This is a genomic window from Methylobacterium longum, from assembly GCF_022179385.1.
GTDB classification, from domain to species: domain Bacteria; phylum Pseudomonadota; class Alphaproteobacteria; order Rhizobiales; family Beijerinckiaceae; genus Methylobacterium; species Methylobacterium longum.
The window spans coordinates 1-101,373 of the sequence record NZ_BPQS01000022.1 but is presented as its reverse complement, the minus strand read 5'-3'; the positions used below and the strand labels follow the sequence as shown (position 1 = coordinate 101,373).

84 protein-coding genes and 1 pseudogene are annotated in these 101,373 nt (G+C 70.3%); 30 read left to right on the top strand and 55 right to left on the bottom strand.

Going from position 1 to position 101,373, the window contains the following annotated elements; all coding sequences use genetic code 11:
* Positions 1-178, top strand: a pseudogene (locus MFF58_RS18925) (transglutaminase family protein); the annotation flags it as partial.
* 131 nt (positions 179-309) lie between these two features.
* Positions 310-957, top strand: coding sequence for a L,D-transpeptidase (locus MFF58_RS18920; RefSeq protein WP_238290374.1), 648 nt, complete (start codon positions 310-312; stop codon positions 955-957).
* Between the two features lie 84 nt (positions 958-1,041).
* Here the strand turns inward: MFF58_RS18920 and MFF58_RS18915 are convergent, their stop codons facing one another.
* A complete protein-coding gene (locus MFF58_RS18915; protein WP_238290373.1) occupies positions 1,042-1,392 on the bottom strand; it encodes a hypothetical protein in 351 nt (116 codons plus the stop codon).
* A gap of 133 nt (positions 1,393-1,525) precedes the next feature.
* Positions 1,526-2,014, bottom strand: coding sequence for a phasin (locus MFF58_RS18910; RefSeq protein ID WP_238290372.1), 489 nt, complete (start codon positions 2,012-2,014; stop codon positions 1,526-1,528).
* A gap of 272 nt (positions 2,015-2,286) precedes the next feature.
* Here MFF58_RS18910 and MFF58_RS18905 point away from each other — a divergent pair, with 272 nt between their 5' ends.
* The 6 genes from MFF58_RS18905 (at position 2,287) to MFF58_RS18880 (ending at position 12,357) form a co-directional block, all read left to right on the top strand.
* Positions 2,287-4,758 (top strand): PAS domain-containing sensor histidine kinase, encoded by a 2,472-nt coding sequence (locus MFF58_RS18905; RefSeq protein WP_238290371.1) that lies wholly within the window; start codon positions 2,287-2,289, stop codon positions 4,756-4,758.
* 777 nt (positions 4,759-5,535) lie between these two features.
* Complete coding sequence (acs, locus tag MFF58_RS18900) at positions 5,536-7,482, top strand: acetate--CoA ligase (RefSeq protein WP_238290370.1); 1,947 nt, start codon at positions 5,536-5,538, stop codon at positions 7,480-7,482.
* 135 nt (positions 7,483-7,617) lie between these two features.
* Positions 7,618-7,989 (top strand): DUF485 domain-containing protein, encoded by a 372-nt coding sequence (locus tag MFF58_RS18895; RefSeq protein WP_238290369.1) that lies wholly within the window; start codon positions 7,618-7,620, stop codon positions 7,987-7,989.
* Entirely contained in the window at positions 7,986-9,668 is a 1,683-nt protein-coding gene (locus MFF58_RS18890) for a cation acetate symporter (protein WP_238290368.1), read from the top strand. The genes MFF58_RS18895 and MFF58_RS18890 overlap by 4 nt, the downstream gene beginning before the upstream one ends.
* A 252-nt stretch (positions 9,669-9,920) precedes the next feature.
* Positions 9,921-11,603 carry an MFS transporter gene (locus tag MFF58_RS18885; protein ID WP_373323360.1) on the top strand — a complete coding sequence of 561 codons (1,683 nt, stop codon included), beginning with the start codon at positions 9,921-9,923 and terminating at the stop codon, positions 11,601-11,603.
* 607 nt (positions 11,604-12,210) lie between these two features.
* Positions 12,211-12,357, top strand: a complete 147-nt coding sequence (locus MFF58_RS18880; protein WP_238290367.1) for a hypothetical protein — start codon at positions 12,211-12,213, stop codon at positions 12,355-12,357.
* 12 nt (positions 12,358-12,369) lie between these two features.
* Here MFF58_RS18880 and MFF58_RS18875 read toward each other — a convergent pair whose 3' ends face one another.
* The 4 genes from MFF58_RS18875 to MFF58_RS18860 all read right to left on the bottom strand — a co-directional run bounded on the left by MFF58_RS18875 (position 12,370) and on the right by MFF58_RS18860 (position 17,936).
* Positions 12,370-12,600, bottom strand: a complete 231-nt coding sequence (locus tag MFF58_RS18875; protein ID WP_238290365.1) for a hypothetical protein — start codon at positions 12,598-12,600, stop codon at positions 12,370-12,372.
* Positions 12,601-13,343: 743 nt separating this feature from the next.
* Positions 13,344-14,942, bottom strand: a complete 1,599-nt coding sequence (gene purH / locus MFF58_RS18870) for a bifunctional phosphoribosylaminoimidazolecarboxamide formyltransferase/IMP cyclohydrolase (RefSeq protein ID WP_238290363.1) — start codon at positions 14,940-14,942, stop codon at positions 13,344-13,346.
* A 71-nt stretch (positions 14,943-15,013) separates the two neighbouring features.
* The gene (locus MFF58_RS18865) at positions 15,014-16,762 is read right to left on the bottom strand and encodes a heparinase II/III family protein (protein WP_238290362.1); all 1,749 of its coding nucleotides are present in this window, start codon (positions 16,760-16,762) and stop codon (positions 15,014-15,016) included.
* Positions 16,763-16,982: 220 nt separating this feature from the next.
* Complete coding sequence (locus tag MFF58_RS18860; protein ID WP_238290361.1) at positions 16,983-17,936, bottom strand: metal ABC transporter solute-binding protein, Zn/Mn family; 954 nt, start codon at positions 17,934-17,936, stop codon at positions 16,983-16,985.
* Between the two features lie 179 nt (positions 17,937-18,115).
* On the opposite strand from MFF58_RS18860, the gene MFF58_RS18855 reads away from it, so the two are divergent.
* The 7 genes from MFF58_RS18855 (at position 18,116) to MFF58_RS18825 (ending at position 27,876) form a co-directional block, all read left to right on the top strand.
* Positions 18,116-18,637, top strand: a complete 522-nt coding sequence (locus MFF58_RS18855) for a Spy/CpxP family protein refolding chaperone (RefSeq protein ID WP_238290360.1) — start codon at positions 18,116-18,118, stop codon at positions 18,635-18,637.
* A gap of 93 nt (positions 18,638-18,730) precedes the next feature.
* Complete coding sequence (locus MFF58_RS18850; protein WP_238290359.1) at positions 18,731-20,491, top strand: ABC transporter ATP-binding protein; 1,761 nt, start codon at positions 18,731-18,733, stop codon at positions 20,489-20,491.
* Positions 20,492-20,582: 91 nt separating this feature from the next.
* Entirely contained in the window at positions 20,583-21,671 is a 1,089-nt protein-coding gene (locus MFF58_RS18845) for a branched-chain amino acid aminotransferase (RefSeq protein WP_238290358.1), read from the top strand.
* 198 nt (positions 21,672-21,869) lie between these two features.
* Positions 21,870-23,672, top strand: coding sequence for a P-loop NTPase family protein (locus MFF58_RS18840; protein WP_238290357.1), 1,803 nt, complete (start codon positions 21,870-21,872; stop codon positions 23,670-23,672).
* 215 nt (positions 23,673-23,887) lie between these two features.
* Entirely contained in the window at positions 23,888-24,589 is a 702-nt protein-coding gene (locus MFF58_RS18835) for a molybdate ABC transporter substrate-binding protein (RefSeq protein WP_238290356.1), read from the top strand.
* A 211-nt stretch (positions 24,590-24,800) separates the two neighbouring features.
* On the top strand, positions 24,801-26,432 hold the full coding sequence (locus tag MFF58_RS18830; RefSeq protein WP_238290355.1) for an ABC1 kinase family protein: 1,632 nt from the start codon (positions 24,801-24,803) through the stop codon (positions 26,430-26,432).
* 259 nt (positions 26,433-26,691) lie between these two features.
* The gene (locus MFF58_RS18825) at positions 26,692-27,876 is read left to right on the top strand and encodes a sensor histidine kinase (RefSeq protein ID WP_238290353.1); all 1,185 of its coding nucleotides are present in this window, start codon (positions 26,692-26,694) and stop codon (positions 27,874-27,876) included.
* Positions 27,877-28,056: 180 nt separating this feature from the next.
* Here MFF58_RS18825 and MFF58_RS18820 read toward each other — a convergent pair whose 3' ends face one another.
* From MFF58_RS18820 to MFF58_RS18790, 7 genes are all read right to left on the bottom strand, one after another.
* Entirely contained in the window at positions 28,057-28,878 is an 822-nt protein-coding gene (locus MFF58_RS18820) for an oxidoreductase (RefSeq protein WP_238290351.1), read from the bottom strand.
* A gap of 277 nt (positions 28,879-29,155) precedes the next feature.
* Positions 29,156-30,601, bottom strand: coding sequence for an MATE family efflux transporter (locus MFF58_RS18815; protein WP_238290348.1), 1,446 nt, complete (start codon positions 30,599-30,601; stop codon positions 29,156-29,158).
* A gap of 188 nt (positions 30,602-30,789) precedes the next feature.
* Positions 30,790-31,338 carry a PaaI family thioesterase gene (locus tag MFF58_RS18810; protein ID WP_238290347.1) on the bottom strand — a complete coding sequence of 183 codons (549 nt, stop codon included), beginning with the start codon at positions 31,336-31,338 and terminating at the stop codon, positions 30,790-30,792.
* Positions 31,339-31,571: 233 nt separating this feature from the next.
* On the bottom strand, positions 31,572-31,907 hold the full coding sequence (locus MFF58_RS18805; RefSeq protein WP_238290346.1) for a hypothetical protein: 336 nt from the start codon (positions 31,905-31,907) through the stop codon (positions 31,572-31,574).
* A 116-nt stretch (positions 31,908-32,023) separates the two neighbouring features.
* On the bottom strand, positions 32,024-32,566 hold the full coding sequence (locus tag MFF58_RS18800; RefSeq protein ID WP_238290345.1) for a TetR family transcriptional regulator: 543 nt from the start codon (positions 32,564-32,566) through the stop codon (positions 32,024-32,026).
* 245 nt (positions 32,567-32,811) lie between these two features.
* The gene (locus MFF58_RS18795) at positions 32,812-35,919 is read right to left on the bottom strand and encodes an efflux RND transporter permease subunit (RefSeq protein ID WP_238290344.1); all 3,108 of its coding nucleotides are present in this window, start codon (positions 35,917-35,919) and stop codon (positions 32,812-32,814) included.
* Positions 35,916-37,001, bottom strand: coding sequence for an efflux RND transporter periplasmic adaptor subunit (locus MFF58_RS18790; RefSeq protein WP_238290343.1), 1,086 nt, complete (start codon positions 36,999-37,001; stop codon positions 35,916-35,918). Before MFF58_RS18790 ends, MFF58_RS18795 begins: the two co-directional genes overlap by 4 nt.
* Positions 37,002-37,203: 202 nt before the next feature.
* Here MFF58_RS18790 and MFF58_RS18785 point away from each other — a divergent pair, with 202 nt between their 5' ends.
* A complete protein-coding gene (locus MFF58_RS18785; RefSeq protein ID WP_238290342.1) occupies positions 37,204-37,482 on the top strand; it encodes a hypothetical protein in 279 nt (92 codons plus the stop codon).
* 620 nt (positions 37,483-38,102) lie between these two features.
* Here the strand turns inward: MFF58_RS18785 and MFF58_RS18780 are convergent.
* From MFF58_RS18780 to MFF58_RS18765, 4 genes are read right to left on the bottom strand one after another with little or no spacing between them, the layout of a single operon-like run.
* A complete protein-coding gene (locus MFF58_RS18780) occupies positions 38,103-39,464 on the bottom strand; it encodes a lysine N(6)-hydroxylase/L-ornithine N(5)-oxygenase family protein (RefSeq protein ID WP_238290341.1) in 1,362 nt (453 codons plus the stop codon).
* Positions 39,461-41,314, bottom strand: coding sequence for an IucA/IucC family protein (locus MFF58_RS18775; protein ID WP_238290339.1), 1,854 nt, complete (start codon positions 41,312-41,314; stop codon positions 39,461-39,463). The genes MFF58_RS18780 and MFF58_RS18775 overlap by 4 nt, the downstream gene beginning before the upstream one ends.
* Complete coding sequence (locus MFF58_RS18770; RefSeq protein ID WP_238290338.1) at positions 41,311-42,405, bottom strand: GNAT family N-acetyltransferase; 1,095 nt, start codon at positions 42,403-42,405, stop codon at positions 41,311-41,313. Before MFF58_RS18770 ends, MFF58_RS18775 begins: the two co-directional genes overlap by 4 nt.
* The gene (locus MFF58_RS18765; RefSeq protein ID WP_373323359.1) at positions 42,402-44,114 is read right to left on the bottom strand and encodes an IucA/IucC family protein; all 1,713 of its coding nucleotides are present in this window, start codon (positions 44,112-44,114) and stop codon (positions 42,402-42,404) included. The genes MFF58_RS18770 and MFF58_RS18765 overlap by 4 nt, the downstream gene beginning before the upstream one ends.
* Before the next feature lie 259 nt (positions 44,115-44,373).
* On the opposite strand from MFF58_RS18765, the gene MFF58_RS18760 reads away from it, so the two are divergent.
* Positions 44,374-45,639: an MFS transporter gene (locus MFF58_RS18760; RefSeq protein ID WP_238290336.1), complete on the top strand. Its 1,266-nt coding sequence runs from the start codon at positions 44,374-44,376 to the stop codon at positions 45,637-45,639.
* Here the strand turns inward: MFF58_RS18760 and MFF58_RS18755 are convergent.
* The 4 genes from MFF58_RS18755 to MFF58_RS18740 form a co-directional block, all read right to left on the bottom strand.
* On the bottom strand, positions 45,546-46,751 hold the full coding sequence (locus MFF58_RS18755; RefSeq protein WP_283206452.1) for an MFS transporter: 1,206 nt from the start codon (positions 46,749-46,751) through the stop codon (positions 45,546-45,548). The two genes, MFF58_RS18760 and MFF58_RS18755, sit on opposite strands and share 94 nt — an antisense overlap.
* A complete protein-coding gene (locus MFF58_RS18750) occupies positions 46,748-47,110 on the bottom strand; it encodes a hypothetical protein (RefSeq protein ID WP_238290335.1) in 363 nt (120 codons plus the stop codon). Before MFF58_RS18750 ends, MFF58_RS18755 begins: the two co-directional genes overlap by 4 nt.
* Positions 47,111-47,247: 137 nt before the next feature.
* Positions 47,248-48,195 carry an IS110 family RNA-guided transposase gene (locus tag MFF58_RS18745; protein ID WP_238290334.1) on the bottom strand — a complete coding sequence of 316 codons (948 nt, stop codon included), beginning with the start codon at positions 48,193-48,195 and terminating at the stop codon, positions 47,248-47,250.
* Between the two features lie 122 nt (positions 48,196-48,317).
* The gene (locus MFF58_RS18740) at positions 48,318-50,471 is read right to left on the bottom strand and encodes a TonB-dependent receptor (protein ID WP_283206451.1); all 2,154 of its coding nucleotides are present in this window, start codon (positions 50,469-50,471) and stop codon (positions 48,318-48,320) included.
* 278 nt (positions 50,472-50,749) lie between these two features.
* Between MFF58_RS18740 and MFF58_RS32740 the strand changes: the two genes are divergently transcribed.
* The 3 genes from MFF58_RS32740 to MFF58_RS18720 all read left to right on the top strand — a co-directional run bounded on the left by MFF58_RS32740 (position 50,750) and on the right by MFF58_RS18720 (position 53,753).
* Positions 50,750-52,135 (top strand): AraC-like ligand-binding domain-containing protein, encoded by a 1,386-nt coding sequence (locus MFF58_RS32740; RefSeq protein WP_435404753.1) that lies wholly within the window; start codon positions 50,750-50,752, stop codon positions 52,133-52,135.
* 816 nt (positions 52,136-52,951) lie between these two features.
* Positions 52,952-53,284 (top strand): hypothetical protein, encoded by a 333-nt coding sequence (locus MFF58_RS18725; protein ID WP_238290333.1) that lies wholly within the window; start codon positions 52,952-52,954, stop codon positions 53,282-53,284.
* A gap of 40 nt (positions 53,285-53,324) precedes the next feature.
* Positions 53,325-53,753 (top strand): hypothetical protein, encoded by a 429-nt coding sequence (locus MFF58_RS18720; protein ID WP_238290332.1) that lies wholly within the window; start codon positions 53,325-53,327, stop codon positions 53,751-53,753.
* Between the two features lie 37 nt (positions 53,754-53,790).
* On the opposite strand, the gene MFF58_RS18715 is transcribed toward MFF58_RS18720, so the two are convergent.
* The 5 genes from MFF58_RS18715 to MFF58_RS18695 form a co-directional block, all read right to left on the bottom strand.
* Positions 53,791-53,988, bottom strand: coding sequence for a hypothetical protein (locus tag MFF58_RS18715; RefSeq protein WP_238290331.1), 198 nt, complete (start codon positions 53,986-53,988; stop codon positions 53,791-53,793).
* A 402-nt stretch (positions 53,989-54,390) separates the two neighbouring features.
* Entirely contained in the window at positions 54,391-56,202 is a 1,812-nt protein-coding gene (locus tag MFF58_RS18710) for a sensor histidine kinase (protein WP_238290329.1), read from the bottom strand.
* Positions 56,203-56,325: 123 nt separating this feature from the next.
* Positions 56,326-56,955, bottom strand: coding sequence for a bifunctional 4-hydroxy-2-oxoglutarate aldolase/2-dehydro-3-deoxy-phosphogluconate aldolase (gene eda, locus MFF58_RS18705; RefSeq protein ID WP_238290328.1), 630 nt, complete (start codon positions 56,953-56,955; stop codon positions 56,326-56,328).
* 22 nt (positions 56,956-56,977) lie between these two features.
* The gene (gene edd / locus MFF58_RS18700; RefSeq protein WP_238290327.1) at positions 56,978-58,804 is read right to left on the bottom strand and encodes a phosphogluconate dehydratase; all 1,827 of its coding nucleotides are present in this window, start codon (positions 58,802-58,804) and stop codon (positions 56,978-56,980) included.
* A 352-nt stretch (positions 58,805-59,156) separates the two neighbouring features.
* Positions 59,157-60,278: a type II asparaginase gene (locus MFF58_RS18695; RefSeq protein WP_238290326.1), complete on the bottom strand. Its 1,122-nt coding sequence runs from the start codon at positions 60,276-60,278 to the stop codon at positions 59,157-59,159.
* Positions 60,279-60,448: 170 nt separating this feature from the next.
* Here MFF58_RS18695 and MFF58_RS18690 point away from each other — a divergent pair, with 170 nt between their 5' ends.
* Complete coding sequence (locus MFF58_RS18690; RefSeq protein WP_238290325.1) at positions 60,449-60,661, top strand: hypothetical protein; 213 nt, start codon at positions 60,449-60,451, stop codon at positions 60,659-60,661.
* Between the two features lie 54 nt (positions 60,662-60,715).
* On the opposite strand, the gene MFF58_RS18685 is transcribed toward MFF58_RS18690, so the two are convergent.
* The 3 genes from MFF58_RS18685 to MFF58_RS18675 form a co-directional block, all read right to left on the bottom strand.
* A complete protein-coding gene (locus MFF58_RS18685) occupies positions 60,716-62,041 on the bottom strand; it encodes an MFS transporter (protein WP_238290324.1) in 1,326 nt (441 codons plus the stop codon).
* A gap of 148 nt (positions 62,042-62,189) precedes the next feature.
* Positions 62,190-63,593, bottom strand: a complete 1,404-nt coding sequence (locus tag MFF58_RS18680) for a sigma-54-dependent transcriptional regulator (protein ID WP_238290323.1) — start codon at positions 63,591-63,593, stop codon at positions 62,190-62,192.
* A complete protein-coding gene (locus tag MFF58_RS18675) occupies positions 63,578-65,041 on the bottom strand; it encodes a sensor histidine kinase (RefSeq protein WP_238290322.1) in 1,464 nt (487 codons plus the stop codon). The genes MFF58_RS18680 and MFF58_RS18675 overlap by 16 nt, the downstream gene beginning before the upstream one ends.
* Before the next feature lie 379 nt (positions 65,042-65,420).
* Between MFF58_RS18675 and MFF58_RS18670 the strand changes: the two genes are divergently transcribed.
* Positions 65,421-65,762 (top strand): Hpt domain-containing protein, encoded by a 342-nt coding sequence (locus MFF58_RS18670; protein WP_238290321.1) that lies wholly within the window; start codon positions 65,421-65,423, stop codon positions 65,760-65,762.
* A gap of 308 nt (positions 65,763-66,070) precedes the next feature.
* Here MFF58_RS18670 and MFF58_RS18665 read toward each other — a convergent pair whose 3' ends face one another.
* Entirely contained in the window at positions 66,071-68,182 is a 2,112-nt protein-coding gene (locus MFF58_RS18665) for an ABC transporter ATP-binding protein/permease (protein ID WP_238290320.1), read from the bottom strand.
* A 152-nt stretch (positions 68,183-68,334) separates the two neighbouring features.
* Positions 68,335-68,652 carry a hypothetical protein gene (locus tag MFF58_RS18660; RefSeq protein WP_238290319.1) on the bottom strand — a complete coding sequence of 106 codons (318 nt, stop codon included), beginning with the start codon at positions 68,650-68,652 and terminating at the stop codon, positions 68,335-68,337.
* A gap of 306 nt (positions 68,653-68,958) precedes the next feature.
* On the opposite strand from MFF58_RS18660, the gene MFF58_RS18655 reads away from it, so the two are divergent.
* On the top strand, positions 68,959-69,591 hold the full coding sequence (locus tag MFF58_RS18655; RefSeq protein ID WP_238290318.1) for a 2OG-Fe(II) oxygenase: 633 nt from the start codon (positions 68,959-68,961) through the stop codon (positions 69,589-69,591).
* Positions 69,592-69,677: 86 nt separating this feature from the next.
* The gene (locus MFF58_RS18650) at positions 69,678-70,280 is read left to right on the top strand and encodes a peptidase inhibitor family I36 protein (RefSeq protein WP_238290317.1); all 603 of its coding nucleotides are present in this window, start codon (positions 69,678-69,680) and stop codon (positions 70,278-70,280) included.
* 153 nt (positions 70,281-70,433) lie between these two features.
* On the opposite strand, the gene lpxB is transcribed toward MFF58_RS18650, so the two are convergent.
* From lpxB to MFF58_RS18605, 9 genes are all read right to left on the bottom strand, one after another.
* A complete protein-coding gene (lpxB, locus tag MFF58_RS18645; protein ID WP_238290316.1) occupies positions 70,434-71,627 on the bottom strand; it encodes a lipid-A-disaccharide synthase in 1,194 nt (397 codons plus the stop codon).
* Positions 71,627-72,490 (bottom strand): LpxI family protein, encoded by an 864-nt coding sequence (locus MFF58_RS18640; protein ID WP_238290315.1) that lies wholly within the window; start codon positions 72,488-72,490, stop codon positions 71,627-71,629. Before MFF58_RS18640 ends, lpxB begins: the two co-directional genes overlap by 1 nt.
* A gap of 11 nt (positions 72,491-72,501) precedes the next feature.
* Positions 72,502-73,320: an acyl-ACP--UDP-N-acetylglucosamine O-acyltransferase gene (gene lpxA / locus MFF58_RS18635; RefSeq protein ID WP_238290314.1), complete on the bottom strand. Its 819-nt coding sequence runs from the start codon at positions 73,318-73,320 to the stop codon at positions 72,502-72,504.
* Complete coding sequence (fabZ, locus tag MFF58_RS18630) at positions 73,317-73,793, bottom strand: 3-hydroxyacyl-ACP dehydratase FabZ (protein WP_238290313.1); 477 nt, start codon at positions 73,791-73,793, stop codon at positions 73,317-73,319. The genes lpxA and fabZ overlap by 4 nt, the downstream gene beginning before the upstream one ends.
* 285 nt (positions 73,794-74,078) lie before the next feature.
* Entirely contained in the window at positions 74,079-75,137 is a 1,059-nt protein-coding gene (gene lpxD / locus MFF58_RS18625; protein ID WP_238290312.1) for a UDP-3-O-(3-hydroxymyristoyl)glucosamine N-acyltransferase, read from the bottom strand.
* Positions 75,138-75,188: 51 nt separating this feature from the next.
* Positions 75,189-77,759 carry an outer membrane protein assembly factor BamA gene (gene bamA, locus MFF58_RS18620; protein WP_238290311.1) on the bottom strand — a complete coding sequence of 857 codons (2,571 nt, stop codon included), beginning with the start codon at positions 77,757-77,759 and terminating at the stop codon, positions 75,189-75,191.
* Between the two features lie 433 nt (positions 77,760-78,192).
* Positions 78,193-79,347, bottom strand: a complete 1,155-nt coding sequence (rseP, locus tag MFF58_RS18615; RefSeq protein WP_238290310.1) for an RIP metalloprotease RseP — start codon at positions 79,345-79,347, stop codon at positions 78,193-78,195.
* A gap of 197 nt (positions 79,348-79,544) precedes the next feature.
* Positions 79,545-81,071 carry a DHA2 family efflux MFS transporter permease subunit gene (locus MFF58_RS18610; RefSeq protein ID WP_238290309.1) on the bottom strand — a complete coding sequence of 509 codons (1,527 nt, stop codon included), beginning with the start codon at positions 81,069-81,071 and terminating at the stop codon, positions 79,545-79,547.
* A 68-nt stretch (positions 81,072-81,139) separates the two neighbouring features.
* On the bottom strand, positions 81,140-82,372 hold the full coding sequence (locus MFF58_RS18605; protein WP_238290307.1) for an HlyD family secretion protein: 1,233 nt from the start codon (positions 82,370-82,372) through the stop codon (positions 81,140-81,142).
* Positions 82,373-82,508: 136 nt separating this feature from the next.
* Here MFF58_RS18605 and MFF58_RS18600 point away from each other — a divergent pair, with 136 nt between their 5' ends.
* Positions 82,509-83,147 (top strand): TetR/AcrR family transcriptional regulator, encoded by a 639-nt coding sequence (locus MFF58_RS18600; protein ID WP_238290306.1) that lies wholly within the window; start codon positions 82,509-82,511, stop codon positions 83,145-83,147.
* Between the two features lie 16 nt (positions 83,148-83,163).
* Here MFF58_RS18600 and dxr read toward each other — a convergent pair whose 3' ends face one another.
* From dxr to MFF58_RS18535, 13 genes are all read right to left on the bottom strand, one after another.
* Positions 83,164-84,342 (bottom strand): 1-deoxy-D-xylulose-5-phosphate reductoisomerase, encoded by a 1,179-nt coding sequence (dxr, locus tag MFF58_RS18595; RefSeq protein WP_238290305.1) that lies wholly within the window; start codon positions 84,340-84,342, stop codon positions 83,164-83,166.
* A 19-nt stretch (positions 84,343-84,361) separates the two neighbouring features.
* Positions 84,362-85,219 (bottom strand): phosphatidate cytidylyltransferase, encoded by an 858-nt coding sequence (locus tag MFF58_RS18590; protein ID WP_238290304.1) that lies wholly within the window; start codon positions 85,217-85,219, stop codon positions 84,362-84,364.
* A gap of 19 nt (positions 85,220-85,238) precedes the next feature.
* Positions 85,239-85,802, bottom strand: a complete 564-nt coding sequence (gene frr / locus MFF58_RS18585) for a ribosome recycling factor (protein ID WP_238290303.1) — start codon at positions 85,800-85,802, stop codon at positions 85,239-85,241.
* A 391-nt stretch (positions 85,803-86,193) separates the two neighbouring features.
* The gene (gene pyrH / locus MFF58_RS18580; RefSeq protein ID WP_238290302.1) at positions 86,194-86,916 is read right to left on the bottom strand and encodes a UMP kinase; all 723 of its coding nucleotides are present in this window, start codon (positions 86,914-86,916) and stop codon (positions 86,194-86,196) included.
* Between the two features lie 445 nt (positions 86,917-87,361).
* A complete protein-coding gene (tsf, locus tag MFF58_RS18575; RefSeq protein ID WP_238290301.1) occupies positions 87,362-88,288 on the bottom strand; it encodes a translation elongation factor Ts in 927 nt (308 codons plus the stop codon).
* 119 nt (positions 88,289-88,407) lie between these two features.
* Entirely contained in the window at positions 88,408-89,475 is a 1,068-nt protein-coding gene (locus MFF58_RS18570) for a 30S ribosomal protein S2 (protein WP_238290300.1), read from the bottom strand.
* A 568-nt stretch (positions 89,476-90,043) separates the two neighbouring features.
* Positions 90,044-90,784: a pseudouridine synthase gene (locus MFF58_RS18565; RefSeq protein ID WP_238290299.1), complete on the bottom strand. Its 741-nt coding sequence runs from the start codon at positions 90,782-90,784 to the stop codon at positions 90,044-90,046.
* Positions 90,781-91,686, bottom strand: a complete 906-nt coding sequence (locus MFF58_RS18560) for a class I SAM-dependent methyltransferase (protein WP_238290298.1) — start codon at positions 91,684-91,686, stop codon at positions 90,781-90,783. Before MFF58_RS18560 ends, MFF58_RS18565 begins: the two co-directional genes overlap by 4 nt.
* Before the next feature lie 151 nt (positions 91,687-91,837).
* Complete coding sequence (era, locus tag MFF58_RS18555; protein WP_238290296.1) at positions 91,838-92,842, bottom strand: GTPase Era; 1,005 nt, start codon at positions 92,840-92,842, stop codon at positions 91,838-91,840.
* Positions 92,839-93,618: a ribonuclease III gene (gene rnc, locus MFF58_RS18550; RefSeq protein WP_238290376.1), complete on the bottom strand. Its 780-nt coding sequence runs from the start codon at positions 93,616-93,618 to the stop codon at positions 92,839-92,841. Before rnc ends, era begins: the two co-directional genes overlap by 4 nt.
* Positions 93,615-94,400, bottom strand: coding sequence for a signal peptidase I (lepB, locus tag MFF58_RS18545; protein ID WP_238290294.1), 786 nt, complete (start codon positions 94,398-94,400; stop codon positions 93,615-93,617). Before lepB ends, rnc begins: the two co-directional genes overlap by 4 nt.
* Positions 94,401-94,597: 197 nt before the next feature.
* Complete coding sequence (acpS, locus tag MFF58_RS18540; protein ID WP_238290293.1) at positions 94,598-95,008, bottom strand: holo-ACP synthase; 411 nt, start codon at positions 95,006-95,008, stop codon at positions 94,598-94,600.
* A complete protein-coding gene (locus MFF58_RS18535; protein WP_238290292.1) occupies positions 95,005-95,754 on the bottom strand; it encodes a pyridoxine 5'-phosphate synthase in 750 nt (249 codons plus the stop codon). Before MFF58_RS18535 ends, acpS begins: the two co-directional genes overlap by 4 nt.
* Positions 95,755-96,339: 585 nt before the next feature.
* On the opposite strand from MFF58_RS18535, the gene rpsF reads away from it, so the two are divergent.
* The 4 genes from rpsF (at position 96,340) to rplI (ending at position 98,815) form a co-directional block, all read left to right on the top strand.
* Positions 96,340-96,804 (top strand): 30S ribosomal protein S6, encoded by a 465-nt coding sequence (gene rpsF, locus MFF58_RS18530; protein WP_238290375.1) that lies wholly within the window; start codon positions 96,340-96,342, stop codon positions 96,802-96,804.
* Between the two features lie 3 nt (positions 96,805-96,807).
* Positions 96,808-97,059 (top strand): 30S ribosomal protein S18, encoded by a 252-nt coding sequence (gene rpsR, locus MFF58_RS18525; RefSeq protein WP_007561044.1) that lies wholly within the window; start codon positions 96,808-96,810, stop codon positions 97,057-97,059.
* A gap of 128 nt (positions 97,060-97,187) precedes the next feature.
* Positions 97,188-98,201 carry a DUF2232 domain-containing protein gene (locus MFF58_RS18520; RefSeq protein ID WP_238290291.1) on the top strand — a complete coding sequence of 338 codons (1,014 nt, stop codon included), beginning with the start codon at positions 97,188-97,190 and terminating at the stop codon, positions 98,199-98,201.
* 41 nt (positions 98,202-98,242) lie between these two features.
* Entirely contained in the window at positions 98,243-98,815 is a 573-nt protein-coding gene (gene rplI / locus MFF58_RS18515; RefSeq protein ID WP_238290290.1) for a 50S ribosomal protein L9, read from the top strand.
* Between the two features lie 183 nt (positions 98,816-98,998).
* On the opposite strand, the gene MFF58_RS18510 is transcribed toward rplI, so the two are convergent.
* Both MFF58_RS18510 and selA read right to left on the bottom strand, forming a co-directional pair.
* Entirely contained in the window at positions 98,999-99,469 is a 471-nt protein-coding gene (locus MFF58_RS18510) for a MarR family winged helix-turn-helix transcriptional regulator (protein ID WP_238290289.1), read from the bottom strand.
* A gap of 131 nt (positions 99,470-99,600) precedes the next feature.
* Positions 99,601-101,046: an L-seryl-tRNA(Sec) selenium transferase gene (selA, locus tag MFF58_RS18505; protein WP_238290288.1), complete on the bottom strand. Its 1,446-nt coding sequence runs from the start codon at positions 101,044-101,046 to the stop codon at positions 99,601-99,603.
* Positions 101,047-101,244: 198 nt separating this feature from the next.
* Between selA and MFF58_RS32295 the strand changes: the two genes are divergently transcribed.
* Positions 101,245-101,373 (top strand): sugar phosphate nucleotidyltransferase (locus MFF58_RS32295; RefSeq protein WP_283206453.1); only part of this gene is annotated, 129 nt, incomplete at its 3' end.

Genomic DNA, 101,373 nt, shown 5'->3' with positions numbered 1-101,373 from the left:
CTATCTTCACGGGCCGGAGGGGCCGCGCTGGTACACGTTCGACGCCCGGCACAACCGCCCGCGCATCGGCCGCATCGTCATGGCCCGCGGTCGCGACGCCACCGACTGCGCCATTTCGACCAATTTCGGCTACGCGCATCTGGCGCGGTTCGACGTCCACACCGACGAGGTGGAGTGAACGGCGCCGCCCCGGCACGGCCGAACCGGCCTGCGTATTCCTCCGTACAGCAAATTATCGGCTCGTGCGTGGAACTGCCAGCCTATGCTCACGCTTGTAATGGCAAAGGTTATTGCACAGGTAGGCCACTCATGAAGACCAGGGTCACCGCTCTCGCCGCGCTCCTCGGCGCCGCTGTTCTTGCCACGACGCCCGCCCTCGCGGCCTCGTCGTACGATCCCTTCGGAACGGACAACACCGACGAGTACTACTCCGATCAGGGTCAGTACGGTTACCAGGGCACGTACGCCCCCGGCTACGGCCAGGGCGTCCAGTCCGCGCCGCAGGCCCAGGTCCAGCCGATCCCCCGCGAGGTCGTGGCGTTCAACGCACCCTACGCCCCGGGCACGATCGTGGTCTCGACGGCCGAGCGCCGCCTCTACCTCGTGCTCGGCAACGGGCAGGCCCTGCGCTACGGCGTCGGAGTCGGCCGCCCGGGCTTCAGCTGGAGCGGCACCAACACCATCACGGCCAAGCGTGAGTGGCCGTCGTGGACGCCCCCGAAGGCCATGATCGCCCGCCGCCCCGACCTGCCGCGCTACATGGCCGGCGGCATCGAGAACCCCCTCGGCGCCCGCGCGATGTACATCGGCAGCACCGAATACCGCATCCACGGCTCGAACGAGCCGGATACGATCGGCCAGGCGGTCTCGTCGGGCTGCATCCGGATGACGAACGACGACGTCACCGACCTCTACGAGCGCGTGCGGGTCGGCGCCAAGGTCGTCGTCCTGAACTGAGCGGACGGCTCCGGCGCGCGGCGGACGCGCGCCTCCCCGGCGATCTCGGCCGCGCGATCCTCACCGGATCCGCGGCCGCTTGCGTCAGGGGACGACCTGACCGACCGCGGTCTGCGGCGGGCTGAACGAGGCGATCGGCAGATCACAGAAGCAGCGCACGCCGAGCGGCCGCGGCCCGGGGAGCGGACACGAGAACGGCTTCGGTCCGGAGATGCCCTGCTGGACGGCGTCGCAGTTGAAGCCGACCGGCTCGCGCTCAGTCCGCCGGGGCGGCCGACGGTAACCCCGCTCGTAGGCCGGCTCGTCGTAACCGGGCCGATCGACATATTGCGCCCGCGCAGCCGTGCCGGGCAGCGCGGCGGCGAGTGCCAGCACCGCGGCGCACAGGCGGAGCGGCTGGCCTTGGCCGGTCCGGCCGGAGACAGTAAGGCGCATCCGTAGACCCTTCACTCGGCGCGGATCATTCCCGTCCGCAGCGCGGATCTCGGGGGCAATACCGGCGAAAACGAGACGGCCCGCCCCCGGACGACCGGAGGCGGGCCGAAGCTTGGCCCCGTCGCGGATGGTCTCAGTGCGACGCGCGCTCGGCGGCATCCTGGGCGTTCTGGGCAGTCTGCTTGGCGGCGTCCTGGCCCTGCTCCATCGCCTTGCGGGCCTCGTCGGCACCCTGCTGCATCGCCGACTTGGCGCGCTCGGCACCCTGCTGCATCGCGCTCTGGGCGAGGCCGCTGAACTCCTTGGCCTGCGCCTGGATGGCGGCGAACTGGCTGCGGACGAACTCGGCCTGGTGCTGCATCGCCTCCTGCATGTCCTTGGCGCGGACCAGCTTCTGCGCCAGATCGAAGGCGGCGTTCACGTTCTGCTCGGCGTACTCGAAGCCGCGCGAGGAGACGTCGAGCGCGTTGGACCGCGCCACTTCGGCCGAGCCCTGAACGGTGTCGGCGGTGCGGCGGGCCGCGCCGATGAAGCTGTCGAAGGCCTTGCGGGCCTGCTCGACGCTCTTCTCGGCGAAGTCGCGCATCTCGGTCGGAACTTCGTAGTTCGGGGGGTTGGTCATGTCTCGTCTCCTCTCGTCTTGGTCTGTGGATGGCGCTTTGTGCGGTGCAAAATAACCGATTCGGCACCATATGCCACCCGCGCCGATGGCGGTAAGGTTGACATGACGTAAACGTGTGACGGTTGGTGCCAGAGTCCAGCGTCACGGCGTAAGGGAGTTTACAAAGACGCGTCGGTCGCGTGCGTTTTTCGGGCAGGTCGCCCCGGGCACAGGGATCGGACGTGGGATTGATTGGACGTGGGTTCGGACGTGGGTTCTCGAGGTCGCGGGCTTTGGAGACGACACTGACACCGACTGCCGGCGCGGCCGGGCCGGGGCTCGCCGCCGCGTTCGCGGCGTGGGCGCGGCTGCCGCACGTGACGGCGGCGCTCGAAAAGCCCGGGTCGATCCATCTGGTGATCGATCCCGGCGCAGGGCGCATTCTGCTCGCCTCCGAGGAGGCTCGTCCCCTCGCGCGGGCCCTGGCGGGCACCGGGCTCGCGGCGCTGTCCGCTCAGGTCGCGGCCGCCGCGCCGGGGGATGCCGCGCCGCGGCTCGCCCGCCTGCGCCTCGACCCGCGCCGTATCGCGCCGCCCGTGCTCTGCTGGCTTGCCAGCGGCCTTCAGGACGGCGGGGAGCCCGCGATCCTGGTGATCCCCACGGCACCGGTGGCGCTGCCGCGGGCGAGACCGGCACCCACGGACGGGGTGCGGACGCCCGAGACGCCGCCGACGCCGGCGTCCATCGGGGAGGCGCCGAAGCGGGTGGACCGCTTTCTCTGGCGCGTCGATGCTGCGGGAATCCTGACGACGCTCACGGGTCCGCACGGCCTGGCGGATCTGGTCGGCCATCCGGTGCACGCCCTCGCGGAGGTCGGCCGGATCGCCGGCGCGGACGGGGTTCTGGCGGCCCTGCGCGAGCGGCGCACCTTCCGCGGCGAGCGGGCGACCCTGACCGTCGACGCCGGCTCGTTCCAGGTCGAGTTGTCGGGCGCCCCGCTGGGGCGGGGCGATGCGGCCTTCTCGGGCTTCGGTGGATTCGGCCTGATCCGCAACGCGCCGTCGGCCCGCCCCGCGACGGGGTCGGTTCCCGTTCCCGAGATCGCACCACCCGCGCCGGTGCCTGAGCCCGCGCCCGCGCCAGAGTTCGCGCCGGTGCCTGAGCCCGCGCCGGTGCCTGAGCCCGCGCCGCCGCAGGGCACCGGAGACGCGAGCCCGGTCGACACGTCGCTGTCCACGGACGAGCACGCCGCTTTCCGCGAGATCGCGCGCGCACTCGGGGCGCGCTACGCGGGCGACGAGGTCGGAGCGGATGCGGAGGCCCCCCGGCCGGAGGGCGGCGCGATCATGCCGTTCCCAGGACCGCAGGCCGCCCCCCCCGAGATGCACCCTCCCGCGACCTCAGCGGCGGATGCGGGGATTTTTGCAGGATTGCCCGTGCCGGCGCTGGTTCATCGCGACGGTGTGATCCTCGCGGCGAACCGCCGGCTCCTGGAGCTGACTGGCCACGCCGATCCCGGGAGTCTGGTGGCGTCCGATCTCGCTGGTCTGTTCCCGGGTCTGTCGCAGGCGACGGGCGCGGATGCGGCCGCGCGCCGGACGACCCTCGCCGCCGCCGACGGAAGCGCTCGACCGGTGGAAGCACGCAACGGTCCGTGCCGGTGGGCGGATGCCCCCGCCGAATGCCTGATCGTGCGTCCGCTCGAAGAGGCCGACGCTGCCGACGCGTTGACGGCGGAACGTCTGGCTCGCGCGGCGCAGGCCGAGCGTACGGCCAGCGCCGAGGCCGCGTTGAACGCCCTCGAGACCGGCGTGGTCTCCCTCGACGGCGCCGGGCGCATCGTGGCCGTGAACCGGGCCGCGGCCGATCTGTTCTCCTGCGATCCGCGCGAGGTCGTCGGCGGCAGCTTCGTCGCCCTGTTCGATCGCGCGAGCGTGCTGACCGTCGCCGATCTCGTGCGCGGCGCCATCCGGGGGCCGCTGGCCGTGTCGCTCGCCGGGCGCGCCATCGCCCTCGACGTGAGGGCCGCGCGCGGCGACGGACGCCGGGTGGCCGTCCTCGACCGGCCATCCGCCCGTTCCAGGACCGTGGCCGGGGATTCCTCGGGACAGTCGGGCGCAGCCCTGGTCCGCCTCGACCGGGCATTCCGCGAGCCTCTGACCGGGATGATCGACTTGGCCGACGCGATGCTGAAGGAGCCGTTCGGCCCGCTGGGCGACCCCCGCTATCGCGGCTGTCTGGCCGAGATCAGGGCATCGGGCGAATCGATGCTCGAGCGCGTCGGGACGCTCCTCGATCTTGCCGCCGTGGAGGCCGGGTCCCTGCAGCTCGAACCGCGTGCCCTCGATCTCAACGACGTCGCGGCCGGCTGCGTCGCCCGGCTCCAGGCCGAGGCGGCGCGGGGACGCATCGTCGTGCGGACGAGCTTCTCGTCGGATCTGGCGGATCTCGAGGCCGACGAGCGCTCCGTCAGCCGCGCCGCATCCCTGGTGATCGAGCATGCCATCCGGCGCTCGACGGCCGGGGGCCAGATCATCGTGTCCACCGGCTCGACCGAGCAGGCGGCCATCGCCCTGCGGGTGCGCGACACGGGCGCCGGCGCGGGATCGCGGACCGTCGATCCCGCAGGGGAGGTCGAGGACAAACTGGCCCTGCCGCGCGCGCTCGTGGAAGCCAATGGCGGCCGTCTCGAATTGTCGGCCCGGGCCGAGGACGGAACGCTCGTCGAGATCATCATGCCGACGCGGAGGGCGGCGAACGGCTGAGGCCGGACCGGTCGGCCACCCTTCGGGGCGGCGGACGAATCGGAATCGCGCGAAGGTGTACGCGGATGGTGCGCGGCCGGCGGCGCGAAGAAGCGCCGCGGCGACCGCCCCCCGCGTCGACGCTCGCGCCCCCGCCATCCTGGGGCCGCCGGTCGGAATCCAAGATCCGGAGCCACCGGTCCATCGAGACCTTGCGCCGGCGGCGGCTCCCGATGCCAGGCTCGCCTGCCGCGCCCCGGAACGACGGCGTGGCTGATGAAACCGCCCGCGGTGTTGCCCGCAGCAGACCGAGCCCATCTCAGCCGGGCTCTCGCTGATGGTCTTCCACGCGAGGGGCCTGGACGGCCTGACGGCGCACGACCCGAAGATGGGGCCGCCACGGATCGGCCGTCCCACCGTCCCGCACCGCCCGAAGTGCAAGCGCAGCGGACCTCGGAGGACGACTCCATAACTCGCAAGGCTGGTTGACGCCGTTCCTCGCGCCCACCGCGCCGCTTCGGCACCTGAGGATGAAGGGGTTGGTTGGAGGACCGCGTCGCGCCGCCGCGGTCGTGCGTCGTGTACCGTGGGATACCCGCACGCTCGGGTTGACAGCGCACCGCCGAGGCTTCAATCACCCCTTACATTGTGCCCAATTTATTTAGTGATCTCGGAACACGCGTCGCCAAAAAGGCGATAATACCGCCGGCGTAGAATATAGGCTACATTACTTTGGAAGTCCTGGCAGCGCGGCGAAGGCCGCGATACGATCGGGCACCAAAACAGGGATGGGACGCCATGGAAGGCAAGGTCATCGAGGTGCAGACCGCTTGGCGTGAGGGCGCTCACGTCGACGATGCCAAGTATCGGCAGATGTACGAGGCGTCGGTAACCGACCCTGACGCTTTCTGGGGTGAGCACGGCAGGCGCATCGACTGGATGACGCCGTTCTCCAAGGTCAAGAATACCAGCTTCGAGCCTGGCAAGGTCTCGATCAAGTGGTTCGAGGACGGCACCACCAACGTCGCGTACAACTGCATCGACCGGCACCTGAAAACCCGGGGCGACCAGACCGCGATCATCTGGGAAGGCGACAACCCGGACGAGTCCAAGCACATCACCTACCGGGAGTTGCACGCGCAGGTCTGCCGGATGGCGAACGTCCTGCGCAACCGCGGCGTCGGAAAGGGCGACCGCGTCACGCTCTACATGCCGATGATCCCCGAGGCGGCCTACGCGATGCTGGCCTGCGCGCGGCTCGGCGCGATCCACGCCATCGTGTTCGGCGGCTTCTCCCCCGATTCCCTCGCCTCCCGCATCCAGGGCTGCACCTCGAAGGTGGTGATCACCGCCGACGAGGGCCTGCGCGGCGGCCGCAGGGTCCCGCTTAAGGCCAATGTCGACGAGGCGATCAAGCGTCTGGGCTCGGACCTCGTCGAGCACGTGATCGTCGTGCGCCGCACGGGCGGCAGCGTCGCCATGGAAGCCGGGCGCGACGTCTACTACGACGAGGCCGCCGCGCAGGTGACCGACGAGTGCCCCGCCGAGGCGGTGGAGGCCGAGCACCCGCTCTTCATCCTCTACACCTCGGGCTCGACGGGTCAGCCGAAGGGCGTGGTGCACACCACCGGCGGCTACCTCGTCTACGCCTCGATGACCCACCAGTACGTCTTCGATTACCGCGAAGGCGACGTGTACTGGTGCACCGCCGACGTCGGCTGGGTCACCGGCCACAGCTACATCGTCTACGGCCCGCTCGCGAACGGCGCGACCACGCTGATGTTCGAGGGCATCCCGACCTACCCGTCCACGTCGCGCTTCTGGGAGGTGGTCGACAAGCACAAGGTCAACATCTTCTACACGGCGCCCACCGCCATCCGCTCGCTGATGGGCGGCGGCGAGGGGCCGGTGAAGAAGACCTCGCGGCAGTCGCTGCGGGTGCTGGGCTCGGTCGGCGAGCCGATCAATCCGGAAGCCTGGGAGTGGTACTACAACGTCGTCGGCGACAGGCGCTGCTCGATCGTCGACACGTGGTGGCAGACCGAGACCGGCGGCATCCTGATCACGCCGCTCCCGGGCGCCACCGCCCTCAAGCCCGGATCGGCGACCCGGCCGTTCTTCGGGGTCAGCCCCGAGATGGTCGATGCCGAGGGCAAGGTCCTGCAGGGCGCCTGCGAGGGCAACCTCTGCATCGCCGATTCGTGGCCGGGCCAGATGCGCACCGTCTACGGCGACCACGAGCGCTTCGAGCAGACCTACTTCTCGACCTACCCGGGCAAGTATTTCACCGGCGACGGCGCCCGCCGCGACGCGGACGGCTATTACTGGATCACCGGCCGGGTCGACGACGTCATCAACGTCTCGGGTCACCGCATGGGCACCGCGGAGGTCGAATCCTCGCTGGTGGCGCATCCGAAGGTGGCCGAGGCCGCGGTCGTCGGCTACCCGCACAACGTCAAGGGCCAGGGCATCTACGCCTACGTGACGCTGAACGACGGCGAGGAGGGCGACGACGCCCTCCGCAAGGAGCTCGTGACCTGGGTCCGCAAGGACATCGGTCCGATCGCCTCGCCCGACCTGATCCAGTTCGCGCCCGGCCTGCCCAAGACCCGCTCGGGCAAGATCATGCGCCGGATCCTGCGCAAGATCGCCGAGGACGATTTCGGCTCGCTCGGCGACACCTCGACCCTCGCCGAGCCGGCCGTCGTCGAGGACCTGATCGAGAACCGGCAGAACCGGGCCTGATCGGCGCCGCGCCGCCGGATGCGGGGCGGCATCGGATCGAGGCGGGTGCCGGTGCGGCGCCCGTCTCCAACAAGAACCACGAAGTTTCAACGCGACGAACCGGAGGGCCGGAGTGCCCTCGCGGGAGGAACAGCCATGAGCGGCACGACACTCGACCTTCGAGGGCGCACGACGCCCCCGGGACAACGCAACCTTGGAACAGACGTCGATCCGCAGGTCGAGCGGATCGCCCGGACCCCGGAATTCCAGCAGCTCGTGTCGGAGCGCACCAAGTTCGGCTGGACCCTGACGATCCTGATGCTGATCGTCTATTTCGGCTTCATCGGCCTGATCGCCTTCGACAAGTCTCTCCTCGCCGTGAAGGTCGGCGGCACCGCCTCCCTCGGGCTGTTCGCGGGCGTGTTCGTGATCCTGTTCGCCTTCGCGCTCACCGGCATCTACGTGGCCCGGGCCAACACGCGCTTCGACGCGCTGAGCGACGCCCTCAAGCGGAGCGTCGCCCGATGAACCGCGTCCTCCTCGGCCTGACGCTCGCCACGATCGCGGCGAGCGCGGCTTACGCCGCCGGACCGGATCTCGGCGCCGTGCAGCAAGCGGCCACGAACTGGCCGGCTATCCTGATGTTCCTGTTCTTCGTGCTGCTGACGCTGGGCATCACCTACAAGGCGGCCAAGGGCACCAAGTCGGCCGCCGATTTCTACGCGGCGGGCGGCGGGATCTCGGCCGGAACGAACTCGCTGGCGATCGCGGGCGACTACATGTCGGCGGCCTCGTTCCTCGGCATCTCCGGCCTCGTCTACACATCGGGCTTCGACGGGCTGATCTACTCCACGGGCTTCCTGGTCGGCTGGCCGATCGTGCTGTTCCTGATCGCGGAGCGCCTGCGCAACCTCGGCAAGTTCACCTTCGCGGACGTGGCGAGCTTCCGCCTCGACCAGACCTCGATCCGGATCATCTCGGCCGTCGGCACCCTCGTGGTGGTCGCCTTCTACCTCATCGCCCAGATGGTCGGCGCGGGTAAGCTGATCCAGCTCCTGTTCGGCCTGCCCTACCTCTACGCGGTGATCATCGTCGGCGTGCTGATGATCGTCTACGTCGCCTTCGGCGGCATGAAGGCCACCACCTGGGTGCAGGTGATCAAGGCCTGCCTGCTGCTGGGCGGCGCGACCTTCATGGCCGGCGCGGTGCTGTTCAAGTACGGCTTCAATCCCGAGGCGCTGTTCGCCAACGCCGTGCAGGTCCACCCGAAGGGCGACGCCATCATGGCGCCGGGCGGCCTCGTGTCGAACCCGGTGGAGGCGATCTCGCTGGGCGTCGGCCTGATGTTCGGCACCGCCGGCCTGCCGCACATCCTGATGCGGTTCTTCACGGTCTCCGACGCGCAGGCCGCGCGCAAGTCGGTGTTCTACGCCACCGGCCTGATCGGCTACTTCTACATTCTGACCTTCATCATCGGCTTCGGCGGCATCGCCCTGCTGATGTCGGATCCGAGCTACTTCAAGCTCGGCCCGGCCGGCGCCTTCGACAAGCTGAAGGACATGATCGGCGGCACCAACATGGTGGCGGTGAACCTCGCCAACGCGGTGGGCGGCCCGTACTTCCTGGGCTTCATCTCCGCCGTGGCCTTCGCCACCATTTTGGCGGTGGTGGCCGGCCTGACGCTCGCGGGCGCCTCGGCCATCAGCCACGACCTCTACGCCCAGGTGATCGCCCGCGGGCGCACCACCGAGAAGCACGAGGTCAACCTGTCGAAGATCTCCGCCGTGGTGATCGGGATCGTGGCGATCTACCTCGGCTACGTCTTCGAGAACCAGAACGTCGCCTTCATGGTCGGTCTGGCCTTCGCGGTGGCGGCGAGCTGCAACTTCCCAGTCCTCGCCATGTCGATCCTGTGGCGGGGCACCACCACCTGGGGCGCGCTCGCCGGCGGCCTCGTCGGCCTGCTCACGGCGGTCATCATGGTGGTGCTGTCGAAGGCGGTCTGGGTGGCGACGCTGGGCAATCCCGCCCCGCTCTTCCCCTACGACAACCCGGCCCTGTTCTCGATGCCCCTCGCCTTCGCGACGATCTGGATCGTGTCGCTGATGGACCGGTCCCGCCGCGCCCAGCGCGAGCGGGCCGCCTTCGAGGCGCAATACGTGCGCTCCGAGACCGGCATCGGGGCATCCGGCGCGCACGCGCACTGACCGACCCGATCCATCGGAACGGCCCGGAGGGCGCGGCGCGAGCCGCGCCCTTCTTCGTTGCGGACCGCGCGGGACCGCCATCCGCAAGCAGCCATGTTGATGAGCCCGATCACGAACACTTTACCAATTGACCGCCGCCTGACTTCCGGTAACGCATAGGTGATCTGCGCATCGCGCAAAGCGAGCGAGAGCCGTTCATCAGCGTGTCCCCGGTTGAGACCGGGGACAAGTGGCGTTTGGGAGGATCGGGTCATGGCTGTGGCAACCGCGGCGGCGCGGACGGATGATGTCGCGAGGCCGATGAGTTCGGCCGAGAAGCGCGTGATCTTCGCATCGTCTCTCGGCACCGTGTTCGAGTGGTACGATTTCTATCTCTACGGCTCCCTGGCGGCGATCATCGGCGCGCAGTTCTTCTCCGCCTACCCGCCGGCCACGCGGGACATCTTCGCCCTCCTGGCCTTCGCGGCCGGCTTCATCGTCCGGCCCTTCGGCGCGCTGGTCTTCGGCCGGATCGGCGATCTCGTCGGGCGCAAGTACACCTTCCTCGTCACGATCCTGATCATGGGCCTGTCGACCTTCATCGTCGGCGTGCTGCCCAACGCGGCCACGATCGGGATCGCGGCCCCCATCATCCTGATCGTCCTGCGGCTCGCGCAGGGCCTCGCGCTCGGCGGCGAGTATGGCGGCGCGGCGACCTACGTGGCCGAGCACGCCCCGAACGGCCGGCGCGGCTTCTACACGAGCTGGATCCAGACCACCGCGACCCTCGGCCTGTTCCTGTCGCTGCTGGTGATCCTGGCGACCCGGAGCTTCACCGGTGAAGCGGCCTTCGCCGAGTGGGGCTGGCGCATCCCGTTCCTCGTCTCGGTGCTGCTGCTCGGCATCTCCGTGTGGATCCGCCTCCAGCTCTCCGAATCCCCGGCCTTCAAGAAGATGAAGGACGAGGGCAAGACCTCGAAGGCGCCGCTCACCGAAGCCTTCGGCGAGTGGCGGAACGCCAAGTTCGCGATCATCGCCCTGTTCGGCCTCGTCGCGGGCCAGGGCGTGGTCTGGTACACGGGCCAGTTCTACGCCCTGTTCTTCCTGCAATCGATTCTGAAGGTCGACGGCTACACGGCCAATCTCCTGATCGCGTGGTCGCTGCTCCTCGGCACCGGCTTCTTCGTGGTCTTTGGCTGGCTCTCGGATAAGATCGGCCGCAAGGTCATCATCCTGACCGGCTGCGCCATCGCGGCGGCGACGTTCTTCCCGCTCTTCCAGGGAATCACCTCGACGGCGAATCCGAAGCTGGAGGCGGCGATCGAGAACGTGAAGGTCACCGTGACGGCGGACCCGGCGAGCTGCGGCACGCTGTTCAACCCGGTCGGCACGCGCGTCTTCTCGGCGCCCTGCGACCTCGCCCGCGACTTCCTGTCGAAGTCGTCGGTGCGCTACGCCACCGCGCCGGGCGCCGCCGGCCAGCCCACCACGATCCGGGTCAACGACACCGAGATCCCATACCCGCAGGGCGGCAACGCGGAGGCCAACAAGGCCACCTCCGCGGCCCTTCAGGCGGCGGGCTATCCGAAGGCCGGCGATCCCGAGATCGTCAAGATGTCGAACCCGTTCGACATCTTCCGGCCGCAGGTCGCCAAGGTGATCGGCCTGCTCTTCGTCCTCGTGCTGTTCGTCACCATGGTCTACGGCCCGATCGCCGCCATGCTGGTCGAACTGTTCCCGACGCGAATCCGCTACACCTCGATGTCGCTGCCCTACCACATCGGCAATGGCTGGTTCGGCGGCCTGCTGCCGGCGACCGCCTTCGCCATGGTGGCCCAGACCGGCGACATCTATTACGGGCTCTGGTATCCGATCGTCATCGCGGTCGCGACCGTGATCATCGGTCTCATCTTCGTGCCCGAGACCAAGGACCGCGATATCTTCGCGGACACCTGAGCGGCGCCGCGCGTTCCAGGCGATCTCCGGTTCCAGGCGCCCAGGCCGCACACGCGGCCTGGGCGTCGCCGTTCATGGCCGGGCGCGGGCGACACGCGACAAGGCCGGTACGCTTGGTACCGGCCGAGGCCGGCCCATCCCGCGCGCCGCGGGGCACGATCCATACGGTACCAGCCAGGGGCCGGTCACGCGGTCCCATCCCCCCTCATCCTGTCGAGCCCGTTCGACGCCGCCGCTGTGCTTCGGCACCTCAGAGGGCGACCGTCGATCGAACAGCCGATCCACGTCGTCGGCGACCTGCGTCGGGCCTCGTGCGCGTCGGCTCGCCGTTGGCTATCGCGATGATCGCGAGAATGATCGAATGATACCGATTTTCGGAACCGGCATTGAGCAAATTCAAACCCGAATAAAGATCACACGTGTTTGATCGTAGTCATGTTCCCGGCAGTATGTCGTCGATCATCGAAGCCAGATCTACTCCGGATGCGGTCTGGGAAGGATCGATCTGAGCACCAAAAACCACTGTTCGCACCTTAAGGCCCTTGACCAGGGGAACCAGAATGGGCTCTCGGCCGTATAGGGCTGCCTTTCGATAGGAACTCAGGATTTGAACGTGCGCGATGCTACGGCGAACCTGCGGCGCAAAGCCGGATCTCGGCCACCACTTGCATTTGTGCTCGGCTGGTTTGCGGCCACGATCGCCATCTGGTTCGCCATCAACACCGAGGCTGGACGGCTCGTCTGGTGGTGGTGACGGCGGGCGACGTCAGTTGTGTTCCTGGAAATCGTTGCAATAGGCGCCCAGCAGGTAGCCGGATTGATGGGCGGCGAGGTATCCGAGCGTGATCAGAACATGAAGGAGATCGAGCCCATAGACACTGGCGAAGATCGTCAGCGCAGTTAACATGATGACGCACGACGTCATCAACAGGATGACGGCGGTGAAAACACGACCGATCAGCCATCCGACCCCGAACAACATCGCAGCGACCAGCATTTCACGACCTGGTGTCTATAATTTTAGTAGTCTTGTGCACATTGACTCGACCGACTCCGTAAACATGCCGGCACGGGAATGAAATAGCAAGCCTTCGGGCCCGATCCTCACGGTCTGACCGGGCGCGTCGAACAACGATATTGAATTCGCATCGGAGACGTCGTCGTACCCTTCGATAATGCAATTCCGTTTATCTCCAATTTCGCGCCTGCCTGAAGCTCAATACTCGGTAAGCGGGAGGCCGGTTGCGGCGGTTGAGATCCGGCGACCCGATCCCGACGATTCGTGAACGCGCCGCCCCGACGGGCATCCGATCACGCCGGCCAGTCGTGCAATCCCGGTGATCGAGGTCCGTCACGCTGCTGTGGACGAGACTTGACCGGGAGCACTGCCCGAGGCTGCCTCGAGCCCCCGGTCCCTTGGAGGCCGGGCGCACGGCACGGCCTGCCCAGCCGGCGGGAGCGGTGCCACGGCCCCCTGTCCGGCTCGGGCTTGCGGCATCACACGCCGTCCTGCCGCTCCGGCATGGGCGCGGGAATCCCGTGGGCGCCCAGGGGGAAGAGGAACCCGCGCGACAACCCGCGCGGCCAAGATATCGCGGATCCCGTTGCGCGATGCCGCCGCACGGCCGAAACCTCGGAGGAGTCCTCGGCTATCGACGCGGGGCCCGGAACCGGCCCGGACGGCCGACGCCGCATCGCAGGATCGGCTTCAGGACCGGCGAGTCCCGGCCAGGCACACGCTCAATGGCGGAAGTGGCGGTGGCCGGTGAACACCATGGCGAGCCCCGCCGCGTCGGCGGCGGCGATCACGTCCGCGTCGCGAAGCGAGCCGCCGGGCTGAATGATGGCCGTGGCGCCCGCTTCGGCGGCGGTCATCAAGCCGTCCGCGAAGGGGAAGAAGGCGTCAGATGCCACGACCGATCCGATCGCGAGGCTCTCCGACAGACCGAGCCGCTTGGCGCCCTCGGCCGCCTTCCAGGCGGCGATGCGCGAGGAATCGACCCGGGACATCTGTCCCGCCCCGATTCCGACGGTTGCGCCCTTCTTCGCGTACACGATGGCATTCGACTTCACGTGCTTGGCGACCCGGTAGGCGAACCGGAGGTCGACCAGTTCCGCGTCGCTCGGCGCGCGGCGGGTCACGACCTTGAACGGCATGTCGTCGACGACCGCCGCGTCCCGGCCCTGGACCAGCAGGCCGCCCGCGAGGGTCCGCACGGTCTCGCCCGGCGCGCGCGGATCGGGCAGGCCGCCGGCCAGCAGGAGCCGCAGGTTCTTCTTGGCCGCGATGATCGCCGCCGCCTCGGGCGTCGCGTCGGGGGCGATGATCACCTCGGTGAGGATCTCGACGATCTTGCGCGCCGCCTCGGCGTCCAGCGTCCGGTTGAGCGCCACGATGCCGCCGAAGGCGGAGGTCGGGTCGCAGCTGAGCGCCCGCTCGTAGGCCTCGAGCAGGCTCGCACCCTCGGCGACGCCGCAGGGATTGGCGTGCTTGATGATGGCGACCGCTGCCGTCCGCTCGGCGTCGAACTCGGCCACGCACTCGTAGGCCGCGTCGGTGTCGTTGAAATTGTTGTAGGACAGCTCCTTGCCCTGGAGCTGGCGGGCCGTCGCCACACCCGGCCGCACCCGCCCCGGCGCCCTGTAGAAGGCGGCCGTCTGGTGGGGGTTCTCGCCGTAGCGCAGCCCCTGCGCCAGGGTGCCGCCGAAGGCGCGGAACAGGGCCGGCTCGTCGGCGCCGAAGCGGCCGGCCATCCAGTTGGCGATGGCGGCGTCGTAGGCCGCCGTGCGGGCGAAGGCCTTCTGCGCCAGCTTGCGGCGCTGGTCGGCGCCGATAGCGCCGTCATGGGCCTCCAGCGCGGCGAGCACGCCGGCGTAATCCGACACGTCGGTCACCACGGCCACGTCCGCGTGATTCTTGGCTGCCGCGCGGATCATCGCCGGCCCGCCGACATCGATGTTCTCGATGCAGTCGGCATCCGGCCTGTCGGCCGCGATGGTGGCCTCGAACGGGTAGAGGTTCACCACCAGCAGGTCGATCGCCCCGATCCCATGCGCGGCGAGGGCCGCCTGGTGCTCGGGATTGTCGCGGATGGCCAGCAGGCCGCCATGCACCGCCGGGTGCAGGGTCTTCACCCGGCCGTCCATCATCTCGGGGAAGCCCGTCAGGTCGGCGACCTCCGTCACCGGCAGCCCGGCCTCCTTCAGGGCCCGGTGGGTGCCGCCCGTCGAGACCAGCGCGATGCCGCGGGCGTGCAACGCCCGGGCGAAGTCGACGAGGCCGGTCTTGTCCGAGACCGAGAGGAGGGCGCGGGAGACCCGCACCTGATCGTGCGCCATGGATTCGTGCCGAAATTCGAGATCTTCGGGCGCGGTAGCATGGAAACGGGGAACCGGGCCAGCGGGTCCGGTCAGGCCGGCGCCACGCCCCGCAGCGGCGCGGCTGCCAGCCGCTCGAAGCTCCAGCGCACCTCGACGTCTTCGGAGACGCGCAGGTGGAGCACGATCTGGTCGGTGCGGCGCGGTCCGGTCAGACCCGAGAAGTACACGCTCTCCTCCAGTCCGATCTCGGCATTCTCCGCACGGAAGGTCCAGATCTCGCCCAGGGCCGAGGCCAGTTCGAGCCCCTCCGGAACGCCCCGCACGGCGATGCCGGGATGCAGGTGGAAGCGGATCGCCACGTCGTGGCCGCGCATCCGCCCGCGGCCGGTCCCCTTGCCCTGGCGCAGGAAGGCATCCCGCCCTTCGAGCCGGGCGGCGGCGGCGAAGAGCTGCCAGCGGCGCTCGTGCACGATGCCGAATTCCGGACCGTAGCCGTTGTGCCGGGCGGCCAGCACGACGCTGTCGTTGTCCTCGGCCCGCTCGGCCGCGACCGACAACGGACCGCTCAGCACCACGGACCCGCGCCGCCGGATCAGCCAGTCGGCGAGCTGGCGCTCGCCCCACCACCCGGTGCGGGTCAGAAACCGGCAGGAGGACGCGTTCGCCACGGTGGCGGTGGAATGCGCGGGCGTCGAGCGCGCGAGGAGACGCAGGTCCGGCCCGCTCGCCGGCAGGCCGCAATTGACCACGATGCGCTGGGGTCCGCTCGACATCTCGAAGGCCAGGCAGCCGGCCCCCGCGTTCAGCGAGTAGGGCAGCGGCGGACTCGCGCCGACATCGGCGACGATCACCACGCGACCGCCTTCCAGGCGCTCGTAGCCCGAATTCGGCGCGTGCATCAGCGGCCGGGCGAGCGCGCCGTCGTAGACGAGCAGCGTCGCGAGGTGGTCGGCGTCGGTGGCGCCCATGCCGTTGAAGTGGCTGAGCGAGGCGTCCGGGTGCCGCAGCAGCCGCAGCAGCGGCAGCATCCGGTCGATGGCCCGCAGCAGGGCCATCGGCGGCTCGACGCTGCGGCTGAGATAGCTCTGCCGCAGAGGCAGCAGATCGAGCAGCAGTTCCATGGCGAAGCGCGGGTCGCGCGAGCGATGGCCGCCGTCGGTCAGGATCTGCCGGTCGAGTTCCCGCGACAGGATCCGGGTCGCGCGACGCAGGATCGGCTGAATTCCGTCGCAGCACAGACCGGCGTAGCAGAGCGCCACCGCGGCGTTCAGGCGCCATTGCGGCGGCACGCCGCGCCGGATGTCGCGCTCCAGTTGCTGCGCGTTGCGAGCGATCACCTTGAGGAAGTTCTGGTAGAAACCGTGGTCGGCTCCCTCCAGCACGAGGGGCGACTGGCACAGGAACGAAATCAGCCGCCGCGCCGCCACCGGCGTCTGGCGGGCGAGCGCCGGATCGCCCCGGCCGGCGATGAAATCCGCCACGAAGGCGCGGGCATTGGCGCGGGCCAGGGCCGTGTCGGCGGCGCGCAGGTGCCGCAGCCACCCGAAGCCGTAGAGCTCGTCGGCCCATTCCGACGAGGGCGCGGCGTAGTCGAAGGGCGAGCCCCCGCTCGCCGCCAACGAGCGGCCGGCGAAGACGAACAGGCCGGAATAGATGTCGTCCGCGAAGGTCGCGTCCGAGGTGCGCAGGTCCTGCGGGGCGATCACCAGCCCGGTCACCCGCATCCGGGCGAGGATGTCGGGCGGGGCGGTGAGGCTGGCGCCGACGGCACGGAACGACCGCGCCGCCTCGCGTCCGACGAGCCGATAGAAGCGCCAGCGGTCAGGGCCCCAAGCCACGCGATCTCCGAGCCACGCCGTTCTCACAAGGCCCCAAGGCCTCGAGCCCTCGCGCACGAGGATCGGCTGGCACCCGTTCTGTAAGGCTAGTGGGGGCCTCTTAACCGCCGGTTTACGTTATGTCATGCCCGACCCGGTAGAGGCGAAAGCGCGCCGTCCCGGGCGGCGGCGGGGTCATCACGGGTCGCGTCGCCGTCGGAAAAACTCGGACCGATGCGCCCTAGCCGGGCGCCAGCGCCGCCGAGAACGCCCGCAGGTTGCTCCGCATCATGTCGAGAAAAGTCGGGGCCGGCCCGTCCGGCCGCGACAGGGCATCGGAGAAGACCTTGCCGCCGATGCGGGCCCCGCTCTCACGGGCGATCAGTGCCATCTGACGCGGGTCGCTGATGTTCTCCAGGAACACCGCGGGGACGCGGTCCCGGCGGATCTGCCGGATGATCGCCGCCACGTCCCGGGGGCTGGCCTCGCTGTCGGTCGACACACCCTGGGGGGCGACGAAGCGCAGGCCGTAGGCCGACGCGAAATACCCGAAAGCGTCGTGGCTCGTGATGATCCGCCGCCGCTCCGCCGGGATGCAGTCGATCGCCGCGCGCACATCCCGCTCCAGGTCATCGAGCTTGGCGAGGTAGCCGGCAGCGGCAGCCCGGTAGGCCTCGGCGTGGCCGGGATCCACCTTGGCGAGCCCGTCCCGGATGTTGGCCACGTAGATCCGGACGTTGGCGAGGTCCTGCCACGCATGCGGGTCGACGGCGTGGTCGCCGTGATCCTGTCCCGCGTGATCCATGCCGCCGTGATCCATGCCGCCGTGATCATGGTCGCCGTGGCCGCCTTCGGCGGGGATCGGCTTCACGCCCGCGGAGGCCACCACCACCGGCGCGCGGGTACCGGAGGCACGGATCAGCCGGTCCAGCCAGCCCTCCAGGCCCAGGCCGTTGACGAACACGATGTCGGCTTCGGCGAGCTTGCGGGCATCGGCGGGCGACGGGCTGAAACCGTGGGCATCGGAATCCGGCCCGACCAGCGTCGTCACCGCCACCTGCGCGCCGCCGACCTGCCGGATGAGATCGCCGAGGATCGAGAAGCTCGCCACCACCCGGACCGGCGCGCCCTCCCCCGCGGCCCGGGCCGGCCCTGCGAGGCCCAGCCACAGGGACAGGATCGCGAGCCCCGCCATCCGCCATGTTCTCGCTGCGCGCCGCACCGTTCGCCTCCCGCTCCATCCCGTCCCGCTGACCTAATGTAACATTGTTACATACACAAGCGGGATACATCGCCGGCGCCAGATGGAGAGCCTGGGGCGACCGTCGGAGTCCGTTGCGGCGACGGCGCCCCGAGCGTGAGACGGAGGTTTCCATGTCCCGACGTTTGAGAGCGGCGTTCCTCGTCACCGGTGCCCTCGGCCTGGGTCTCGCGGGCGCCGCCGCCGCGCGCGAGCCAGGATCCGAGGGCTTTCGCGGCCACGGGCGCTGGAGCGCGCTGAGCCCCGAGGATCGCGCGGCCTTCACGGATGCGCGCATCGCCGCCCTCCATGCCGGCCTGAAGCTCACCGGCGACCAGGAGAAGCTGTGGCCGCCGGTGGAGACGGCGATCCGCGACATGGCCAAGCTGCGCCAGCAGCGCCGTGAGGCGATGCGCGACCGCCCCAGATTCGGCGACGATGCCCCCGCCGCCCTGCGGGCGATGGCGGATGCCGCGACCGCGCGCGGCGAGGCCCTGCGCAAGCTCGCCGACGCGTCGCAGCCGCTCTATGCCAGCCTGGACGTTGACCAGAAGCGGCGCGCCATGATCCTCGCGCGGCCAATGGGCGGGCCCCAGCACGGCGGCTGGCGCCGCGGCCACGACGACGCCAGCGGGCCGCGCGGCGAGGACCGCTGACCAAAAGCCTTGATCCGCGGCGGCGGCGGCGGCACACCGCTGCCGCCGCGCATCCTGCTCGGACGGCGGCACGGATCCGACCCGGTAGGTCTCATGGCGCGCCTCCCCGGCGACACGGCTCCCCTCCTCGCCCGGCTCTGGCGCACCTGGCTGTACCCGCACCGGGCCACCCTCGCGGTGGTGCTGGCGCTGGTCGCGCTCGTTGGCGCCTCGACCGGGCTCTACCCGGCGCTGATCAAGGCGGCCTTCGACGCCTTCGACCGCAAGGATGCGGCGGCGATCGCCTATGGGCCGCTGGTGGTGATCGTCGTCACGGCCACGCGGGGCTTCGCCCTCTATGGCCAGACGGTGCTGACCAACCGGGTGGTCACCCGGGTCGAGGCCGACATGCAGGCGGCGCTCTACGGGCACCTGATCGACTCCGACCTCGCCCAGCTCGGCCGCGAGAGCCCGGCGGCGCTGACTCAGCGCTTCACCACCGACTTCGCCTTCATCAAGGAGGCGCTGACCCGCATCTCGACAGTGCTGCTGCGCGACATCGCCATGCTGATCGGCCTCGTGGCGGCGCTGATCTGGATGGATCCGGTGCTGACCCTGGTGGCCGGCGTGACGGTGCCGTTCGTGGCCGGCCCGATCGGGCGGATCGGCAAGAAGCTCCGGCGGGTCTCGACCTCGACGCAGGAGCAGATGGGCGCCACCGCCAGCCTGATCTCCGAGAGCCTCCAGGGCGCCCGCGTCGCCAAGACCTACGCGATGGAAGCCTACCTCAAGGGCCGTGCCGCCGCGGCCCTCGACGAGGTGCGCCGCCTCAAGATGAAGGCCGCCAACGCGCGCGGGCGCCTCGACCCGCTCCTGGAGATCGGCGGGGGCATCGCGGTGGCCGGCGTGCTGGTGCTCGTCGGTCAGCGGGTACTGGCCGGCGAGAAGACGGTCGGCGACTTCACCGGCTACGTGGCGGCGCTCCTGCTGGCGGCACAGCCGGCCCGGGCGCTGGGGAACCTCAACGCCATCCTGCAGGAGGCCGCCGCCGCGCTGCGGCGCTACTTCGACGTGATGGACGAGGCGCCGGCCATCCGCGAGGCGCCCGGCGCCCGCCCGCTGACGGTGACCGCCGGGGCGATCGGGTTCTCGGGCGTCCACTTCCGCTACCGTCCGGACGCGCCCGCCCTGGAGGGGATCGACCTCGCGGCCCCCGCGGGCTCGGTGACGGCCCTCGTCGGGCGCTCGGGATCCGGGAAATCCTCGCTGCTCAACCTCGTCCCCAGGCTCTACGACGTGACCGGCGGCGCCGTGACCATCGACGGCCAGGACGTCCGAGCGGTGACCCTGGACTCCCTGCGCGCCGCGGTGGCCGTGGTCTCGCAGGAGGTGGTCCTCTTCGACGACACGATCGCGGCCAATATCGGGTTCGGCCGGCCCGGCGCCGCGCGGTCGGAGATCGAGGCGGCCGCCCAGGCCGCGGCGGCCCACGCCTTCGTCACCGCCCTGCCCGAAGGCTACGACTTCCGCGTCGGCCCGGCAGGCGGCCGGCTCTCCGGCGGCGAGCGGCAGCGGGTGGCGCTCGCCCGCGCCTTCCTCAAGGATGCGCCGATCCTGCTCCTCGACGAGGCGACCTCGGCCCTCGATTCCGAGTCGGAGCGGCTGGTCCAGGAGGCGCTGTCCCGGCTGATGCGGGGCCGCACCACCCTGGTCATCGCCCATCGCCTGTCGACGGTGCGCGACGCCGACCGGATCGCCGTGATGGACGCGGGGCGCGTCGTCGAGACCGGGCGGCACGACGATCTGATCGCCGCCGGTGGGGCCTACGCGCGCCTGCACCGGCTTCAGCTGTCGGAGATCGCCACGACGGAGTGACGCGCACGCGCGGCGACACCATCATGCGCCGGCTCCGTAGATTCGCGCGCCGGAGCGCGCCATAAGAACCTCAGCCGATGAGGACCACACCGTGAGCGACCTGACGTTCGAGATCAAAAGTCATCCCGCCCCCCGGACCGCCGAAGAGCGGGCCGGGCTGATGGCGAATCCCGGCTTCGGCAAGGTGTTCACCGACCATATGGTGGTGGCGCGCTACTCGGCCGGCCGCGGCTGGTACGACGCGCGGATCCAGGCGCGCGAGGCGATCCCGCTCGATCCCGCGGCCGCGGTGCTGCACTACGCGCAGGAGATCTTTGAGGGGCTGAAGGCCTACCGGACCGCCGATGGCGGGGCCGCCCTGTTCCGGCCCGAGGCCAATGCCCGGCGCTTCCGCCGCTCGGCTGAGCGCATGGCGATGGCGCCGTTCCCTGAGGACGCCTTCGTGGAGGCGATGCGCAAGCTCGTCGAGATCGACCGCGCCTGGATCCCCGACACCCCCGATGGTAGCCTCTACCTGCGGCCCTTCATGATCGCCAGCGAGGCGTTCCTCGGGGTCAAGCCGGCGTCGGAATACCTGTTCGTGACGATCGCCTCGGCGGTGGGCTCGTACTTCAAGGATCCGACCGGCACCGTCACGGTCTGGATCTCGGAGCACTTCACCCGCGCGGCACCGGGCGGCACCGGAGCGGCCAAGTGCGGCGGCAACTACGCCGCGAGCCTCGCGGCGCAGTCGGAGGCCGCCGCCCAGGCCTGCGAGCAGGTCGTCTTCCTCGACGCGGCCGAGCGCCGCTTCATCGAGGAACTCGGCGGCATGAACGTGTTCTTCGTCTTCGAGGACGGCACCCTGGTCACGCCTCCGCTCTCGGACAGCATCCTGCCCGGCATCACCCGCGATTCGGTGCTGACGCTGGCGCGGGAGGCCGGTCTGACCGTGAAGGAGGAGCCCTACACGATCGACGCGTGGCGGGCCGACGTCCGGGAAGGCCGTCTGACCGAGGCCTTCGCCTGCGGAACCGCCGCGGTGATCACGCCGATCGGCACCGTGAAGGGCCGGGAGGAGAGCTTCACCATCGGGACCGGCAAGGCCGGGCCCGTGGCCCAGCGGCTGCGGAGCCTGCTGGTGGACATCCAGCGGGGCAACACCCATGACGCCCATGGCTGGTTCCAGAAGATCTTCTAGGACCTCTCGCCGGCTCGCAACGAAGGGGCGGGCGTCGGGCCTGCCCGGCGCGCGCGCCGGATCTTCCACGCGCGTCCCTTCCTCCCGCCGCGGAGCGCGGTGGCCCCTGCGTCGGGAGGGGGCGCGGCGGGGCGAGGTCTCGGCCCGACACCCTCCGGGAGCCACCCCGCCCGGCAGAGGGGGAAGGGAGACGCGACCATGATGGATGCGGTCGCCCATCAATCCGAACCCCCGATCGGGCCCTGGAACCCGGGCGTCCGGTCCGACCTGCCCTCCGCCTTCCTGCCGCTCGTCACCGTCTACCGGCCAGAGCACGTCGAGACGCCGCTCCGCGACGCCCTGGACCTCAGCGACCTCTGCGGGCTGCCGGCCCGCCAGCTCACCCGCTTCCGGCCCGGCCGCCTCGTCGTCCACGAGGTCCTGATCCGGGTCATGTCGGACCTGTCCGTGCCGGTCGGTGCGGTCTACGCGGATCTCGGGGTGAACTTCCGGGCCATCGTCGCCACGATCCTGCGCGAGGGCGTCGAGCCTCGCCTCGGCGAGGTCGAGGCCGCCCTCGCCGGGATCCGCGCCGAGGCCGATGCGGTGCTCGCCCGCGAGATCGCCGCCATCCTGGACGAGCGGCCGGCGGCGGCGCCACCCGAGGCGCGCTGGCTCGACCGTCTCCTCGGACGCCGCCCGCCGGCGGCCGAAGCCCCGCGGGAGGATCTCGCCACGCGGGCACTGCGCCATCTCGAAACCTGGCAGCGCCGCGCCGCCGAATCCGGCGACGGCCTGGAGATCGCCGCCTGCGAGGCCCTGCGCACGGTGGTGTCCGGCCTCATCGCCCGTCAGAACGCCGTCATCCGCGACGCGGCCCTCCTGCGTGCCCTCGCGGGGACGCTGGTCTCGAACGGCTACGGCAGCCGCCGGATCGGCGAGCAGATCGAGCCCTGGATCGCCGCGGTGGTCGACGCCCGCGGCTACCGCCGCCTTGCGCCGCAGGACCATCCGGTCGTGATGAACGTCAAGGGCGCCTCGGCCTCCGGCAAGAGCACGATCCGCCCCTACCAGCTCGGCCTTGCCCGGCGCCTCGGCATGGCGTGGTCCGACTTCGCGGTGATCACCCCCGATGTCTGGCGCAAGTATCTCCTCGACTACGACAGCCTCGGGCCGGCCGCCCGCTACGCCGGAACGCTGACGGGCTACGAGGTCGAGATCGTCGACATGAAGCTCGACCGCTACGTCACCCGCAAGGCGGCCGAGCGCCGGATCTCGAACCTGCTCATCGACCGTTTCCGGTTCGACAGCTTCCAGGCCGAGGCCGGCTCCGACGGCGGCGGCCAGCTGCTCACCCGGTTCGGCGACCGGGTCTACATGCAATTCATGGTCACGCCTCCGGCCGACACCGTGGAGCGGGCCTGGAAGCGCGGCGAATTGTTCGGGCGCTACAAGGCCGTCGAGGACCTGCTGGCCCACAACGTCGAGGCCTATACCGGCATGCCGCGCCTGTTCTTCAACTGGGCGCTCGCCCGCGACAAGCAGGTGGTGTGCGAGTTCCTCGACAACAGCGTGCCGCTCGACCAGCGCCCTCGCACCATCGCGTTCTGGGCGGACGGGATCCTCAACATCCTCGACGTGAAGGGGCTGATCGACATCGACCGCTTCCGCAAGGTCGACATCTTCGCCCGCGGGCCCGATGCGGTCTTCAAAGGGGCGGACCTGTCGGCGGCCGCCAATACCGGGTTCCTGCACGCCTGCGTCCGGCGGATGGCGGCCGTCCGCTTCGTGCAGGCCGAGACCGGCCGGGCGATCCTGCGGCTCGACCGGGGACGGATCACCGCACTCGACCGCGACGCCCTCGCCGCGGTGGAGGATGGGCCGGAATGGGCGGCGGTGCGCACGCTGATCGGCATTCCGGTCGATCCGGCGGACGTCGCCGCCCTCGACGAGACCCTGAGCCCCGCCGATCAGCCGACGCTGGGCGCCTGGGGGCCCGGAAGGGGCCTCGCCGCGGACTGAGCGGATCGCGCCGGGAGGACCGGCTTTCGCCGGGCCGGGCCGGCCTCGAACGGGCGTTTCACCGCGCCCGGATACGCCCGCGGCCGCGTTCACCTGCGCGCCGACGCTTGACACATCCGATGTTGCTGCACGCGATATCGCGGACCGTACAAACCACGCGCGGCCTGACGCTTCGTCAGGCCGGCGGTTTCTCAGACGGGATGATGGAATTCGGCATGGCAGACGAGCAGAACGCGACGCGGCTGAAATGCGCCCTGGTGGTGCGCGGCGCCTTCGACGCCCAGGTGGTGCCGGCCTTCGAGGCGTCGGGAGCCCGGGCGGCCATCCATTGGGCGCCGACCACCGTCATCATGAAAGCCCTGGAAGCGGGCGAGACCGCCGACGCGGTGCTGGTTCTGTCGGACGCCATGGACCGGCTGGTCGCGGAGGGCCGCGTCGAGCCGGAGACTCGGATCGACGCGGTGCGCTCCCGCTACGGCATCGCCGTGAAGGCCGGGGCGCCGCATCCGGACATCACGACCGTCGAGGCGCTGAAGCGCACCCTCACGGAGGCGCGCTCCGTGGCCTATTCACGCGCAGGCGCCAGCGGCATCTACTTCGCCGGGCTCCTCCCGCGGCTCGGCCTCGCCGAGGCCGTCAACGCGCGGGCGACCATCATTCCCCAGGGCTTCACCGCGGAGAAACTCGTCTCCGGCGAGGCCGACATCGCGGTCCAGCAGATCAGCGAACTGATGGTGGTGCCGGGCATCGAGGTGGTCGGGCCCTTCCCCGAGCCGGTGCAGGAGGTGACGACCTTCGCGGCGGCGATCCTGCGCGGCGCGACCGACCGCGCCGGGGCAGCCCGCTTCCTGGCCGGCCTGACGACGCCGGAGGCCGCCGCGGCGTACCGCGCGAGCGGTCTGGAACCGGCGTTCTGACCCGTCATCCGATGGGGAGGGCCGGATCCGCTTCGACCTCCCCAGCGCGGCGAAGCGACCTGCGGCGGCGCGGCGCGCGGCCTCCGGCGCCGCCCGTCCGACCGCGCGATATCGTGCCGCTGACGGTCCACGCGGGCATCGCGACCGCAAAAAAGTCCTTATGCTCGTGCTGTCCGGACGCCCAATCCCGTCCGACCGGATCGCCCCCTTCATGCTGAAGACAGCCTTCGTTGCCGCCCGCGACCGTCAGCGGCTGTCGGAGATCGCGACGATCCTCATCGGCTTCGGCGTCACGCGCGTCGTGGACCGGCTCGGCCTGCGCTACCTGCCGCTGCTGCCGCGGCGCCAGCCCCGGGTCGACGTCACCCGCCTGTCCGAGCCCGAGCGGCTCCGCCGGGCGATCGAGGCGCTCGGACCGACCTTCATCAAGTTCGGGCAGGTGCTGGCGAGCCGGCCGGACCTGCTGTCCCCGGCCTGGACCGAGGAACTGCAGAAGCTCCACAGCCAGGTCGTGCCGGTGTCGTGGGAGCAGATCGGCCCGCAGCTGGAGCTGGATCTCGGCGCGTCGCCCAACGAGGTCTTCGCCGAGTTCAACACGGACCCGATCGCCTCGGCATCGATCGCCCAGGTCTACCGGGCGCGGCTGCACACCGGCGAGGACGTGATCGTCAAGGTCCTGCGTCCGAACCTGCGCAAGATCATCGAGGCGGACCTGCGCCTCATGGCCCACGGTGCCCGCATCGTCGAGAACGAGTGGCCCGACATGGCCCGCTACCAGCCGCGGGAGCAGATGCGCCACCTCGCGGAGGGGCTGAACGGCGAGCTCGACCTCCTCAACGAGGCGCGCAACTGCGAGCTGCTCGCCCAGATCTTCGAGGACCGCGACGACATCGTCTTCCCGAAGATCCACTGGGAGTACTGCTCCGAGCGGGTGCTGGTGCAGGATTTCATCCACGGCATCCCGCCCAACGACGAGGCGGCCCTGCGCGCGGCCGGGGTGGACAAGAAGCTGCTCGCCCAGAAGGGCACCGACGCGTTCCTGCAGATGGCGCTGATCGAGGGCGTGTTCCACGCCGATCCGCATCCCGGCAACATGCTGGCGATGCCCGGCAACCGGATCGGCTTCATCGATTTCGGCATCATCGGTCGCCTGTCGCAGCGGCGACGCTCACAGCTCCTCGTGCTGATCGGTGCGATGCTCAAGCAGGACGCGGACGGCCTGATGGCCGTGCTCCTCGACTGGACCGGCACCAGCAACCCCGACCTGACCCGCCTTCAGGTCTCGGCCCAGTCCTTCGTGGAGAGTCACTCCTCGATCCCGCTGAATCTCGGGCTGGTGCTGACCGACTTCATGAACATGGCCCGCGAGAACGACCTCGCCATGCCCACCGATCTCGCCATCCTGTTCAAGGGGCTGGTGACCGCCGACGGCGTCATGCGCCACCTCGACCCGAGTTTCGACCTGTTCGCCGCCGCCGGTCCCACGGTCCGGGCCAGCATGCAGACGCAGTTCTCGCTCTCCGCCCTCAAGCAGAAGGCCGAGGCCCTGGGCGTGGGCCTCTACGGCGCGGCGTCCGAGCTGCCGACCCTGATCCACCTGATGCTGGTGCGGCTGAAGCAGGGCCGCGTCACCGTCGAGATCGAGATCAAGGGCCTCGACAAGGTCACCCGCGGCATTGAGCGCGCCGCCGCGCGCGTCGCCGTGGCGCTGGTCGTGGCCGCCTTCGCGACCCAGCTCGCGCCGCGGCTGATCGACCTCGGCACGCCGGTCTTCGTCTCGATCGGATTGATTATCTTCGTGCTCGGGATCGGCTGGCTCGTGCTGCTGATGAGAAACAAGTAGCCGGTTCGGTCACGAACTCGACAGAGCTTGGACCGTCTCGCGGGCCGGCAAATACGGAGATCGATTGACGATCCCCTCCGCCGTGCTAGCGTGAGACATCCAACGAGTCGCCCGGTCGCGGGCGGGGCGTGCCACCAGAAGCGGTTCAAGCCGCCGGTGACGCCCGGCTTCCGACATGCCGTCGCCGTCCCGCGCGATCGGTGGACCTCCAGCCGGGCGCCGCGCATGGGCGCACCGCCGGCAGACGAGGGGGCGGGCGATGGATGCGGGCCTCGTGTTGCCGGGGATGGACGGGGCGGACCTGCGCCTCGACATCCTGGAATCGGAGAACAGGCGCCTGCGCGCGCTGCTCGCGCAGGCCACCGCGCAGGCGGACCGGGAGCGTCAGCGCAGCCGGCGGCTCGGCCGCATCGTCGAGGCCGCGAGCCGCGTCGAGGCCGGCCGTCTCGCCGAGCGGGCCGAGGATCCCGTCCGGCGGCGCGACGGCGCGCAGCCCGGCCGCGGCACCGCCAGTGACTACCTGGAGTTGCTCGACCGCGGTGGCCGCCTGATCACGGCCAGCGCCGGCGGCCCGGCCCTGTTCGGGGCGCCTGACGAGGCGGAGGTGATCGGCCGCCCGTGGATCGACGTCTGGACCCGCGCGGAGGACCGCGCCGTGGTCGTCGAGGCCCTGGACCGGGCGCGGACGGGCGGGACGAGCCGGTTCCAGGCCCAGCTTGAGACCGGCGGCACGGTGCGGTGGTGGGACGTGGCCGTGACGCCGATCGGCGCGCCCCCCGGCTGCTCCGAACGCATCCTCGCCGTATCGCGCGACATCACCGAGTTGAAGCTGACCGAGGCGCGGCAGACCCTGCTCATGCAGGAACTGGCCCACCGGATGAAGAACACTCTGGCCCTGGTCCAGGCCGTGGCGGCCCAGACCATGCGCACGGCGCCGTCGCTGGAAGCCGCCGGCGATGCCCTGGCCGCCCGGCTGCTCGCCCTGGCCCAAGCCCACGACGTGCTTCTCCAGGGTTCCTTCGCCCGGGCGTCCCTGCCGGCCCTGGTGGCGGGTGCGGTCGCCCTGCACGGGGACGGCGTGGCGGACCGGTTCCAGGTCGCGGGCCCCGAACTGACCCTCGGACCGCGCCACGGCATGACGCTGGCGCTCATGCTGCACGAACTCGGCACGAACGCCGCCAAGTACGGCGCGCTCTCGGTCGCCGCCGGACAGGTCGGCATCAGCTGGGACGTCTCGGAGGCGGATGGCGGCCTGGTGCTGGGGTTCCGGTGGGTGGAGACCGGCGGACCGCCGGTGACCCCGCCGACCCGCACAGGCTTCGGCACCCGCCTGATCGCCCGCAGCCTCGCGCATGGCTTCGGGGGCACCGCACATCTCACCTATCCGCCGACCGGAGCGGTGCTGACGTTCGTGGCCCCCCTCGACGCGGTGACGATGGGGTGAGGTGGGGGTGAGCGAGTGTCCGGCGCCGTCAGGAGGCGCGCGTGACGGCGCGGACGGTTCAGTCGCCTTCGGACCGGCCCACCCGCTCCCTACGTGCATCCGGGATCCGCCGGATACGCGCGGGCTACACCCGCAGGCCGGATACCGGTCGCGCCGGTGGGGCCCCCGCGCCGCTCGACGTCACGGCACCGCGGGCAGATGCATCTCCTTGCGGAAGCTCTTGTCGAAGGCACCCGCCGGCACGAACCTGCGCAGCAGGCTGATCTGCCGCGCCTTGGATCCGGCGGTGTAGCGGCGCTTCGGCGCCGCCGCCGTCGCCGCAGTCAGGACGACGGTCGCCACGACTTCGGGCGCATCCGCGGTCTTCATGGCCGCGCTGATGAAGTGGTCCCTCCCGGCGCGTTCGAGGTCGTACACGTCGAGCTGCGTGTCGGACCGGACCAAGTTCCGGTCGAAAGCCGTGCGCGTGAAGGCCGGTTCGACGAGCACGACCCGGATGCCCTGACCGCGGACCTCGTGGTCCAGCGATTCGGAGTAGCCTTCGACCGCATGTTTGCTGGCGCCGTACAGGGCCATGTACGGCGCCGGGATCAGGCCCATCACCGAACTGATGTTGACGATGCGGCCATTCTCCTGGGCTCGCATGATCGGCAGGACGGCGCGGATCGTCCGGATGATGCCGAACACGTTGACGTCGAACATGGCCTGAGCCTGCGCGATGGAGGATTCCTCGGCGGCACCGCTGATGCCGAAGCCGGCGTTGTTGACCAGCAGGTCGATGCGGCCCGTCTCACCGAAGACGGTCTCGATCATGGCGGCGACGGACGCGTCGTCGGTGACGTCGCAGGCGAGCATCCGGATAGCGGCGTCCGCGGCGGGGACGGGCTTCCGGCTCGTCCCGAACACGCGGTAGCCGGCGGCCCGGAGGGCCCTGGCGGTTTCGAGTCCGATGCCAGAGGACGCTCCGGTCACGATGGCGGTTTTGCTGGATGTCTGGTTCACGATGTTCTTCTCCGCGGCGGCGGTTCAGAAGGTCGACCCGCCAAAATAGATTATATATGTAATTTAACCTGACAAGCGGAAACGGCGTTGGTCTGGTGGCTCGGTGCGTTGGCGCACCGGGCTGGACAGGATGCCCCTCGGTGGCACCTCGGTGGAGACGTCTGAGCTTCGAACGCGAAGGCGACGGCGTATCATGCCGCCCGTTGCCGGGTTGACCCGGTTCCCGGGATAGGGCCTTCGGCTTCCTGTCGGCATCGCGTCGTCACGACGCCACGCGTCAGGTCGTGCGCACCGGCTCCGGTCCGGACGACCCGACCGGGCGTTCGAGGCCCGCTCCCGACGCGAGGGTCCGGGACGCAACTAGCATCCCGGGGGCAGCCTTGATCAGGATCATCCTGCCCGCCGCGAAGGCCGTCGCGTTGACGAGGCCCATGGTGACGAACCCGGCCGCCAGAGCAGCGAACATCCCCGGCAGACCGAGACCGAGCGATGCCGCGACCCAGGCTCCTCCCAGCGCCACGCCCATCCGGAGAAGGCTCGCGGTGAGCGGCCAGCCGACGCGACCGGCACCTTGGGCGGCGAAGTAGAGAGCGAGGCCAGCCCCGAAAAACCCGTAGAACGGCCCGACGATGCGGAGGTAGGAGGCGCCCGTGGCGCGCATCGCCGGATCGCCCCCGAACAGGCCGAGCCACGCGGCCGGGTACAGGGCGGCCGCGAGGCCGATGGCCTCCGTCAGGACGCCGGCGGCGATGGCCCCGGTCAGGGCGGCCTGTCGGGCGCGCGCGTGATCCCCGGCGCCGAGGGCGGTGCCGACGAGGGCGGCGATCGGCGAGCCGAGACCGAACACGAGGGGGACCAGGAGATATTCCAGCCGCGTGCCGGTGCCGTATCCCGCGAGGGCCGCCGGCCCCGCCGTCCCGACGAAGCCGGTCGCCGCGATGACCGTGACGTTCGAGGTCATGCTGGCGATGCCCGACAGCAGACCGATGCGGAGGATCTCGCGGGACGGCGTCCAGGCCAGCCGAGGCAGACCCCGGCTCGGGTGCAGCACGCCGCGACCGGACCAGATATAGGCGGCGAAGACGGCGGAGCCGGCGGCGTAGTAGCCCGCGAAGGCGACGCCTCCGCCCACCACCCCGAGCTTCGGGAACGGCCCCCAGCCGAAGATCAGCGCGGGCGAGAGCGGGATCAGCACGAGCGCCCCGACGCAGGTGACGCCGGCCGGGAGCGCCATGTTGCCGGTACCGCGGATCACCGCCGAGAGTGCGTTGAACAGCCAGATCAGGATTGCCCCCCCGAAGACGACCTTCGCGTAGGCGGTCGCGGCCTCGAGCGAGCCACCGGTTCCACCCATCAGCGCGTAGAGGCCCGGTCCCAGGGGCAACGCGAGAAGACTGGTCACAACGCCAAGTCCGAGGCCGATGGCGGCGGCGTGCCAAGCGATAAGGCCGGCCTCCGCGAGCCGTCCGGCGCCCAGGTTGCGCGAGACCGCCGACTGGATGCCGCCGCCCATGCCGCCGGCCGAGAGCATCTGGACGAGCATCACCACCGGGAAGACGAGGGCCATGCCGGCCAAGGCGTCGGTCCCGAGCCCGGCGACGAAGTAGGTCTCGATCAGACCGATGGAAGTCTGGACGACCATCACCACGACGTTCGGCACGGCCATTCGGGCCAGGGTCGGCAGGAGGGGCGCCTCGAGCACGCGACGCGTTCGGATGTCCACGATGGGGGCCTCACGGCTTCATGGAATGGGGACGACGCCACGGCAGCGGTTGAAGGCCGCCGCCCCCCCTCCGCGCCTCAGGCGCGTCTCGTCCATGACGCAGGACGCGGAGACTGAGGCCGGACGACGCGGCCGGACTGAAGCGCCCGGCCAAATCAGCGGCGCTTGGGCGGTAAGGACCTGCGCCATCAGTCGACGGTAGGCGGCGTCCGGGCCCCGGGCCGATCGAACAGGAGGCAGGTCGTGCTCGCGGTCGCGACGAGGCGTCCGGACTCGTCGGTGATCCGGCCTTCGGCCACGGCTTGCTGCCGACCGGCGTGAACGACTTGCCCGACAGCCGTCAGAAGGCCGGACCTTTCGGTGGCCGCCCGCAGGAAATTCAATTGGAACTCGAGCGTCGTGTACGCGCGTCCCACCGGCAAGGTGGCGTGCACGGCACAGCCCATGACGCTGTCGAGGAGCGTGGCAAGGGACCCGCCATGGACGCAGCCCAGCGGGTTGAAGAGGTGCTCCGCGGCCGGCATGCGCATCGTCGCCGTACCCGGCTCGACCGACAGGAACTCGATCCCGAGCAGCTGGATCACGGGCGGAGACGGGATTTCTCCAGCTATGAGCGAGCGCAGGAAGTCGAGTCCCGCGAGGCTTTGACCCGGCACGGCGATGGACCGGGGATCGGCCCACGCGACGACCCTCCGTCGTGACGGCGCGTGCGTGCCCGAAACACCGTCGTCAGCCATCGAGGACCTCCGGGGGATTGCCAATCGCTGCGGGCACTCATCCGGGATCGATCGCAAACGTCGACCCGGATGGTCGTCGATTGATGTCGGCAATAATCTAAATAGATGTGTATGACAATCTAAAAGACGCGTGATCCAAAGCTCGGGACGGGTCGTGCCCCGCGTGGGGGCCTTCCTGAACCATGGCTGCCGTGCCGCAACTCTTGATGGGTCGGGGGGAGCCGGGCGACGCGCTATTCGGCGTCCGGCGACCGCAGATGAAAGCTCGGAGCGTCTCGTCCGCCATCGGCCGGTCTGGACATGAGCCCCAACGGATCCTCCGCGACCCGGATTTTGTCACCGAGGACCGTGTCGCCCGTGGGACCGGCGACATGTCGGAGGGGCTCGATCTTGGCAACGTCACCGCTGACCGTGACGCGGCTCAGGGCTCCACGGCCCTCCACCGTCCGAAATCCGCCCTCGAAGGCTCGCAATGCGTCCGGGAACTCCAGCGGGCCGGTGGTTCCAAGCTTGGTGACCCGACCGGCTGCCCCATCCTTGACGTCGACACGGAACAGCTCTGCGCCCATGGAGGCCCGCAGGCTTATAAATTACGAGATACATCTTTTAGAACGCCGGACGGGCCTCGATGCCGTTCGTGCCGAGACCGAGAGACCGGCACCGGAAAGCGCAGTTTCGGACCGTCTCAGCCCGCAATGTGCGAGCGCGCCGCCTGAAGCAGCTCGTCGGCCAGCGCCTCGTCGTCGACGCCCCGCGCCAGCACCACCGCTCCGACCATGGTCGACAGGGCGATCAGGGCCCGCTGCCTGCGACGCTCCTTCGAAGCCTTGGGCAACCGGTCGGCGATGAGGCCGGCGAGACCCTTGACCCCTTGGGTGAAGCGCGCCCGCACGGCGCTTCCCGGAGGCTCCCGCCCGACATCGTTCACCAGGGCGGCGACGGGGCAGCCCCGCCCCGGCGTCCGTACGTGCCCGAGGGACAGGTAGTTCTCGATGAAGGCATCCAGGTTCGCGTAATACTCGGCGCTGATCGCCGCATCGAAGGCTTCCGCGGCGAGGGCATCCTTGTTGGCGAACTGGCCGTAGAAGCCGCCATGGGTGAGGCCGGCGGCAGCCATGATGTCCACGACGCCGATGCCGTGGAGGCCGCGCTCCCGGAACAGGGCCGAGGCGGCCTCGACGACCCGCTGGCGGTTCAGCTTGGCTTGTTCCTGTGAGACCCTTGGCATCCTGCGACCTCGCGCCGTTCCACCACCCACATAGATGCGATGAGTCATTTATTGAAGGGACGGCGATCGATCCGCGTCCGCGACGCGGCGGATGGCGCAAGACGACCGACGATCCGTTCGCGAGCGATCGACCGGACTGCGCGAGGGGGCGAAGCGCAGGCCGGTCGACGCACCGCACCTTCAGGATCTGAACGCACGATCTCGGGACGCCCCGGAGGACGAGCGTCGTGCGGGCTGATCCCGGTTCAAGGACCGGCCGGCGCGGGCGCGGCCGCGGGGGCGGCTGCCGCGCCACGCGGCTCCCGCGCCACCCGGAACCACAGGGCGTAGAGGGCCGGCAGGAACAGCAGCGTCAGCACGGTGCCGACCCCGACGCCGCCGATCAGCACGTAGGCCAAGGCGCCCCAGAACACCGAGTGGGTCAGCGGGATGAAGGCGAGCATCGCGGCCGCCGCCGTCAGGATCACCGGGCGGGCCCGGCGTACCGTCGACTCGACGATGGCCTCGTAATCCGACAGCCCCGCCGCGCGGTCGTGGTGGATCTGATCCACGAGGATCAGGGTGTTGCGCATCAGGATGCCGGACAGCGCGATCAGGCCGAGGATCGCGTTGAAGCCGAAGGGCTGGTGGAAGAGCAGCAGCGTCGGGACGGCGCCGACGAGGCCGAGCGGCGCGGTGGCGAACACCATGAACATCGTCGTGAACGAGCGCACCTGCAGCATGATGACCGTCAGCGTAACGATCAGCATCAGCGGGAAGACCGTCACCAGCGCGTTCATCGCCTTCTCGCTCTCCTCGACCGAGCCGGCCGTGTCGATGCGGTAGCCCGGCGGCAGCTTCGCCTTGATCGCGTCGAGGAGCGGGAAGATCTGCGCGTGGATGTCCGGCGGCTGCTTGCCGTCGAGAACGTCGCCCTGCACGCGGATGTAGCTCTCGCGGTTGTAGCGCTTGAGCACCGCATCCTCGTTGCGGCTGTCCAGATGCGCGACCTGGGAGAGCGGCACCTGCCGCCCGTCCCTGGTGGCGAGCGTCAGATCGCCGATGTCGCCGAGCGAGCGGCGCTCGGGGCCGGGGCTGCGCAGGAGCACATCCACCGAGCGCAGGTTCTCGCGGACCTGGGTCGCGGGCGTCCCGTTGAGGTAGGTCTGCAATTGCTGGCCGGCCTCCTTCGGGGTCAGGCCGATCAGGCGCAACCGCTCCTGATCGAGGGCGAGGTGCAGGCTCGGCGTCTTGGCGCCCCAGTCGAGGTGGACGAGACGCATGTTGGGGTTGGCCATCATGACGTCCCGAACCTCGGCGGCGATGCGGCGGATGACGTCGAGGTCGGGTCCGACCACGCGGAAGGCCACGGGGAAGCGCACCGGCGGCCCGAACACGATCTGCAACACCCGCACGCGGGCCTCGGGGAAGCGGCCCTCGTCGACGAGCTCGCGCACCTTGCCGCGCAGGACGTCGCGGGCCTGGGCGTCCGCCGTCTGGACGACGATCTGCGCGAAGGCGGGATCGGGCAGTTCGGGGTCGAAGGAGAGCACGAAGCGCGGCATGCCCTGCCCGATGTAGCTCGTGATCTCGCGCGCCTCCGGCAGCGCGCGCACGGCCGCCTCGACCGTCCTGACGCTGGCCTCGGTGGTGGCGAACGCAGAACCGGCTGGCAGCGTCACCTCGACGATGAGCTCGGATCGCTCCGAATTGGGGAAGAACTGCTTCTCGACCTTGCCCATACCGACCACCGCGACCGCGAACAGCGCCACGGTGATGCCGGCGGCCGTCCACTTGTGGTCGACCGACCTCCGCACCACGCGGCGCAGGCGCTCGTAGTTTCGCGTGGCGTAGATCGCCTCGTGGCCGCCCTCGACCTTCTTGATGTCGGGCAGGAGCTTGACGCCGAGATAGGGCGTGAAGGTCACGGCCACGATCCACGAGACGATCAGCGAGAACGCCACCACCCAGAAGATGTTGCCGGCATACTCGCCCGCCGTGGAGGCGGCGAAGCCGACCGGCAGGAAGCCCGCGATGGTGACGAGGGTGCCGGTCAGCATCGGCGCGGCGGTCGAGCGCCATGCGTAGGTCGCGGCCTCGATCCGGTCGTAGCCCTCCTCCATGCGCACCACCATCATCTCGATGGCGATGATGGCGTCGTCCACGAGGAGGCCGAGCGAGATGATCAGGGCGCCGAGCGTGATGCGGTCGAAGTCGCGCCCGGTGACCATCATCACGACGAAGACGGCCGACAGGGTCAGCGGGACGGCGAGCGCCACCACGATGCCGACCCGGAAGCCGAGCGCCACGAGGCTGACGAAGATCACCACCGAGAGCGCGGTGAAGAACTTCACCATGAACTCGTGGATGGCGTCGTCGATGACCTTCGCTTGGTCGGTGATCTTGGTGAAGGTCACCCCGGTCGGAAGCTCGTGATGGATCGCGACTTCCTCGGCATTGAGCGCCTCGCCCAGGCTGAGGCCGTTGAAGCCCGGCTTCATGACGAGGCCCAGCATCAGGGCCGGCTCACCGTCGTTGCGGATCGCGAAGGTCTTAGGGTCCTCATAGCCGCGCTTCACCTCGGCGATGTCACCGAGCTTGAGGCTGCGATCGCCCGCCGCCACCGGAAGGTTGCGGATCGCGTCGAGCCCGTCGATGGCGCCGTCGAGGCGCAGGTACACGCGCGGGCCGTCGGCCTCGACGAAGCCGGCCGGCGTCACGTCGTTCTGGTTGGCCAGAGCGGCCAGGAGCTGCTGGCCGGTGATGCCGAGGGTCGCCAACCGCTGGTAGGAGACCTCGACGAAGATCTTCTGAGCCTGCTCGCCGAGGATGTTGATCTTCTCGACGCCGGCCACGCGCAGGAGCCGCTGGCGCAGGTCCTCGGCGCGCAGCACGAGGTGCCGGTGCGGCAGCCCCTGCGCCTGGAGCGCGTACAGCGCGAAGTAGACGTCCGAGAACTCGTCGTTGAACAGCGGTCCCATCACGCCGCGCGGCAGGCCGGAGGCCTGATCGGACAGCTTCTTGCGCGCCTGATAGAATTCCGACTGGAGCTTCGCCGGCGGCATGCTGTCCTTGAAGAACACCTTCATCAGCGTCAGGCCGGGGCGGACCGTGGTCTCGACCCGGTCGTAGAAGACGAGTTCCTGCAGGCGCTTCTCCAGCGGGTCGGCGACCTGCCGCTGCATCTCGGCGGTGGTCGCGCCGGGCCACGCGGCCGTGACCGCCATCGTCTTGACGGTGAAGGTCGGATCCTCCGCGCGCCCGAGCTTCTCGAAGGCGAAGAAGCCGGCGGCGGTGACCGCCAGCAGGAGGAACAGCGTGACGGCGCGCTCGCGCACCGCCAGGGCCGAGAGGTTGAAGCCGGTGGCGCTCATCGACCGACCTCCGTCATGCTCGCGGTGGCCTGCCGGACCTTCTGACCGCCCTTAAGCAGGTGGGCGCCGAGCGCCACGATCCGGTCCCCGGGGTTCAGGCCCGAGGCGACCTCCGCGCTCTCTTCGGACAGGCGCGCGACGGCGACGGGCTGCGCCGCGACGGTCTGCGTGTCGGCATCGTAGCGCCAGACGGCCGAGCCGCCGCCCTGGTCGAACAGGGCTCCGAGCGGCACGGATACCGATACCGTCGGCTGCGCCTGAGCTGGCTTCAACCGGAGGGTGACCGTCGCCCCGAGCGGCGCGGCCTCGCCGCCGCCGGAGAGGATGTAGCGGGCCCGGTAGGTGCGGGTGGCGGGGTCTGCCGTCGCCGACAGCTCCCGAAGCTTGGCCGGATAGGTCCTTTCGCCCTCGGCATACAGGGTCGCCGACGCGCCGCCGGTCGCGAGCTGCCGGCTCCCCTCGGGCAGGAACACCTCCGCCTCGCGGGCTCCGTCACGGGCGAGTCTCACCACCGTCTGGCCGGCGGCGACGACCTGTCCGGGCTCGCTTGGCACCTCCATCACGACGCCGTCGGCATCGGCCTGAAGCTCGGAATAGCCCGCTTGGTTGGCGATCTGGCTCGCCTGCGCCTCGGCATTGGCGAACTGGGCGATGGCGGCGTCGGCCGCGGCCTTGTTCTGGTCGTAGGTCTGCTTGGAGGTCCAGCCGTCGCCGACGAGCCTGCGGCTGCGCTCATCGTCGGCCTTGGCCTTGATCATCTGCGCCCGGGCCGCCTCGACGGAGGCGCGGGCCGCGTTGAGCGCGAGGGTGAAGTCGGTCCGGTCGAGGCGCATCAGCGGCTGGCCGATGCGCACGTGGTCCCCCGGATCGACGAGGCGCTCGAAGATCTTGCCGCCGACGCGGAAGCCGAGGTTGCTCTCGGTGCGGGCCCGGATCACGCCGGTATAGCGCGCGACCGCCCCCGTGGCGGACGTGACCGCTATGGTCTGCACCAGGGGCGGTTCCGGCGTGACGGCGGTCTCGGCGGGCGAGCATCCCGCCAGGGCCAAGCCGGTGAGGCCGATCACCCATCTCGCATCCATCGCCCTGCCCCTCGTCGTCCGAACCGCAATAAAAATTATATCCATCATCTATTATGGCGGCGCGACGGCGTCAATGCCGGGCGGTCCGTTCAGCCCGCAGGTTCGTTGCGACGGGGCAAAACGGTCCGAGGGTGGCTGAAGGGGTCAGCATGCGACCGGATTGGGCCCGCCATCGGCAGGCAACAGCACGGAGTGGCCGATCATGGTGGTGCCCGTGTCCCGACCTATGGTCGTCGTGTCCTGTCTGTTGAACCAACCTTCGGTACTGACCTCGCCGCATCGATCCGGAGGCGTACCGCGCGTTCGCGCGGGCGTATGTCGGGTTCGACGCCGATCCGACCCCGATCCGACGCTGCCTGCTGCGGTGCTGTTCGGACACGGCGAGACCGTCTCCCGCGGCAGCGCGGTCGATGCCTTCGCCGCGGGTCTGGAGGCGGGACACGCACGCGCGCCCGGTCCCGGCGCGATCGACCCGCTGTAACCGGGCCGCCCTTCGAGGAAGCCGCCCGTGGCGATCGTAGAGGGCGACACCTGGAACACGAGCCCTGAGCTGCCGCCTCGTCGCCGACCTCCGCGTCGCGTCCGCAGAGACACGGCTCCCCACTTGACGAGAACACGCCGGCCGCTTCGCGGGAGGCGGTGCCGCGGTGCGGTTTCCCGGGGAGGCCGGGTGAGGCCACGCGATGCGCGACGTGCCGACCGGTGACCGTTGGGGGCCGGAGGACGCGCGCCGCATGGGCCTCGTGCAAGCCATCGCGCTCCCCCCGGGCGGCACTGCAAGGCGGGATCGGCGTGGCGCCCCCGATCGCCCGACGCGGTCCTACCGGGATCGGGGCGAACCTGGCTTTCGCGCACCTGGCGGTCGGGCAATCGGCGGGGTCCGGCGCTCGCGACGCTCGGTGCGCAGCGTCGCGCCCTCTCCCGAACCGATGGTGTCCTCGAAGGCCGCAGGGCCGAGACCGAGGTTCGGGCCCCGGCCTTTCAGCGCCGGAGACAGGCTTGCCGAAGCGGCGCGCCGGGCCCTGGATGATCGGCCACGCGCGGAACGATGCCGCCGATCGGCCGACCCGTCGGGGGCTCACCGACCCGGGGGCCGCGCACTCACGCCGGACCGACGCGCCGGGAGACGTCGGCCTCCCTGCGTCCCTCGCCCTCAGGAACGTGACGCGCGAAGTGAGCGCTCGACCACGCCAAGGGCGATGGCGATGCGTCGACCTCGAAGACGGCGCGTCCCGCCAGGGCGTTGACGATGACGGCGCTGCGCCAGGCCATGAGGCTGAGCTGCGGTTCCGCGATGCCGTGGCTGATCAGGCCGCCATTCAGCACGAAGAGGCGATTCCGCGCCGGGCCGTCCCAGGCTGCGGCGAAGTCGGGGCCGACCTGCGGGCGCCCGGTGGCATCGAGGACGAGGCGGTCGCGCAGCGGGTCGAGGCAGGGCGGCAGCGCGAAGCGGTAGCCGGTCGCCAGGACGACGATGTCGGCGTGCGAACCTTCGATGCGCCCGTCGAAGCCATTGCGCATCAGCAGGCGGTAGCACCCGGCCGCCCGCTCTACGTCCAGCACCTCGCGGTGCGGCGACAGGCTCGCGGCGGTCGGCTCGCCGGTCGGGGACGTCCCGGTGAGGTGCCGCATCGTGTAGAGGCGCCGGTAGATCGCCTGCAGCGTCGAGGTGGAGATTCCGTCGCCGGCAAGCTTCTGGCGCACCACCGTCGAGTGGCGGCGCGCCTCCGGAAGGGCGTGGAAGCGCTCGACATATCCGGGCGTGAACAACTCGTTCGTGAACGGCGTCGCGTCGATCGGCTGGAAATTTGGGCGCCGGCTGATCCAGTCCACGGAGGCCGGCCTGTCCAAAGCCCGGTTGAGCAGGGTCAGCACGATCTCCGCGCCGCTCTGGCCGCCGCCGATCACCGCGACCCGCCGGCCCGCAACGCGCGCGAGGATCGTCGTGGCCTGCGCGCTGTGGGCGTGATCGCGCGGGTCGAGCTTGCCCGCGAAGGCAGGCAGGTTCGGCTGCAGGCCGACGCCGAGGGCGATGTTGCGCGCGCAGGCCGTACCGCCCGCGCCGCGCAGACGGAACCTGTCCGCCTCGAACCGGACCTCGTGGATCGCCGTGCCGAAGCGCAGGCTGGGGAGCCGGGCGGCGACCCAGGCGAGATACTGCGCGAATTCCTGCCGCGGCACCGCCCCGAAGTCGGCGTTGAGGAATTCATAGAAGCGCTTCTGCGCCAAGAGGTAGGCCAGGAAGCTCCAGGGGCTCGTCGGGTTCACCGCCGTGACGAGATCCTTGAGGACGGAGGTCTGCAGCGCGGCCTCCGGGAGCATCATCCCGGGATGCCAGTCGAAGGCCGGAGCACGGTCGAAGAACCGCGCGTCGATGTCCTCGACCGCGTCGAGCTGCGCCGCGAGGCTGAGATTGAAGGGGCCGACGCCGATGCCGGCCAGATCGAGCGGGTGATCCGTCATGATGCCTGAAACCGTGCCTGTGGGCCCATCTGCGGGGCGGTCCCTGGAATGGCCTCCGCCGCGGCGACCTCTGCGTGATGGAGGGGATTGATCAGGTCGCTGCCGAGCCACGGGACCGGCCTCTGGTCCGAATCGCCGTAGCCGAGGGCGAGGCGGACGCGGTTGATGCAGACCCGCGGCACGGTCGGGGCGAACAGCTCGAACAGGCGGAATCGGTCGGCGAGTTCGGGGTGCCGCGCCTGGTAGCGGCGCAGGACCCGCACCAGCGCGCCGTAGAAGGCGATCTCCGGCACGCCCAGGTCGCGCAGGAGCGCCTCCGAGACGAAGCGCAGCAGGCTGGCGAAATGGCCCGTCTGGAGGTGCTGGAGCAGATGGGCGGCGGGCCGGCGCAGGAGCGTCTCCCGCACGCCCGGCGGCAGGTCGTGGCTCTCCGGGAAATCCCCGTCGACGAGGTCGGCATCGCCCTGGAAATCCTTGAGCGCCACGCCGCAGGGCACGCCGTCCCGCAGGATCAGGGTGACGTTCTGGCCGTGGGCGATGAAGCCGACGCCGTAGCGGCAGAGGAAATGGTAGAGTGGCACCGCCACGTGGTCGAACAGCCGCTCCAGCCATGCCTCGGCGGCGAGGCCCGAGCGCGCGATCAGGAGGCCGACGAGGGGGCGGCCCTGCGCGTCCGCCTTCAGGAGCGCGCCCATCATCATCGCGGAGGTGCCGGGTGCCAGCCGGCCGGCGAGGCCGTCGCGCCAGATCACGCCCAGCATCTCGCGGTATTGGTAGGGCGCGTCGGTGATCCGCTCGTAGATCGGGTGCGGGTAGAAGGCGCCGGCCCGCTCCCGCAGGATCACGGTGCCCGCGAGCGCGGGATCGTGCGCGGCCTTCTCGGCGAGCCAGGCCGAGAAGGCGGGCCCGATCGCCATGTACTTGCCCGGCACGCCGCGCCACGCGGAAGTGTTGAGGATCGTCAAGGCGAGCTTCACGTCGAGGCGACCGCCGGCATCCGCGCTCGCCAAGGTGCTCAGCGATTGCTGCGGCCTGTAGGCCCGCCCGAAGGTCCCGAGCGGAACGAGGCGCCCGGCCGCGATCTCGCCCGCGAAATGCAGCGCGACCCGGTTCTGCCACTGCCAGGGATGGACCGGCAGCAGCAGGAACCGCTCCGGATCGACGCCGCGCTCGCGGCAGGTCGCCGCGAGGCGGGTCCGCTCCGGCCCGTCGAGGGAATCGGCGAGGAGATCGGCTTCGTCGAGGCCGGGTTCCAGGTCGAGGCGGCAGGCGGACCGATCGGCCGCGACCCAGTGCAGCCGGATGTCCGGCTGGAATTCCGGCGCATAGGCCTCGAAGTCGGAGAGCCCCCAGCCGATCCGGCCCTTGCTCGCCGGCGCCTTCGGGTGGCCGTCGAGATAGGCCTGCAGGATGCCGTCGCTGAAGGCCAGGAGCGCCGGTCCCGTCACGGTCCGGCCGATCGCCGCGATGCGGGCATCGGCGGCCAGCGTGCTCGCGATTTCCGCGATGTAGGTGCAGAGCGTCGCGGGCGCGATCCCCAGCACATGGCGCGCGTCGACGAGGAAGCCGGCCGCGTCGCCGGCCGGGCCCGCCACGTCGCCGACGACGCGGGTCAGGCTCGCAGGGTCGATCGCCAGGTTGCCCCAGATCCGGCGCGCGGCCCGGAAGCGGTAGGCGACCTCGCCGTCGAGGCGCAGCAGCCACTGCGTGCCCGCGCGATCGATCGGCTCCGGCACGAGCGCCTCCTCGAAGGCGAGTTCGGCGATGGTCTTGGCGATGAGCGCGCGGTTCAGGTCGAGCCAGAGCGGCGCGGTCACCGGGCGGCCACCCGGCAGGGGCCCCAGCCTCACAGGGGCACCTCGCGGAAGAAGCGGTCGCGCTCGCAAGAGACGAGCGCGGCGCGCTTGTGGGGGAAGTCGAACTCCTTGAGCTTCTCGTAGGCCGCGTCCGCGCAGTAGCTCAGCATCTTGCGGTGCGAGGCCCGCGGCTCGCCCATGATCCGCCGGGTGCGGGGCTCGTCCAGGAACAGGTAGTGGCTCACCGCCCGGAACCAGGCCAACGTCTTCGGCCGGCCGAGATGGGCGGCGTTGCCGATGAGCCCGTGCCAGCCGCGGTCGAAATCCTCGGCGTCGTAGTAGGGGCCGAGCCGGTCTTCCTTCGCCCAGTAGAACTCGAAATAGCCGACCGGCACGTCGTCGAAACTGCCGATTACCCCGAACAGGTGCGGATCGGCCTCCTGAGCGGCGAGGTAGCGGTCGAGTTCCGCCGCGCCTTGGGCCAGCTCCCAGTAGTAGGAAACCCGGGGCTGGTTCATCCAGCCGTGAAACACGGCGAGGTCGCGCCGCCGGTCGATGGCCCGGAAGGACAGGGTGGTACCGAGGTGGGGCAGCCAGCGCCGGTACAGCGTGCCGGTCGGCTGCGGCGGCCGGAGCGGCGGCAGACGGTCCTGCGGCCCGACGCGCGACCGGATCGGCGGGTAGACGGCCTGGGACCCCGCCGTCAGCCAGAGCAGCGGGAGCTGGTAAAAGTGCGCGCGCTCGATCAGCGCGTCGGGCGCCGCACCCGGTTCGGCGCGGATCTCGCCGGCGAGGGCGATCAGAGCCGGGGCGCCACCGAGGCCGGCGACGCGCAGGCGTCGCACGTCAGGGCAGCGCTGCAACGCGGCCTCGACCAGGGCCGCCACGGTCGCGGTTTCGCCCGGGTGCCGGCCGTCCGGGTGCAGGAGGTCGAGGATCGCCGCGTCGGCGCCGGCCGGGATGTGCAGTTTCGCCTCGGCGATTGTCGCATCGCAGCGCGTCGCCCGGAGCCGGACACTCCGCGCGTCGCGGGGTAGGCTCTCCACCACCAGGGCCTCGCCGGCGACCGGCCAGTGCCGGCTCGTGCCGGCCCAGCCGTCGGGGGCGGTTCCGACGAAGCTGCCGGCGCGCGCGCGCACGGTCACGGCCGGACCTCCGCGCCACCGGCGGCGAGGGGGTTGGGCAGGTCGACGTAGTGCGACAGGGGATCGGTCACGTCCGTGTTCTCGTTGATGTTGCGGAAGCAGATCATGAAGTTGCCCTTGCTCCCGAGCGTCGGGGCATCGAGCAGGACGCGCAGGCAGGTCTTGTCGCGCAGGTCCGTCCCGGCGAGCGCCTCGACGAAGCGGCGCATGCGGCGGGTGAGCACGGCCTCGGGCGCCAATCCGGCGATGGCGATCGCGCCGATCACCGCGAAGACGCTGTTGACGACGAGGTAGTAGGTCATGATCCGGGCGGCCTCCGCCGCGGCGAAGACGTGGCCGGATCCGAGGTCGAGCCCCGGCGCGGCCTCGGCCAGGGTCGGCAGGCATTCGCGCACGAATCCCGTGCCCTGGCAGTCGCGGAAGTAGGCCTCCGCCGGCCAGCCTTCATCGAGGCCGATGACGAGGTTCTGCTGGTGCGCGCCGAACAGCAGGCCGAACGCGCATTGCATCTCGAGGAGCGGTCCGACCGCGACGTCCAGGAAGCGGGCGAACCAGCGCAGGGCCACGGCCTCGGTACCCTGCACGCCGCGCGCGCCGTTCTCCCGCCCGCCGAGGCGCAGGATCGTGTCGGCGAGGGCACTGCCCCGGCCGTCCGGATAGATCTCGCACAGGGCTGCGAGAACGGCAGCCGGTCGCGGACTGGATCCGCGGAAGGGATTGTCGCGCAGCGCGACGATCGTCTGCGGCAGCGCCGCACCGTCGAGGCCGCGCAGGGCGAGGTAGCCGGGCTCGCCGAGGATGTGGAAGTGCGGCCAGCGCGCCGCGATCGCCGCCCCGATCGGTCCCTGCAGCAGCGTGTCGACCGCGAGGCCGCGCGCGCACTCGATCTCCTTGATCAGGCGCAGCGAATTGGTGAGCCTCAGGCTCAGCGAATGCTTCAGCATGAGGCGCGCGTGCGGCGCGTAGAGGCTGCGCAGCGAGGTCGTGGCAAACCACGGGCCGCCGCCGGGACCGTGATCGATCAGCTGCCCCGAACGGAACAGGGCCCCGATCGCGGGATCGAGGCCGAGCCGGGCTGCCTGCCAGGGATGCATCGGCAGGAGGACACGGCCTTCGGCCGCCGCGAGGATCTGCCGGTCGAGGGCGGGATCCTCCGCGGCGAGGCCGGCGCTGAGCTCGGCGGCTGTCTCGGCCCGCGAGGCGCCCTGCAGGACCGCCCCGGGCGCGGCCGACCACCAGCGCAACGGGAACCCCGCGCCGTATTCGGGCGCGAAGGCGCGCGCATCCTCGGGCGTGAACGCGTCCCGGCTGCGGGGGGTCGGGTGCACCGCGTGGCCGTAGCGAAGGGCGCGCTCGGCTTCCAGGAAGCTCGGATCGGCGTGCAGGCAGAGGCTGGGCGTCGGCGCGCGGGTGAGCGCGTCCTCGATGGCGGCGAGGCTCTGGAGCACCCGGCTCAGGAAGGCCGGCGCGGCCCCCGCCGCGGCCGGGCCGACGATGTCCGGCTCGTGGGCGACCGCCGCGGCGAACTCGGCGAAGGCCAGGACCCGGGCAGGCGCGTCGGCACGATGCTCGCGAAACGGGAGACGGAACACGTGCAGCCCAACCGAGGAGAGGTGCTCGACCGCGATCTCCACGACGGAGCCACGGCTCGGCAGCGGAATGCGTAGCCTCCGCGCGCCAGTGCCGGCCTCGGGGTCCGTCGCCGCCACGGGGCGATCGACCAGCCAGCCCATTCGCGCAGCAGGCTGTTCAGGAAGCAGCGCGCCGAGATCTCGCGAGCAATGTCACCGACGCCAGTGCCCACGTCGACCATCAACGCCCCTCCCAAATCGTGAGTTCCGTCGATAGATCAGAAGATCAAACCTGGCAACTCTGTGTGTGTACTATATAATTATTTCAAAACTAAGAAAATCATCTTGCGAGATCGGGAATCGATGCGATAGAAAACCGTTCGTCGACGAGGCTCCCATGGCTCCAGACTCCATCTGCGCGTCCGGGCGCGCGGCGGCGCGGTTCTCGCTGGCCGCCGCGGCCGTGGGCTTCGGTCAGTCGGCCGTCCTCGCGCTGGTACCGGTGACCGCCGCGCGCACCGGGCTCGACCCGGCCACGATCGGAGGCATAGCCCTGCTCGGGTCGCTGGTGTTCCTGCTTTGCGCGCCGGCCTGGGGGCATCACGGCGGTGCGTGGCGCCTCCGCCGCCTCTTCGGAGCCCTCGCGGCGCTGATGGTGCTGGGTCACGGCCTGTTCGGTCTCGCGCTGGTTCTGCCCGGGCTCTCCGCGGCCGCGGCGCTGGCCCTCCTCGCGGGCGCGCGGATCGCCTACGGCGCGGGAGCGGCCGGGGTGATGCCGCACGCCCAGGCCGCGCTGGTGCGCGGCGTGCCGGAGGCGCTGCGTCCCGCAGCCCTCGGGCGGCTCGGCGCCGGCCTCTCGGTCGGCCGCATAATCGGCTCGCTGGTCACGGCGGCCGGCCTCTTCGGCGCAGTCGCGCCGCTCCTCGCCCTCGCGGCGAGCCCGCTCCTCTTGCTCGCCGCGCCGGACCTCCCCGGCGGACCCCGGTCGGCCCGGGGCGGGGCGGGGCGGAACTTCCTGCGCGCGGCGGGGCCGTTCCTGGCGATCGGCTTCGCGCTCACGATCGGCCTCGGACAGATCCAGATCGTGCTCGGCCTGTTCCTGCAGCGCCGCTTCGGCCTCGGCGCCGAAGCAGCCGCGGGGCTCGCCGGGGTGACCTTCGCCCTGATCGCGGTCGCGATGATCCTGATGCAGCTCCTCGTGGTGCCGCGTCTCGGCCGGGACCTCGGGCGCAACCTGTGCCTGGGCCTCGCCGGGTTCGCAGCGGGCTCCAGCCTGATCGCGCTTTCTCAGGCGCCGTGGCTCGCGGTGCTCGGCGCGGTCCTGGCGGGCGCCTGCATCGCCCTCGCGACGCCGACCTACACCGCCGCCCTCGTGGCCCGGGTGCCGGAGGCGTCCCAGGCCGCGGCCGCGGGTTGGCTGGCGAGCGCGCACGTGCTGGGCCAGGGGATCGGAGCCCTGAGCGGCGGCGCGGCCTTCCGCATCGCACCCGACCTGCCGCCCTGGCTCTGCGCGGCCCTGGGCCTCGCGCTGATCCCCGCGGCCGCGCGGCTCGGGCACCGGCCGAGCCATCAGGTCGGCCCGGGATTGCGGCCGAGCAGCCGCACGGTCGCCACCGTGGCGGCGCCCGAGAGCAGCGTGGCGAGACCGAACAGGGCGCCGTAGCCCAGGAGGTCGGCGAGCTTGCCCGAGATCAGCGAGCCGACGAGGTAGACGACGAGCTGCGCGCAGGCGAGGATCGTGAAGTCGGTGCCGGGCTGGTCGGTCGACGAAACCGCCATGAACAGGCTGTAGAGCGCAACGATCTCCATGTAGCGGATCAGCGTCTGAAATCCGGTCGCGCCGAAGAGCGGCCACAGGCCGACCACGACACCGAGGGCATGGGCCGCGAACAGGGCGAAGCACAGGGTCCGCAGCACCCCGAGAAGGCCGAGGGTGGCGGCGGTGCCGCAGCGGCGCACCAGCAGGGCGGCGACGCCCGACCCGGCGAGCCCCGCGGTCGCCGCCGAGAAGCCCGACAGGTAGCCGATTCGGTCGAGGGGCACGCCGGCATCGACGAGGTAGGACCCCTCCATGGCCTTCACGAGGCCTTCGCTGACCCGGTAGGTGAGAGCGACCCACAGGATGGTGCGCACCTCCGGCCGCCGCAGGAAGGCGCGGATGGACGGACGCGGCGCCCGCCGGTCGGACGCGGGGTCGCCTTCCCGCATGTACGCGGCGGCGGCCAGCGGCGGCAGCGAGAAGGCGGCGGCGGTGAGCAGCATCACGCGCCAGCCGGCATGATGGTAGAGGACGAGGCTCAGCGTCCCGCCGACGACCACGCCCAGGGCGACCGAGCCGCCCTGGATGGCGTTGCCGATGCCGCGGTCCTCGGGCCGCAGCCGCATCACGGCGTAGCCGTCGGTCGCGATGTCCTGCGTCGAGATCAGCAGGGCGGCGACGAAGCCGACGCCGATGAGGGCGGCGACGTCGGTGGGTCCGAGCGGCAGCATCGCCAGGATGCAGCCGATGACGCCGATCTGAGTGACGATCACCCAGCCCGCCCGGTGTGCCCGCGCGAAGGGCCGCACCCGGTCGACCACCGGCGCCCAGAGAAACTTCAGCACGAGCGGCAGGAACAGCAGGCTCAGATAGCCGATCGCGGCGCGCGAGACGCCGGCCTCGCGCAGGATCGGCGGGAGCGCGGCCGCGATCAGGTAGGAGGGAATCGCCTGCGCCATGTAGAGCGCGGCGAGCACGGCGAAGAGCCGATACCGCTCGGACCGGGCGGCGATCACGTGGGAAAGTCCCGCACCGCCGCGCGGGCGGAGGCCTCGTTGGGGGCGATCCGGATCGGGAAGCGCCAGAGCCGGCGGAACACCTCCGCCCCGCCCTCCGTGAAGCCGGGCCGCACGATGACGAGGCCGCTGCAGCGCCGGTCGAGGTCGGCGCGGGTGCGCTTGAACCACAGGGCCTGGGCGCGTTCCCCGGCGGCCGAAAGCTTGCCGACGCCGCCGAGCACCAAGATCAGCGCGAAGGGTCCGGCATGCGCGCCGATCCGCTCCAGGGCGTCGAGATAGGCGGCCTCGTCGCCGGCCTGCGGCGGCCCGAGATAGCGCAGGACGACGAGGTCGTCCGTCTCTTCCACGGCGACCATCGGCTCAGAACGTCCTGCGGTAGCCGACCGTGACCGTGCGCCCGAGCCCGTAGACGGTCAGGTTGCGCACCGATGTCGCGGTCGGGTTCCAGAAGGTGGCGTCGAAGAGGTTGTCGACGGAGCGGCTGTGTTGAAGATCAAGCCATGACCGATTGCCATGGCGTGCGGTTGCGGACGATGGCATTGAGCGTGACGAGGAGTTTTCGCATCACTGCCACGAGAGCAACCTTCCTCGGTCGGCCACGAAGCGTGAGTCGCTCGTAGAAGGGCCGGAACGGAGAGCCTCGGCGGATGGTGGTCAGCGCTGCCATGTACAGCACGCCCCGTACAGATGTTCGCCCACCCGCGATGGATCGCCGGCCGCGCATCAGGCCAGAATCGCGGTTGATCGGAGCGATGCCGACGAGAGCGGCAAGCTGGTGGCGTCCGATGGTGCCGAGTTCAGGCAGCTGAGCCAGAAGCGTGCGCGCGGTGACGTCGCCGACCCCGGGAACGGACTTGAGCAACGCCTCGGTCTCGCACCAGACCGGAGAGGCCTTGATGGCTTGACCAATGTCACCGTCGAGTTCCGAGAGCTCTCTCTCCAGGAAGGTGATGTGCCGATTGAGCCTCCGGATCAGCTGCTTGTCCACGGCTTGATCGCGGCGGTTGGTCTCCATGTTGATCATCCCGATGATCTGGCGGCGCCGGCTCACGAGTTCGGCGAAGTGGCTTCTCTCCGGTTCCGGCAGGGGCCTGGCAGGTGGTCTGATGCGTTCGGCGAAGAGGGCGATCACCTCAGCGTCGAGCGTGTCGGTCTTCGCCAACCGGCCCATGGCTCTGGCGAAGTCGCGGATCTGGCGTGGGTTCACGATGCAGAGCGGCAGTCCGGCCACTGCAAGCGCTGCAGCGACACTCGCCTCGAAGCCGCCCGTGGCTTCCAGGACGACAAGGGCAACTGGAAGGCTACCAAAGCGGCGCGCGAGAACCTCCAGCCCCTTGGTGTCCCGAGCGACATGGAAGGCCTCGCCCGAGGGTCTGAGGTGAACGTCGAGACGGTCCTTGGACACGTCGATGCCGACGAAGATGGTGCGTTGTTCGTCCATGACCCTACCTTGCAAATGCGGGCTCGGGCCCGAGCGGCTGTCCGGGTTTGGGACTGTCGGGGTGAGGGCCGCACCTTGCTCTGTCACGGGCTTACAAGCCCAAGGCGAACGCGGGCTGACCCTCACCATGTAGCCTCGCTGGCTTCGCGCCAGCGGGCAACTTCAAGATACAAGGCGTAGAGTTCGCCGCCGGCCACCGGCGCGCCGACGGCGGCGTTCACCGTGAAGGCGTCCTTCAGGCGGTAGCGGGTGCCGACCAGGTCGATGCGGGCGTTGCGCCCGCTGAAACCCTCGCCCTCGAGGCGGAACGACACGCCGTTCTCGAACAGGTACGTCCCCGACAGGGTGGCGCGGAAGGGCGCGCCGATGCGGTTGTTGGGCAGATCGCTGTCGAGGCGCCCGTCCCGGTTGGTATCGTAGCGGCCCTCACGATAGCCGAGCACGGCGCCGAGGCTGAGCTGCTCGCTCACCTGCGCGTTGCCGGTGAACTCGACGCCGTAGATCATCTCCTTCTGCTGGCTCAGCCGGCTGGTCAGCGGGTCGAAGGTCGTGCCCTCGTCCGAGGTCGACACGAACCCGCCCAGCGAGCCCGAGAAGATCCCCGCACGGCCGCGGAGGCCGAAATCGTAGGAGTTCACGATCTGCGCCTGCGGGGCGATGCTGGCATACGCCACGGCGGTCCCCGCGGGCAGGCAGAACGGCCGCGTCACCGGGCAGGCATAGGCGAGCGACAGGCCGGCCCGCCGCGTGAAGGCGCCGATATCGGCGAGCGCGTAGCCCTGGCTGAAGCCGCCGTAGAGATCGATGCCGGGCAGGAGGTTGAAGGTCGCGCCGGCGTTGAAGGTCGGGGCCGCGTAGGCGAAGCGGCCGCCCGTGACGGCGAGCGCCGGCAGCACGAAGGTGGAGTAGCCGAGGGCATTGCGGGCGGCGGTCGCCGCGAAGGTGGTCGGCCGCGTGTAGCCCGCCACGTCGAGGTCGAAATGCTCGTAGCGCAGGCCGGCCCGCAGGGTCAGCCGCTCCCCCACGGGCAGCTGCAGAAGAGCGAAGCCGGCATAGCTGTTCTGCTGGAGCGGCGTGAACACGTCCGCGCCGTCGCGGGATCGCTGGCGCGTGGATTCCGAGATCACGTCCGTGCCCCAGGTCAGCTTCATCCCGGGCAGGAGGACGCTCAGATCCGTGTCGAGGGTGAGATTGATGCCGCCGCGCTCGGTCGCGAGGGCGGATTGGTTGGCGGGGCTCGTCGGCGCGGCGGGCGTGAACGAGTATGTGACGAAGGGGTTCGCCGGATAGGCGAATTCCGTATAGTTGAAGCGCTTGTTGATGTCGTTGAAGAAGCCGAGCAGCGACAGGGACCCGAGCGGCGTGTCCCGGTCGGTGTAGCGCAGGTAAAGCGACCGCGTGTCCTCGGCCACCGGCAGGCCCGGATAGGACCGCGCGTAGTTCGGCCGCGCGTAGGATCCGCTGTAATCCGTGAGATAGCGCGGATCCTGGTTGAGCAGGATCTGGGTGAGGCCGAATTCGAGGCGCTTGCCGAGATCGAGGTCGTGGCCCAGGCGCAGATTGATGTTCCCAAGCTGGAAGCGGTCGCCGCCGCCCTGGCCGAGCTGCCCGTCGGAGGGCATCTCCCGGCCCTTGCCGTCGTAGCTGCGGGCGGCGAAGCGGCCCGACCCGGTGAAGGCGTAATCGACGCCGTCCGGCACCTTGCCGGTCACGCTGATCGAGGTTTCCGGCGCGAGACCGTGGACGGGATCGGCCGTGAAGGTCCGCAGCGCGGTGTTGACGGTGACGATGGGCTTCCCGTCGGTGGGACGGCGGGTGATGAAGTTGACCGTGCCGCCCGTGGCGCCCGCGCTGTAGAGGCTTGAGGCGCCCGCGACCACCTCGATCCGCTCCACGGAATTGAGGTCGATCAGGTTGAGGATGCGCGAGACGTCCCGCAGCGGCGTGTTCACCGGAACGCCGTCGATCAGGACCAGGAGGTTGCGGCCGCGAAAGCTCTCGGAGGCGCTGGAGATGGTGCCGTTCGGCGCCGAGAATCCCGGCACCAGCTTGGACAGCACGGCCGAGGGGCTCGACGTCAGGGCGAGCTGCTGGCGGATCTGGTCGCGGTCGACGACCTGGACGCTCTGCGGCACGTCCTCGAGCCGCCGCGGGGCGCGGGTGGCGGTGACCGAGATCTCGTCCAGGGCGACCGTCGGGGCGGCGATCTGGCCCCGGGCCGGCCCGGCCAGGATCGTCCCCGCACTGAGGATCGCGACGAGACCGACATTCCTCATGACCCTCAGACCCATCCCTGTACGCCCTCGTCGGGGCGTCTCGTTGCCGCCGCGCAAGGTCGATACCCGTGTACAAAAGACACGCGATCGGCGAAGAGCGCAGATTAAAATTCGTCCAATGAGAGGATCGCTCGGCTATCAGCCCGTTGCCAGAAGTCTAAACAGCCGGAACTCTCGACATCATCTTGAGCCTCTAGCATGATGACACGCCGTGCGCTTGGACTCGGGCGAGCATGGGTGCGGACTGCTGCGCAGGATCCGGCTGCATTGGGTGTGCGATGACGAAGCGGACAGATCCGGCCAGGACCACGGCCTCGAAGGCGTCGAAGGGCGCGCCGCTCGTCGCCACGGCGATCGGGCCCGTCGGGGGCGGGCTCCCGCGGGCGATCGAGGGGGCGGATGCGGTCCCGTTCCGCGGCCGGACCGCGATCCGCCTGATCCCCGATCTGGGCATAGCCTCCGTGTTCGGGCCCGCCCGAATTTGGAGCGACGATGCCCTGGTGGAGCGCCTGCTCCTGGTGCGGCCGGCGGCCGGACGTCTTCAGGTGACACAGGGCGGGCGCACGCTCGCCTGCTGCTCGCGCGACGCGCTGCTCGTGGCAGCGAGCCGGGGCGCCGTGTTCGCCGCGACGGGCGTCGAGCGGATCGACGTCCTGGCGCTCGATCGCACCCGGCTTTCGGAGCCCCTCGCCGGCCTCGATGCCGGCTTTCTCAGGCGGGTCGAGCGGGACCATCCGGGCCTGCAGACCTTGACCGCCTACGCCGCGGGCCTGCTGCGTGGGCTGATTCCCGCCGCCACGCCCGCGCTGGCGGAGCTGGTGCGCCAGCACCTGACCCAGCTCCTCGCCCTCATCGTGCGCGAACCCGACCTTCAGGCAGACGCGCCGGCCCCGAAGCGGCGCGATCAGCGGATCCAGGCGCTCAAGGCCGAGGTCGAGCAGCGCCTCGGCAGCCCGGACCTGAGCCTGGACACCGTCGCGCAGGCCCAGCGGATCTCGAGCCGGCAGATCCAGGCGATGTTCCAGGCAGAAGGCGAGACCTTCTCGGGCTTCGTCCTCGCCCGCCGCCTCGATCGGGCGATGCAGCGCCTGACGGATGGCGCGGACCCGCGGCCGGTCGGGGGGCATCGCCTTCGATGTCGGCTTCGGCGACCTGTCGTACTTCAACCGAACCTTCCGCAGGCGCTTCGGGCTCACGCCCTCGCAGGTTCGGCGGTCGCCGGAGCAGGCAGGTCGGCTTCAGGCCGCCATTGCGGACGCAACCGCGGGTTCCGACGCGCGGAGCGCGTGAGCGAGGGAGCGGGTTTCGGTCGGGCTCCGCGTCGTCTTGTGCCGAAGATGGGCCTCAGGCGTGGAGGCTCCCCCCTCAGGATGGTACCGCCAGCACCATCCGGTCATGGCTTTGCCCGATGGGCCGCTCGCGAACGCGACCGAAGCGGAGGGACCCGCTCTACGCGCGCCATGACCGCGGGCGGCCCCGAGCGCCTGATCGACCTCGAACGGTCCGGCTGCGTCGGGTCCGAAGGGGCGGACCTCGACCCCACACCCTCATCCTGCGCGTCGGCAGGTTCTCACGGGATGGGTTTGCGGATCACGCGCCTCTCACTACGGGCGGACGCTCAAGACCGACGACGATGCCAGACGTCGGAGCTGGGACGCACGTGAGCGACCGCTCGTCCGATGATGAGCCCACCCGCGTTCAACGGGGATGCGGCCGAACGGGCTGCCGCACGCCGATGCCCACCCGCGGCTGCGGCGCGACTATGCCGTTGTCAATTTGAAGATCTTCACCGCGGCAGAGGTCCTGACGGGGGGCTTACTGCGGTGGTGCCGGATAGCCTGCGGTTTACCGGGTGGTTCGGACCGTGCCTGCGGTCGCTTGCACGGGAACGTTGACGCTCTCCTCCCGGGCTCGCGCGTCGCTGTCCAGCATCGCTTGGACGCTGTCCGGATGCTTGGGTACGCCCAGCATGCGCGCCAACCCGTCGGCAACCCCGCGACGAACCGCATCTTCCAGGACGTGGTCGTCCTGACCCGTCACAAACGTGAAGCCCATGCGGACGCCCCCAAACGCATTTTGCACCTAGGTTAATTTATCGCATCGCGGCTGGTTCCAACAGCGCCGCCTTCGCCGACCTGTGGATGATGGGGCCGGTCGATCCAGAGTCCTCGGATCGAACCGACAGCCGGCGGCGGCCTTGATGGGGCCTGCAGCGCACCCGACGCCATGTATTCGGGAAACGGCCTCCGCTCCTCCTGTGAGATCATCCAAACGGAGAACGCCCGAATTATCCGGCCCGGCTCACAGAGGCGAAGATTATCAAGCGCCCGATTCGGTCTCGTTCTACTTCGGCGCCTGGTCCGCAACGCAACTGCGCACACAAGGCGTTTTCGATTGCGCACCATTATGGTCCGGTTCGACACAGCGGCGGTTGGCCGGGAGAGATCAGCGCTTCCACTTGCACGGCAAGGTGGATCGACATGCCGCCAACCCCCGATGCACATCCCGCCGCCATGCTCACCGGCAAACAGGTGAGCAGCGCCATCGTGTCGAACGCGGAGCGCCGGGCCGTCGAGACGCTGCCGGCGCGGATCCGTCCGCGCGATGCGCCGCGGGACATCGTCCGCGCGGGCGAGCGGCAGGTCTTCTCATTCCATGGCGCCCGCGATGTCCCCGACCTCCAGGGCCTGCACGGCCCGGACCTGGATCGAAAGCGGCTGGCCCGGGCGGCCCGAGCTGCAGGTTCGGCACGGACCGCTTGTTCCGACGGGCCGATCTTTCGATTTCAATACAATACTCACAGTGATTGGTAACGCGCCTCCGGCATTATCACCGCGCTGCGAGGAGCGAGCCATGCGGACCTGGATGGTGGCCGGAGCAACGACGCTGATGCTGGTCGTCGGCAGTCAAGCCGCGGAGGCGCGGGCCGGCCGAGGATTCGGGCGGCTGTTCTCCGGGCGCACGCACGCGACCTATCGGCCGGCCGTACCGAATCCGTCGCGCGAGACGCGCATCGAGCCGCGGGCGGGCATGCCGGGCTCTGGGTCGGCGCTGGTCGTCACCCCCGGGCGGGTCGCGTCGGCTGCTGCCGCGGGCGCGGTCGTGCCGGCCTGGTCCGCCGAGACGTCTCCGGCCGGAGAGCGGGTCGCGCAGCCTGCCCGCTCCGAACTTCCGGGGCTTCATCCGATGCAGGAAGCCCGGGTGCTTCGGCCGCCCTGCGCGCCCGAGCGAACGGTCGGCCGGGTGGGGTCAGACGGGACCGGGTTCTGCCTGATCAACTAGCACGGCGCGCCCCGGCGACCTTCGGCGTGGCCGCCGCTCAGGGCGCCTCAATCCGGACGAGGGTGCGGCCCAAGTCGAACAGCAGACGATCGGCGGCGGCGCGCGTCTCCACCGGCCTGTCGTCGGTGAGCGCCTGCTTGAGCGCGATGGCCAGGTTGGCCACACGCTCCAGCGGTTTTCCCGTCACGAGCGGCGTGCCGAGCACGGAGCGGTCACCGCCGTCACGGATCTCCATGATGTCCATCCGGATGCCGTGCGAACGCAGGGGCTGTCCCGAGGCGTCGGGGTGGGTCCCGCCCGCGGCTCGGGAGGACAGCGCACGGAGCCGTCCGCCTTGTCTACGCGTCGCCGGAGCGCGCTACCGGCGACGGCGGTGCTTCCGATTTGCAGTCCGAGAAGCTCCTGCTGCTGATGTCGATCCATATGAGCATCCTCGAGCCACCTGCCCCCAGGCGCTTCGGCGACGCGTTACTCGGGATGATCGGTCCGGATCCGGCCGACAACTGACCGCGCCGCCGGATCGTTCGGCCGTCGCGGCGTCCGGTGTCGCGTCCAGTGTGGCACCCGATCGGTCGCTCCGCGCGTGCTCGACGGCCGCGGCAGCGTGGCGGGCGAAGCAGGGCTCCGCGGGCGCCGGTCACGACACCGGCAATTCGATCCGGCAGCGTACGCCGTCCGCGTCCAGGGCGTAATCGACCTCCGCCTGCAGCGCGTAGGCCAGCGCCTCCTGGATCAGCTCCGTACCGTAGCCGCGGCGGGTGATTGCCCCCGGGTCGATGGCGACGCCGCTCTCCACCCAGCTCAGCGCCAACCGACGGCGCTCGCGGCAGCCGGGCACCACCGTCCAGGTCACGGCGAGGTGCCCGCAGCCCGCGCGCAGCGCCCCGTACTTGACGGCGTTCGTGGCCAGCTCGTGCAGCGCCAGCGCGAAGTTCTGGACCTGCCGGGCTGTGAGGTGGATCTCCGGCCCGGCGACGTCGACGCGCCCGGACCCGGCATCGGCATGCGCGGCGAGCTCGGCTCGCACCAGGGCGCCGACCTCGACGGTATCGCTGCCGAACTGGCTGAGCAGTCCCTGAGCCCGGCTGAGCGCCTGCAGCCGCTCCTCGAAGGCCTCAATCGGACCGCCCCGACCCAGCGTCCTGTTCGCCACCGCGGCGACAACGCCGAGGAGGTTGCGCGCGCGATGCTGGAGTTCGTTGACCAGCACCTCCTGCCGCGCCAGCAGCCTGTGGCGGTCCGTGACGTCGATGTTGACCCCCGACCATTTCCGGATCGATCCATCCGGATTCGTGATCGGCACCGCGCGGACGTTCGACCACCGCCACGACGCACTCGGAGCATGCCAGAGACGGTATTCGTGATCGACGACGCTCCCGGTCGAGACCGCGGCCTTCCACATCCGCTCGGTGGCGTCTCGGTCGTCCGGATGGATGGCCGCGACCCAGCCGCGCCCCAGCCAAGCGTCCCGATGCTGCCCGGTGAAGGCGCGCCATCCCGGACTGTCGACCTCGGTGGTGCCGTCGGCCGAGGCTTCCCAGCTGAACTGGCCGAACCCCTCGACTAGGCCGCGGAACCGCTCCTCGCTGGCGCGCAGCAGCTCCTCGGCGCGCTTGCGCGGCAGGACGTCCTTGAAGAGAACCGCCACCTGCCCCTGCGCGGTCGTCCCGACCGGAAAGGCGTAGACATCGTACCAGCGCCCGAGCGCGTCGGCGCGGTCCTCGAAGCGTTCGGCTCTGCCGGTGCGGGCGATCCGCCCGTAGGTCTCGAACCAGTGCGGCTCCAGATCGGGGGCCAGCGCCCGGGCGGTTCTACCCACCACATCCTTGAGACCGGTCTGCTGCTCGAAGGCCGTGTTCACGGACAGGATACGGTAGTCGACCGGACGCGCGGCATCATCGAACAGCACCTCGATGGTGCAGAAGCCCTCGTCGATCGCATTGAACAGGTGGCGGTACCGGGCCTCGCTCGCGCGCAGCAGCGTCTCCGAGACCGCGCGCGCCCTGAAATCGCTCCCGCTCATGTGGACGTAAGCGACCTGTCCGCCCGCCTCGCGCACGGGGATGAGGAGGGCGTCGAAGACCTCGGTCGCCTCCCCCTCCCCCCGGGTATCCAGGGGCTGCCCGGCCACCGGCACGGACTCGCCGGCGAAGGCCCGCTCGTAGAAGGGCGCCACCGTGGCCCAGCCCTCCGGGAAGGTCGCGGCGAGCGGACGGCCCAGCGCTTGGGGGTGCCGATCGCCGTAGAGTTTCGCGGCGGCGTCGTTGTAGAGGAGGATCCGCTCCGGGCCGCATACGAGGCTCGCGACCAGCGGATTGGCCAGCACCTGCTCGACCATCAGCGTCAGTCGCTGCGACCACCGGGCGATCGGCCCGAGGGGCGTGCGCTGCCAATCGTGGTGGCGGATGCGCTCGGCCATCTCGCCGCCGCCCTGTGGCCATGCCGACACGAAGACTCCACCGCACCTGCGTGAGGACCACCATGTCGGCTCGTGGGCGCTGCGGCAACGCCGGTGCCTCGATCCACCCGGTTCGGGCGTGCCTCCTCGCGAGGCCGGCAGCCCTCCGCAGCGTTACGCCGCCTTCCGCAGGCCGGCGGCGGCCCGCGCCGCCCGCTCGATCGCTGCCGGGTCGGGGGTGCCGGGCTTCACCACCCAGCTGCCGCCGACGCAGAGCACGGACGGGATCGCCAGCCAGTCCGGCGCGGTCGCCTCGGTGATCCCGCCGGTGGGGCAGAACCGCACCGCGCCGAACACCGCCGCGTGCGCCTTCAGCGCCTTGATCCCGCCCGCGGCCTCGGCCGGGAAGAACTTGAACCGGTCGAGGCCGTGGTCGAGGCCGCGCATGATGTCGGCGGCCGTGGCGACGCCCGGCAGGTAGGGCACGCCGTTGGCCCTGGCGGCGTCGGTCAGCGGCGCCGTCAGGCCCGGCGAGACGATGAACTCGGCCCCCGCCGCGAGCGCCCTGTCGAGGTCCTGCGAGTTGAGCACCGTCCCGGCGCCCACCACCGCGCCCTCGACCCGGGTCATCTCCCGGATGACCTCAAGGGCGGCCGGCGTGCGCAGGGTGACCTCCAGGGCGGTGAGCCCGCCCTTCACCAGGGCCTCGGCGATGGGCCGGGCCTGGGCCACGTCGTCGATCACCAGGACCGGAATGACGGGCACGGAGCGCATCAGCGCGTCGATGCTGGTCAGATCGTTCATGGTCTCCAACTCCTGTCCGGTTTCAGAGGCCGGCGGCGGCGAGCATCGCCGAGGCGCCCCGCTCCGCCGTGTCGGCCCCCTGGCGCATGAACGCGAACAATTCCCGCCCGGTGCCCTGCGCCGGCCCCGGCGCCTCGGCCTCCGGCCGAGCGGCCAGCTCGGCGGCGTCGACCAGCACCTCCAGCAGGCCGTCGGCCGCGCTGAGCCGCACGATGTCGCCGTCGCGGATCCGCGCGATCGGGCCGCCGCCCAGCGCCTCGGGGCTCAGGTGGATCGCGGCCGGGACCTTGCCGGACGCCCCCGACATCCGCCCGTCCGTCACCAGCGCGACCTTGTGGCCGCGGTCCTGCAGCACGCCGAGCGGCGGGGTGAGCTTGTGCAGCTCGGGCATGCCGTTGGCCTTCGGGCCCTGGAACCGGACCACCACCACGACGTCCCGCTCCAGCTCGCCGGCCTTGAAGGCCTTGAGCACCTCGTCCTGATCCGAGAACACCCGGGCCGGCGCCTCGATGGTCCGGCGCTGCTCCTCGACCGCGCTGGTCTTGAACGTCGCCCGGCCGAGATTGCCCTTCACCAGCCGCATGCCGCCGTCCGGCTGGAACGGGGCGGCGGGGCGGCGGAGCATCGTGTCGTCCAGACTCTCCGCCACCGCGTCCTCGAAGACCAGCTCCTCGCCGACGAGCTTCGGATCGCGGGCATGGTCGCGCAGCGACTGGCCCGCCACGGTCAGGATGTCGTCGTGCAGCATCCCGGCATCGAGCAGCGCGGCCATCACGAAGCTCATGCCGCCCGCGGCGTGGAAGTGGTTCACGTCGCCGGCGCCGTTCGGGTAGACGCGGGCGATCAGCGGCACGGCGCTGGAGAGCCGGTCGATGTCCTCCCAGTCGATCACGATGCCGGCGGCCCGGGCGATCGCCGGCAGGTGAATCGCGTGGTTGGTCGAGCCGCCGGTGGCCAGCAGGCCCACGGCGGCGTTCACGATCGCCTTCTCGTCGACGCATAGGCCGAGCGGCCGGTAGTCGTTGCCGGCGCAGCCGATCTCGGTCAGCCGGTGGATCGCCGCGCGGGTCACGGCCTGCCGCAGCTTGGTGCCGGGATTGATGAAGGACGCGCCGGGCATGTGCAGGCCCATCATGTCCATCATCATCTGGTTCGAGTTGGCGGTGCCGTAGAACGTGCAGGTCCCGGCCGCATGGTAGGAGGCCGATTCGGATTCGAGCAGTTCCGCGCGGCCGACCTTGCCCTCGGCGTAGAGCTGGCGGATCCGCTGCTTCTCCTTGTTGGCGAGGCCGGAGGGCATCGGCCCGGCGGGGATCAGGATCGTCGGCAGGTGGCCGAAGCGCAGGGCGCCGATCAGGAGGCCCGGCACGATCTTGTCGCAGATGCCGAGCAGCGCCGCGCCGTCGAACATGCCGTGGCTCAGGCCCACCGCGGCGGAGAGGGCGATCGTGTCCCGGGAGAACAGCGACAGCTCCATGCCGGTCTGACCCTGGGTGACCCCGTCGCACATGGCCGGCGTGCCGCCCGCGACCTGTGCGGTGGCGCCGCGCTCCCGGGCGAACAGCTTGATCTGGTCCGGATAGCGCCCGTAGGGCTGATGGGCCGAGAGCATGTCGTTGTAGGCGGTGACGATGCCGATGTTCATCACCGTCCGCTCGTCGCGGATCGCCGCCTTGTCCTCGCCAGAGGCCGCGAAGCCGTGGGCGAGGTTGCCGCAGGCGAGCTTCCCGCGCCGGACCCCCGCCTCGCGCTCGCGGGCGATCAGGTCGAGATAAGCCCGCCGGGTCCCGCGGGAGCGCGCCACGACGCGCTCGGTGACCGCCGCGACCTCGGGATGAAGCTCGGTCATGCTCGTTCCTCCAGGCTCGGTGCCGACGGGCGCAAGGCTGATGCCGGAATTCGGGCAAGGCCCAGGCGGCTGCGTCGGCGACCGGTATCTAGGGAATGCGCCGTGGGATGTAACCCGGCTGACGCGTGCGGGGGGGATTGCGTGAACGGTCGCACGGCAGCGACGGGCGCAGAAGGGAACCCCAACCGCACCGCTCATCCCGAGGTGCCCGCATCCGCGGACCTCGAAGGCGGGCTCCAGAGCGGGCGCGATCCCTGGAGGACTCCTTCGCGGCGGCCGCTTCGCATCCGCGCGTCGGGATGAGGTCGCGCTCGGGATATCCGGACCCGCCGGATCCCGAGCGGCCGGGCCCTCAATACTCCCAGAAGATGCGCTGCAGCTCCTTGGTGTCGCTCGTCTTCGTCAGCGCCACCGCCGCCAGGATCTTGGCCTTGGCAGGGTTCAGATCGTGGGCGACCACCCAGTCGTACTTGTCGTCGGGCTGCTCGGCATTGCGCAGGACGAGGCCGTCCGGCACCCGCGAGGAGCGGATCACCAGCGTGCCCTTGGAGCGGATGTCCTTGAGCGTGTCCACGAGGTAGCCCGCCACCGAGCCGTTGCCGGTGCCGGCGTTGACGATCGCCTTGGCGCCGGCCTGGACCTCGGCGTCGTAGACGCCGGGGATCATGGTGCCCGAGCCGTAGACGATGCCCACGAGCGGCAGGCTGTCGATCTGGTCGATGTCGAATTCCGAGCTCGTGTTGTGGCGCTTGGACAGGGCGCGGAAGAAGTAGGTCTTGCCCTCGATCACCATCCCGAGGGGCCCCCACTGGCTGAAGAAGGCACTCGGGACGACGTTCGTCCGCTTGGTGACGTCGCGACCCGACTGGATGGTGTCGTTCATCGTCACGGTCACGCCCTGACCGATCGCCTCCTTGCTGGCCGCCACCGTCACGGCGTCCAGCAGGTTGAGGGCGCCGTCGGCCGAGATCGCCGTGCCGGGCCGCATCGAGCCGACCACCACGATCGGCTTGTCGCTCTTCACGACGAGGTCGAGGAAGAAGGACGTCTCCTCCAGCGTGTCGGTGCCGTGGGTGATGACCACGCCGTCGACGTCGTCCTGCTTCAGGAGCTGGGAGACGCGCTTGCCGAGCTGGACGAGCTGCGCGTCCGTGAAGCTCTCCGAGGCGATCTGGAAGACCTGCTCGCCGCGGACGTTGGCGATCGTGCTGACCTGCGGCACGGCGGCGATCAGCTTGTCCACCGGCACCTTGGCGGCCGTGTAGGTGGCGCTGTTGGCGGCGTCGGCGCCCGCACCCGCGATCGTGCCGCCGGTGGCGAGGATCACGACGTTCGGCTTCTTCGTCGCCGCGGCCGCATCGGCCTGCGGCATCTCGCGGGCCTGGAGCGAGAGAGGCCCGAGCCCGCCGGTGAGGACCAGCGCGAAGACCATTCCGCGTGTGGCGAGAGCCGCGTCGCTTCGGCTTGAGAACATCGGTGATCCTCGATGGTTGACGGGTGTGCGAGTCCGACTCGACGCGGCGATGGTAGCCGCCCCCCCGCATGAGGCAAGGATCATGCGGGGCGCCGACGCGCGCCGCGCGGCGGATCGTTACGCCGGCTCGGGCGTTATGAAGGGTTGCTGTCCGCTCGGAGGTAGACCCCATGCTGCATCTCGCCGGCCTGCTCGAGGAACTCGAGCGGAGCGAGCCCGCACGGGCCGCGATGTCGATCCTCGAGAAATCCCTGGCTCGCCGCTCGACGGAAGAGCAGGGCGCGTTCTGGCGCGCCATCGACCTGTACTACGTCTCCCGCAAGGCGCCGCCGGAGGGGACCGCCGCGGCGCAGAGAGGTCCGGCGCTGGCCGTCGTCCCGTAGCGGGCTGCCCGCGCGGGCAGCCCGCCGCCGAGAGCCCGGCCGGAAACCCGTGGGTCAGGCGCCGGCCGGTACCGCCGGCGGCACCCCGGCCCCGCCCTCCGGTTCGCTGCCGGCTGCGGTCGCGCCGCGGGTCTCGGGCATCAGAGCGAGATAGAGGACGAAGCCGAGAGCGGCGATCGCCGCCAGGGCCAGGAAGGCGGTCGCGTAGCCGGCGGAGACGATGATCACGCCGGCGAGCGTCGCGCTGAGCGATGCGCCGACGCCCTGCGCGGTGGCGACCGCACCCTGGGCGGCGTTGAAGCGGCCGCCGCCGCGGGTGAGGTCGGCCACCACGATCGGAAACAGCGCGCCGTAGACGCCGGCCCCGATCCCGTCGAGGAGTTGGACGCCGACCAGCCAGAACGGGTTGTCCGACAGGGTGTAGAGCACGCCGCGCAGGGCCAGCACTCCGAAGGCTGCCAGGAAGATCGGCTTGCGTCCGATCACGTCGGCCTTGGCGCCCACGAAGATCGCCACCGGCACCATCACGCACTGCGCGGCCACGATGCAGACGGCGATCAGCGAGGTCGCGTGGTCCTTGCCCGAGAGGTGCGTCAGGAGCTGGCCCACGGAGGTCAGCATCGCGGCGTTGGCGAGGTGGAAGATCGCGCACAGCACGGCGAAGAGCAGCAGCGCCCGGTTCTGCAGCAGGGTTGCGAGGCCCGAGGGCTTCTCCTGTGTCTGCGCCTCGTCCTCGGTCATGCCGCGGGCGAGGTCGTCGTCGATGGCGTCCGCCGGCACCATCAGCATGGCGCCGATCGACAGGGCCGCCAGGACGCCCATGAGCCAGAACACCACGACCGGGCCGAAGAAGTAGGCCAGCCCGCCCGCCACCGCGGCCGAGACGGCGTTACCCGCGTGGTTGAAGCCCTCGTTGCGGCCGATCCGCTTGGCGAACATCTTCGGGCCGACGAGGCCCAGCGTGATCGCGGCCAGCGCCGGGGGGAAGATCGTGCCGGCGACGTGGGCGATCGATTGGGTCGCCGTCACGAGGTAGAAGTTGGCGATGAACGGCAGGACGAGGCAGCTCACCGTCACCGCGATGGCGCCGCCAATCACTACGGCGCGCTTGTGGTTGGTGGCGTCGATGAGCGCGCCGGCGGGCGTCTGCGCCACGAGACCGAGGATGCCCGCGATGGTCATCACGAGGCCGGTGGTGGCCTCGTTCCAGCCCTCGTCCGGACCGCGCACGGCGATCAGGTAGATGGCGAGGTAGGGCCCGAGACCGTCGCGCACGTCGGCGAGGAAGAAGTTCAGCGCGTCGAGGCCGCGCAGGGCCTTCGCGGAGGGCGATCCGGTTCCGTCGGCGCGCGACCGCGCGCCTGTCTCGATCCTGTCCATCCTGCCGCGATCCCCCGATCGACACACGGCGCGGCCCCGACTCGGGCCGCGCGGTCACATCCGGGGCTTGACGCGGGCCTGCGCGTTCGGTTCCCGCCCGGCCCCGCCGGGAGCCGGAACCGCTTCAAAACTCTTCGCGAGGAAGGCCTTAACCCCGTTCGGTTTCCTCCGAAGCGTCGGGATTTGCGACATCGGATGTCGGCTCTCCCGACATCTCGGCATCCGGTACGCCGAGGCCGTAGCGCTCGATCTTCGCGTAGAGGAGCTGCCGCTGGATGCCCAAGCGGCGCGCGGCCCGTGCCCGGTTGCCCTCCGTCTCGCGGAGAGCCCTGACGATCATGGTCCGCTCCAGGCGGGCCACGGCGCCGGGCAGGTCGCCGGCCAACCAGTCCTGGGCATGCCCATCCTCGGTGCGCCGGTCCGTCCGGGACGCCGGCAGGTCGAGGTCGCCGCCCGCGATCACGCCCCCGCGCACCAGCACGGCCGCCCGCTCCACGACGTTGCGCAACTCGCGGACGTTCCCCGGCCAGTCATAGGCGAGCAGGCGGGAGGCCGCGCCCCCGCTCAGGCGCTTGCCCGAGGGGGCGAGGAAGTGCTCGGCAAAGGGGACGATGTCGGCGAGGCGCTCGCGCAGGGGCGGCAGGCTTATCGGTACGACCGCGAGGCGGTAATATAGGTCGGCGCGGAACCGGCCCTCGGCCACCAGGGCCGGCAGATCCCGATGCGTGGCGGCCACGAGGCGGACCGCGACGCGTCCCGACCGGCCGCCGAGGGGCGTCACGACGCAATCCTCGAGGACACGGAGGATCTTGGCCTGCATGCCGGCCGGCATGTCGCCGATCTCGTCCAAGAACAACGTGCCGCCCTCGGCCTGATGGAAAGCGCCGGCCCGGTCCGCGGTCGCGCCGGGGAACGCTCCCCGGAGGTGCCCGAACAGTTCGCTCTCCAGCCGGTCGCCCGGGATCGCCGCGCAATTGACCGGGATGAACGGCCGCGTTCGCCGCTGGCCGAAGGCGTGGAGGGCGCGCGCCACCTCCTCTTTGCCGGTGCCGGTTTCACCCTGGATGAGGACGGTGGAAGCGGTGTCGGCCACGAGGCCGATGGTCTTCTGGACGCGCCGCATCCCCTCGCTGGAGCCGACGAGTCCCGGATGACCGGACTGCGCCGCCGGGACGATCGCCTCCGCCGACACCGATCTCAGCATCGCGTCGAGCACGGCCGCGAGGTCGGCGCGGCCGATCGGCTTGGTCAGGTGATCGTGCGCACCGAGCCGCATCGCCTCGATCGTGTTGGCGGGGCTCGCGAAGGCGGTCAGCACGGTCACGGGCGGCGGGTCCGGCAGGGCACAGATCCGCGCCAGCGTGGCCATGCCGTCGAGGTCGCCGGGCATCCGCAGGTCGAGCAGCACCGCCGCGACGGCGGTGTCGCCCAGCCGCGCCAGGGCCTCCGAGCCCGACGCCGCCGGCAGCGGCGTGTGTCCGAGGTCGGCCACGGTCTCGGCGAGCCCCTCGCGCAGGGCCCGGTCGTCGTCGACGATCAGGATGGTCGCCATGGCAGGTCCAGCAGGAAGGTAGTCTCGGCCGCGCCCTCGACCAGCCCGACCGCGCCGCGATGCGCCAGCGCGATCTCGCGGACGATGGCCAGCCCCAGCCCGGTCCCGTCCGGCCTGGCCGTGACGAAGGGCTCGAACAGGCTGGCGCGGATCGCGGGCTCGATCCCGGGGCCGGTATCGTCGACGCGCAGATGCAGGCGCACGCCGCCGTCGACCGTGACCCGCTCGGCGCGGAGACGCACCCGTCCGCCCGGCGGCGTGTGCTGGAGCGCGTTCAGCAGCAGGTTGTCCAGGGCGCGGGCGACCTGCGCCGGGTCGATCTGCGGTAGGTCCGACCCGGGCAGCCCATCGGCCTCGATCTCGACCCGCACCGAGCGGGCGCGGGCGAAGTCCTCCTGCAGCCGCGCGCATTCCACGAGCAGCGGCGCCAGTGCGGTCGGCATCCGGTTGAGCGGGCGCGCCTGGGTCAGGTTGAGAAGGTCGCGCAGCAACGTGTCGACCCGGGCGATCTGGCCGAGGACGGCTTCGAGAGCGGTCGCGGCGCGATTCGGGTCGCCGCTGACGAGGGCGTTCTCGGCCTTGAGCCGCATCGCGGCGATCGGGTTGCGGATCTCGTGGGCGATGCTGGCCGCGAGCCGTCCGACCGCGGCGAGCCGCTCGGCGGCCACGGCCCGCGTGCGCGCGTCCCGCAGCCGTCCCCCCGCGGCGTTGAGGGCTTCGACCAGACGGTCGAGTTCCCGCTCGCCTGTCCGCTCCAGGCGGGGCAGATCCTCCCCATCAGGGCGCGGCGCCGCGAGGGCGGCTTCGAGCCGGGCGATCCGACCGGAGAAGCCGTAGAGGAACCAGCCGAGGAAGGCCGCCGACCCCAGAACCGTCACGGCCAGGAAACCGAGGCCTGCCACGAAGCGCTTATAGGTCGGACCGTCGTTGACGTGGGCGCGTCCCATCGTCCAGGCGGTCAGGCCCGCCTCCGGACCGCGCAGCGGACAACCCTGGAGCAGCAGCACCTGCGTGCGGCTGGGACGACGGACGGAGACCACGTGGTCGCCGCGCAGCACCTCGGCGTTGAGGGCCGCGATCGTGCCCTGCTCGGCGGCCGGAAGATCGGTCTTGCGGCCGGTGCCCTCGTAGGTGGGGTAGGCGTAGGCGACGGAGCCGTCCGCGGTGCTCCAGATCCCCCCCTCGACGCCCGGGGCCCCGCCGAGGGCCGCCTCGACGAGGCCCTCGAAGTCGCTCTCACCGAGGCGGCCTCCGCGGCTGCGGACCGAGGCGGCGTAGCGGTCGATGATCTCGCGGCAGGCCCGGCCGACCGCGACTTCGGTCTGAGCGACCTGGACGTCCGTCGACTGGCTGTAGACACCCCACATCAGGTAGGCGGTCACGGCCGCGGAGGCGAGGAGCAGCACCCACAGAGCGAGCAGCCGCGCGCGCAGAGAGTAGGCCGTCACGGCAGCGTCTGGTCTGCCACGGCGCGCGCTCCTCCGCCCATGCCTGTCCGCCCATGCCTGTCCGCCCAGCCGCGAGTCCTAAGCGTTGTCGGCCGACGTGACCACTCGCCCCACGGACATTCCAGTGGTGGGTCCGTTTTCGGAAGTTGCAGTTTCGGTCCCGACTTGAACCTAGCGTTGGATATCCCATCCGAGCGAGCCGGGCTTTTGGGAGAAGATCGGAAAGCGCGCGCTTTTCCCTGCGATCTCGCGTTGAGGATTAGGATTTGTTAAGCAATTGGCCCCGGGGAGTGTCGGTGAGGCTAGGTGGTCCTGGTCTCGGTGCGTCGCGCGGGCGCTAGCCTGGATCACCCCGCGGATCCCCAGCCGGAGACGGACGATGTCAGAGTCGCTCGTGAATCAGGATGCGCTCCACGAACTGACGGCCGTGATCGGCACGGAGAAGCTCGTCCGCATCCTCGACCGATTCGTGCTGAGTCTCGCCACGGCCTTCGACGGCACGGACCGCGCGGCGGCCGATTACGGGCGCGAAGCGCACACGCTGGTATCGATGTCGGGAATGCTGGGCTGTGCGGCGTTCTCCACGGGCTGCCGCGGGCTCGAGCAGGCCGCCAAGACAGGCGATGACCTGACGGGATCGCTGATCGCCCTCAAGGCGCTGCGTGACAGGACAGTCGCGGCCTTGCAGGATCTGCGCGCTGAGGCGGCCTTCTCCGTGTGAGTCCGGCCGACGCAGGCGTGGCCGGCGGATAGGTCTTGCGCATCGCCGCTCGGGTCGGCGCAACGCCGTCCAACATTGCGAGCGCAGCCCCTGCCGGGGCAGCGCACCTTCCGTGAGCGTGGCGCCGCCGACGCTCCCGGCCGGACAGGGGCCAAGCCCCCGGGATGCCTACGGGGGTTCCTCGACGGACGGGACGATGGACGTCCGAATCGCTGGCGCCCTTTGTCGCCGACGCAGAGCGCTCCCCGCCCCGCACCCGTCGCGGGGATCGCGGTTGGTGTGGCCCGGCCGAACAGCCCGGGTGCGGCCTACTCCGCCGGCTGCGGCTCCCGCCGCGCCCGCGGGATGAACACGCCGCCCTCGGGCTCCAGCGTGATGCGTCGGTCGTGGAACGCGTCCAGCGTCGAGCGGTGGCCGATTGACACGATGGTCGTTCCCGGCAGCCGCTCGCGCAGCATCCGGTAGAGGGCCGCCTCGGAGGGTTCGTCGAGGGAGGCCGTGGCCTCGTCGAGGAACAGCCATTCCGGCTTCGACAAGATGGCGCGGGCGATGGCGAGCCGCTGCTGCTCGCCGCCCGAGAGACGCCGCTCCCAGGTGTCGGTCTCGTCCAGCTTGTCCACCAGTTGGGTCAGCTGAGCTGCCGTCAACGCATCCCGGATCGCCGCGTCGGTGAACTGATCGACGGTGTTCGGATAGACGACTGCGCCGCGGAGCGTGCCCTGCGGGATGTAGGGCCTCTGCGGCAGCAGCAGCGCCGATTGCCCGGCGGGCACGTCGATCCGGCCCTTGCCGAACGGCCAGATCCCGGCGATCGCCCGGAACAGGGTCGACTTGCCGGAACCGGAGGGCCCGGTGACGAGGGTCGCGCCGCCGCGCGGAAGGGTCAGCGCATCGGCGGTGACGATCGGGCGCCCGTCCGGCAGGGCGAGCACCAGACCGCGCGCGGTGACGTCGCCGGTGCTGTCGTTGCCCTGGACCAGCCCGTAGCCGGCATTCTCCAGCGCCTCGGCCTTGGTCATGGCCCGGCGGAAGGATCCGAGACGGTTGGTGTTGGCCTTGTAGGCCGCGAGCGTCGTGTACGAATCCACGAAGAACGAGAGCGAACTCTGCACTTGCCCGAAGGCCTGCGAGGTCTGCTGGAGGGCGCCCAGGGTAATCTTCTTGGCGAAGAAGGACGGCGCCGCCAGCACCATGGGGAAGATCACGCTCGCCTGACGATAGCTGAACGTGAAGGCGATCAGCTTGATGCGCCGGAAGATGATGCCGACGTAGTTGTCGATGACGCTGTGGAACAGGGTCGAGAGCCGCGAAGCCTCGGCGCGCTCGCCGCGCAGCAGCGCGATCTGCTCCGAGTAGATCCGGTTGCGGGCGAGCGCGAACCGGAAATTCGCCTCCACCTGCTCCTGCCGGAAGTCGAGCCCGATGAGCGGCCGTCCGATCAGGTGGGTGAGCCACGTGCCGACCACCGCGTAGGCGATGACCAACCAGACCAGGAAGCCCGGGATCACCGCATCGGTGAAGGGCACCACGAAGTCGCGCGACAGGGTCCAGAGGATCACGATGAACGAGACGAGCTGGGCGGCCTGGCTGAGCAGCCGGATCGACAGCGTCGTCGTCTGCACGATGAAGCTGTTGACGTCGGCCTGGATGCGCTGGTCCGGGTTATCCGCCTCCTCGTCGGTGAACGGGATCCGGTAATGCGTGCCGTTGCCGAGCCAGCGCTCGTACAGGCTGTGGGTCAGCCACGTCCGCCAGCGGATGAGCAGCGAGGAATCGACGAACAGGTCGAACATGCCGATGGCGATGTTCAGCGTGGCCAGCGGCACGAAGACCCAGAGGAGCTGATACCAGAAGGCGTTCGCGTCGTATTCCTGTAGCGAGTTGTAAATGTCCCGGTAGAAGAAGTTGAACCGCAGCGTCAGGGCCACGTCGGCGAAGTTCACGAAGATCGAGAGCGCCACGAGGTTGCGGCCGATCCGACCCTCCGTGCTGCCGAACCAGCGGAACAGGCCGATCTCCTTGGTGGGCTTGTCGCGATTGGCGAAGTACGGATCGGCGATGTTGGTGATCGCCCGGATCGGCTCGAGACGCGAGATGCCGAGCACGATGGCGGCGAAGACCACGGCCCCCGTGGCCGCGAAGGCCGGCGGGAGCAGGGCTGCGACCACGGGCGGCAGCAGACCCATCGCGGCGATCGTCTTCGATCCCGCGAGCAGCAGGTAGCCGACGCCGTAGACCGAGACGAAGACCTTCAGGTAGGCCGAGATGCCGTTGGCGGCGATCAGGATGCCCGCCATGACGAAGCCCGCCAGCGAGACGTAGAGCGGCGGGCTCGGGATACCGGGAAACGCCAGCAGGATCAGCGCGGCCAGGGCCGTGAGCACGGCCTGGATGCCCAGTCCGGTCCTGAGTGCTGCCACGCGTCGATCCCCCGTCCCGTCCGCGCCCAGCAGGAGGCGCAACCCGGCGGCCTTGGCCCCGGGTGATGGCGAGATAAGGGCACGTGCCCCGCGCTGTCGCGTGAAACTTTCGTCACGTGCGGGCCGTGCGGCGATTTACGCCAGGCGGCGTCTCACCAGTTCCACTCCTCGAAACCCGGCTCGCGACAATGATAGCCGACGGGGCATTGCGGATTGTCGCGGGTCGGCACGAAGCGCAGTTCGGCGATCTCCGAACCGGAGCAGCGGCCGGGTGCGCTGACGAAGCGCTCCGGTGCGCCGCCCAGGGCGACCACCACGTCGCCCTCCCCCTTCACCAGGGCCATCGCCTCGGCGCAGCTCATTCGCGCGGTGAAGGAACCGCGCGGCGGCCGCGACTGGGCACGCGCGTCCGACCCGGTCGCGACGGCGGCAAGGTGGGCGCACAGCAGGGCGAGGACCAGCGGCCTCATCAAGAACGGGTTCCAACACGCGCCCGGGAAGAAAGCCCGCGGGCATCGCGCCATCCTGCACAAGCCGGCCGCCCGAGACTGTCACCGGAATGCGCCACCTTGCGGCTTTCGCCGTGGGACCGCCGCAATCGCCCGATTATGAGAGGTCCGGGACCGCCGCGACGGGCCGCGCCTCCGCGCGCGCCGAGGCCGGCGCGGGCGGCCTCGGCACACCCGCCCGACCGGTCCTCCGGCATGCGTCCTGAGGCGCGGGGCGTGCCGGAGACGTGAGCCGGAGTCATTTACCGGAGCCAAGGGACCCCAACGATGTCCGCCCTCTCGATCCTCGACGTCTCGGCGGTGCGCGCCGCCCCGGTCTCCCGCGAGCCCTACGCCTACACCCTCGGCAGCAACGTCCTGAACCCCGAAGCGATCGACGACATCCGCCGCGACTTCCCGGACATCGCCAAGCCCGGCTACCTGACGGTGGACGAGGTCGCCCTGAAGGGTCGCTTCAAGGCGCTGATCGATGAGCTGGAGAGCGACGCGTTCTCGAAGATCCTCGGCGAGAAGTTCGGCATCGACCTCGTCTCCTGCCCGCGGCTGACCACGATCATGCGGCGCAGCCAGCTCAAGTACGGTTCGATCCACACGGACGGTCCGTCGAAGGTGCTGACGCTCCTCGTCTACATGAACGACGCCTGGGACGCCCCGGCGGCCGGCCGCCTGCGGGTCCTGTACGACGGCCGCAACTACGCGCCCTTCGCGGTCGAGGTGCCGCCCACCATGGGCACGATGTTCGCGTTCCTGCGGGCCGACAATTCCTGGCACGGCCACGAGCCGTTCGAGGGCGAGCGGCGCGTCGTCCAGGTCGCGTGGCTCAAGGACGCGTCGGAGCTTGCCCGCAAGCGCAAGCGCAACCGGACGGCACAGTTCCTGAAGGGCATCTTCGGCCGCTGACCGGACGACGGGGGTCGACCATGGGGGCATTGGTGTTGGCGGAACCCGGCGGCGGGACGCGTCCCGGCTCCAGGCAGCGTTACGCCGTGCCGGGGCTGCTCGTCGCCGGCTGGGTCGGCCTGTTCGCCTACAGCGCGGCCTACCTCACCGAGGACATGCCGTTCCGCAACCAGGGGGCCGCCGGGGTGACGCCGGCCGGCGATGCGCCCGCTGCGCAGCAGGCCGCGCGCCGGGCGGTCCTGCTCGATGCGCCCGTCCGCGGTGCTCCGGCAGCACTACCCCCTGCCCAATCCCCAGTCCCCGCTCCAGGCCCCATGGCGGCCGTTCCGGCACCGATACCCGCTCCCGTCGCGAGGCCGGCTCCGGCCACGGCCCAGGTCAGCGCGTCGGCCACCCCCGATTATGCTGGGGTCTGGGGACCGACGGCGGGTGCCTGCGGCACGCCCTCCCGGCGGCGGGGCTACATCCCGGCGACGATCACCCAGGATCACGCCAGGGCGGGCCGCACGGTCTGCACCTTCCACGACACGCGCCGTGCCGGGAACGCCTGGATCACGTCGGCCGAGTGCAGCGACCGCGGCCGGCGCTGGTCGTCCCAGGTTCGCCTCACGGTGGACGGCGACCACCTGACCTGGTCCAGCAGCCGCGGCAGCGCCTCCTACGTGCGCTGCAGCCGGCGCGCGGGCTGACGGACCGCTTCACCCGGTCGTCGTTCGTCGCGACCGGTCGCGTGCGCCATCCTCATCCTCGCCGGTCCAGTGACGGGGGCCTCGCAACCTCCACATGGATGGCGCCCGCCACACCGCTTCGCTGCACCCGCACGGGTGGCGGGTCCGCAGCGGTCAGAGGGGCCCCGCTCCGATTCCAAGGCCGCGGCCCTGCCCTTCCGCCGCACGCAGGACGATGCGCGCCGCGGCTCGGCTCGGCGTATCGGCGCCCGGCAGCCGCATGCGCTCGTCGATCTGAGCCAGCGCGTCGAGCTGCGCGTCGCGCGCGGGCCCACCCTTCAGCAGCGGCAGCAGCGACTGCGCGAGGGGCTCCGGGGCGCATTCCGCCTGGACGAATTCCGGAACCGCATTCGCGCCGAGGATCAGGTTCGGCAGCACGATGCTCGGGACTTGAATGAGCCGGCGGGCGATGAACTCCTCCGCCCGCGAGACCCTGTAGGCCACGACCATCGGCACCCCCGCCAGCGCGAGTTCCAGCGTCACCGTTCCGGAGGCGGCGAGCGCCGCGCGGGCTCCCCGGAAGGCGGCGTATTTCGAAGCCTCGCCGGTGACGATCCGAACCGGCAGCGGCCAACCCGCCGCGAGGCGTTCGATCAGCGCGCGATGGCGCGTGACGGCGGGCAGAACCGCCTCGATCGGCACGCTGCGGCCCACGCGATCCAGCGCCTGCCCGAAGACCGGCATCAGCCGCTCGATCTCGGACCGGCGCGAGCCGGGCAGCACCACGAGGCTGTGCGGGACCGTGTCGCGACGCCGATGCTTCGGATCCGCCGGTCGCAGATCGTGCAGGCGCTCGATCAGCGGGTGCCCGACATAGGTGCAGGGTGGTCCTCCGAGCCGCAGATGCGCGTCGGGCTCGAAGGGGAGCAGGGCCATCACGTGGTCGATGAAGGGGCGCATCCCCTTCGCCCGCCACGGCCGCCACGCCCAGACGCTCGGGGAGACGTAATCGACGATGGGAATGCCCGGCGCGGCTCTCCGCACGCGGCGCGCCACCGCGTGGGTGAAGCCCGGGCTGTCGATGATCACCAGCACGTCCGGCCGGGCGCGCACCGCCGCCGCCACGGTCTCGCGGATGCGCCGCAGGAGCGTCCGCGCCCGGGCGAGGACCGGCAGGTAGCCCATCACCGCGACGTCATCGAGCGGGAACAGGGAGACGAGACCCGCCTCGGCCATGGCTTCGCCGCCGACCCCGCCGAACGCGGTCTCCGGCGCCGCCGCCCGCAACGCCCGCATCAGCTTGGCGCCGAGCTGATCGCCGGAATCCTCGCCGGCGACCAGCCAGATCATCCGCGGCCCGGCCGCCATCACGGCGCGCTCCCGTAGCCGATCACGAACAGGCCGAGGCGGTCGGCCTCCGCGGCGGTGGCGATGCGGTCGATCACCAGCGTGCCGCCGGCCTCCAGGGCGAGGCCGACGCAGCCGGCCTTGGCGGCGTTGCGCACCGTACGCGGCCCGACGGCCGGCAGGTCGACGCGGAGGTCCTGGCCCAGCTTGGGTGCCTTCACCAGCACCGCCGCGGGGAGCGGCCGCCCCAGGCCGAAGGGTCGGCGCCCGAGCGCGCGCGCGCGGGCCAGCATGCGGTCGGTGCCTTCGGGACCCTCGACGGCGAGCACCCGCTCGCCCGCGACCGTCACGGCCTGCCCGAGATCGTAGGGTGACAGGGCTGCGAGCACGCCGCGCCCGGTGCGGATCGAGGTCGCCGCCGCAGCATCCGGCTTGCGCCGCCCGATCGGACCCTCCGGGCAGAGCAGGTCCGGCGCCGCCTCGTGGACGCCGAGAACCCGGTGACCCTCCTCCTCGACGAGGGTCAGGGCGGCGCGCAGGAGGCGGTCGTCCCCGCCGCTCGCGATCGCGCGCAGGACCTCACGGTTGCGCAGCGCGGCGCCCGCGTTGAGGATGGCGGCCGGGCTCGGACGGGAAACGCCGCCGGCCGGCACGACCACGGCGGGTCCCCACCGGCGCAGAAGCTTCAGGGTGGCGGCGAGATCCAGGAGATCGACGGTGGCGTCGGCACGGCTGCGCAGAGCCGGACCCGTGAAGCCCCGCAGGGCGATCACGCGGAACGGCCGTCGTGCCCGGCGCAGCGATTCCGCGACGAGTTCGGGCAGACGCCCCGCACCGGCGATCAACACGAGGGCCGGCTCGCGCCCGGGTTCGACCGTCGCCACGGCAGCGCGGCTCAGGCGGCGCTGATCGGTGTGGGGAGCTCGCGCGGCGTACAGATCGAGCGCTTGCCGCCGCTGCGGATGAAGTCGAGGATCTCCCGAACCGCCGTGTGGGATTCGAAGGTCGCGGCCACGTCCTCGACGCGCTCCATCAGCGTGCCCTCGGGGGCGAAGAGCAGGCGGTAGGCCCGCCGCAGGGCATGGATGTCCTCGCGGGCGAAGCCGCGCCGCTGCAGCCCGATGATGTTGAGGCCCGACAGGGTGGCCCGGTTGCCGAGCACCATCCCGTAGGGGATGCAGTCGTTCTCCAGACCCGAGAGACCGCCCACGAAGGCGTGCGCGCCGACCCGGGCAAACTGGATCACGGCGGCGCCGCCGCCGAGGATCGCGTAGTCGCCCACGGAGCAATGGCCCGCCAGCATGACGTTGTTTGAGAAGATCACGTGCGCGCCGACCCGGCAATCGTGGCCGACATGCGAGTTGGCCAGGAAGGTGCAGTGGTCGCCCACCGAGGTCTCCAGACCGCCGCCGCTGGTGCCGGGATTCATGGTCACGCCCTCGCGGATCAGGCAGTCGGAGCCGATCGTGAGGGTGGAGGCCTCGCCCCGGTACTTGAGATCCTGGGGCTGGTGGCCGATCGAGGCGAAAGGGAAGATCCGGGTGCGCGGCCCGACATTCGTCCGGCCCGACAGGACGACGTGGCTGATGAGTTCGCAATCCGCGCCGATCACCACCTCGGGGCCGACATGGCAGAACGGGCCGATCCGGGTCCCGTCGCCGATCTGGGCGCCGGGCTCGATCACGGCATTCGGATGGATCAGGGAGCCGCTCACTCCGTCACCAGCATGGCACCGATCTCGGCTTCGGCGACCAACGTGCCGTCGACCCGGGCCTCGCCGCGAAACCACCACATGGTCCGGCGCTGGTTCGTCTTCTTCATGTAGAAGCGCACCTGGTCGCCCGGCGTGACGGGCTTGCGGAACTTGCACTTGTCGATGGTCATGAAGAACACCTGCTTGGTGCGCAGCTCATCCGTCCGGATGTGTCGGCAGCAGATCGCGCCGGCCGTCTGCGCCATGCCCTCGATCAGGAGAACGCCAGGGAAGACCGGCATATCGGGAAAGTGCCCCATGAACTGCGGCTCGTTGGCCGTGACGTTCTTGATGCCGATGCAGGATTCGTCGCCGTCGATCTCGACGATGCGGTCCACCATGAGGAACGGGTAGCGGTGCGGCAGCAGCTCCAGCAGCGTCTGGATATCGGCTGTGCCCAGCTCGCCGCCGGTCTCGCGCGCCGCCTCACTCATCAGATTCCGCACCTCGACGTACCGCTCCGGGCGGCTTGGCATCCGGTCGCCGACGGCGAACGGACCGCCCTCTTCGGAAGAAATCGCCGGACATGCAAGGCCTTCCGGGTGACGGATCGGCACCCGAAGCCCGTCCATGACAGGGTTTCGGCGCACTGCGCGCCAAGGATGGCCGTCGGTACCGCGGGATGAGGAGGGCGGATCGGGATCATCCTCACGGAGGCCTCGACCACGGATGGCGCGGGCCGGCCCTCGGGTCCGGACCGGCGTGCGGCTGCCGTCAGATCACGAATCCTCGGCCGTGTCGGCCTTGCCCGACCGCTCGGCGAGGCGCGCCAGCGTCGTCAGTTCCCGGAACCACGCCCGTACGGGCTTTGCGGGCGTTCCACCCCACCGGCTGCCCGGCGGGACGTCCCGGTTGACGTTGGACGAGCCCGCGATCTGTGACCCGCGGCCGATGCGCAGATGGCCCACGACGCCCACCTGCCCGCCCAGGACGACGTAATCCTCCAGCGTGGTCGAACCCGAGATGCCGACGCCCGACACGATCACGCAGTGCCGGCCGATCACGACGTTGTGGGCGATCTGCACGAGGTTATCGATCTTGGTGCCCTCGCCGATCACCGTGTCCCGCGACGCGCCCCGGTCGATCGTCGTGTTGGCGCCGACCTCGACATCGTCTTGGACGATGACTCGGCCGACCTGCGGCACCTTCAGGTGGGTGGCGCCCATGGCGAAACCGAAGCCGTCCTGCCCCAGCCGGGCGCCCGGATGGAGGATCACCCGATTGCCGAGGAGCGCGTGGCTGAGCGTCGTGCCCGCCCCGATCGCGCAGTCCCGGCCGATCCGGACGCCGGGCCCGATCACCGCGTTCGGGCCGACCACGGTGCCGGCGCCGATCTCGGCATCGGGGCCGATCACCGCGCCCGGATCGACCGTGACCCCCTCCTCCAGCCGCGCTTCCGGATGGACATGGGCGCCCGGCGCGATGCCGCGGGCGCCGAATTGCGAGCCCGGGCGCAGCGCGTCGGGATGCAGGCGGCCGAGCAGCATCGCGTAGGCGCGATAGGGATCGCGGCTGACGATGGCGACAGTTTCGGCCGGACAGCGCGCGGCGAAGCGGGGCGAGACCAGGCAGGCGCCCGCCTGCGTAGCGGCGAGCGCGTCGCCGTACCGGGCATTGTCCATGTAGGCGAGGTGCTGCGGCCCGGCGCTTTCCAGCGATGCGGCGCCCGCGAGCCGATGCTCCGGATCCGCGCCCTCCGGGAGGGAGGCGCCGGCGGCGGCCGCGATCTCGGACAGGGTGATGCCGGATGCGGCGATGAAGAAGATGGGATCTGACATGCACGACAACGCGCCGACCGGGAAAGATCCGGCCGGCGCAGGAGCCTTTTATCAGAAGCGTGAGCCGCCGGAGAAGCGGAACGCCTGCGTCTGATCCTTGCCGATCGAGCCGTACTTGTTGAGCCCCGGCACGAAGACCTTCTGGCCCTCGTCCTTGGTCAGCGCGTAGGCGTAGTCGAACCGGATCGGTCCGAGGGGCGAGTTCCACAGGATGGACGCGCCGATCGAGGAGCGGATCGCGGCCGTGTCGCGGACGTTCACGCATTCCGGCTCGACGCCGATCGTGAAGGCGTTGAAGTTGCACCGTCCGGTCTGCGGCGAGATGCCGTTGATGAAGGCGTCGCCGTTCACGTTGAACGTCCGCTGGCCGTGATAGCCGAACAGCGTACCGGCATCGGCGAAGAGCGCGCCCTTCAGGCCCAGGTCCCGCGGGACGGCAGGAAGCGGGAACTGCACTTCCAGCGTACCGCCGACATAAGTCGAGCCGCCGATCGCGTTCGAGCGGGCGTCGGCGATGCCGACGTCGCGCGGACCGATGCCGTTCGGCGCGAAGCCGCGGACCAGCGACGGACCGAGGAAGAACTGGTCGGTGACCCGCAGCGGATCGTTGTTCAGGGCGCTGATATGGCCGCCCTGGAAGCGAACGAAGCCCACCACGTCCTCGAAGAGTTCCTTGTAGTACCGCGCATCGGCGGTCACGCGGAAGAACTTCGAGTCGCCGCCGAGGCCCGCCACGTCGGGCTTCAGCTCGGCGTAGAGGCCGTTGCGCGGGGCGCCGATTACGTCGAGCGTCGAGTAGGCGAGCGTCAGGCCGGCCAGCGAGGTCAGCGTGTTGCCCTGCGAACCCTTGATGGCGATGGAGGCTTCGCCATCATACGCACAGTTCGGGTAGACCGCCTGGCCGCCGATGTTCCGGCCGGTGTTCGGGTCGATCGTGCCCGCACCGTAGGTCGCCGTGTAGCCGGGGATCGGCACCGAGCAGTCGTTGTACGGCCGCTTCAGGGTGTTCGGGACCTTCAGCTCGGTGTTGTACACCGAGTAGCGCAGCGTGATGCCGAACTCTTCGGTGATCGGCAGGCCGAGGCGCAGCTGGCCGCCGTACACCGTGGTCTCGTAGCGCGAGTACCGGGTCAGGTCGGAATACTTGTAGAAGGCGTCGAAGCCGGCGGCGAGGCGGTAGCCGAGGAAGTACGGCTCGGTGAACGAGAAGTCGACGCCGCGCGAGTACTGGCCACCCGTGCCGGCGAGGCGGACGTACTGGCCGCGGCCGAGGAAGTTCGACTCGGAGACCGAGACCTCGCCGATGATGCCGTCCTGGGTGGAGTAGCCGCCCGCCACCGAGAACGAGCCCGTGGGCTGATCCTCGACATCGATGTTGATCACCACGCGGTCGGGAGCGGAGCCCGGCTCGTTCGAGAAGCGGACCTTCTTGAAGAAGCCCAGCCCGTTCAGCCGACGCTCGGCCCGGTCGGTGAGGACGCGGTTGTAAGCGTCGCCCTCGGCGATATCGAGCTCGCGGCGGATGACGTAGTCGCGGGTGCGGGTGTTGCCGCGGATGTTGATGCGCTCGACGTAGACGTGCGGGCCATCCTCGACCACGAAGCCGAGGGAGACCTGATGGGTCACCGGGTCGCGCTGGCCGGTGGGGCGGACCTGCGCGAACGGATAGCCGGCGCGGTTCACCTCGCGGGTGACATTGTTGAGCGTCTTCTCCACGTCGTCGGCGTTGTAGATGTCGCCCACGGAGGCCGAGACGTTGCCGTCGAGACGGGTGGTGTCGAGGCCCGGCAGGCGCGAATCCACCGAGACCGCACCGACCTTGTACTGCTCGCCCTCGTTCACCGTGATGGTGATGACGTAGCCGGAGGAGTCACCCTCGACGTAGCGCGCGTCGGCGCTGACCACCTGGAAGTCGGCGTAGCCATTCTTCAGGTAGTAGCGGCGGACCTGATCGAGGTCGGTGGTGATACGATCGGGATCGTAGACGTCGGAGGTCTTGATGAACGAGAGGAAGTTCATCTCCGAGGAGCTCATGAGCCCCTTCAGCGTCCGGTCGGAATACGCGTTGTTGCCGACGAAGTTGATCGAGATGATGCCGGTCTTGTCGCCCTCGTCGACCTGATAGATCACGTCGACGCGGCCGTTGGGCAGGTCGACGGTCCGGTAGGTCACCTTGGCGGTGCCGCGGCCGAAGCGCTTGTACACGTCGCGGATGCGCGCGAGGTCGGCGTTGACGATCGCCTCGCTGTAGGGGCCGCGGGCCTTGGCCTCGACGAGGCTCTCGAGGGTGGCCTTCTCGACCTTCTTGTTGCCCTCGAAGACAACGCGGTTGATCAGGTTGTTCTCGCGTACGGTGACCACCGTGCGCCCCCCGGACTGCGCGACGCGCACGTCCGAGAACATGCCGCTCGCCAGCAGGTTGCGCCGAGCCTCCTCGGCGGATCCGGACGCCGTCCCGGTCACGTAGGACCGGATCGTGTCGGCATCGACGCGCTGGTTGCCCTGGACGACGATCTGCTGCGCCTGGGCGGCCCCGCTCAGGACGACGCCAAGACCCGCAGTGACTAGGACGATGGTTTTCCGCACCGACTTACGTCGGTGCTTCCCCGTCAACGACATCATGCAATCGCCCGTTTCTGTTCTGGTCGCGGGGGTTAGCCCGTCACGAGCGACCGTTGATCGGCCGTCCCGTCACCTGGTCCAAGCGTGGCTTCGGTCCAAGCGTAGCTCTTAGCGGGATTCCCCTGCCAAGCAAACGCGCGGGAGGCCATCGTCAGGGGATTTTGGGGGGTCGTGGCCTTCGCGCCACTTAACGCTGCACCCAGCCGGCGGGCAAACCACGGATCGTGGTGAACCGCACGTAAACAACTGCGCCCGCAGCCCTTTTCCAGACTGCGTGCGCCGCCGTTCACCGTGTTTTAACCGAGATCGGCGTCACCGCCGCGTCCCCAAGCGGGCGCTCTGCGGGCGGGATCGCGGCAGGAATGGGGCATCCTTTCCGGTGGAGACCGGAACCGACGTCGGATCACCGGCGCCAGCCCTCGACCCCGACGGATCAGGTGTTCCGCCAGGACGCGCCGAGATTGAGGATGTCGTTCCAGGCCGCGAACAGCATCAGCATCAGGACCAGGGCGAGGCCGATCCGGAAACCGATCTCCTGGGCCCGCTCGCTGAGCGGCCGGCCGCGGACGACCTCGAAGGCGTAGAACAGCAGGTGGCCGCCATCGAGCAGGGGCACTGGGAAGAGGTTCAGAAGGCCGATCGACACCGAGAGCAGCGCGATGAGGCCGACGAGGCCGCCGACGCCGCCGGTCTTGGCGACCTCGCCCGAGACGCGGGCGATCCCGATCGGGCCGGACAGCTGATCGGCCGACTCGCGGCCAGTGACGAGCTTCCCGAGATACGAGAAGGTCCGCTCGACGACGAAGTAGGTCTCCTTGACCCCGAGGTTCAGCGAGTCGAGCGGCCCGTAGCGGACGAGCCGCGCCTCCGAGCCGGCGGGCGACCGGATGCCGAGGCGTCCGATCCGGTGACGGCCGAAGGGTGTCTTCTCCTCGAAGGTGGCCGGGGTCGCCTGGATGGTGATCGGTTGCGCCTCGCGCTCCACCGTGAAGGTCAGCGGCGTTCCGGCGCTGCCCGTGACGGTGCGGTACATGGCATTGAAGTCGCCGATCTTCTCGCCGTCGATGGCGGTGATCACGTCGCCCGGCTGGAAGCCGGCCTGGGCCGCGACGCTGTTGGGCTCCACCGACGAGACCCGGGCGGGCAGCTCGTAGCGGCCCCCGAGCCAGATCGCGCCGGCGAACAACAGGATCGCCAGGATGAAGTTCGCCACCGGTCCCGCGGCGACGATCGCGGCGCGCTTGGCCACGGGCTGGGTCGGGAAACTGATCGCCCGCTCCTGCGGGCTCATCCGGGCGACCGTTTCCGGGTCGGGCATGCTGGCGCCGTTGGCGTCGCCGTGGAACTTCACGTAGCCGCCGAGCGGGATGGCGCAGAGCTTCCAGCGCGTGCCGCGGCGGTCGTTGAAGCCGAACAGTTCCGGGCCGAAGCCGAGCGAGAAAGCGTGGACGCCGACGCCGCACCAGCGTCCGACCAGGAAGTGGCCCATCTCGTGCACGAACACCACGACGGTGAGCACGAACAGGAACGGGATCACGGCGCCGAAGAAGCCGCCGGCGGTCCCGCCCATCGCGTTGAGGAAGTCCATGAGCCGTTTCCTGGCCGTATCCGCGCCGGCCTTGCGGGCCGACTATCCAGCCTGTTTAGCAGATCGGTGCGGCCGACTGCCAACGCAATCCCGTGCGCCGGTCGCGAAGGTCACGCGGCCGAGGGCCCGACAGTTCGGCTCCTGCTGTCAGGCCGGGTGATGTCCCCGCAATCCCCGCTGTCGCGGTGGCGCCCCGCTCAGTGACCGCCGCCGCCGCCCGCCGCCTGCGGGCGCCGGACCAGCGGAACCGCGCAGGCCATCGCCAGGAACAGCACGGTCAGGGTCAGAAACAGGTCCTCGAAAGCCATCACCAGGCCCTGGATCCTGACCGTGTTGGTCATGGCCTTCAGCGCCATGCCGGGGGCCGCGCTGCCGAAGGAGTCGAAGCCGCGCTGCAGGGAGTCGAGCCGTTCCACCGCGGCTGTGCTGGCCCAGGTGAAGCGCTCGTGTAGCCGGGCGAGGTGCAGGTCCCACCGGTCGTTCAGCAGCGTGTTGATCAGGGCGAGACCCACCGCGCCGCCGAGGTTGCGCGTCAGGTTGTAGAGCCCGGAGGCGTTCTTCATCCGGGCCGGCGGGAGCGTACCCAGGGCGATGTTGTTGATCGGGATCATGCACAGCATCAGCGAGCAGCCGCGCAGCACCTGCGGCAGCAGCAGTTCCCAGAAGTCCCAGTCCTTGGTGAGGCCGGTGACGATCCAGGTGCCGCAGGCGAATCCCGCGAATCCGATCCCCATCATGAGGCGGGGATCGACCTTGCCGGAGAATCGTCCGGCGATCGGCGCGGTGGCGAACATGCACAGGCCGGAGACGAACATCGTCTCGCCGATCATCAGCGCCGAGTAGCCCCGCACGCGCGCGAGGTAGACCGGATAGACGTAGGTCAGCCCGTAGAGGCCGATGCCCAGCACGAAGCTCGCGACGCAGCCGCTGGCGAAGTTCCGGTCGGAGAAGGCGCGCAGGTCGACGATCGGTTGCGGCGCCGTGAAGGCGCGCCAGAAGAACAGCACCCCTGATGCGGCGCAGATGATCGCGCAGGCGAAGACCGCCTCGTCCTGCAGCCAGTCGTGGTTCGGCCCCTCCTCCAGGACGTATTCGAGGCAGCCGAGGAACCCCGCCATGAAGGCGAGGCCGGCCCAGTCGAAAGATTTCAGCAGGCCGTAATTCGGCTTGTCGAAATCCACCAGCATCCAGGTCGAGACGGTCACGAAGATGCCCGGCACGACGTTGATCAGGAACAGCCAGTGCCAGGACATCAGGTCGGTGAGATACCCGCCGACCGTGGGACCGATGGTCGGCGCCAGCGTCGCCACCAGCCCGATCATCGGCGACACGATGGTCCGCTTCGAGGGCGGAAAGATCGTGAAGGCGGCGGCGAAGACGGTCGGGATCATGCCGCCGCCGATGAAGCCCTGGAGCGCGCGCCAGACGATCATCTCGCCGATGGACGAGGAGGTCGCGCACATCAGGCTCATGACGGTGAAGCCGCCCGCCGAGATGGCGAACATCCAGCGGGTCGACAGCACCCGCGACAGCGTCCCGGAGAGCGGGATCGAGATGACCTCGGCGATGAGGTAGCTGGTCTGGACCCAGGGGATCTCGTCGCCCGAGGCCGAGAGGCCGGCCTGGATCTCGTTGAGGGAAGCCGAGACGATCTGGATGTCGAGGATCGCCATGAACATCCCGAAGACCATGCAGAGGAACGCGATCAGACGGCGGCGATCCATCGGCGGATCGGCCGCGGGAGCCTGTATCCCGGCCGGCCCGGTGGCGGCAGCGGCGGACACGGCGCGCCTCAGCGGCTTGCGGTGGTGACCGGCCGCTCGCCGGCGGCCCGGTCAAGCACCGAACGGTCCGCGCCGGCGCGCGTATCGACCCGCACCACCGCCGAGAGGCCGGGCCGCAGCAGGCCCTCGCGGGCGACGGTCTCGGGCACGCGGACGCGAACCGGCAGGCGCTGGACGATCTTGGTGAAGTTGCCGGTGGCATTGTCGGGCGGCAGCAGGCTGAACACGGAGCCGGAGGCCGGCGAGAAGGATTCCACCACGCCCTCGATCTCCCGGTCCGGATAGGCGTCGATCGTCACCGTGACCGGCTGGCCGGGGCGCATGCGCTGAACCTGGGTCTCCTTGAAGTTCGCGTCGATGCGCACGCTCTGTAGCGGCACCAGTGCGGCGATCCGGGTGCCCGGCGCGACGTAGGCGCCCGCCTCCACCGCCTTGTTGCCCACCACGCCGTCGAAGGGCGCGCGGATCGCCGTGAAGCCGAGGTCGCGGCTGGCCCGGTCGACGGCGGTGCGCAGCTCCGTCGCGAGGCTCTCGGCCTCGCGCCTCTGCGCCAAGAGGACGTCGACGTTGGCGCGGGCCGCGACCAAGCCGGCCTCCATCGCCTTGACGGAAGCCTCGGTCCGGTCACGGTCGGCCCGGGTCTGATCGATGCGCGACTTGGCGACGTAATCCGCCTGCATCTGCGTCGCCCGGGCGAAATCCGCCTGGGCCCGGACGGCATCGGCGCGGGTCGCGTCGAGCTGCGCGGCGGCCTGGGCGACCTGCGCCTGCGCGGCCTCGGCCTGACGGGCGATCCGCTGGATGGTGCTCTCCTGCGTGGCGAGCTTGTCCTGCGCCGCCTGGAGCGCAAGGCGGTAATCGCCGTCGTCGAGCTTGGCGATGATGTCGCCCTTCTTGACCGAGAGGCCGTTCACGACCGGGACGGCCTCGAGATAACCCGAGACCTTCGCGGCCAGGACCGAGATGTCCGCCTGAACGTAGGCGTCGTCCGTCGCGATGAAGAATCGCCCGACCGTCCACCATTGCCATCCCGCATAGGCGCCGCCGCCGAGGGCGAGAGCCAGGGCGGCGAGCAGGACGGCCCGGCGGAGCGGACGCTTGCGCGCCGGCGCGAGGCCCGTTTGCGCCGGAGCCGCCACCGGCGGTGAGACGGCCGCGGGCCGGGCCGGCGTCTCGGCGCGCTCGTCGTCGCCAAGGTCGACCACCGGGGTCGGCCGATCGGCATCCTCGCGCAGGGACATTTCGAAGCCTCGCTGAATGACCGAACCGTTCGGTCAACAAAGCGGACGCGCCTTGACGCAAATCCGAATTGGCCGCAGGTTATGTTGACCGAACGGTTCGGTCAAGCAGGGCGGCGTCTCGGACGCTGGCGGGACGATGGCGCAGGGTGCAGCTTTGGAGCGGGGTACAACCGCACAAGAGAGTGACAAGCGCCGCCAAATCTTGGAGGGCGCGCGGACCGTCTTCCTCTCGGCCGGCTACGACGGGGCGAGCATGGGCGAGATCGCCCGCGCCGCCGGCGTCTCGAAGGGCACCCTCTACGTCTATTTCGACAGCAAGGAAGCGCTGTTCGAGGCCCTGATCCTTCAAGAGAAGATCAGCTTGGCCGAGACTTTGTTCACCTTCGACCCGGAGGATACCGATATTCCCGCCGTCCTCACCCGCCTCGGGATGAGCTTCCTCGCCGAGATGTCCCGGCCGGAGCACATCTCGGTGCATCGCATGGTGATCGGCGTCTGCGAGAAGTTTCCGCATTTCGGGCAGGTCTACTACGAGGCCGGCCCGGCCCGCGGCGTGGCGCGGCTGGCGGCCTATCTCGACGTGCAGGTGAAAGGCGGCCGGCTGCGCATCGCCGACACGACCCTCGCGGCCCAGCACTTCCTGCATCTCTGCCTGGCCGGTCTGCTCACGCGCATGCTGTTCGCCGCCGGAGGCGATGCGAACGAGGCGCGAAGACGCTTCCAGACCGCCGAGGCGGTGCGGGTATTCCTCGCCGCCTACGCGCCGGTGCGCTGAGGCGCGACCGCCGCTCCTAACCCGCGGCGCGCAGCTCCGGCAGGGCTTCGGCGCTCCAGACCCGCACGTGGGCGTCGATGGCGAGGGCCTCGTCCACGTCGGCCGGCGCGCTCCGGTACTGCCCGGCGAAGTGTGAGCAGGCGCGCTCGACCAAGTCGTTGATCCCGTAGAAACCGATCCGGCCCGCGATGAAGGCCGCCACCGCGATCTCGTTGGCCGCGTTCATCACGGTCGGCGCCGCGCCGCCGGCAGCCAGCGCCGCCCGGGCGATCCGCAGGCACGGGAACCGCGCCTCGTCCGCCGCCTCGAAGGTCAGCGACCCGAGCTTCACGAGGTCGAGGGGGCGCCCCCGCTCGATGGTGAGCCGGTCGCCGAGCCCGAGGCAGTGGGAGATCGGCACCCGCATGTCGGGCAGCGCCAGTTCGGCGGTCACGGCGCCGTCGAGCCAGTAGACCATCCCGTGGATCACCGATTGCGGGTGCACCACGACGTCGAGGCGCTCGGGCTCGATGCCGAACAGGTGGTGCGCCTCGATCAGCTCGAGGCCCTTGTTCATCAGGCTCGCCGAATCGATGTTGATCTTCATGCCCATCGACCAGGTCGGATGGGCGGCGGCCTCGGCGGCCGAGGCGGCGGCGATCCGCTCCCGGGTCCAGGTGCGGAACGGGCCGCCCGAGGCCGTGATCATCATGGTGCGGACGTCGGTGAGCGGCCGCCCGGCGAGCGCTTGGCTCAGGGCGTCGTGCTCGGAATCCATCGGCAGGATCGTGGCGCCGTAGCGCGCAGCGTCGCGCATGAAGGCGTCGCCGGCGCAGACGAGGCTTTCCTTGTTGGCGAGCGCGACCGTCCGGCCCAGCCGGAGCGCCGCGTGGGTCGACTTCAGCCCGGCGGCGCCGCTCACGGCCGCCACGACGATGTCGGCATCCCGGGCGGCAGCCTCCATGACCGCGCCCTCCCCCGCCCCGTTGGGGATCCCGGATCCCGACAGGGCCTCGGCGAGCGCCGGGCCGGCGGATTCGTCGGCGAGGGCCGCGAAGGAGGCGTTCAGCTCGCGTGCGACCTTGGCCAGGGCGACGGGATCCTTGCCGCCGACCAGGGCGCCGACGCGGAACCGGTCGGCATGCTGGGCGAGCAGGTCGGCGGTGGAGCGGCCGATCGAGCCGGTGGCGCCAAAGACGGTGACGATCTGGGTCACGGGTTCAACTCCCTCATCGTCACGCGATCAGACCGCCCCCGCGCAGGGCGAGATAGAGGGCCGCCAGCACGGCGACCGCGAAGAATCCGTCGAGCCGGTCCATGACGCCGCCATGGCCCGGGATGATCTTGCCGGAATCCTTCACGCCGTAGCGGCGCTTGAGGCCCGACTCGATGAGATCGCCAGCCTGGCTCAGGACCGAGGCGAGCGCGCTCACGCCGGCCACCACCGGCAGGGACGCGGCACTGGGCAGAGGCATTCCGGTGAGGTCAGCGACCACCGGGACCAGGGTCCCTGCCGCAACAGCGCCCAGCAGGCCCCCGAGGGCCCCAGACCACGTCTTGTTGGGCGACACCCGGGGCATCAGCTTCGGGCCGCCGATCTTCCGGCCGGCGAAGTAGGCGGCGATATCGGTGGACCAGACCACCGCGAACATCCAGGCCGGCCCGACAAGACCAATGGCGGGATCGTCGCGCAGGGCCACCGGCACCGCCGCGATCGCGGCCGCACCGAGCAAGCCGACGAAGGCGCGGAGCCTACCGCGCCCGGTCCGTGCCACCGTCGCGCAGGCGGCGGCTCCCAGCAGCAGCACCGCGATGCAGGCGGGTGCCGGAGCTTCGCCGCGCTGGCAGAGCAGCAGCGCGCCCAGCGTCGCTGCACCGAGGGCGATCAACACCTCGCGGGGCTCGGTGCGGCTCATCACCATCCACTCGGCGAAGCCGATGATTCCGGCGGCGAGCCAGATCCCCGCAAAGGGCCAGCCCCCATAGACCAGGGCGGCCAGCACGCCGGCTCCGAGCACGAGGCCCGACGCGACGCGCAGCCAGAGTTCACGCCGCCCCTTGGGACGCGCGGCCGGAGCGGCAGCGGAGGTCACGCGGGTCTCGGCCTGTGCCTCAGACCTGCATGATTTCCTTCTCCTTGGAGGCCAGCACGCCGTCGATCTCGGCGATGGTCTGGTCCGTCGCCTTCTGCACGTCGGTGGCCTGACGCTTCTCGTCGTCCTCCGAGATAGCGCTGTCCTTCAGGAGCTTCTTGAGGTGGTCGAGGCCGTCCCGGCGGACGTGACGGACGGCGACGCGGGCCTCCTCGGTATACTTGTGGGCGACCTTGACCATCTCCTTGCGGCGCTGCTCGTTCATCTCTGGGATGCGCAGGCGGATGGTCTGGCCCTCGGTCTGGGGGTTGAGGCCCAGATCGGATTCGCGGATCGCCTTCTCGACGGCCGTGACCATGCTGCGGTCCCAGACGGAGATGGACAGGAGCCGGGGCTCCGGCACGCTGACGGTGGCGACCTGCGCCATCGGCATCATCGAGCCGTAGGCATCGACCTGGATCGGGTCGAGCAGCGAGGGCGTGGCGCGCCCGGTGCGCAGCGACCCGAGGTCCTTCGAGAGCGAGGACACCGCGCCCTGCATGCGGCGCTTGATGTCGTTGAGGTCGAATTCCGGTGTGGCCATGATGGTCGTCCCGACACGTCTGACGTCGTCTTGAGCCCGGCGCGGGCAATCGCGGCCTCAATGGACGAATTTTTTCGGGGCCGCAAACCGTCTTCCGCTCGTCGGGAGCTCAGGCAGGGTGCAACCGGTGGAACGGGCGGGTGTGACGCCTAGGCTCCTCGCCGCAGGCGCCAACAGGCGGATCTCCCCGTGCCAGCCGCCCTCGTCCGAGGCACCCGGAGCGCGCCAGAACCTCGGAATCCTGTCCCGGACTTCCGCGCTACCAGGCGTCCGGATCCCTGAGCCCGCCTCAGATCGTGGCCCGTGCAAGAGCTGTCATCGGACCTTGCCCCATTACGCCGTCCGCCCGCTCGGGAGGATGGCCTCGCACCGCGCGGGTGGAGTTGACCCGTCAGGGGGCCACGAGGGTCGAGGGTGCCTCACCCGACAGGATCGTGGCGATCGAGCTCGGGGGGTGGAGGGAGCCGACCAGGATCGACAGCCGGCTCTCGCGGGCCAGGGCGAAAGCGGCGGTGTCCATCACCTTGAGGTCGCGGGCGATGGCCTCGTCGTGGGTGATGCGATCGTAGCGCGTGGCGGTCGGATCCTTCTTGGGATCGGCCGAGTAGACACCGTCGACCTGCGTCGCCTTCAGCACCGCGTCGCAGCGCAGCTCGGCGGCGCGGAGGACCGCGGCGGTATCGGTCGTGAAGAACGGGTTGCCGGTGCCGCCGGCCAGGACCACGACCTGGCCCTTGTCGAGATGGTGCAGGGCCGGCTGGCGGGCATAGGTCTCGCAGATCGTCGGCATCGACACCGCCGACATCGTCCGGGCCTGGACGCCCGCTGCGTTGAGCGCCGTTTCGATGGCCAGGGAGTTCATCACGGTGGCCATCATGCCGAGCGAATCTCCGGTGGCCCGGTCGATCCAGCCGGCCGCCGAGATCCGCGCGCCGCGGATCATGTTGCCGCCGCCCACCACGATGGCGATCTCGGCCCCCGCCTCGATGGTGCGGGCGATGTCCTCGGCTAGAGCCGCCAGCGTCGGCGGGTGCAGCCAGTAGCCGTCCGGGGCGGCCAGAGCCTCGCCCGACAGCTTCAGCAGAATTCGGCGAAACGGTGTCGTATCCGGCATCGGGCTTTCCGGCTCCATCCCGCTCCGCGCAAGCGGGAGGCTTCTACGTCAGGGACAGGAGCCGCGTCGAGGGGTTCGAATCGATCCCGTCGGCTGAGGCGCGACAACGCGCCCCCCGAATGCACCGATGAGCGGGCGATCCGCTCTCAGGTGAGGCGCCGGCATGACCAACGGCATGCCGGCGCCCGATTTCAGCTGCCGGTCAGGACTCCCACGGCACCGAGGACGGTCATGACGAGGCCGGACGCGAACACGCCGATCATCAGGTAGGAGAAGGGTTTCAAAGGCATACACACGATGTAGCGCAGTGCCGCAAAACGGCGTGTGCGCCGCAACACGATGCGGAGCGGAACGTCTCCGGGAGGCGGAAAACGAGAAACCCCGCCCGGGGAGCGCCGGACGGGGTCGATAGCGTCAGGGCCCGGCCGCGGCCGGGCGTCCTCCGTCAGGCGCGGCCGGCCTGCTGGGCAACCTCGGTGGCGAAGTCAGGCCCCTCTTCCTTCTCGATGCCCTCGCCCAGCGCGTAGCGGACGAAGCCCGTCAGGGCGACCGGGCCGCCGACCTTGGAGCCGGCCTCCTTAAGGACCTGGCTGACCGTCTTCGAGCCATCGTGCACGAAGGGCTGCTCCAGGAGTGTGACCTCCTTGTAGTAGCTCTTCAGGCCGCTCTCGATGATCTTCGCGAGGACGTAGTCCGGCTTGCCGGCGTTCTTCTCGCGCAGGATGTTGGACTCGCGCTCCACCGTGGCGGTGTCCACGCCCGAGGCATCGAGCGCCACCGGGTTGGTCGCCGCGACGTGCATGGCGATCTGGCGACCGAGCGTTGAGAGCGCGTCGACATCGCCCTCGGACTCGAGCGCGACGAGCACGCCGATCTTGCCGAGACCCTCGGAGATCTGGCTATGCACGTAAGAGGCGATCACGCCCTTCTTCACCTGGAGCTTGGCGACGCGGCGCAGGTTCATGTTCTCGCCGATGGTGGCGATCAGAGCCTGTAGCTTCTCCGAGACGGTCTCGGTGGCGCCCGGGAAGTGGGCGGCCTGGAGACCTTCCAGAGTGCCGTCGGTGTTGAGCGCGATCTTGGCGGCCTCGCGGGCGAAGGCCTGGAATGCGTCGTTGCGGGCGACGAAGTCGGTCTCGGAGTTCACCTCGACGACCGCGGCGTGATGACCGGCCGACTCGACCGCGACCAGGCCCTCGGCCGCGACGCGGCCGGCCTTCTTGGCCGCCTTGGCGAGACCCTTCTTGCGCAGCCAGTCGACGGCGGCCTCGATGTCGCCCTGCGTCTCGTTGAGCGCGCCCTTGCAGTCCATCATGCCGGCGCCGGTCTTCTCCCGGAGCTCCTTCACCATCGCGGCGGTGATGTTGGCCATGGCGGTCCCTTTCGTACGGTCTGGATGAGAGAGGCCCGGCGCGCGGGTGAGCGGCCGGGCCCGGTATGGCTGGAACCGCGACAGCCCGATGACGGGGCCGCCGCGACATCCCCGATGGATCAGGCCGCGGCAGCGGCCTCGACGAAGCCGCGGGCCTGCGAGACCCACGAATCACGGTCGATGCGGCCGTTGAGCTTCAGGTCGGCATCGACCTTGGCGACGTCCTCGGCGGTCATCGCGGCGAGCTGCCAGTAGTGATAGATGCCGGCATCGTTGAGCTTCTGCACGATCTGCGGGCCGGCGCCGTTGAGCTTGGTCAGGTCGTCCGGCGCGCCGCGCGGGGCGGCGAGCAGCTCGAAATGCTCGGTCGACTCGGCGAGCATCGCCACGTCGGCCGGATCGAGGGCGTCGGACTCGACCGAGACGGCCGCGTCGTCGTTCGCCGGCAGCTCCTCAGCCATCGGCTCCTCGGAGGCGCCGAGGTCCATGCCCGACGAGCCCTGGGCACGCGAGATGCCGTCGATGGCGGCCTTGGCGATCAGGTCGCAGTACAGCGCGATGGCCCGGCCCGCGTCGTCGTTGGCGGGGACGATGTGGGTGATGCCGTCCGGATTGCAGTTGGTGTCGACGATCGCGGCCACCGGGATCCCGAGGCGGTTCGCCTCCTTGATCGCCAGTTGCTCCTTGTTGGTGTCGATCACGAACAGCAGGTCGGGCACGCCGCCCATATCCTTGATGCCGCCCAGCGCCTTCTCGAGCTTCTCCTTCTCACGGGAGAGCATCAGGCGCTCCTTCTTGGTGAGGCCCGGACCGCCGGTCTCCAGGGTCTCGGTGACCTTCCGCAGGCGCGAGATCGAGCCCGAGATGGTCTTCCAGTTGGTGAGCATGCCGCCCAGCCAGCGGGAGTTGACGTAGTACTGGGCCGAGCGCTTGGCCGCCTCGGCGATCGTGTCGGCCGCCTGGCGCTTGGTGCCGACGAACAGCACGCGGCCGCCCTTGGCGACGGTGTCGCTCACCGCCTGCAGCGCCGTGTGCAGCGCCGGGACGGTCTGGGCGAGGTCGATGATGTGGATGTTGTTGCGCGTGCCGAAGATGTACGGCTGCATCTTCGGGTTCCAGCGGTGGGACTGGTGACCGAAATGGGCGCCCGCCTCGAGGAGCTGACGCATAGAAAAGTCGACGGCCATGTCTTTGTACTCTCCGGTTGGATCCGCCGCGGAGGGATGCAGCCGGCCGAAATCTCGGACGACCACCGGAAACGCCTCATTCAGGCATGAGGCCGGCTCCGCGTGTGGGATAGGCGGGCGCTTAGCAGAGGGCGGGTGCGAAGGCAAGGCGCGGAGCGGTGCCGCGTTCCGCACCCGCCATGACGGGCCGGGGTCCGGTCGCGACGGGTCCAGTGCCGGGCCTCCGATCGCCGTCCAGTGCGGTTCGGCTGTCCCGGAAGGGAAGCGGGAGCGCCGCGTCCCCGTCCCTTGCCGGGCACCTGCAGCGTCCGCGGAATGCGAACCGGGTCTAGCAGGAGAGCCGTCGCGATGCCGCCTCCATTCACCACCGCGGAGAGGTTTCACGGCGCGCAGCGCGGCGCCGGCGGTCGCGATGGTGGACGCCGTGACCGTCGCGGTCGACGCTCCGGGACGCGTCTAGACCCCTCCAGTGGAACGGAGAGCTCTTACCGCACCGAGCGGAGGTCTTAGCGAAGCCAAGGCCGGGGCGGCGCGCCCGGCGCTCTCGCCCGGTGCTCACCCGGACGCGTCACAATCCCGCGAACACCGCCGCCACATCGGCGGCGGTCATGACGCGATAGCCCCCCGCCGCCAGATCCGTCGGCAGGGCGAGACCGCCGACCCGGTCCCGATGCAGGGCCGTGACGTGGTTGCCCACGGCGGCGAACATCCGGCGAACCTGATGGTAGCGGCCCTCGGTCAGCGTCACCGCGCAGTGCGTTTCATCCTCGACATCGAGACCCACCGGCAGCAGCGGGCGCTCCTCGCCCTCCAGCATCAGCGTCCCCGAGGCGAAGACCCCGGCCTCCCGGCCGCTCAGCGGTCGGTCGAGAGTCACGCGGTAGCGCTTCGCCACGCTGGCCTTCGGGCTGATGATCCGGTGCAGGAGCGCGCCGTCATCGGTGAGGAGCAGCAGGCCCGACGTGTCCTTGTCGAGCCGCCCGACCGTCGAGAGCGGCGGGTCGCGGCGGCGCCAGCGCTCGGGCAGAAGCCCGTAGACCAGCGGACCCGCCTCCTTGTGCGAGCAGGTCACGCCCAGAGGCTTGTGAAGCATGAGGCAGAGGCCAGGCAGCGGATCGAGGGGCACCCCGTCGATCGTCAGTCGCTGCGGCAGATCCGGATCGAGGGGGATCCGATCGCCGGCCTCCGGCCATTCCGCGCCGTCGAGGCGGATCGCGCCGGACCGGGCGAGGCCCTGGATCTCGCGCCGCGAGCCGTAGCCGAGATTGGCCAGCAGCTTGTCGAGCCGGACCGATTTTGCCGCGCTCACCGGCGCGCCTCGTAGACGCGGTAGCCGTTCGCCTGCACGGCGACGGTGACGGCCCGGAACACCTCGCGCAGAGCGGCCTCGTAGGGCAGGTGCGCGTTGGCCACCATCCAGAGCGTGCCGCCCGGCCGCAGCACCTCGCGAGCCCGCGCGATGAACGCTCGCCCGAGGGACGGGTCCTCGGCACCGCCCTCGTGGAAGGGTGGATTGGTGACGACGAAATCGAGAAGATCTGGCACCACGTCGGGCGCGCGCACATCCGCCCAGTGGATCGTCGCGCGCGGGTCGGCGACGTTGCGGCGCGCCATCTCGACGGCCCGTCGGTCGATCTCCACCAGCGTCACCGCAGTCACCGCGTCGGACGCGAGCACCGCCCTGGACAGGATGCCCAGGCCGCAACCGAAATCGGCACCCCGGCCCTTCAAGACCGGCAGATTTGCCAGGAGAAGCGCCGTGCCGGGATCCAGCCGGTCCCAGGAGAAGATACCGGGTTGGGTGCACAGGGCGAGGTTGTCCACGTGGCGCGGACCGCCCTCGTCGATCGCCTCGGCGAGGCCGGCGGGATCCTGCGGGCGCTCGGTCGTGCAGATCCGGTGATGCCGGCGCGGCTGATCGGCGGCCACGCAGCCGAAAGTCGCCAGTTCCTTGGCCAAGCGGGTGCCGCCCCGGTCCTTCGGCGCCAGGGCGACCATGCGCCCGCCCGGCCCAAGGGCACGCAGGACCTGGGCGAGCACGTAGCGCCGCTCGATCGTGCCGGGCGGCGCCAGCACGGTGGCGGCGTCGAGGCTGTTCTCGGACAAATCCTCCAACCGGGCCGCGCCGGGGATCAGGGGAGAGTACTGGACGGCATCGCCGGGAACCTCGGCGAGGTCCATCGGCGGCAAGCCGTAGACGGCATGTCGCATGAAGGGTTCGGGATCTGGAGGGCCGATTCCGGAACGCGAATCCGCGGCGGAGCGGGGCAGACCCGCGCCCGACTCGGTTCATCCGGGGGAACGCCGCGCCTTATACCGAAACGCACCGGGATGCCCAGCCTTCCGGGCGCGGGCCGCCAAGTCAGCCGCGGGGAAATTCCAGGCCCATCTCGCGGTAGCGGGCCGGATCGTCGGCCCAGTTCTCCCGCACTTTCACGTGCAGGAACAGGTGGACCCTGGCGTCGGCCGCCTCGGCGATCTCGACCCGGGCCGCCTGCCCGATCGCCTTGATGGTCTGGCCGCCCTTGCCGAGGACGATCGAGCGCTGGCTCTCCCGCTCGACGAAGATCGTCTGCTCGATCCGCACCGACCCGTCGGGCCGGATCTGCCACTGGTCGGTCTCCACCGTGGAGCGGTAGGGCAGTTCCTCGTGCAGCCGGTCGTAGATCTTCTCGCGGGTGATCTCGGCCGCCAGCATGCGCAGGGGCGCGTCCGAGACCTGATCCTCCGGGTAGAGCCAGGGTCCCGGCGGCATCCGGGCCGCGAGAGCCCGCCGCAGGTCCGCCACGCCATCGCCCTTCAGAGCCGAGATCATGAAGGTCTCGGCGAAGGGCGAGACGGCGTTGAGCTTGGCGGCGAGATCGAGCAGCCGCTCCCGTGGGATCAGATCGATCTTGTTGAGGATCAGCATCTTCTCGCGCTTCACCTCGCCGAGCCGCCCGAGGACCGCCTCTACCTCCTGATCGATGCCCTTGCGCGCATCCACCAGCAGGCAGACCGCGTCGGCGTCGGCGGCGCCGCTCCAGGCGGAGTGCACCATCGCCCGGTCGAGGCGGCGCTTGGGCGCAAAGATGCCGGGCGTGTCGACCAGGATCACCTGGGCCGAGCCCTCGATGAGGATTCCCCGCACCAGCGCCCGGGTCGTCTGAACCTTGCGGGAGACGATCGAGACCTTCGTGCCCACGAGGCTGTTCAGGAGGGTCGACTTGCCGGCGTTCGGCACGCCGATCAGCGCGACGAAGCCCGCCCTGGCGTCGGCGGGCGTGCCCGGAAGCGCCGATGGGTCGCGCGCCGCCTCGGAGGTCAGCGCATCGTCGGGGCCGTCCTGCTCGTGCCCGTCCTGCTCGTCCTGCTCGTGCGCGTTCATGCTGTCTCCGTGGACCCCACCTCCGGCGAGGCCCCAATGCCCTCCCGCTCCAACAGCGCCTGGGCGGCGGCCTGTTCGGCAATTCGCTTCGACGTGCCGTCCCCGTGGCCGGGCTCGAGCCCCTCCACCAGCACGGCGATCCGGAACCGGGGCGCGTGGTCGGGACCGGTGCGCTCCACCACCTCATAGGTAGGGATCGGCAAGCTGCGGCCCATAGCCCATTCCTGAAGGGCGGACTTGGCGTCGCGGCCCCGCGGTGCCGCGTTCGGCTCGCCCGGCCGGAAATGCGCCTCGACCACCGCCCGCGCGGCATCGAAACCGGCATCGAGGTAGATGGCGCCCAGGATCGCCTCGCAGACGTCGGCCAGGATCGTCTGGTTGCGCCGGCCGCCGCCCATCACCTCGCCCTGACCGAGGATGAGGTGCGGCCCGACCTCCCAGGCGGCGGCCACGACCGCGCAGGTCTCGCGCCGGACCAGTGCGGCGAGCCGTCGGGAGAGATCACCCTCGTCGGCGTCCGGAAATGCGCCGTAGAGCCGGTCCGCCACCGCCAGGCCGAGAACGCGGTCGCCGAGAAATTCGAGGCGCTGGTAGCTGCCCCCCCGGCCGCTGGCCTTGCTGGTATGGGTCAGCGCGCGGGTCAGCAAATCCTGATCGTCGAACCGGTGCCCGATCCGCTCCTCCAGCGCGCCCAGCGGCGGACGTGGCTTGTGGGCGCGTCGCCCCCGGGCGGAAGTGCGGGGCTGGGCAGCGTCGTCCAAGTCCGGTCCGGTCAATGGATTGTCGAGAACAGGCGCGACCAGCGCACGTGGGCCGGCCAGTTCCAGACCTGCCACGCCGGGGTGCCCTCGTCGATGGAGAAGAAGATCATCTCGGCGCGCCCGACCAAGTTGGCGAAGGGAACGTAGCCGACGCTGGCGAGGTCGCGCGAATCGGTGGAGTTGTCGCGGTTATCGCCCATCATGAAAAAGTGACCGGGCGGGACCGTATAAAGCTCGGTCTTGTCCCAGAAGCCGTTGTCGCCGTCGCGCTCGATCACCCGGTGGACCACGCCGTTGGGCAGGGTTTCCGTGTATTGCGGAACCTTGGTGGCCTGTCCGTAGGGATCGGTGGTCTCGTAATCGGCGATCCGTTCGCGCTTGACCGCCTTGCCGTTGATGTTGAGCACGCCGTCGATCATCTGGATCTTGTCGCCCGGCAGGCCGATCACCCGCTTTATGTAGTCGGTCGCGTTGTCCTTGGGCAGCTTGAACACCGCGATGTCGCCGCGCTTCGGCTCCGCGCCCCAGACCCGGCCCTCAGCCTGGATCGGAATGTATTCGGAGAGGGGAAGCGAGTATTTCGAATAGCCGTAGGAATATTTTGAAACGAACAGGTAATCGCCGATCAGCAAGGTTGGGACCAGCGAGCCGGAGGGGATGTTGAACGGCTGGAACAGCAGCGTCCGCACCACCAGGGCGATCAGGAGCGCCTGGATGCCGACCTTCAGCGTCTCGCGGATGCTGGCCCAGGTGCCGGTCTCGGCGGGTTTCCTGAGCGGCTTGCCGTCGTAATCCACGCGCGCGTTCCGTCTTCGGTTGAGGTTCCGTCGCCTGCCGCCAGCGGGGGGGCCCGCCGCGCGCGGCTTGCGCGGCTTCGATGTGCGGTTGGCCCGAGGAATGCGCCGCAATCGTGTCCGCTGTGCGCGGCGGTCTAGACCATGCGCGAGCCCCCCGCAACGCGCGAGACCGGCCGTCTAATCCGCGAGACCCGTCTTCAACCGGCACCGGCCGCCGGCAGCGCCTCGATGACCACGAAGGCCTGGGCCATGGGCGGATCGTCGGTGAGGCTCACGTGCAGACGCGCCGCATGTCCTTCGGGCATCAACGCCGCGAGCCGCTCGGCCGCGCCACCGGCGAGCCGAAGTGTCGGCTGGCCGGAGGGGAGGTTCACCACCTCCATGTCGCGCCAGAAGACGCCGCCGCTGAGGCCGGTGCCCAGGGCCTTGGCGCAGGCCTCCTTGGCGGCGAAGCGCCTCGCATAGCCCTCCGCGCGGGCGGCCCGGCGGTCGCAGCGCGCCCGCTCCCCGTCGGTGAACACCCGGTGGGTGAAGCGGTCGCCGTGCCGCTCCAGGGTCCGCGCGATGCGTCGGATATCGCAGAGATCCGATCCGATCCCGATGATCATGGGCGCCGCGCCCGATCAATCGCGGACCGCATGTCCCGCACCGCCTGTTCAAGGCCGACGAAGATGGCGTCGGCGATCAGCGAATGGCCGATATTCAACTCGCGGATCTGCGGGAGCGCCGCGACCGGGCCGACGCTGCCGAGGGTGAGCCCGTGGCCGGCATGGATCTCGAGGCCGAGTCCGGCCCCGTGCTCGGCCGCGCGCCGGATGCGGGTGAGTTCGTAGGCCGTGCGCTCGGAATCGTCCCTGAGCGCCGCCTCGCAATAGCTGCCGGTATGGAGTTCCACCACCGGCGCCCCCAGCGCCCGGGCCGCCTCCATCACCGTCGGCTCAGGCTCGACGAACAGCGAGACGCGGATCCCCGCCTCCGCCAGAGCCCCGACGCGCGGGGCCAGATGGTCGCGCCCTCCGATGATGTCGAGGCCGCCCTCGGTGGTGCGCTCCTCGCGCTTCTCCGGGACGAGGCAGGCCGCGTGAGGGCGGGTGGCGAGCGCGATCGCCACCATCTCGTCGGTCGCCGCCATCTCGAAATTCAGGGGCACGGAGAGACCCCGCTTGAGCTTCGCGATGTCGGCGTCGCGGATGTGGCGCCGGTCCTCCCGCAGATGCGCGGTGATGCCGTCGGCACCTGCCTCGACGGCGCGCAGCGCGGCCCGCACCGGATCGGGATAGTCGCCGCCGCGGGCGTTGCGTACGGTGGCGACGTGGTCGATGTTGACGCCGAGGCGCAGCTTTTCGGAGGTCATCCGTTCGTCCATCCCGTGCCGGCGGATCCGGCAGAGTTGCGCGGAGGGTCGGGGGCCTACCGCGTGCCGGGCTCACGGCTGCGATATGCTGGCGTTCCCGTCCTGCGGCAAGACGCGGCCGACACGCGGCGGGCCACGCGACCCCACGGCCTGTGCCGGGTCCCCGATCACCTGCCATCGGCTTTCCCAAGGCGCGGAGAAGGGCTGGTGGTTCATCCGGCGCCGCTTTGCCCGGGCGAGGCGGAGCGTCCGGGAACCCCGCGCGAAACCCGATCGAGGATCCAGGGCACGGACGGGCCGCGCCAGCGGCGCCGGTCCACAACCGCGTCGCCGACTTGTCAGGCCGGAAAAAACCGACTATGCGCCGCCCCTCACGTTCGCTCCGGCCGGGGGCTGAACGGACGGTGCCGCTTGCGGCACAGGGCTCCTCGCGGATCCCGTCGTCCGGTGTCTCCGCCTTCGATCAACCGCTCGGGCCTGAAAATCGGCTCGAAGGGCTTGGCGCCGAGCGTTGCGCGAGATGAACCGGCCCGAATCAGCCGCCTCCCGGCGGTCGGGCTCCTTTTGACGCTGAAAGGCCCGACAATGCCTCTCTACGAGCATGTGCTCTTGGCTCGCCAGGACGTGACGTCCCAGCAGGTCGAGACGATGATCGACACCTACAAGGGTGTGATCGAGCAGAACGGTGGCCGTCTCGAAAAGATCGAGATGTGGGGTGTGAAGTCCCTCGCCTACCGGATCAAGAAAAACCGCAAGGCGCATTTCGCGCTCCTCAACATCGATGCGCCGCCGGCCGCCATCACCGAGATGGAGCGCCAGATGCAGATCTCCGAGGACGTGCTGCGTTTCATGACCATCCGGGTCGAGGAGCTCGATTCCGAGCCGTCCGCCATGATGCAGAAGCGCGACCGTGACGACCGCAAGGACCGCGAGCGCGGCCGTCGTCGTGACGACGAGGGCTTCGGCGGTGGCGGCGGCTTCGGTGGCGACCGGGGTGACCGCGGCGATCGTGGTGACCGCGGCGAGCGCAGCTTCGGCGGGGAGGGCTGATCCATGGCTTTCGGTGCTGGTGCAGGCGGCGGACGCCGTCCCTTCTTCCGTCGTCGCAAGACTTGCCCGTTCTCCGGCGCGAACGCGCCGAAGATCGACTACAAGGACGTCAAGCTCCTGTCCCGCTACGTGTCCGAGCGCGGCAAGATCGTGCCGTCGCGGATCACCGCGGTGTCGGCCAAGAAGCAGCGCGAGCTCGCCCAGGCGATCAAGCGCGCCCGCTTCCTCGGCCTGCTGCCGTACGTGATCAAGTAAGACACGCAAACCCGCCGGTCCGGCATCAGCCCGGGCCGGCCCTCGCAGAGGGCGGCCGAGGTCGCCTGATCGTTGGGGCGGGAAGCCGCCTCTAACCCTGCCGGAGCGGCAGCGGGACAGCGGAACCCATGGCACAGCATATCGGCATCGGTATCGGCGCGGGCCTCGTCTCGGCACTCCTGTTCGGAGTGCTTCTGAAGGCGACCCCGCTGGCGATCCTGCTCTACCTCGTGGCCCCGCTGCCGATCCTGATCGTGGGGCTCGGCTGGAGCCACAAGGCCGCGCTGGCTGCGGCCGCCACCGGCAGCCTCGTGCTCGTCCTGGTGATCGCGCCCTTCATGGGCCTCGCCTTCGGCGCCTACATCGCCCTGCCCGCGTGGTGGCTCGCCTATCTCACGCTCCTCGGGCGCGAAACTCCGGCCGGCCTGGAGTGGTATCCGACGGGGCGCCTGCTCGGCTGGATCGCCGCGACGGCCGCTCTCGCCTTCATCGCCATCGCGGTCCTGTCCTCGCCGAACCACGCGGCCTTCGACGCGCAGCTGCGCGGGCTCGCCCAGACTCTGGTCCAGACGCGGATGCCGGCGACCCGCCCCGACGCCGGCCGGACCCGCGAAGCCGAGGCGGCCGACTCCCAGGAGACCGCGCCGGAGCCGAAGGGCGCGCCGGACTCGGACGCCGCGGACGTCACGCGCACCGAGATGGCCGATGCCCTGGCGCGGGTCGTACCGGCCTTCGCGGCCAACGGTCTGGCGCTGCTTCTGACCTTCTACCTCTGGGCCTCGGCCCGGATCGTGAGGATCTCCGGCCGCCTCCCCCGGCCCTGGCCCGATCTTCCGTCGACCGCCATGCCGCGCACGACGCTGGCGACCCTGGCGGCCGCGATCCTGATGTGCTTCGCCCCCGGCTATGTCGGGGTGTTCGGGGTGGCGCTGGTCGGCGCCTTCAGCGCCGCCTTCGCGCTCCAGGGCCTCGCCGCCTTCCACGACCGCTCCCGCGGTCGCCCGGGGCGTGGGCTCATGCTGTTCGGCATGTACCTGATCCTGTTCGTGACCCAGGGCATCGCCCTGGTCGCCCTCACCGTGTTCGGCCTCGCCGACACCGCCCTCGACCGCCGACGTCCCAAGGACAGTCCGGCGCCGTGAGACCCCGGCCCCTGAGGCCAAACACCTGAAGGAGAAAGTCCATGGAAGTGATCCTGCTCGAGCGCGTGGCCAAGCTCGGCCAGATGGGCGAGACCGTGAACGTCCGCCCGGGCTTCGCCCGCAACTTCCTGCTCGCCCGCGGCAAGGCCCTGCGCGCGACGGAAGCCAACAAGAAGCACTTCGAGGGCCAGCGCGCCCAGCTCGAGGCCCGCAACCTCGACCGCAAGAAGGAGGCCGAGGCCGTCGCCGAGAAGCTGAACGGTCAGAGCTTCGTCCTGATCCGCCAGTCGGGCGAGACCGGGGTCCTCTACGGCTCCGTCTCGACCCGCGACCTCGCCGAGGTCGTCGCCAAGGAGGGCTTCACGGTGGATCGCGGCCAGTTCACCCTGAACCAGCCGATCAAGACGCTGGGCCTCCACAAGGTCCCGGTGGTGCTGCACCCCGAGGTCGAGGTCGAGATCACCGTCAACGTCGCCCGCAGCCCCGAGGAGGCCGAGCGTCAGGCTCGCGGCGAGTCCGTCACCGAGCGCGAGGCGTTCAACCTCGACGATCTGGGTCTCGAGGTCGGCATGGCGCTGGCCGATGCCGGCGAGGGTGCCGACGACCGCGGCTGATTCACGTTCGATGGCCCGGCCGGTCTGAGCATCGGCCGGGCTTGCGAAAGAGGCGTGTTGCCGAGCCGCTCGCGCGGCGCAGTCCTGCGCCAGATCCCGGGGCGGGTGCGGCGATCGGCACCCGCCCCGGACTTCGGCAGACACCTTAGTTCCGCGGCAGCCCCCTTCCGGGATACGCCGCCCTCACTCGTTCACGCTCAGCCGATCGATGACGAGGCTGAGATCCTTGCGCAGGGCACGGATCTCCGGCTCGCTGAGTTCGAGCTGGCACATCACGCTCTCGCGGACCGACACGGCTTCGGAGCGCAGCGCCGCGCCCTGCGGCGTCAGGGCGATCTCCACCTCGCGCTCGTCGGACTGACGGCGGGTGCGGCGCAGAAAGCCGGAATTCTCCAGCCGCTTCAGAACCGGCGTCAGCGTGCCGGAATCGAGGCGCAGCCGGCGACCGATCTCGGAGACCGTGACACCGTCCTGCTCCCAGAGCACCAGGAGGACGAGGTATTGCGGATAGGTCAGTCCCAGCCGCTCAAGGAACGGCCGATAGGATTTGGTCATCCGGTGCGCGGCTGCGTAGAGCGCGTAGCATAGCTGGTTGTCCAGAAGGAGCGGATCGACCTCGCGCTCCGCCTCCATCGTCTCGACCTTGGGCACCATATCGCTCGCCTATCGCGGTCCGGGCACCGCTACTCTCGACCGCGACCGCGGGTCAGTCCGTATACCACAACACGCGCGGTCGGCGCACAAGGTCCGGCGCGGCAACAGGTTTTCTGACAAATCCGAGCGGTTCATCCCCCCTGCCCCCGTGGCGGGAGCGCCGCCAGGCTGTCGAGCAGGCCGGCCTCGTCCTCCAACGTCCGGAGATCCAGCACGACGGCATCGTCGCTGATGCGCCCGATCACCGGTACCGGCAGGGTGCGCAGGCGCTCGGCCAGGCGCTTGCAGCGCCCCCCCGCGCCGCGGCGCGGCTCGCCGCCGGCCGGATCCGGCGTGAGGACCAGGGCGGCGCTGGGCAGGGTCTCCACCGGAAGGGCCCCGGAGCCGATCTGGCTGATGCACTCGGCCACCGAGACCGTAGCCCATCCCGACAGCCGTTCAGCCACCGCGGGGGCGAGGCACCGCGCGCGCGCCGCGATCGCCGCCCGGTCGCGGGTCAGCAGCCGGAGCGTCGGCAGCTCCTCGGCCAGCCGTTCGGGGTGGAGGTACAGGCGCAGCACCGCTTCGAGCGCGGCGTAGGTCATCTTGTCGACCCGGAGGGCCCGCTTCAGCGGGTTCCTGCGGATCCGGGCGATCAGGTCCGTCCGGCCGGCCACGATGCCGCACTGCACGGCGCCGAGGAGCTTGTCGCCGCTGAAGGTGACGACGTCGGCCCGCTCCAGGGCGGCCCGGATCGTCGGCTCGGGCGGCAAGCCGTAGGCGGCGAGGTCCACGAGGCTGCCGCTGCCGAGGTCGTCCGCCAGCGGCACGCCGCGCTCGCGGCACAGGGCGTGCAGGGCGGCCGGATCGGCGGCGGCCGTGAAGCCCGCGATGGCGTAGTTGCTCGGATGAACCTTCATGACGAGGCCGGTGCGCGGCCCGATCGCGTCCGCGAAGTCGCGCAGGTGCGTGCGGTTGGTGGTGCCGACCTCGCGCAGCCGGCAGCCGGCCCGCACCATCACGTCCGGGATCCGGAAGGATCCGCCGATCTCCACCAGTTCGCCCCGGGAGACCACTACTTCCTTGCGCATGGCGAGTGCGTTCAGAACCAGCAGGACGGCGGCCGCGTTGTTGTTCACGACGACCGCAGCCTCGGCGCCCGTCAGGCGGCAGATCAGGGCTTCGACGTGATCGTCGCGCTCGCCCCGGGCGCCGGTCGCGAGATCGTATTCGAGGTTGCTCGCCTGCACCATCACGGCCGCCACCGCCTCGGCGGCCGACCGGGGCAACAGGGCACGACCGAGATTGGTGTGCAGGACCGTGCCGGTGAGGTTGAAGACCGGCCGGAGGGACCGCCGTCGCTCGGCGACCAGCCGTCCGACCGCTGCGGCACGGATCTCGGCGTCGTCCGGCACCCGACCACCCGCGGCCCGGAGCCCCGCGAGCACGGTCCGGATGGCGTCGGTGAAGGCCGTCCGCCCATAGACGGCCAGATCGTCCCCGTCGGCGCCGGCCACCAGGCGCTCGACCGAGGGCAGCCGACGAGGACCCTGCGCCAGGGCGCCCGGGGACGGATTTTTCTGAATCGATGAACTCATGCGTAGCGAGAGATAATAAGCCTCCTGTACACGGCCAGTCCAATCGAGCACGGATAATTTGCGCAGGTTGTTCTGTGCCCGACCGGACGTTAAGGCCAGTCTCGCAAATCCGTTGGCCGGCGGTACTCTGCCCTCTTATGGGGCGGTGCACGCCGCGCGACACCGCAGACCCGCCGAGCCCTCTCGGGAGACACCCGCATGTCCCGCTCTTCTGCCCTCATTCACCCGATGATTTTGTGTGGTGGGACGGGCACGCGCCTGTGGCCGGCCTCGCGGGAGAGCATGCCCAAGCAGTTCGCCCGGCTTGTGGATGCGCAGGCCTCGACC

What these genes read in the sequence shown, in the direction of transcription:
- MFF58_RS18690 (WP_238290325.1), top strand. Translation starts at nt 60,449, where the DNA reads ATGCTGCATCTCGCCGGCCTGCTCGAGGAACTCGAGCGGAGCGAGCCC.
- lpxB (WP_238290316.1), bottom strand. Translation starts at nt 71,627, where the DNA reads ATGGCGGCCGGGCCGCGGATGATCTGGCTGGTCGCCGGCGAGGATTCC.
- MFF58_RS18520 (WP_238290291.1), top strand. Translation starts at nt 97,188, where the DNA reads ATGGCACAGCATATCGGCATCGGTATCGGCGCGGGCCTCGTCTCGGCA.
- MFF58_RS18885 (WP_373323360.1), top strand. Translation starts at nt 9,921, where the DNA reads ATGGCTGTGGCAACCGCGGCGGCGCGGACGGATGATGTCGCGAGGCCG.
- acs (WP_238290370.1), top strand. Translation starts at nt 5,536, where the DNA reads ATGGAAGGCAAGGTCATCGAGGTGCAGACCGCTTGGCGTGAGGGCGCT.
- MFF58_RS18915 (WP_238290373.1), bottom strand. Translation starts at nt 1,392, where the DNA reads ATGCGCCTTACTGTCTCCGGCCGGACCGGCCAAGGCCAGCCGCTCCGC.
- rpsR (WP_007561044.1), top strand. Translation starts at nt 96,808, where the DNA reads ATGGCTTTCGGTGCTGGTGCAGGCGGCGGACGCCGTCCCTTCTTCCGT.
- MFF58_RS32740 (WP_435404753.1), top strand. Translation starts at nt 50,750, where the DNA reads ATGACGAAGCGGACAGATCCGGCCAGGACCACGGCCTCGAAGGCGTCG.
- MFF58_RS18780 (WP_238290341.1), bottom strand. Translation starts at nt 39,464, where the DNA reads ATGACGGATCACCCGCTCGATCTGGCCGGCATCGGCGTCGGCCCCTTC.
- MFF58_RS18535 (WP_238290292.1), bottom strand. Translation starts at nt 95,754, where the DNA reads ATGACCTCCGAAAAGCTGCGCCTCGGCGTCAACATCGACCACGTCGCC.
- MFF58_RS18790 (WP_238290343.1), bottom strand. Translation starts at nt 37,001, where the DNA reads ATGGATGCGAGATGGGTGATCGGCCTCACCGGCTTGGCCCTGGCGGGA.
- MFF58_RS18740 (WP_283206451.1), bottom strand. Translation starts at nt 50,471, where the DNA reads ATGAGGAATGTCGGTCTCGTCGCGATCCTCAGTGCGGGGACGATCCTG.
- MFF58_RS18825 (WP_238290353.1), top strand. Translation starts at nt 26,692, where the DNA reads ATGGATGCGGGCCTCGTGTTGCCGGGGATGGACGGGGCGGACCTGCGC.
- MFF58_RS18680 (WP_238290323.1), bottom strand. Translation starts at nt 63,593, where the DNA reads ATGGCGACCATCCTGATCGTCGACGACGACCGGGCCCTGCGCGAGGGG.
- MFF58_RS18890 (WP_238290368.1), top strand. Translation starts at nt 7,986, where the DNA reads ATGAACCGCGTCCTCCTCGGCCTGACGCTCGCCACGATCGCGGCGAGC.
- selA (WP_238290288.1), bottom strand. Translation starts at nt 101,046, where the DNA reads ATGAGTTCATCGATTCAGAAAAATCCGTCCCCGGGCGCCCTGGCGCAG.
- acpS (WP_238290293.1), bottom strand. Translation starts at nt 95,008, where the DNA reads ATGATCATCGGGATCGGATCGGATCTCTGCGATATCCGACGCATCGCG.
- MFF58_RS18795 (WP_238290344.1), bottom strand. Translation starts at nt 35,919, where the DNA reads ATGAGCGCCACCGGCTTCAACCTCTCGGCCCTGGCGGTGCGCGAGCGC.
- MFF58_RS18810 (WP_238290347.1), bottom strand. Translation starts at nt 31,338, where the DNA reads ATGGCTGACGACGGTGTTTCGGGCACGCACGCGCCGTCACGACGGAGG.
- MFF58_RS18910 (WP_238290372.1), bottom strand. Translation starts at nt 2,014, where the DNA reads ATGACCAACCCCCCGAACTACGAAGTTCCGACCGAGATGCGCGACTTC.
- MFF58_RS18850 (WP_238290359.1), top strand. Translation starts at nt 18,731, where the DNA reads ATGGCGCGCCTCCCCGGCGACACGGCTCCCCTCCTCGCCCGGCTCTGG.
- era (WP_238290296.1), bottom strand. Translation starts at nt 92,842, where the DNA reads ATGAACGCGCACGAGCAGGACGAGCAGGACGGGCACGAGCAGGACGGC.
- rplI (WP_238290290.1), top strand. Translation starts at nt 98,243, where the DNA reads ATGGAAGTGATCCTGCTCGAGCGCGTGGCCAAGCTCGGCCAGATGGGC.
- purH (WP_238290363.1), bottom strand. Translation starts at nt 14,942, where the DNA reads ATGGCGCACGATCAGGTGCGGGTCTCCCGCGCCCTCCTCTCGGTCTCG.
- MFF58_RS18720 (WP_238290332.1), top strand. Translation starts at nt 53,325, where the DNA reads ATGCGGACCTGGATGGTGGCCGGAGCAACGACGCTGATGCTGGTCGTC.
- MFF58_RS18560 (WP_238290298.1), bottom strand. Translation starts at nt 91,686, where the DNA reads ATGCGACATGCCGTCTACGGCTTGCCGCCGATGGACCTCGCCGAGGTT.
- MFF58_RS18745 (WP_238290334.1), bottom strand. Translation starts at nt 48,195, where the DNA reads ATGGACGAACAACGCACCATCTTCGTCGGCATCGACGTGTCCAAGGAC.
- MFF58_RS18610 (WP_238290309.1), bottom strand. Translation starts at nt 81,071, where the DNA reads ATGGATCGCCGCCGTCTGATCGCGTTCCTCTGCATGGTCTTCGGGATG.
- MFF58_RS18715 (WP_238290331.1), bottom strand. Translation starts at nt 53,988, where the DNA reads ATGGAGATCCGTGACGGCGGTGACCGCTCCGTGCTCGGCACGCCGCTC.
- fabZ (WP_238290313.1), bottom strand. Translation starts at nt 73,793, where the DNA reads ATGAGTGAGGCGGCGCGCGAGACCGGCGGCGAGCTGGGCACAGCCGAT.
- MFF58_RS18785 (WP_238290342.1), top strand. Translation starts at nt 37,204, where the DNA reads ATGGTGGTGCCCGTGTCCCGACCTATGGTCGTCGTGTCCTGTCTGTTG.
- MFF58_RS18805 (WP_238290346.1), bottom strand. Translation starts at nt 31,907, where the DNA reads ATGGGCGCAGAGCTGTTCCGTGTCGACGTCAAGGATGGGGCAGCCGGT.
- MFF58_RS18830 (WP_238290355.1), top strand. Translation starts at nt 24,801, where the DNA reads ATGCTGAAGACAGCCTTCGTTGCCGCCCGCGACCGTCAGCGGCTGTCG.
- MFF58_RS18855 (WP_238290360.1), top strand. Translation starts at nt 18,116, where the DNA reads ATGTCCCGACGTTTGAGAGCGGCGTTCCTCGTCACCGGTGCCCTCGGC.
- MFF58_RS18510 (WP_238290289.1), bottom strand. Translation starts at nt 99,469, where the DNA reads ATGGTGCCCAAGGTCGAGACGATGGAGGCGGAGCGCGAGGTCGATCCG.
- MFF58_RS18605 (WP_238290307.1), bottom strand. Translation starts at nt 82,372, where the DNA reads ATGTCCCTGCGCGAGGATGCCGATCGGCCGACCCCGGTGGTCGACCTT.
- MFF58_RS18800 (WP_238290345.1), bottom strand. Translation starts at nt 32,566, where the DNA reads ATGCCAAGGGTCTCACAGGAACAAGCCAAGCTGAACCGCCAGCGGGTC.
- MFF58_RS18670 (WP_238290321.1), top strand. Translation starts at nt 65,421, where the DNA reads ATGTCAGAGTCGCTCGTGAATCAGGATGCGCTCCACGAACTGACGGCC.
- MFF58_RS18600 (WP_238290306.1), top strand. Translation starts at nt 82,509, where the DNA reads ATGGCGCAGGGTGCAGCTTTGGAGCGGGGTACAACCGCACAAGAGAGT.
- MFF58_RS18570 (WP_238290300.1), bottom strand. Translation starts at nt 89,475, where the DNA reads ATGGCCGTCGACTTTTCTATGCGTCAGCTCCTCGAGGCGGGCGCCCAT.
- MFF58_RS18920 (WP_238290374.1), top strand. Translation starts at nt 310, where the DNA reads ATGAAGACCAGGGTCACCGCTCTCGCCGCGCTCCTCGGCGCCGCTGTT.
- rpsF (WP_238290375.1), top strand. Translation starts at nt 96,340, where the DNA reads ATGCCTCTCTACGAGCATGTGCTCTTGGCTCGCCAGGACGTGACGTCC.
- MFF58_RS18860 (WP_238290361.1), bottom strand. Translation starts at nt 17,936, where the DNA reads ATGGCGGGGCTCGCGATCCTGTCCCTGTGGCTGGGCCTCGCAGGGCCG.
- MFF58_RS18835 (WP_238290356.1), top strand. Translation starts at nt 23,888, where the DNA reads ATGGCAGACGAGCAGAACGCGACGCGGCTGAAATGCGCCCTGGTGGTG.
- MFF58_RS18685 (WP_238290324.1), bottom strand. Translation starts at nt 62,041, where the DNA reads ATGGACAGGATCGAGACAGGCGCGCGGTCGCGCGCCGACGGAACCGGA.
- MFF58_RS18695 (WP_238290326.1), bottom strand. Translation starts at nt 60,278, where the DNA reads ATGTTCTCAAGCCGAAGCGACGCGGCTCTCGCCACACGCGGAATGGTC.
- rseP (WP_238290310.1), bottom strand. Translation starts at nt 79,347, where the DNA reads ATGGACTTCCTCAACGCGATGGGCGGGACCGCCGGCGGCTTCTTCGGC.
- edd (WP_238290327.1), bottom strand. Translation starts at nt 58,804, where the DNA reads ATGACCGAGCTTCATCCCGAGGTCGCGGCGGTCACCGAGCGCGTCGTG.
- MFF58_RS18750 (WP_238290335.1), bottom strand. Translation starts at nt 47,110, where the DNA reads ATGGTCGCCGTGGAAGAGACGGACGACCTCGTCGTCCTGCGCTATCTC.
- MFF58_RS18655 (WP_238290318.1), top strand. Translation starts at nt 68,959, where the DNA reads ATGTCCGCCCTCTCGATCCTCGACGTCTCGGCGGTGCGCGCCGCCCCG.
- eda (WP_238290328.1), bottom strand. Translation starts at nt 56,955, where the DNA reads ATGAACGATCTGACCAGCATCGACGCGCTGATGCGCTCCGTGCCCGTC.
- MFF58_RS18760 (WP_238290336.1), top strand. Translation starts at nt 44,374, where the DNA reads ATGGCTCCAGACTCCATCTGCGCGTCCGGGCGCGCGGCGGCGCGGTTC.
- frr (WP_238290303.1), bottom strand. Translation starts at nt 85,802, where the DNA reads ATGGCCACACCGGAATTCGACCTCAACGACATCAAGCGCCGCATGCAG.
- pyrH (WP_238290302.1), bottom strand. Translation starts at nt 86,916, where the DNA reads ATGCCGGATACGACACCGTTTCGCCGAATTCTGCTGAAGCTGTCGGGC.
- bamA (WP_238290311.1), bottom strand. Translation starts at nt 77,759, where the DNA reads ATGATGTCGTTGACGGGGAAGCACCGACGTAAGTCGGTGCGGAAAACC.
- lpxD (WP_238290312.1), bottom strand. Translation starts at nt 75,137, where the DNA reads ATGTCAGATCCCATCTTCTTCATCGCCGCATCCGGCATCACCCTGTCC.
- MFF58_RS18660 (WP_238290319.1), bottom strand. Translation starts at nt 68,652, where the DNA reads ATGAGGCCGCTGGTCCTCGCCCTGCTGTGCGCCCACCTTGCCGCCGTC.
- MFF58_RS18840 (WP_238290357.1), top strand. Translation starts at nt 21,870, where the DNA reads ATGATGGATGCGGTCGCCCATCAATCCGAACCCCCGATCGGGCCCTGG.
- MFF58_RS18875 (WP_238290365.1), bottom strand. Translation starts at nt 12,600, where the DNA reads ATGCTGGTCGCTGCGATGTTGTTCGGGGTCGGATGGCTGATCGGTCGT.
- MFF58_RS18895 (WP_238290369.1), top strand. Translation starts at nt 7,618, where the DNA reads ATGAGCGGCACGACACTCGACCTTCGAGGGCGCACGACGCCCCCGGGA.
- tsf (WP_238290301.1), bottom strand. Translation starts at nt 88,288, where the DNA reads ATGGCCAACATCACCGCCGCGATGGTGAAGGAGCTCCGGGAGAAGACC.
- MFF58_RS18725 (WP_238290333.1), top strand. Translation starts at nt 52,952, where the DNA reads ATGCCGCCAACCCCCGATGCACATCCCGCCGCCATGCTCACCGGCAAA.